Annotated in this window: 115 protein-coding genes (2 of these 115 only partly in view); 72 read left to right on the top strand and 43 right to left on the bottom strand. The window is 71.4% G+C overall.

What is annotated here, in order from left to right; translation table 11 throughout:
- Positions 1-107, top strand: the end of a protein-coding gene (locus ABD785_RS14460) for an ABC-F family ATP-binding cassette domain-containing protein (protein WP_344827800.1). It extends 1,537 nt beyond the left edge of the window; 107 of the gene's 1,644 nt are visible here — the last part of the coding sequence; its start codon lies off the left edge, out of view; it ends in the stop codon at positions 105-107.
- Here ABD785_RS14460 and ABD785_RS14455 read toward each other — a convergent pair.
- Complete coding sequence (locus ABD785_RS14455; RefSeq protein ID WP_344827796.1) at positions 53-838, bottom strand: TetR/AcrR family transcriptional regulator; 786 nt, start codon at positions 836-838, stop codon at positions 53-55. The two genes, ABD785_RS14460 and ABD785_RS14455, sit on opposite strands and share 55 nt — an antisense overlap.
- 85 nt (positions 839-923) lie before the next feature.
- Here ABD785_RS14455 and ABD785_RS14450 point away from each other — a divergent pair, with 85 nt between their 5' ends.
- Both ABD785_RS14450 and ABD785_RS14445 read left to right on the top strand, forming a co-directional pair.
- Positions 924-2,438, top strand: coding sequence for a DHA2 family efflux MFS transporter permease subunit (locus tag ABD785_RS14450; RefSeq protein ID WP_344827793.1), 1,515 nt, complete (start codon positions 924-926; stop codon positions 2,436-2,438).
- A gap of 20 nt (positions 2,439-2,458) precedes the next feature.
- On the top strand, positions 2,459-3,262 hold the full coding sequence (locus ABD785_RS14445) for a hypothetical protein (RefSeq protein WP_344827790.1): 804 nt from the start codon (positions 2,459-2,461) through the stop codon (positions 3,260-3,262).
- A gap of 30 nt (positions 3,263-3,292) precedes the next feature.
- Here the strand turns inward: ABD785_RS14445 and ABD785_RS14440 are convergent, their stop codons facing one another.
- On the bottom strand, positions 3,293-4,228 hold the full coding sequence (locus ABD785_RS14440) for an AraC family transcriptional regulator (RefSeq protein WP_344827787.1): 936 nt from the start codon (positions 4,226-4,228) through the stop codon (positions 3,293-3,295).
- A gap of 111 nt (positions 4,229-4,339) precedes the next feature.
- Between ABD785_RS14440 and ABD785_RS14435 the strand changes: the two genes are divergently transcribed.
- The 3 genes from ABD785_RS14435 to ABD785_RS14425 all read left to right on the top strand — a co-directional run bounded on the left by ABD785_RS14435 (position 4,340) and on the right by ABD785_RS14425 (position 6,499).
- Entirely contained in the window at positions 4,340-5,167 is an 828-nt protein-coding gene (locus ABD785_RS14435; protein WP_344827784.1) for a Rossmann-fold NAD(P)-binding domain-containing protein, read from the top strand.
- Positions 5,164-5,637 carry an anthrone oxygenase family protein gene (locus ABD785_RS14430; RefSeq protein ID WP_344827781.1) on the top strand — a complete coding sequence of 158 codons (474 nt, stop codon included), beginning with the start codon at positions 5,164-5,166 and terminating at the stop codon, positions 5,635-5,637. The genes ABD785_RS14435 and ABD785_RS14430 overlap by 4 nt, the downstream gene beginning before the upstream one ends.
- Positions 5,638-5,716: 79 nt before the next feature.
- Positions 5,717-6,499, top strand: coding sequence for an ABC transporter ATP-binding protein (locus ABD785_RS14425; RefSeq protein ID WP_344827777.1), 783 nt, complete (start codon positions 5,717-5,719; stop codon positions 6,497-6,499).
- Here ABD785_RS14425 and glmS read toward each other — a convergent pair.
- Together glmS and ABD785_RS14415 are read right to left on the bottom strand one after the other, a co-directional pair.
- Entirely contained in the window at positions 6,486-8,300 is a 1,815-nt protein-coding gene (gene glmS / locus ABD785_RS14420) for a glutamine--fructose-6-phosphate transaminase (isomerizing) (protein ID WP_344827774.1), read from the bottom strand. The genes ABD785_RS14425 and glmS overlap by 14 nt on opposite strands.
- 6 nt (positions 8,301-8,306) lie before the next feature.
- Positions 8,307-8,567 (bottom strand): hypothetical protein, encoded by a 261-nt coding sequence (locus ABD785_RS14415; protein WP_425547767.1) that lies wholly within the window; start codon positions 8,565-8,567, stop codon positions 8,307-8,309.
- Positions 8,568-8,661: 94 nt separating this feature from the next.
- On the opposite strand from ABD785_RS14415, the gene ABD785_RS14410 reads away from it, so the two are divergent.
- Together ABD785_RS14410 and ABD785_RS14405 are read left to right on the top strand one after the other, a co-directional pair.
- Positions 8,662-10,731 (top strand): molybdopterin-containing oxidoreductase family protein, encoded by a 2,070-nt coding sequence (locus ABD785_RS14410; RefSeq protein ID WP_344827771.1) that lies wholly within the window; start codon positions 8,662-8,664, stop codon positions 10,729-10,731.
- Entirely contained in the window at positions 10,721-10,873 is a 153-nt protein-coding gene (locus tag ABD785_RS14405) for a hypothetical protein (protein ID WP_344827768.1), read from the top strand. Before ABD785_RS14410 ends, ABD785_RS14405 begins: the two co-directional genes overlap by 11 nt.
- Before the next feature lie 3 nt (positions 10,874-10,876).
- Here the strand turns inward: ABD785_RS14405 and ABD785_RS14400 are convergent, their stop codons facing one another.
- A complete protein-coding gene (locus ABD785_RS14400; protein WP_344827765.1) occupies positions 10,877-11,446 on the bottom strand; it encodes a helix-turn-helix domain-containing protein in 570 nt (189 codons plus the stop codon).
- Between the two features lie 48 nt (positions 11,447-11,494).
- Here ABD785_RS14400 and ABD785_RS14395 point away from each other — a divergent pair, with 48 nt between their 5' ends.
- Together ABD785_RS14395 and ABD785_RS14390 are read left to right on the top strand one after the other, a co-directional pair.
- Entirely contained in the window at positions 11,495-12,367 is an 873-nt protein-coding gene (locus ABD785_RS14395; RefSeq protein ID WP_344827762.1) for a class I SAM-dependent methyltransferase, read from the top strand.
- A 55-nt stretch (positions 12,368-12,422) separates the two neighbouring features.
- Positions 12,423-13,703 carry an FG-GAP-like repeat-containing protein gene (locus ABD785_RS14390; RefSeq protein WP_344827759.1) on the top strand — a complete coding sequence of 427 codons (1,281 nt, stop codon included), beginning with the start codon at positions 12,423-12,425 and terminating at the stop codon, positions 13,701-13,703.
- Positions 13,704-13,723: 20 nt separating this feature from the next.
- Here ABD785_RS14390 and ABD785_RS14385 read toward each other — a convergent pair whose 3' ends face one another.
- Positions 13,724-15,259: an alkaline phosphatase D family protein gene (locus tag ABD785_RS14385; protein ID WP_344827756.1), complete on the bottom strand. Its 1,536-nt coding sequence runs from the start codon at positions 15,257-15,259 to the stop codon at positions 13,724-13,726.
- Between the two features lie 174 nt (positions 15,260-15,433).
- Between ABD785_RS14385 and ABD785_RS14380 the strand changes: the two genes are divergently transcribed.
- Positions 15,434-16,000: a dihydrofolate reductase family protein gene (locus ABD785_RS14380; RefSeq protein ID WP_344827753.1), complete on the top strand. Its 567-nt coding sequence runs from the start codon at positions 15,434-15,436 to the stop codon at positions 15,998-16,000.
- A gap of 26 nt (positions 16,001-16,026) precedes the next feature.
- Positions 16,027-16,500, top strand: a complete 474-nt coding sequence (locus tag ABD785_RS14375; protein ID WP_344827751.1) for a GNAT family N-acetyltransferase — start codon at positions 16,027-16,029, stop codon at positions 16,498-16,500.
- On the opposite strand, the gene ABD785_RS14370 is transcribed toward ABD785_RS14375, so the two are convergent.
- Positions 16,497-17,333, bottom strand: a complete 837-nt coding sequence (locus tag ABD785_RS14370) for a hypothetical protein (protein ID WP_344827748.1) — start codon at positions 17,331-17,333, stop codon at positions 16,497-16,499. The genes ABD785_RS14375 and ABD785_RS14370 overlap by 4 nt on opposite strands.
- Before the next feature lie 128 nt (positions 17,334-17,461).
- Positions 17,462-18,076, bottom strand: coding sequence for a hypothetical protein (locus tag ABD785_RS14365; protein ID WP_344827745.1), 615 nt, complete (start codon positions 18,074-18,076; stop codon positions 17,462-17,464).
- A 113-nt stretch (positions 18,077-18,189) separates the two neighbouring features.
- On the opposite strand from ABD785_RS14365, the gene ABD785_RS14360 reads away from it, so the two are divergent.
- Positions 18,190-19,662 (top strand): alpha/beta hydrolase family protein, encoded by a 1,473-nt coding sequence (locus ABD785_RS14360; RefSeq protein ID WP_344827741.1) that lies wholly within the window; start codon positions 18,190-18,192, stop codon positions 19,660-19,662.
- A 119-nt stretch (positions 19,663-19,781) separates the two neighbouring features.
- On the opposite strand, the gene ABD785_RS14355 is transcribed toward ABD785_RS14360, so the two are convergent.
- Positions 19,782-20,408, bottom strand: a complete 627-nt coding sequence (locus ABD785_RS14355; RefSeq protein WP_344827739.1) for a TetR/AcrR family transcriptional regulator — start codon at positions 20,406-20,408, stop codon at positions 19,782-19,784.
- Positions 20,398-21,609 (bottom strand): acyl-CoA dehydrogenase family protein, encoded by a 1,212-nt coding sequence (locus ABD785_RS14350; protein WP_344827737.1) that lies wholly within the window; start codon positions 21,607-21,609, stop codon positions 20,398-20,400. Before ABD785_RS14350 ends, ABD785_RS14355 begins: the two co-directional genes overlap by 11 nt.
- 46 nt (positions 21,610-21,655) lie before the next feature.
- Between ABD785_RS14350 and ABD785_RS14345 the strand changes: the two genes are divergently transcribed.
- Both ABD785_RS14345 and ABD785_RS14340 read left to right on the top strand, forming a co-directional pair.
- A complete protein-coding gene (locus ABD785_RS14345; protein ID WP_344827734.1) occupies positions 21,656-22,411 on the top strand; it encodes an SDR family oxidoreductase in 756 nt (251 codons plus the stop codon).
- A gap of 11 nt (positions 22,412-22,422) precedes the next feature.
- Positions 22,423-23,379, top strand: a complete 957-nt coding sequence (locus tag ABD785_RS14340; protein ID WP_344827731.1) for a quinone oxidoreductase family protein — start codon at positions 22,423-22,425, stop codon at positions 23,377-23,379.
- Here ABD785_RS14340 and ABD785_RS14335 read toward each other — a convergent pair.
- The 3 genes from ABD785_RS14335 to ABD785_RS14325 all read right to left on the bottom strand — a co-directional run bounded on the left by ABD785_RS14335 (position 23,376) and on the right by ABD785_RS14325 (position 26,202).
- Positions 23,376-24,248: an alpha/beta hydrolase gene (locus tag ABD785_RS14335; RefSeq protein WP_344827728.1), complete on the bottom strand. Its 873-nt coding sequence runs from the start codon at positions 24,246-24,248 to the stop codon at positions 23,376-23,378. The genes ABD785_RS14340 and ABD785_RS14335 overlap by 4 nt on opposite strands.
- Before the next feature lie 75 nt (positions 24,249-24,323).
- A complete protein-coding gene (locus tag ABD785_RS14330; protein ID WP_344827724.1) occupies positions 24,324-24,971 on the bottom strand; it encodes a response regulator in 648 nt (215 codons plus the stop codon).
- Positions 24,949-26,202: a histidine kinase gene (locus tag ABD785_RS14325; protein WP_344827721.1), complete on the bottom strand. Its 1,254-nt coding sequence runs from the start codon at positions 26,200-26,202 to the stop codon at positions 24,949-24,951. The genes ABD785_RS14330 and ABD785_RS14325 overlap by 23 nt, the downstream gene beginning before the upstream one ends.
- Positions 26,203-26,330: 128 nt before the next feature.
- Between ABD785_RS14325 and ABD785_RS14320 the strand changes: the two genes are divergently transcribed.
- Entirely contained in the window at positions 26,331-26,810 is a 480-nt protein-coding gene (locus ABD785_RS14320) for a cysteine dioxygenase (protein ID WP_344827718.1), read from the top strand.
- The gene (locus tag ABD785_RS14315) at positions 26,804-27,193 is read left to right on the top strand and encodes a rhodanese-like domain-containing protein (RefSeq protein WP_344827715.1); all 390 of its coding nucleotides are present in this window, start codon (positions 26,804-26,806) and stop codon (positions 27,191-27,193) included. Before ABD785_RS14320 ends, ABD785_RS14315 begins: the two co-directional genes overlap by 7 nt.
- Here the strand turns inward: ABD785_RS14315 and ABD785_RS14310 are convergent.
- Entirely contained in the window at positions 27,183-28,310 is a 1,128-nt protein-coding gene (locus ABD785_RS14310) for a CapA family protein (RefSeq protein WP_344827712.1), read from the bottom strand. The genes ABD785_RS14315 and ABD785_RS14310 overlap by 11 nt on opposite strands.
- Positions 28,311-28,625: 315 nt before the next feature.
- On the opposite strand from ABD785_RS14310, the gene thrS reads away from it, so the two are divergent.
- Positions 28,626-30,584, top strand: coding sequence for a threonine--tRNA ligase (thrS, locus tag ABD785_RS14305; protein WP_344827709.1), 1,959 nt, complete (start codon positions 28,626-28,628; stop codon positions 30,582-30,584).
- Positions 30,585-30,679: 95 nt separating this feature from the next.
- Positions 30,680-31,270 carry a TetR family transcriptional regulator gene (locus tag ABD785_RS14300; RefSeq protein ID WP_344827706.1) on the top strand — a complete coding sequence of 197 codons (591 nt, stop codon included), beginning with the start codon at positions 30,680-30,682 and terminating at the stop codon, positions 31,268-31,270.
- Between the two features lie 15 nt (positions 31,271-31,285).
- On the opposite strand, the gene ABD785_RS14295 is transcribed toward ABD785_RS14300, so the two are convergent.
- Together ABD785_RS14295 and ABD785_RS14290 are read right to left on the bottom strand one after the other, a co-directional pair.
- Positions 31,286-32,110 (bottom strand): SAM-dependent methyltransferase, encoded by an 825-nt coding sequence (locus ABD785_RS14295; protein ID WP_344827703.1) that lies wholly within the window; start codon positions 32,108-32,110, stop codon positions 31,286-31,288.
- Positions 32,088-33,404, bottom strand: a complete 1,317-nt coding sequence (locus ABD785_RS14290; protein ID WP_344827700.1) for a cytochrome b — start codon at positions 33,402-33,404, stop codon at positions 32,088-32,090. The genes ABD785_RS14295 and ABD785_RS14290 overlap by 23 nt, the downstream gene beginning before the upstream one ends.
- A gap of 188 nt (positions 33,405-33,592) precedes the next feature.
- Between ABD785_RS14290 and ABD785_RS14285 the strand changes: the two genes are divergently transcribed.
- Complete coding sequence (locus tag ABD785_RS14285; RefSeq protein WP_344827697.1) at positions 33,593-34,603, top strand: hypothetical protein; 1,011 nt, start codon at positions 33,593-33,595, stop codon at positions 34,601-34,603.
- 78 nt (positions 34,604-34,681) lie between these two features.
- On the top strand, positions 34,682-35,254 hold the full coding sequence (locus ABD785_RS14280) for a helix-turn-helix domain-containing protein (protein WP_344827694.1): 573 nt from the start codon (positions 34,682-34,684) through the stop codon (positions 35,252-35,254).
- Positions 35,255-35,267: 13 nt separating this feature from the next.
- Here the strand turns inward: ABD785_RS14280 and ABD785_RS14275 are convergent, their stop codons facing one another.
- Genes ABD785_RS14275 through ABD785_RS14255 form a run of 5 tightly spaced genes read right to left on the bottom strand, consistent with a single transcriptional unit; the run spans position 35,268 to position 42,352 of the window.
- Positions 35,268-37,040: an ABC transporter ATP-binding protein gene (locus tag ABD785_RS14275; RefSeq protein WP_344827691.1), complete on the bottom strand. Its 1,773-nt coding sequence runs from the start codon at positions 37,038-37,040 to the stop codon at positions 35,268-35,270.
- Positions 37,037-37,858: an ABC transporter permease gene (locus ABD785_RS14270; protein ID WP_344827688.1), complete on the bottom strand. Its 822-nt coding sequence runs from the start codon at positions 37,856-37,858 to the stop codon at positions 37,037-37,039. The genes ABD785_RS14275 and ABD785_RS14270 overlap by 4 nt, the downstream gene beginning before the upstream one ends.
- Entirely contained in the window at positions 37,855-38,847 is a 993-nt protein-coding gene (locus ABD785_RS14265) for an ABC transporter permease (protein WP_344827685.1), read from the bottom strand. The genes ABD785_RS14270 and ABD785_RS14265 overlap by 4 nt, the downstream gene beginning before the upstream one ends.
- Positions 38,844-40,730 (bottom strand): alpha/beta hydrolase family protein, encoded by a 1,887-nt coding sequence (locus ABD785_RS14260; protein ID WP_344827682.1) that lies wholly within the window; start codon positions 40,728-40,730, stop codon positions 38,844-38,846. The genes ABD785_RS14265 and ABD785_RS14260 overlap by 4 nt, the downstream gene beginning before the upstream one ends.
- Positions 40,727-42,352: an ABC transporter substrate-binding protein gene (locus ABD785_RS14255; RefSeq protein ID WP_344827679.1), complete on the bottom strand. Its 1,626-nt coding sequence runs from the start codon at positions 42,350-42,352 to the stop codon at positions 40,727-40,729. Before ABD785_RS14255 ends, ABD785_RS14260 begins: the two co-directional genes overlap by 4 nt.
- A 120-nt stretch (positions 42,353-42,472) precedes the next feature.
- Here ABD785_RS14255 and ABD785_RS14250 point away from each other — a divergent pair, with 120 nt between their 5' ends.
- Positions 42,473-42,709 (top strand): glutaredoxin domain-containing protein, encoded by a 237-nt coding sequence (locus tag ABD785_RS14250; RefSeq protein WP_344827676.1) that lies wholly within the window; start codon positions 42,473-42,475, stop codon positions 42,707-42,709.
- A gap of 15 nt (positions 42,710-42,724) precedes the next feature.
- Here the strand turns inward: ABD785_RS14250 and ABD785_RS14245 are convergent, their stop codons facing one another.
- Positions 42,725-43,726 (bottom strand): NAD-dependent epimerase/dehydratase family protein, encoded by a 1,002-nt coding sequence (locus tag ABD785_RS14245; protein WP_344827673.1) that lies wholly within the window; start codon positions 43,724-43,726, stop codon positions 42,725-42,727.
- Between the two features lie 76 nt (positions 43,727-43,802).
- Between ABD785_RS14245 and ABD785_RS14240 the strand changes: the two genes are divergently transcribed.
- From ABD785_RS14240 to ABD785_RS14225, 4 genes are all read left to right on the top strand, one after another.
- Positions 43,803-44,168 (top strand): MmcQ/YjbR family DNA-binding protein, encoded by a 366-nt coding sequence (locus tag ABD785_RS14240; protein WP_344827670.1) that lies wholly within the window; start codon positions 43,803-43,805, stop codon positions 44,166-44,168.
- 46 nt (positions 44,169-44,214) lie between these two features.
- Positions 44,215-45,801: a methyltransferase gene (locus ABD785_RS14235; protein WP_344827667.1), complete on the top strand. Its 1,587-nt coding sequence runs from the start codon at positions 44,215-44,217 to the stop codon at positions 45,799-45,801.
- The gene (locus tag ABD785_RS14230) at positions 45,798-46,964 is read left to right on the top strand and encodes an FAD-dependent monooxygenase (protein WP_344827665.1); all 1,167 of its coding nucleotides are present in this window, start codon (positions 45,798-45,800) and stop codon (positions 46,962-46,964) included. The genes ABD785_RS14235 and ABD785_RS14230 overlap by 4 nt, the downstream gene beginning before the upstream one ends.
- A gap of 90 nt (positions 46,965-47,054) precedes the next feature.
- A complete protein-coding gene (locus ABD785_RS14225; RefSeq protein ID WP_344827663.1) occupies positions 47,055-47,561 on the top strand; it encodes a hypothetical protein in 507 nt (168 codons plus the stop codon).
- Positions 47,562-47,667: 106 nt separating this feature from the next.
- Here ABD785_RS14225 and ABD785_RS14220 read toward each other — a convergent pair whose 3' ends face one another.
- Entirely contained in the window at positions 47,668-48,405 is a 738-nt protein-coding gene (locus tag ABD785_RS14220; RefSeq protein WP_344827661.1) for an Asp23/Gls24 family envelope stress response protein, read from the bottom strand.
- Positions 48,406-48,594: 189 nt separating this feature from the next.
- Between ABD785_RS14220 and ABD785_RS14215 the strand changes: the two genes are divergently transcribed.
- Both ABD785_RS14215 and ABD785_RS14210 read left to right on the top strand, forming a co-directional pair.
- Positions 48,595-49,152, top strand: coding sequence for an HIT family protein (locus ABD785_RS14215; protein ID WP_344827658.1), 558 nt, complete (start codon positions 48,595-48,597; stop codon positions 49,150-49,152).
- Between the two features lie 32 nt (positions 49,153-49,184).
- A complete protein-coding gene (locus ABD785_RS14210) occupies positions 49,185-49,604 on the top strand; it encodes a thiol-disulfide oxidoreductase DCC family protein (RefSeq protein WP_344827656.1) in 420 nt (139 codons plus the stop codon).
- On the opposite strand, the gene ABD785_RS14205 is transcribed toward ABD785_RS14210, so the two are convergent.
- The 4 genes from ABD785_RS14205 to ABD785_RS14190 all read right to left on the bottom strand — a co-directional run bounded on the left by ABD785_RS14205 (position 49,601) and on the right by ABD785_RS14190 (position 53,952).
- The gene (locus ABD785_RS14205) at positions 49,601-50,485 is read right to left on the bottom strand and encodes a hypothetical protein (protein ID WP_344827654.1); all 885 of its coding nucleotides are present in this window, start codon (positions 50,483-50,485) and stop codon (positions 49,601-49,603) included. The two genes, ABD785_RS14210 and ABD785_RS14205, sit on opposite strands and share 4 nt — an antisense overlap.
- Complete coding sequence (locus ABD785_RS14200; RefSeq protein ID WP_344827651.1) at positions 50,482-50,940, bottom strand: hypothetical protein; 459 nt, start codon at positions 50,938-50,940, stop codon at positions 50,482-50,484. Before ABD785_RS14200 ends, ABD785_RS14205 begins: the two co-directional genes overlap by 4 nt.
- Before the next feature lie 18 nt (positions 50,941-50,958).
- Positions 50,959-51,711, bottom strand: coding sequence for a polysaccharide deacetylase family protein (locus ABD785_RS14195; RefSeq protein WP_344827648.1), 753 nt, complete (start codon positions 51,709-51,711; stop codon positions 50,959-50,961).
- Positions 51,712-51,807: 96 nt separating this feature from the next.
- The gene (locus ABD785_RS14190; protein ID WP_344828518.1) at positions 51,808-53,952 is read right to left on the bottom strand and encodes an elongation factor G-like protein EF-G2; all 2,145 of its coding nucleotides are present in this window, start codon (positions 53,950-53,952) and stop codon (positions 51,808-51,810) included.
- Between the two features lie 181 nt (positions 53,953-54,133).
- On the opposite strand from ABD785_RS14190, the gene pgsA reads away from it, so the two are divergent.
- The 18 genes from pgsA (at position 54,134) to ABD785_RS14100 (ending at position 71,248) form a co-directional block, all read left to right on the top strand.
- Positions 54,134-54,739 (top strand): phosphatidylinositol phosphate synthase, encoded by a 606-nt coding sequence (gene pgsA / locus ABD785_RS14185; protein ID WP_344827645.1) that lies wholly within the window; start codon positions 54,134-54,136, stop codon positions 54,737-54,739.
- Positions 54,736-55,626 (top strand): phosphatidylinositol mannoside acyltransferase, encoded by an 891-nt coding sequence (locus ABD785_RS14180; protein ID WP_344827642.1) that lies wholly within the window; start codon positions 54,736-54,738, stop codon positions 55,624-55,626. Before pgsA ends, ABD785_RS14180 begins: the two co-directional genes overlap by 4 nt.
- Positions 55,623-56,783, top strand: a complete 1,161-nt coding sequence (locus tag ABD785_RS14175) for a glycosyltransferase family 4 protein (RefSeq protein ID WP_344827639.1) — start codon at positions 55,623-55,625, stop codon at positions 56,781-56,783. The genes ABD785_RS14180 and ABD785_RS14175 overlap by 4 nt, the downstream gene beginning before the upstream one ends.
- Positions 56,783-57,313: a LemA family protein gene (locus ABD785_RS14170; RefSeq protein ID WP_344827637.1), complete on the top strand. Its 531-nt coding sequence runs from the start codon at positions 56,783-56,785 to the stop codon at positions 57,311-57,313. The genes ABD785_RS14175 and ABD785_RS14170 overlap by 1 nt, the downstream gene beginning before the upstream one ends.
- Positions 57,314-57,413: 100 nt before the next feature.
- Entirely contained in the window at positions 57,414-58,412 is a 999-nt protein-coding gene (locus ABD785_RS14165; protein ID WP_344827636.1) for a DUF3048 domain-containing protein, read from the top strand.
- A gap of 125 nt (positions 58,413-58,537) precedes the next feature.
- Positions 58,538-59,446 carry a pyridoxal 5'-phosphate synthase lyase subunit PdxS gene (gene pdxS, locus ABD785_RS14160; protein ID WP_344827633.1) on the top strand — a complete coding sequence of 303 codons (909 nt, stop codon included), beginning with the start codon at positions 58,538-58,540 and terminating at the stop codon, positions 59,444-59,446.
- Between the two features lie 145 nt (positions 59,447-59,591).
- Positions 59,592-60,203 (top strand): DUF6928 family protein, encoded by a 612-nt coding sequence (locus tag ABD785_RS14155; protein ID WP_344827631.1) that lies wholly within the window; start codon positions 59,592-59,594, stop codon positions 60,201-60,203.
- 70 nt (positions 60,204-60,273) lie between these two features.
- A complete protein-coding gene (gene pdxT, locus ABD785_RS14150; protein ID WP_344827628.1) occupies positions 60,274-60,876 on the top strand; it encodes a pyridoxal 5'-phosphate synthase glutaminase subunit PdxT in 603 nt (200 codons plus the stop codon).
- Between the two features lie 4 nt (positions 60,877-60,880).
- Positions 60,881-61,639 (top strand): YebC/PmpR family DNA-binding transcriptional regulator, encoded by a 759-nt coding sequence (locus ABD785_RS14145; RefSeq protein WP_344827625.1) that lies wholly within the window; start codon positions 60,881-60,883, stop codon positions 61,637-61,639.
- A gap of 94 nt (positions 61,640-61,733) precedes the next feature.
- Positions 61,734-62,258, top strand: coding sequence for a crossover junction endodeoxyribonuclease RuvC (ruvC, locus tag ABD785_RS14140; protein ID WP_344827622.1), 525 nt, complete (start codon positions 61,734-61,736; stop codon positions 62,256-62,258).
- Positions 62,255-62,863 carry a Holliday junction branch migration protein RuvA gene (ruvA, locus tag ABD785_RS14135; RefSeq protein ID WP_344827619.1) on the top strand — a complete coding sequence of 203 codons (609 nt, stop codon included), beginning with the start codon at positions 62,255-62,257 and terminating at the stop codon, positions 62,861-62,863. The genes ruvC and ruvA overlap by 4 nt, the downstream gene beginning before the upstream one ends.
- A complete protein-coding gene (ruvB, locus tag ABD785_RS14130) occupies positions 62,860-63,915 on the top strand; it encodes a Holliday junction branch migration DNA helicase RuvB (protein ID WP_344827615.1) in 1,056 nt (351 codons plus the stop codon). The genes ruvA and ruvB overlap by 4 nt, the downstream gene beginning before the upstream one ends.
- Positions 63,916-64,049: 134 nt before the next feature.
- Complete coding sequence (gene yajC / locus ABD785_RS14125; protein WP_344827612.1) at positions 64,050-64,475, top strand: preprotein translocase subunit YajC; 426 nt, start codon at positions 64,050-64,052, stop codon at positions 64,473-64,475.
- Positions 64,476-64,504: 29 nt separating this feature from the next.
- A complete protein-coding gene (gene secD, locus ABD785_RS14120) occupies positions 64,505-66,253 on the top strand; it encodes a protein translocase subunit SecD (protein WP_344827608.1) in 1,749 nt (582 codons plus the stop codon).
- Entirely contained in the window at positions 66,253-67,368 is a 1,116-nt protein-coding gene (gene secF, locus ABD785_RS14115) for a protein translocase subunit SecF (protein WP_344827605.1), read from the top strand. Before secD ends, secF begins: the two co-directional genes overlap by 1 nt.
- A gap of 65 nt (positions 67,369-67,433) precedes the next feature.
- Positions 67,434-67,955, top strand: a complete 522-nt coding sequence (locus ABD785_RS14110) for an adenine phosphoribosyltransferase (protein WP_344827603.1) — start codon at positions 67,434-67,436, stop codon at positions 67,953-67,955.
- A gap of 387 nt (positions 67,956-68,342) precedes the next feature.
- On the top strand, positions 68,343-70,520 hold the full coding sequence (locus ABD785_RS14105; RefSeq protein WP_425547766.1) for a RelA/SpoT family protein: 2,178 nt from the start codon (positions 68,343-68,345) through the stop codon (positions 70,518-70,520).
- 68 nt (positions 70,521-70,588) lie between these two features.
- Positions 70,589-71,248, top strand: a complete 660-nt coding sequence (locus ABD785_RS14100; RefSeq protein ID WP_344827600.1) for a hypothetical protein — start codon at positions 70,589-70,591, stop codon at positions 71,246-71,248.
- 3 nt (positions 71,249-71,251) lie between these two features.
- Here ABD785_RS14100 and ABD785_RS14095 read toward each other — a convergent pair whose 3' ends face one another.
- The 4 genes from ABD785_RS14095 to ABD785_RS14080 form a co-directional block, all read right to left on the bottom strand.
- A complete protein-coding gene (locus ABD785_RS14095) occupies positions 71,252-71,911 on the bottom strand; it encodes a response regulator (RefSeq protein ID WP_344827597.1) in 660 nt (219 codons plus the stop codon).
- Positions 71,908-73,059 (bottom strand): sensor histidine kinase, encoded by a 1,152-nt coding sequence (locus ABD785_RS14090; RefSeq protein ID WP_344827593.1) that lies wholly within the window; start codon positions 73,057-73,059, stop codon positions 71,908-71,910. The genes ABD785_RS14095 and ABD785_RS14090 overlap by 4 nt, the downstream gene beginning before the upstream one ends.
- Before the next feature lie 176 nt (positions 73,060-73,235).
- The gene (locus tag ABD785_RS14085) at positions 73,236-74,489 is read right to left on the bottom strand and encodes a DUF349 domain-containing protein (protein WP_344827589.1); all 1,254 of its coding nucleotides are present in this window, start codon (positions 74,487-74,489) and stop codon (positions 73,236-73,238) included.
- Between the two features lie 59 nt (positions 74,490-74,548).
- On the bottom strand, positions 74,549-75,373 hold the full coding sequence (locus ABD785_RS14080) for a peptidylprolyl isomerase (protein WP_344827585.1): 825 nt from the start codon (positions 75,371-75,373) through the stop codon (positions 74,549-74,551).
- Between the two features lie 197 nt (positions 75,374-75,570).
- On the opposite strand from ABD785_RS14080, the gene ABD785_RS14075 reads away from it, so the two are divergent.
- The 3 genes from ABD785_RS14075 to aspS are packed head-to-tail and all read left to right on the top strand — an operon-like array spanning position 75,571 to position 79,286.
- Positions 75,571-76,260: an MBL fold metallo-hydrolase gene (locus ABD785_RS14075; protein WP_344827582.1), complete on the top strand. Its 690-nt coding sequence runs from the start codon at positions 75,571-75,573 to the stop codon at positions 76,258-76,260.
- A gap of 6 nt (positions 76,261-76,266) precedes the next feature.
- Positions 76,267-77,526 (top strand): histidine--tRNA ligase, encoded by a 1,260-nt coding sequence (gene hisS / locus ABD785_RS14070; RefSeq protein WP_344827577.1) that lies wholly within the window; start codon positions 76,267-76,269, stop codon positions 77,524-77,526.
- The gene (gene aspS, locus ABD785_RS14065) at positions 77,523-79,286 is read left to right on the top strand and encodes an aspartate--tRNA ligase (RefSeq protein WP_344827574.1); all 1,764 of its coding nucleotides are present in this window, start codon (positions 77,523-77,525) and stop codon (positions 79,284-79,286) included. The genes hisS and aspS overlap by 4 nt, the downstream gene beginning before the upstream one ends.
- A 43-nt stretch (positions 79,287-79,329) precedes the next feature.
- Here the strand turns inward: aspS and ABD785_RS14060 are convergent, their stop codons facing one another.
- Positions 79,330-79,893: a TIGR03086 family metal-binding protein gene (locus ABD785_RS14060; RefSeq protein WP_344827571.1), complete on the bottom strand. Its 564-nt coding sequence runs from the start codon at positions 79,891-79,893 to the stop codon at positions 79,330-79,332.
- Between the two features lie 26 nt (positions 79,894-79,919).
- The gene (locus ABD785_RS14055) at positions 79,920-80,498 is read right to left on the bottom strand and encodes a TIGR03086 family metal-binding protein (RefSeq protein ID WP_344827567.1); all 579 of its coding nucleotides are present in this window, start codon (positions 80,496-80,498) and stop codon (positions 79,920-79,922) included.
- 79 nt (positions 80,499-80,577) lie between these two features.
- Here ABD785_RS14055 and ABD785_RS14050 point away from each other — a divergent pair, with 79 nt between their 5' ends.
- From ABD785_RS14050 to ABD785_RS14015, 8 genes are read left to right on the top strand one after another with little or no spacing between them, the layout of a single operon-like run.
- Complete coding sequence (locus tag ABD785_RS14050; RefSeq protein ID WP_344827563.1) at positions 80,578-81,882, top strand: replication-associated recombination protein A; 1,305 nt, start codon at positions 80,578-80,580, stop codon at positions 81,880-81,882.
- Positions 81,883-81,893: 11 nt separating this feature from the next.
- A complete protein-coding gene (locus ABD785_RS14045; RefSeq protein WP_344827559.1) occupies positions 81,894-82,283 on the top strand; it encodes a tautomerase family protein in 390 nt (129 codons plus the stop codon).
- A 29-nt stretch (positions 82,284-82,312) separates the two neighbouring features.
- The gene (locus tag ABD785_RS14040; RefSeq protein WP_344827554.1) at positions 82,313-82,729 is read left to right on the top strand and encodes a DUF948 domain-containing protein; all 417 of its coding nucleotides are present in this window, start codon (positions 82,313-82,315) and stop codon (positions 82,727-82,729) included.
- A complete protein-coding gene (locus ABD785_RS14035) occupies positions 82,729-83,049 on the top strand; it encodes a hypothetical protein (RefSeq protein ID WP_344827551.1) in 321 nt (106 codons plus the stop codon). Before ABD785_RS14040 ends, ABD785_RS14035 begins: the two co-directional genes overlap by 1 nt.
- Positions 83,036-85,705: an alanine--tRNA ligase gene (alaS, locus tag ABD785_RS14030; RefSeq protein ID WP_344827548.1), complete on the top strand. Its 2,670-nt coding sequence runs from the start codon at positions 83,036-83,038 to the stop codon at positions 85,703-85,705. Before ABD785_RS14035 ends, alaS begins: the two co-directional genes overlap by 14 nt.
- Positions 85,706-85,723: 18 nt before the next feature.
- Positions 85,724-86,182 carry a Holliday junction resolvase RuvX gene (gene ruvX, locus ABD785_RS14025; RefSeq protein WP_344827545.1) on the top strand — a complete coding sequence of 153 codons (459 nt, stop codon included), beginning with the start codon at positions 85,724-85,726 and terminating at the stop codon, positions 86,180-86,182.
- A complete protein-coding gene (gene mltG, locus ABD785_RS14020) occupies positions 86,179-87,315 on the top strand; it encodes an endolytic transglycosylase MltG (RefSeq protein WP_344827543.1) in 1,137 nt (378 codons plus the stop codon). The genes ruvX and mltG overlap by 4 nt, the downstream gene beginning before the upstream one ends.
- The gene (locus ABD785_RS14015; RefSeq protein ID WP_344827541.1) at positions 87,312-88,124 is read left to right on the top strand and encodes a shikimate dehydrogenase; all 813 of its coding nucleotides are present in this window, start codon (positions 87,312-87,314) and stop codon (positions 88,122-88,124) included. Before mltG ends, ABD785_RS14015 begins: the two co-directional genes overlap by 4 nt.
- On the opposite strand, the gene ABD785_RS14010 is transcribed toward ABD785_RS14015, so the two are convergent.
- Positions 88,105-89,358: a prenyltransferase/squalene oxidase repeat-containing protein gene (locus ABD785_RS14010; protein WP_344827538.1), complete on the bottom strand. Its 1,254-nt coding sequence runs from the start codon at positions 89,356-89,358 to the stop codon at positions 88,105-88,107. The two genes, ABD785_RS14015 and ABD785_RS14010, sit on opposite strands and share 20 nt — an antisense overlap.
- A 99-nt stretch (positions 89,359-89,457) precedes the next feature.
- Between ABD785_RS14010 and ABD785_RS14005 the strand changes: the two genes are divergently transcribed.
- The 3 genes from ABD785_RS14005 to ABD785_RS13995 are packed head-to-tail and all read left to right on the top strand — an operon-like array spanning position 89,458 to position 91,300.
- Positions 89,458-89,742, top strand: a complete 285-nt coding sequence (locus ABD785_RS14005; protein ID WP_344827535.1) for a hypothetical protein — start codon at positions 89,458-89,460, stop codon at positions 89,740-89,742.
- Between the two features lie 2 nt (positions 89,743-89,744).
- Entirely contained in the window at positions 89,745-90,476 is a 732-nt protein-coding gene (locus ABD785_RS14000) for an SRPBCC family protein (RefSeq protein WP_344827534.1), read from the top strand.
- A 26-nt stretch (positions 90,477-90,502) separates the two neighbouring features.
- The gene (locus ABD785_RS13995; protein ID WP_344827531.1) at positions 90,503-91,300 is read left to right on the top strand and encodes an alpha/beta fold hydrolase; all 798 of its coding nucleotides are present in this window, start codon (positions 90,503-90,505) and stop codon (positions 91,298-91,300) included.
- A gap of 20 nt (positions 91,301-91,320) precedes the next feature.
- Here the strand turns inward: ABD785_RS13995 and ABD785_RS13990 are convergent, their stop codons facing one another.
- The 3 genes from ABD785_RS13990 to ABD785_RS13980 form a co-directional block, all read right to left on the bottom strand.
- Complete coding sequence (locus ABD785_RS13990; protein WP_344827529.1) at positions 91,321-92,169, bottom strand: COG1361 family protein; 849 nt, start codon at positions 92,167-92,169, stop codon at positions 91,321-91,323.
- A complete protein-coding gene (locus tag ABD785_RS13985; RefSeq protein WP_344827526.1) occupies positions 92,166-93,083 on the bottom strand; it encodes a WxL protein peptidoglycan domain-containing protein in 918 nt (305 codons plus the stop codon). Before ABD785_RS13985 ends, ABD785_RS13990 begins: the two co-directional genes overlap by 4 nt.
- 73 nt (positions 93,084-93,156) lie before the next feature.
- Positions 93,157-94,110, bottom strand: a complete 954-nt coding sequence (locus ABD785_RS13980; RefSeq protein ID WP_344827524.1) for a WxL domain-containing protein — start codon at positions 94,108-94,110, stop codon at positions 93,157-93,159.
- Positions 94,111-94,194: 84 nt separating this feature from the next.
- Between ABD785_RS13980 and ABD785_RS13975 the strand changes: the two genes are divergently transcribed.
- Positions 94,195-94,497: a DUF2470 domain-containing protein gene (locus ABD785_RS13975; protein WP_344827522.1), complete on the top strand. Its 303-nt coding sequence runs from the start codon at positions 94,195-94,197 to the stop codon at positions 94,495-94,497.
- A 6-nt stretch (positions 94,498-94,503) separates the two neighbouring features.
- Here ABD785_RS13975 and ABD785_RS13970 read toward each other — a convergent pair whose 3' ends face one another.
- The gene (locus ABD785_RS13970) at positions 94,504-95,196 is read right to left on the bottom strand and encodes a hypothetical protein (RefSeq protein ID WP_344827519.1); all 693 of its coding nucleotides are present in this window, start codon (positions 95,194-95,196) and stop codon (positions 94,504-94,506) included.
- A 120-nt stretch (positions 95,197-95,316) separates the two neighbouring features.
- Between ABD785_RS13970 and ABD785_RS13965 the strand changes: the two genes are divergently transcribed.
- The 5 genes from ABD785_RS13965 to ABD785_RS13945 all read left to right on the top strand — a co-directional run bounded on the left by ABD785_RS13965 (position 95,317) and on the right by ABD785_RS13945 (position 99,335).
- Positions 95,317-95,964, top strand: coding sequence for a biliverdin-producing heme oxygenase (locus tag ABD785_RS13965; protein WP_344827515.1), 648 nt, complete (start codon positions 95,317-95,319; stop codon positions 95,962-95,964).
- The gene (locus ABD785_RS13960) at positions 95,961-96,491 is read left to right on the top strand and encodes a hypothetical protein (RefSeq protein ID WP_344827511.1); all 531 of its coding nucleotides are present in this window, start codon (positions 95,961-95,963) and stop codon (positions 96,489-96,491) included. The genes ABD785_RS13965 and ABD785_RS13960 overlap by 4 nt, the downstream gene beginning before the upstream one ends.
- 77 nt (positions 96,492-96,568) lie before the next feature.
- Complete coding sequence (locus ABD785_RS13955) at positions 96,569-97,513, top strand: heme/hemin ABC transporter substrate-binding protein (protein ID WP_344827509.1); 945 nt, start codon at positions 96,569-96,571, stop codon at positions 97,511-97,513.
- Positions 97,501-98,538 (top strand): FecCD family ABC transporter permease, encoded by a 1,038-nt coding sequence (locus ABD785_RS13950; RefSeq protein WP_344827506.1) that lies wholly within the window; start codon positions 97,501-97,503, stop codon positions 98,536-98,538. Before ABD785_RS13955 ends, ABD785_RS13950 begins: the two co-directional genes overlap by 13 nt.
- Positions 98,535-99,335 (top strand): heme ABC transporter ATP-binding protein, encoded by an 801-nt coding sequence (locus ABD785_RS13945; protein WP_344827502.1) that lies wholly within the window; start codon positions 98,535-98,537, stop codon positions 99,333-99,335. The genes ABD785_RS13950 and ABD785_RS13945 overlap by 4 nt, the downstream gene beginning before the upstream one ends.
- Before the next feature lie 34 nt (positions 99,336-99,369).
- On the opposite strand, the gene ABD785_RS13940 is transcribed toward ABD785_RS13945, so the two are convergent.
- Entirely contained in the window at positions 99,370-100,122 is a 753-nt protein-coding gene (locus tag ABD785_RS13940) for a hypothetical protein (RefSeq protein ID WP_344827499.1), read from the bottom strand.
- 73 nt (positions 100,123-100,195) lie between these two features.
- Here ABD785_RS13940 and ABD785_RS13935 point away from each other — a divergent pair, with 73 nt between their 5' ends.
- The 3 genes from ABD785_RS13935 (at position 100,196) to ABD785_RS13925 (ending at position 102,790) form a co-directional block, all read left to right on the top strand.
- The gene (locus ABD785_RS13935) at positions 100,196-101,296 is read left to right on the top strand and encodes a saccharopine dehydrogenase family protein (protein WP_344827496.1); all 1,101 of its coding nucleotides are present in this window, start codon (positions 100,196-100,198) and stop codon (positions 101,294-101,296) included.
- 102 nt (positions 101,297-101,398) lie between these two features.
- Complete coding sequence (locus ABD785_RS13930; RefSeq protein WP_344827493.1) at positions 101,399-102,529, top strand: nitric oxide synthase oxygenase; 1,131 nt, start codon at positions 101,399-101,401, stop codon at positions 102,527-102,529.
- A 51-nt stretch (positions 102,530-102,580) separates the two neighbouring features.
- The gene (locus ABD785_RS13925; protein ID WP_344827490.1) at positions 102,581-102,790 is read left to right on the top strand and encodes a hypothetical protein; all 210 of its coding nucleotides are present in this window, start codon (positions 102,581-102,583) and stop codon (positions 102,788-102,790) included.
- 7 nt (positions 102,791-102,797) lie between these two features.
- Here the strand turns inward: ABD785_RS13925 and ABD785_RS13920 are convergent, their stop codons facing one another.
- On the bottom strand, positions 102,798-103,748 hold the full coding sequence (locus tag ABD785_RS13920; RefSeq protein WP_344827486.1) for a trypsin-like serine peptidase: 951 nt from the start codon (positions 103,746-103,748) through the stop codon (positions 102,798-102,800).
- Between the two features lie 495 nt (positions 103,749-104,243).
- Between ABD785_RS13920 and ABD785_RS13915 the strand changes: the two genes are divergently transcribed.
- The 3 genes from ABD785_RS13915 to ABD785_RS13905 are packed head-to-tail and all read left to right on the top strand — an operon-like array spanning position 104,244 to position 106,453.
- Positions 104,244-104,630 (top strand): TOBE domain-containing protein, encoded by a 387-nt coding sequence (locus tag ABD785_RS13915; protein ID WP_344827482.1) that lies wholly within the window; start codon positions 104,244-104,246, stop codon positions 104,628-104,630.
- 12 nt (positions 104,631-104,642) lie between these two features.
- Entirely contained in the window at positions 104,643-105,425 is a 783-nt protein-coding gene (locus tag ABD785_RS13910; protein ID WP_344828512.1) for an ABC transporter permease, read from the top strand.
- Complete coding sequence (locus ABD785_RS13905; RefSeq protein WP_344827478.1) at positions 105,422-106,453, top strand: ABC transporter ATP-binding protein; 1,032 nt, start codon at positions 105,422-105,424, stop codon at positions 106,451-106,453. Before ABD785_RS13910 ends, ABD785_RS13905 begins: the two co-directional genes overlap by 4 nt.
- A gap of 6 nt (positions 106,454-106,459) precedes the next feature.
- On the opposite strand, the gene ABD785_RS13900 is transcribed toward ABD785_RS13905, so the two are convergent.
- The 3 genes from ABD785_RS13900 to ABD785_RS13890 form a co-directional block, all read right to left on the bottom strand.
- On the bottom strand, positions 106,460-107,224 hold the full coding sequence (locus tag ABD785_RS13900) for an EamA family transporter (RefSeq protein ID WP_344827473.1): 765 nt from the start codon (positions 107,222-107,224) through the stop codon (positions 106,460-106,462).
- Positions 107,225-107,360: 136 nt separating this feature from the next.
- Positions 107,361-111,272 (bottom strand): bifunctional nitrate reductase/sulfite reductase flavoprotein subunit alpha, encoded by a 3,912-nt coding sequence (locus ABD785_RS13895; protein ID WP_344827470.1) that lies wholly within the window; start codon positions 111,270-111,272, stop codon positions 107,361-107,363.
- A gap of 116 nt (positions 111,273-111,388) precedes the next feature.
- On the bottom strand, positions 111,389-111,407 hold the final stretch of the coding sequence (locus ABD785_RS13890; protein ID WP_344827465.1) for a hypothetical protein. 590 nt of this gene lie beyond the right edge of the window; 19 of the gene's 609 nt are visible here — the last part of the coding sequence; the start codon falls outside the window, past its right edge; it ends in the stop codon at positions 111,389-111,391.

Here is a 111,407-nt window from a genome sequence, read left to right as displayed (position 1 = left end):
GGTTCGCCCGCTCCCTCGACCGTTTCATGATCTTCGGTTCGGACGGCCGGGTCTACGAGTCACCGGTGCCCGTCTGGGACGAGTCGAGGGTCGTACGCCCGCGGTGAGCCGGGCCGCCGAGGCCGCCCGGCTTTCCGACGCTCGCCTCGATCCCGTCGAGCAGCCATTCGAGCCCCTGCTCGAACCGCTGCTCGGGGCTCGGCTTGACGAAGGAGCCGGCGCGGAGGAGCGGACCGAGGCGGGGGAACTCCGGGCCTTCGGTCAGGGCCAGCAGGTAGGGCAGCTTCTCGTCGTGGCCGCCGCAGCGGTCGCGGTGCAGGTCGGCGTCCGAGGCCTCCCGGATGACGCAGCCCAACATGTAGTGGGTCACGGCGCCGACGACCCGGATCGCCGACGGGCCGTCCAGGCCGAGCCCGTCGAGGGCCTTCAGGCACTGCTCCAGGTGGTGGAGCCGGTTCGGTCCCGGGCTGAAGCGCTGGAAGCCGATCATCTCGGTCAGCCAGGGATGCCGGAGCAGGACCTGCCGCTCCAGCCGGGTGATCCGCGTGATCGCCTCGCGCCAGTCGGCGGGAAGCTCGGCGTCGGCCACGAGGATCTCGCTGATGACCTCGTCGGCCATGAGGTCCAGCAGGTCTTCCTTGCGGTCGATGTGCGTGTAGAGGCTCATGGCCCGGGCGCCGAGGTGGGCGGCGATCCGGCGGATCGAGATCGCGGCGAGGCCTTCGGTGTCACCGATCTCGATCGCGGCCGCCACGATCGCCTCACGGGTGAGGGCGGGGCGCCGGGACGGCGGATTCCGCGTCCACACCGGGCTGTCTGGCGTCGATGGACCCGTCATACCGGGATTCTAACTCGTACGGTGTAGCGGAGGGCGCTACGGTGTACGTATACCGATACACCGTACGGAAGAGAGCGCGCCGCTCATGACCAACCCCCCCGCCAAGCAACAAGAATCCGAATTCGATCCGGAACTGAAGCGTCTCGCCCTCGTCGTGCTCCTCGGGGCCGTCATGACGATCCTCGACACGACGATCGTCAACGTGGCGGTGAAGACGCTCGGCACGGAGTTCCACTCGTCGCTGTCGACCATCCAGTGGGTGCTGACCGCCTACACGCTGGCCCTGTCGATGAGCATCCCGATCACCGGCTGGGCGGTCGCCCGGTTCGGCGCCAAGCGCATGTGGATGCTCTCGCTGGTGTTGTTCATCATCGGGTCGCTGCTGTGCGGAGCCGCCTGGAACGTGACGAGCCTGATCGTCTTCCGCGTCCTCCAGGGCTTCGGCGCTGGAATGATCATGCCGATCGGCCAGACGATGCTGGCGCAGAAGGCGGGCCCGCAGCGCATGGGCCGCGTCATGGCCGTCATCGCGGTGCCCGCGATGCTCGCCCCGGTCCTCGGCCCGGCGCTGGGCGGCCTTCTGATCGACAACCTGAACTGGCGGTGGATGTTCTTCATCAACCTGCCGCTCTGCGCGATCGCCCTGTTCGCGGCGTTCCGCATGCTGCCGCGGGACACGGTGCGGGGCAAGGCCGACGCTCCGCTGGACGTGCTCGGCCTGCTGCTGGTCTCGCCCGGACTCGGTGCCCTGGTCTACGGCATCGCCGAGGCGGGCGAGGGCAAGAGCCTCGGCAGCGCGGCGGTCCTGGGCTGGTCGGGAGCGGGCCTGGTGCTGCTGGCGCTGTTCGCGGTGCACGCCCTGCGGTTGAAGGACCGGGCCCTGGTCGACCTGCGGCTGTTCGCCGACCGGACCTTCAGCGCCGCCAACGCGGGCTTCTTCACCTATGTCGGCGCCCTGTTCGGCATGATGGTGCTGCTGCCGCTGTACTTCCAGGTCGTCCACGGGTTCACCCCGCTGCGGTCGGGCCTGACCACCGCCCCGATGGGCCTGGGCGCGATGCTCACGATGCCGATCGCCGGCAAGCTGTCGGACCGGATCGGGCCGCGCCGCCTCGCCTACACCGGCCTGCCGGTCATGCTGCTCGGCATCCTCGGCTACACCCAGATCAACCCCGACACCCCGATCTGGGTCCTGATGGCCATGCTGTTCGTGCTGGGCCTCGGCCACGGCACGATGATGCCGTCGATGATGGGCGGGATGTACCGGACCCTCGACCGTTCGCAGGTGCCGTCCGCGACGGTCGCCAGCAACGTGGTCATGCGGGTCGGCAGCTCGATCGGCGTCGCCGCCCTGGCCGTCATCCTGCAGAACGCGATCAAGGACGAGATCCCCGGCGCGACCGGCAACCTCGCCCAGGTGCCCGAGGGCGCCCCGGGAGACATCGCGGAGAAGCTGACCAACGCCTTCACCACGAGCTTCTGGTGGGCGTTCGGCATCGCCGCGTTCTCGGCCGTCGCGATCTTCTTCATGAAGACCAAGCCGCAGGCCGGCGAGGCCCCCGCCGACGCCGTCAAGGTCCCGGTGGTGGACGCGCACTGACCGGGGGTAGGTCACCGGGTGTGGACCTCGATCGAGCGGCCGACGAGCTGTACGGCCTCCCGCCCGGTGACTTCGTCGCCCGCCGCACCGAACTCGCGCGTGCGGCGGACGACAAGGCCGTCGCGAAGCTGATCAGGGCGCTGAGACGTCCGACGGTCTCGGCGTGGGCGGTCAACCGGTTCGCCCGAGCCGAACCCGGCCTGCTCGAGACCCTGCTCACGACCGGTGAGGATCTGCGCGAGGCCTGGTCCACCGGGGAGGGACGGGCCGAGGCCGACCGCGCCCGCACGAGGGCCGTGGACGCGGCCGTCAAAGCCGCCGTCGCGCTGGCCGGCCGACCCTTGCCCGAGCAGGTGCGCCGCGAGATCGAGGACACCTTCCAGGCGGCGCTCGTCGATCCCGCGGCGGCCGGGGAACTGGCCGCCGCGCGCCTGTTCGCCCCGCTGAGCCGCATCGGCTTCGACTTCTCCGCCCTTCCGCCCGCCCCGGCGAAGGCCCGAACGGCCGGGAAGGCGCCCGCACGGAACCGGCGGGCGAAGGAGCGGAAGCCGCCGGGCGAGGATCCGCGGCTGCTCCTGCGCCGCCTCGAGGTCGAGGCCGCCCACGCCGCCGAGACCGCGAAGGAGGCCGAGTCCGCCCTCGCGGCACTGCGCACGGAACTGGACGAGGCCGAGGAGGAACGCACCGGCCTCGAACAGCGCCTGGCCGAGCTGTCGGCGGGGCTGAAGCGGCTGCGGGCGGCGCTCGGACCCGCGGAGAAGGCGGCCTCCACGGCCCGGGCCGCCGCGGACGTCGCCGCCGGACACGTGGCCAGGGCCCGCTAGGTACCCGTCTGGCGGATGCGGCGAGCGGACTCACCGTGAGCGGCGGTGCTCCTGCGGGCTGATGCCCCGGACGCGCTTGAAGGCGGCGCTGAGGGCGAAGGCGCTGCCGTAGCCGACCCTGGCCGCCACGGCCTCGAGGGTGGCGGCGGGCTCGTCGAGCAGCAGGTCGGCGGCCAGCGAGAGCCGCCAGCCGGTGAGGAACGTCATGGGCGGCTCACCGACCAGGTCGGTGAAGCGGCGGGCCAGGGCCGCCCGTGAGATGCCGATCTCCCCGGCCAGGAGCTCGACGGTCCACGGATGGGCGGGATTGTTCTGGAGCATCCGCAGGGCCCGGCCGACGACGGCGTCGGCCTGGGCCCGGTACCAGCCGGGCGCCGGGGTGCCCGGACGGGCGAACCAGGTCCGGACGATCGCGATGAGCAGCAGGTCGAGCAGCCGGTCGAGGACGGCCTCCTGGCCGGGCTCGTCCCTGCCGATCTCCTCGCGGATCAGCGGGATGAGATGGCTCTCCCAGCTGTCGGCCGGCAGCACGATCAGGCCGGGCAGCGCGGCCATGAGCCGGCCGCTGATCTCGCCCGCCGTCTCGTAGGTCCCGGTCAGCATGACGGTCTCGCCGAACGGGTCGTTGCCCCAGGTGCGCAGGCCCAGATCCATGGCCTGGGCGAGGCTCTCCCCGTCGACGGTCGTGCAGGCCTGGCCGGGATGGATGATGATCTGCGGTTCGGTGCCGGGGGAGTCGGCGACCAGATAGGGGTCGGGTCCGCGCACGATCGCCACGTCGCCCTTGCCCAGCCGGACGGCGTCCGCGTCGCCCCGGACGATCCAGGCGTGCCCCTGGACGACCGCGACGACCGTGAGCGGGGCCCGGTCCTGGATGCGCATCGACCAGGGCGGGCTGAGCACCGAGCGCAGCAGGAACGCGCCGCGCGCCCGGGGACCGTCGAGGAGTCCGGCGAGAGCGTCCATGGTCCGAAGGTAACCCCTCCATACGCGGAACACCAAGGAGATGGATGATCGCTTATGCCGACGCGCTTCTGAGCCATGGAGACTCTCGCATCCGGCCTCTGTAATAGAGGAATGAACACCAACGAGAACATCCTGGTCATCGGCGGCACCGGCAAGACCGGGCGCCGCGTCGTCGAGCGTCTCACCGCCCTGGGCGTCCCGGTCAGAGGGGTCTCGCGACCGGTCTTCGACTGGACCGACGAGAGCACCTGGAAGCCGGTCCTGGACGAGGCGTCCATCGCCTACGTCACCTACTCGCCGGATCTCGCGGTTCCGGGCGCGGCGGAGATCGTGGGCAGGTTCGCGGCGCTGGCCGTCGAGCAGGGGGTCCGGCGGATCGTCCTGCTGTCGGGACGCGGCGAGGCGGGCGCGCTGGAGGGCGAGCGGGCCGTCCAGGACTCCGGAGTGCAGGAGTGGACGATCGTCAGGGCCGCGTGGTTCGACCAGAACTTCAGCGAGGACTTCCTGGTCGAGGCCGTCCGGCAGGGTGAGATCATGCTGCCGGCCGGGACCGTCGCCGAGCCGTTCGTCGATCTCGACGACCTGGCCGACGTCGCGACCGCCGCCCTCACCCGCGACGGCCACCACGGCCAGGTCTACGAGGTCACGGGACCACGCCTGCTGACCTTCCACGATGTCGCCGCCGTGCTGACCGAGGCCACCGGACGCCCGGTCGCCTACGTGCCGGTGACGACGGAGCAGTACGTCGAGACGATGGCCGCCTACGAGGTCCCCGGCGAGGTCGTCGCCCTGCTCACCCATCTGTTCACCGAGGTCCTCGACGGCCGCAACGCCTACCTGACCAACGGCGTGGAGCGGGCCCTGGGCCGCGCCCCCCGCGACTTCGCCGACTACGCCCGCGCCGCCGCGGCGACCGGGGCCTGGGACGCCGCCCGATGATCCGCGCCCTGATCCTCTACACGGCGGTCACCAGCGGCCTGTCCGCCGGGATCTTCTACGCCTTCTCCTCCTTCGTCATGAAGGCGCTCGGCGACCTGCCACCGGCGCAGGGCGTCGCGGCCATGAACTCCATCAACAGGCAGGCGCCGACCCCGCTGTTCATGATCGTCCTGATGGGGACGTCCCTGACCGGCACCTTCCTCGGCGGCTACGGGCTGCTGAACCTCGGGAAGCCGGGCTCGGCGCTCCTGGTCGCGGGGGCGGCCGCCTACCTGACCGCGATCCTCCTGACCGGCGTCTACCACGTCCCGCGGAACGACAGGCTGATGAGCCTCGACCCGGGAACGGCCGCGGCCGCCGCCTACTGGAAGACCTATCTGTCCCAGTGGACCGCCTGGAACCACCTCCGGGTGGCCGGTCCGCTCGCCGCCGCGGTCGCCTTCACCCTCGCCTGGCGCCAGAGCGGGTAGACCCTGTTCCCCACCCTGTTCCCCACCTTCGGACCCCGCGCACCGGGCCCGCCCGCCGGGCCCGGTATCGTCGTTTCGCGTGACCGAAACCCTCAGGGTCGAGAAGGTGGACCTGATCCGCGACGGGCGCCTCCTGCTGGACGGCGTCGATCTGACGGCCCGCGCGGGGGAGCACTGGGCCCTGATCGGGCCGAACGGCGCGGGGAAGAGCACGCTGCTGGGCATCCTCGGCGCCTACACCCACCCGAGCCGGGGACGGGCGACGATCCTCGGCCATGCGCTCGGCCGGGTCGACGTCTTCGAACTCCGCAGGAGCATCGGCCATGTGAACCCGCGCCATCCCGTCCAGGGGTCGCGGACCGTCCGGGAGATCGTGCTGACGGGCGCGACCGGGACCATCGAGCTCGTCCCGCGCTGGACCCCCTCGCCGGAGCAGGAGCGCCGCGCGGGCGAGCTCATCGAGCTGCTCGGGCTGACCTCGCGGGCCGAGGCCCGCTGGCCGCTGCTGTCCCAGGGCGAGCGGGGCCGCAGCCTCATCGCCCGCGCCCTCATGACCGAACCGCCGCTGCTCCTGCTCGACGAGCCCGCCACGGGACTCGACGTCGCCGCCCGCGAGCAGCTCCTCGAGAGCCTCGACGACCTGCGCGGCCGCCATCCGGAGCTGACCTCGGTCCTGGTCACCCACCATCTGGAGGAGCTGCCCGCCAGCACCACCCACGCGCTGCTGCTTCGCGACGGGGCGGTGCTGGCGAGCGGCCCTGCCGACGGGGTCCTCACCACGGACCTCGTCACCGCGTGCTTCGCGCACCCCATTGTGATCACGAAGGCACACGGCCGCTGGAGTGCCGCTACTCGACGGTGACGCTCTTCGCCAGGTTGCGGGGCTTGTCGATGTCGTGACCCAGGGCCAGGGCCGCGTGGTAGGCCAGGAGCTGGAGCGGGATCGACATCAGGATCGGGTCGAGCTCGCGCTCGTTCTTCGGGACCAGGATCGCGTCGGCGGAGAGCTCGGAGTGGGCGATCGCGATCACACGGCCCTTGCGGGCGTTGATCTCGCCGAGCGTCGTGAGGTTCTTGTCCCGCAGCTCGTCGTCCGGGACGATCGCCACGGTCGGCAGGTCGGGGGAGATCAGCGCCAGCGGCCCGTGCTTGAGCTCGCTCGCCGGATAGGCCTCGGCGTGCAGGTAGGAGACCTCCTTGAGCTTCTGCGCCCCCTCCCGGGCGATCGGGAAGCCGCGGACCCGGCCGATGAAGAACGCGCCCTGGTGCCCGGCGAGCCCGCGGGCGAGCTCGGCGATCCGGTCCTCCTGCCGCAGGATCTCGGCGATCTGCATCGGCATCGCCTTCAGCCCCCGGACGATCCGCGCCCCGTCGGAGGGGGACAGGTCGCGGGTGCGCCCCAGGTAGAGGGCGAGCAGCGCGAAGGCGACGCCCGTCGCGGTGAAGGTCTTGGTGGAGGTCACCGAGACCTCCGGCCCGGCGTGCAGATAGATGCCGCCGTCGCACTCGCGGGCGATGGCGCTGCCGACCACGTTGACCAGGCCGAGGACCCGCCCGCCCTTGCGCCGCAGCTCCTGGACGGCCGCGAGCGTGTCGTAGGTCTCACCGGACTGGCTGACCGCGACGTAGAGCGTGTCGGCCTCGACCACCGGGTTGCGGTAGCGGAACTCCGAGGCCGGCTCGGCGTCGGCCGGGATCCGTGCCAGCTCCTCGATGAGCTGGGCCCCGAGCTGCCCGGAGTAGTAGGCCGAACCACAGCCGATGATCTTCACCCGGCGGATCGCGCGGGCCTCGCGCGGATCGAGGTTGAGCCCGCCCAGGTGCGCGGTGCTGAACCGCACGTCGAGCCGGCCGCGCAGGGCCCGCTCGACCACCTCGGGCTGCTCGTGGATCTCCTTGGCCATGAAGTGCTCGTGCTCGCCGGCGTCGTAGGCCAGCGGGTCGGCGTCCAGCTCCGACGGCTCCTTCGGGGTGGTCCTGGCGCCCTCGAGGTTGAAGGTCCGGTAGCCGTCGGCGCTGAGCACGGCCAGCTCGCCGTCGTCGAGATGGACGACCTGGCGGGTGTGGCCGGCGAGCGCGGCGACGTCGGACGCCGCGAAGGTCTCCTTGTCGCCGAGCCCGAGGACGACGGGGCTGCCGTTGCGGGCCACCACGCACGTGCCCGGACGCGCGGAGTCGATCACGGCGATCCCGTAGGTGCCGACGATCTCCGTGAGCGCCTGCCGGACGGCCTCGGCCAGATCGGCGGCCGACGACCGGGCGATCAGGTGCGCGAGGACCTCGGAGTCGGTCTCGGAGGAGAACTCGACGCCGTCGGCGACCAGCTTGGCCCGCAGCTCGTCGGCGTTCTCGATGATCCCGTTGTGCACGACCGCGACCGTCCCGGCCACGTGCGGGTGGGCGTTGGCGTCACTCGGCTCGCCATGGGTGGCCCAGCGCGTGTGCCCGATGCCGGGCGACCCCTTGAACCGGGCCGGGAGCCCTTCGGCGCAGTCCCGCACCCGTCCCTCGGTCTTGCGGACCTTCAGCCCCGACCGCCCCACGACGGCGACCCCCGCCGAGTCGTATCCCCGGTACTCCAGCCGCTGCAGACCCTGAAGCAGGATCGGCGTCGCGTCCTTCGGCCCGATGTAGGCGACGATTCCACACACGTTGTCCTTCAACCCCTCTTATCCATAGACGATGCGCCGCAGCTGACGGGCGGACAGCCCGGGCGGCGCGACCCTGCGCGCCGCCAGCTCCGCCCCGACCCGCTTGAAGATCTCGTCGTTGGTCAGCCCGCGCGCCTGCATCTCCGCATGCCTGCGCCGGACGTACTCCTCGACGGGCTCGCCGAAGTAGGCGAGGACGTCGGCGACGACGCGCGCGGCCTCGCCCCGGCTCAAGGGGGACGTCCGCGTCAGGTGATCGACAAGGTCTTCGTGCAGCACTCGCCCGAGTATGCCCGTTCGGCGGAGCAGAATCCAAGAATCCTGCCCGAAATCGGGCAAGATCCGCTCGGGGGGAGTGATGTACCATCGGCCCATGAGCGAGCAGCAAGTGGTCACTTACTGTCGAATCTGCGAGCCTCTCTGCGGTCTGGTCGCGACCGTCCGCGACGGCGAGCTCGTCCAGCTCCGCCCCGACCCCGCCCATCCGCTGTCGCGGGGGTTCGCCTGTGCCAAGGGCATCGCCATGACCGAGGTGCAGAACGACCCCGACCGGGTCCTGCACCCGCTGCGGCGCCTGCCGTCGGGGGAGTTCGAGCGGATCTCCTGGGACGAGGCGCTCGACGGCATCGCCGCCCGCCTCAAGGACGTCCCCCGCGACGGCATCGGATGGTACTTCGGCAACCCCGCGACGTTCTCCTACAGCCATCCGCTGTGGATGAACTCCTTCATGGCCGCGGTCGGGTCGAAGCACATCTACAGCGCGGGCTCCCAGGACGTGAACAACCGGTTCGCGGCCAGCGCCCTGCTGTACGGCTCCCCGCTGCTGGTGCCCATCCCCGACCTGAAGCGCACGAAGCTGCTGCTGATGCTCGGGGCCAACCCGCTGGTCTCGCACGGGAGCCTGATCTCCGAACCACGGATCAAGGAGCGGTTGGCGAAGATCCCGCGCGTCGTCGTGGTCGACCCCCGGCGGACGGAGACGGCCCGCGCCCACGAGCATCTGCCGATCCGTCCCGACGGCGACGCCTGGCTGCTGCTCTCCCTGCTCCAGGTCATCTTCGAGGAGAAGCTGGAGGCGGACTTCGATGCGGCGGGAACCGGGGAGTTCCGGAGGCTGGTGGCCCCGTTCACGCCCGAGAGCACCCGGGAGCGGACCGGGATCGCGGCGGAGACCGTCCGGGAGCTGGCCCGTGACCTCGCGACCGCCGAGCGGGCGGCGGTCTACGGGCGGATCGGCTCCTGCCTTGGCCGGTCCGGGACGCTGACCGCCTTCCTCATCGACGCGCTGAACCTGGTCACCGGCAACCTCGACCGTCCCGGCGGGGTGCTCTTCGGCCGTGCCCCGATGCGCCTGGACGAGCTGGCCCGCGTGTCCGGGCTCGCCACCTACGGGGAGCGCCGCTCCCGGATCGGCGGCTACCCCGACGTCCTCGGCACCTTCCCCGCGGGCGTCATGGCCCGTGAGATCACGACCCCGGGTCCCGGGAGGCTCAGGGCGCTGTTCGTCTCGGCCGGGAACCCGGTGAACTCCGTCCCCGGCGGGCTGCCCGTCGAGGAGCTCGACCTGCTCGTCTGCCTGGACATCTACGTCTCCGACACCGCGAAGCACGCCGACTACATCCTTCCGGCCACGACCTTCCTCGAGCGCGAGGACTTCCCGCTGCCGTTCGGCCAGCTCCACCTCACCCCCTACGCGAGCTGGACCGAGGCGGTCGTCCCGCCGCGCGGCGAGGCCCGCCAGGAGTGGCGGATCATCGAGGACCTGGCCCGCCGGATGGGCCTGCACCCGGGCGCCCTCGGCGCTCAGCGCCTCGCCCACCGGCTCGGATTCCGTCCCGGCCCCCGGGTACTGGTCGACCTGCTGCTCAGGACCGGGCCCGACCGGCTCAGCATCCGCAAGCTCCGCAAGCACCCGCACGGGATCGTCCTGGCCGAGCACCAGGGCACCGGGACCCTCCGCAAACGCCTGCTGCACAAGGACAAGAAGGTCCATCTCGCCCCACCGGAGATCGCGGGGGAGATCGGGCGGCTCAGCACGCTGGAGGAGCCCGGTGGCTATCCGCTGCGCCTCATCGGCCTGCGCGAGCTGCGTTCCCACAACTCCTGGATGCACAACGTCCAGGCGCTCATGCGGGGCAAGCGCACCCATCTCGCCCGGATCTCCCCGAAGGACGCCGCCGACCACGGCATCGAGGACGGCGCCGTGGTCGTGATCACCTCCCAGCACGGCCGGGTCGAGCTCCCCGCGAAGGTCACCGACGAGATGATCCCGGGAACGGTCGCCGTCCCGCACGGCTGGGGCCACTCCGGCGGATGGCCCCGCGCCAACGCCGCGGGCGGAGCCAACACCAATCTGCTCGCCTCCCCCGAGGACCTCGAACCCCTGGCCGGAATGGCCCGGCTGAACGGCGTCCCGGTCAAGATCGGTCCCGGTGGGCGGTGACCACGTGCGCGCCGTCCACTCCTCCTGCGGCGACGTCACGGCCGAGCGGTTCGCCGCCCTCGCGCAGAAGGTCCCGGGACAGGACCTGACGGCCTTCTTCCGGACCTGGATCTCCTCGCCGGGCAAGCCGGAGATCCCGTAGAGATCACCGCTCGTCGCGCAGATGGGTGCGCTGCCCGTCGGGGTCGAAGATCCCGATGACCTCGGCGGGGCCGCCCCTGGACCCGAACGCGTGCGGGACCATCGTGGAGAACCGGGCCGCGTGGCCGGCCTCGACCACGATGGTCCGCTCGCCGAGCAGGAGCACCACGGTCCCGGACAGGACGAGGAACCAGTCCGTGCCGGGATGGACCTTCTGCTCGTCCGGGCCCAGCTCGTCCGCCGGCCTGGTGATCCGGATCTTGGCCACGGTCAGGCCGGGCTCGCTGCTGAGCAGCCAGCTCGTCATTCCGCGGGCGGCGTCCTGCCGCGGCCTGATCACGACGTCCTCGTCGGCGACGGGCTCCAGAAGCCGGTCGAGCGGGGTGCTGAGGGCGCGGGCGATGCCGCTGAGCTGGTCGAGGCTGATCCTGCGGTGACCGGTCTCGATCCGGCTCAGCGTGGACGGGCTCAGGAAGCAGAGCCCGGCCAGCTCGTCGAGCGACAGGCCCTGGGCCAGCCGGAGCCCCCTGATGCGCTTGCGGACCACCGCGTCGAGCTCTCCGTCTTGCGTCATGCGCAAGAGTGTATGCTGCTGGCGCATGTGCCGGTTAGGGTCGGAGGCATGCACAACCATCACCACGATCATTCGAGTCATGATCACTCAGGCCATGATCACTCAAGCCATGACGCAGGCGACCTCGGGAACCTGCTCGACCTCGACGCCGAGATGCTGCACCCGCTGCTCGCGGACGTGATCGCCTGGATCGGCGAGCTGGCAGACGCGGAGCCGCTCAGGATCGCCGATCTGGGCGCGGGAACCGGCACCGGCGCCCTCGCCCTGGCGGAGCGGTTCCCCGGCGCCGAGATCATCGCCGTGGACAAGGACCCGGAGATGCTGGAGCGCCTCCTCGCCAAGCACGGGGCGCGGGACCGCGTCCGCGCGGTCGAGGCCGACCTGGACGCGGCGCTGCCCGATCTCGGCGCCCTCGATCTGGTGTGGGCGGCCTCCTCCCTCCACCACCTGGCCGATCCCGACCGGCTGCTCGGCGAGGTCCTCGCGGCGCTGCGTCCCGGCGGGCTCCTCGCCGCGGTCGAGATGGACTCCTTTCCGCGCTTCCTGCCCGACGACATCGGCTTCGGGCGTCCGGGGCTGGAGGCCCGCTGCCATGCGGCGCTGGCCGAGGGCCACGCCGCCCAGGTGCCGCTGTTCGGCGACGACTGGGGGACCCGGCTGCGGCGCGCTGGCTTCGCCGTCGAGCCCGAACGGGTCTTCACCGCCGACCTGCGCGCGCCCCTGCCCCCGGCCGCGGGACCCTACGCCCACGCGTTCCTGTCCCGGCTGCGCACCCGCCTCGACGACCTGCTCGACGCCGGCGACCTCGCCGCGCTCGACCGGCTGACCGGCCACGGCCCCGAGAGCCTGCTGCACCGCGCCGACCTCACCGTGCGCGCGAAGCGCTCCGTGTGGGCGGCGAAGCGTCCGCTCGATCGCTGAACGACGTTCACCGGCGGGTCACACGGTCGTGTTCCCGATCGGAGACCTTGGTCGCGTGAGAGGACTCTGGATCGCGCCGCTGCTGGCCGCGGGAATCGTCGTCGTTCCATCGGCCGAGGCGGGGGCCGCCGCCGGGTGCGGACGGTACGTCCCGTCCGACTTCGACGGGGACGGTAAGGCCGACCTGGCCGTGGGGGCGCCCTACACGGCGGTCGGCGGGCAGGTGCGGGCCGGCGCGGTGGGCGTCCGGTACGGGGCGGGCGGAACCGCCTGGCTGAACGGGCCGCCGCGGCGTCTGGGCGCGTTCGGGGCGTCGCTGGCCACCGGCGACTTCGACGGGGACCGCTGCGCCGACCTCGCGGTGGGGGCGCCGGGTGCCACCGGAGCGGGCGAGGTGCGCGTGTTCCTGGGCTCGTCCGGCGGGCTGCGGCCCGGCCCGGTGCTGAAGCTCGGCGGCAGGGACCACCTGGGGATCTCCGTCGCGGCGGGCGACCTCGACCGGGACGGTGACGCCGAGATCGTCGCGGGCGCCCCCGGCAAGGGGCTCGTCGTGGTGTACGGGCTGCGGCGGCACGGCCTCGGCGGGATGAAACGGATCAAGGCCGGCACCGGGCGCGCCGGAAAGCGCAGGGCGGGCACCGACGGCTTCGGCACGGTCGTGGCCGTCGGCGACCTCGACGACGACGGACGTCCCGAGATCGCGATCGGCCTGCCCGGCGACGGCTTCCGCGGCCAGGGCTCCGTGACGGTCGTCGACCCGCTGACCGGCAAGGGCCGCAACATCTCCCAGGCCGGGAGGACCCACGGCTCGCCCGAACGCGGCGACAGGTTCGGTTCCGCGCTGGCCGTCGGCGACTTCGACAAGGACGGCAGGGCCGATCTCGCCGTGGGCGTCCCGGGGGAGGCCGTCGGCGATGAGGACCGCGACTGGGGCCACGGCGCCGTCCACGTCTTCTACGGCCCGAAGCTCAGGGAGAAGCACAACATGATCTTCCGCAGGGGGGTCCACCGGGCCGACCTGTTCGGCTCGGCCCTGGCCGCGGGGGACCTCGACGGTGACCACGTCACCGACCTCGCCGTCGGCATTCCCGGCATCGGCCGCGCCGAGATCCTCCACGGCCGCCGCGGGAAGGCGCTCGCCCGGCCCAGGCTCCTGGGCTCGGGCCTCGGCCTCACCGCCCAGTTCGGTCTGGCCCTCGCCGTCCGGCGCGGCACCCTGTACGTGGGCGCCCCCGGCGCGAACGGCTTCGGCGGCGCGGTCATCGCCTTCACCGGCGGATCCCGCGGCGCCCTCCCGCTCGACGGCCGCGGCCTCACGGGCTACGCGATCACCTGAGCGGGGCGCTCCGGCCGGGCTCAGCCCGACAGGGTGCGGGCGCCGTCGTGGACGGTGTAGCGCGCGGCGACCTTCGCGGCGGCGCCCTTGCGGGAGATGTAGGGCAGGGAGTGGAACTCGGCGACCAGGGCGTCGGGGGAGGTCCTGGCGAGCAGGAAGCCGCGGCGCTGGTCGGTGAAGGCGATGTGCGGGTTCTCCGCCAGGATCGCGGCGTTCGCGGCCTTGTCGTCGTAGCCGTCGCCGTCGCTCGCGATGGAGCTGCCGACGAGCTCGACGCCGATCCGGGCCGAGGACGGGTCGTCGAAGTCCCTGAGCAGGTCGGCGGCGTAGGCGGTGTGGACGTCACCGGTCAGGGCGACCGGGTTGCGCGCTCCCGAGGCCTGGATCGCGGCGAAAAGGCGGTCGCGGTCGGCGGTGTAGCCGTCCCAGGCGTCCATGCTCAGCTCGCGGGCGGGGCCGAGGGCGAAGTCGCGCTGGGCCAGGAAGATCTGCTGGGCGAGCAGGTCCCAGCGGGCGCCGGAGCCGCGCAGCCCGTCGGAGAGCCAGCGCATCTGGGCGGCCCCCGTCAGGGTGCGCCCGGTGGCGGCGCGTGCGGTGCAGTCGGTGCGCAGCCAGTCGTCGCAGGCCTGGTCGGATCGGTACTGGCGGGTGTCGAGCAGATGGATCGTGGCCAGGGAGCCCCAGCGCAGCCGGCGGTAGAGCCGGATCTTCGTGCCCGAGGGCAGGGACGAGCGGCGCAGCGGCATGTTCTCGTAGTAGGCGCGCATCGCGTTCCGCTTGCGGGCGCTGAAGCCGGGGACCTTGGATCCGGGGGTCTTCCCCGCCCAGTTGTCCTCCAGCTCGTGGTCGTCCCAGACGACGGCCCACGGGGCGGCGGCGTGGGCGGCGCGCAGGTCGGGGTCGGACTTGTACTGGGCGTGCCTGCGCCGGTAGTCGGCGAGGCTCTGCAGCTTGCCCGGGGTGTGCTCGCGGACGATCCCGTTGGCGCCCACGTAGTCGCCCGGCGCGTACTCGTACATGTAGTCGCCGAGGTGGATGACCAGATCGGGGTCGTGGCCGGCGATGCGGCGGTAGGCGGTGAAGTAGCCGTGCTCGTAGTGGGCGCAGGAGGCCGAGGCGAACACCAGGGGGCTCATCGAGCCGGGGGCCGGTGCGGTGCGGGTCCTGCCGACGGGGGACAGATGGCCCCGGGCGCGGAAACGGTAGAAGTACTCGCCGCCCGGACGCAGCCCGGCCGCCTCCACATGGACGGCGAAGCCCGCCGAGGGCCCGGTCGTGACGCTCCCGCGGCGGACGATCCGCCGGAAGCGCTCGTCCTCGGCGATCTGCCACTCCACCCGGACGGATCCGCGTCCCATGCCGCCGAACCCGTCCTCGGCCAGGGGCCGCTCGGCCAGGCGGGTCCACAGCACCACACCGTCCGGTGCGGGTTCACCGGAGGCCACGCCCAGCCGGAACGGGTCCCTGCCCGCCGCGTGGACGGAGGGGGCCGAGGTCAGGGGGACGGCGCCGAGGGCGGCGAGCCCGGCGGACGACAGCACGGTTCTACGTGTCACGCTCACGTGATCAGTGCAGGTCACGCAGCTGAGGAACACACGAGGCCGCACGGAAGCGCAGGCCAACTCCTGATGAAGAGCCGTCACCGACAATAAATCTCGTCATTGACAAAAATTATGTTCGGTGAGAGATTGGAGTCATCGCAAGGAACCGCCCGAACAAGGAGAACCATCATGCGGAAGATCATCTCCAGCTTCTTCGTCTCGCTGGACGGCGTCGTCGAGGCCCCCCACGAATGGCACTTCCCCTGGTTCAACGACGAGATGGGCGCCGCGGTCGGCGCCGCCATGGAGCAGTGCGACACCGCCCTGTTCGGCCGCAAGACGTTCGAGGAGTTCGCCTCCTACTGGCCCGCGCAGGGCCCCGAGGTCGAGTTCTCCTCGTTCATCAACGGCATCGAGAAGCACGTGGTCTCCTCGACCCTCACCACCACCGACTGGCAGAACAGCCACATCATCGGCGGCGGCGCCGCGGCCAAGGAGATCCAGGCGCTCAAGGAGCGCGACGGCAAGGACATCTCCATCACCGGCAGCGCCACCCTCGTCTGCTGGCTGCTGGAGCAGGGCCTCGTGGACGAGCTGCGCCTGCTGATCCACCCGGTCGCGGTCGGTTCCGGCGCCAAGCTCTTCGACAGCGCCACCCGGCAGATCCCCCTCAAGGTCGTCTCCTCCACGACCTTCTCCACCGGCGTCCTGTCGGTCACCTACGTCCCGGCAGACCCCGAGCCCGAGGCGAACTGAGGCGCTCCGGTCCTAGACTCGGGCGTGTGATCAAGGTGAGCGCGGTCCGGTGGGACGATCCCGAAGCGGTGGCGTTGAGGTCGGCGATGGGCGCCGAGATGAACGAGCGGTACGCCGATCTCATCGCCACCGGGGGAGAGCGCCAGGCCGAGGCGCTGGCCGTCACGGAGGTCCTGGCCACGGCCGTCGCGCACGCGGAGGACGGGACCCCGGTGGGGCACGCGGCGCTCCGCCTCCTGCGCGACGACCTGGAGCTCAAGCGCATGTACGTCGTGCCGGAGTACCGGGGCCGGGGCGTCACGGGGCCGCTGCTGGCCTGGGTGGAGGAGACGGCCCGCGAGCACGGCTTCGGCCGGGTCGTCCTGCACACCGGCGAACGCCAGCCCGACGCGATCCGCCTCTACGAGCGCGAGGGCTGGACCCGCGTCCCGGTCTTCCCGCCCTACGACCTCGTGGACCTCTCGGTCTGCATGGAGAAACGGCTCGCGAAGAAGTCCTAGTCGGCGAGGTCGCGGCCGGCGGACCAGTCGAGCTGGCGGCGGATCTCCTCGACGGCCTGGAGGCCGGGCCGCGCCATCCAGTCGAGGCCGTCGTAGGTGCCGATGTCGGTGGAGATCGTCCCGGTCGAGGCGCCGATCTCGACCCGGCGGGTGGGCACGGCCAGCGGCTCGGCGTGGTGCTCGGCGGCGCGGGTGACGGGGAAGGCCACGACCGAACGCTCGGTCGCGAGGGTGCTGATGTGCTGGCGGTAGAACTCGTGGGTGGTGGCGTTGCGCAGTCCCCCCGAGGCCACGTTCAGCATCGCCTGGAACACGCACAGCTTCCGGTCGGTGAGGTAGAAGACCGTCACCTCGTAGCCGTTGAGGCGCAGCCGGCCGTCGGCGCCGATGCGGCCGGTCAGCCCGCTGGAGAAGCGCGGGATCCCGACGATCTGCAGCTCGGCCGAGCCGATCCCGCCGAGCGACTTGATGCCCATCTCACGCCAGCCGACGTCGATGGCCCGCCGCAGCGAAGCCTCCAGCCAGGCGTCCATCTGCTGGTCGTCGGGCTTGGGCTCGGCGGCGCGCATCGCGGCGACGTAGTCGGACTGCTCGACCCGGTTGCGGTCCTCGGTGTCCTTGATCCGCTGCCAGGCCAGCCCGGCCAGCACCAGCCCCGTGACGGTCAGCACCACCCCGAGCATCGTGCTCGCCACGAGCAGGACGATCCCGACCAGGCAGAGCGCCCCGCCGAACAGCAGCATGACCCGCTCGTTGTCGGTCCGGCGGGCCACGGGCGGCATCGGGCTGATGGTGAAATACCGCCGGACCGCCGAAGCCCGGTCGTCGTCCATCGGGCCCCCTTCCGGGTCGCTCCGACCAGATATGCGCTGAACGTCATGATCGCCACATCTCACGCGAACCGCAAGCCCCACTACGAACAGTTCGCATGATCGCGGCGGCCGGTGCACCGGCCCGGAACCTAGGCGAACGCGGGGTTCAGGGTGGCGGGCTTGTCGTCGGTCTGCTTCCAGACCGTCTTGCGCACGAACTTCTCCGTCTTGACGGCCTTCGCCGTGTACTTCGCCCGGACGACCTGGGTCACGATGGTCGCGCCGTTCTTCGTGTCCTTGATCTTCGCCGTGATCAGGAGCAGGACGGAGCCGTACTGCGGCAGCTTCGCCTTCTGGATCAGGGTGAGGATGCGGGCGGCGTCGTAGGCGGCGAGGTCCTTGGCGATCGGGTCGGCCGCGTCGTTGCTCACCTGCCAGCTCACGATGAACTGGTACTGGGCGTACTTGCGGCGCTGGATCCGCACCGCCGGGTCGCCCTTGCGCTTCTTGTAGTAGATGGCCTGGGTGACGACCTGCTCGAACTGGTCGATGGTCGTGATCTTGCCGCTCGTCGTCGGCTCGGGCACGGTGGTCGGGACGACGGTGGGCGTCGGGATCCCCGGTCCGGCCGTCGGCGTGGCGACGGTTCCCGGTCCCGGCGTGATCGAGCTGTCCGCCCCCGCCGGCGTTCCCTGGCCCCCGCCTCCGCCACAGCCCGTCACGAGCATGCAGCAGGCCGCGAGTGTCAATACTTTGCCGCGCATCTGTCCCATCCGCCCCGTTAGCCAACGGCTAGAGAGTAACGCCCGTTCGTTGCCGATGGTTTTCGTTTGTCCCGGTCTGGTCGGTGTAAGTGAAGACTGATTGAATCTCGTTCATGTTTGTCGAGTCGTCTCGTAAGCCGCTGTTCATCGCTTCGCTGGCGGTGTCCACCCTCGCGGCGGTCGCCGCCCCGGTTCCCGCGCACGCCGCCCCGGCGTCCCGGACCGTCCGCGTCAAGTCCTTCGACGGCGTCGCGATCGTGACGCACTTCTTCCGCGCACCGGGCCTGAAGAAGGGCCGGCGCCAGCCCGTGATCATGCTGGGCCACGGCTGGGGCGGGCGCGGTGAGACCGACCGTAAGGCCGGGCAGCTCGGCCCCCTGCTGAAGGCGGGCTACAACGTCGTCACCTGGAACGCCCGCGGCTTCGGCTCGGGCGGCGCGGCGAGCGTCGATGATCCGCGCGTCGAGGGCCGCGACGTCCGCAAGCTCATCGACTGGGTGGCCCGGCAGCCCGAGGTGAAGCTCGACGGCAGGCGCGACCCGCGTCTCGGCATGGCGGGACCCAGTTACGGCGGCGCCATCCAGCTCGTCGCCGCGGGCCTGGACAAGCGCGTCGACGTGATCGTTCCGATGGTGGCCTTCAACAGCGTGGAGACCAGCCTCTACCGCGACCGGATCTTCCGGGCGGGCTGGGGCCTGCTGCTGTGCTCGAGCGGCTTCCTCCAGGGCAACAAGATGGACTCCAAGGTCCGGCAGGCCTGCGCCACCGGCCTGGCGAGCGGCACCCTGACGCCGGACACCGAGCAGTGGTTCCGCGAGCACGGGCCCGCCTACCTGGTGAAGCGCATCAAGATCCCGACCCTGATCCTCCAGGGCACGGTCGACACCCTGTTCACGCTCCGCGAGGGCATCGCCAACTACAGGACCGTCAAGGGCAACCACGCCCCGGTGAAGATGATCTGGTTCTGCGGCGGCCACGGAATCTGCGACGACGAGGCGGGCCCCGCCGACCGGCTCACCGACGCCACGATCGCCTGGTTCGGCCGCTACCTGCGGCGCGACCGTACCGTCCGGACCGGCGCGGCGTTCGAGTACATCGACCAGCACGGCGTCTACCGGACCGCGAAGTCCTACCCGATGAGGCCGGCGGGCTCCGTGCGGGCGACCGGCTCGGGCTCCCTGGCCTTCTCCCGCGAGGACATCAACCCCTACATCGACCGGAAGCCACCGGCGCAGGGCAAGGGCGGCCTGCCCTTCCCGCCCTACGTGATGCGCGCCGAGGTCGCGAAGAAGGCGGTGAACATCCCGTTGAAGACGCCCGGCCGCTTCGCCCAGACCGTCGGCACCCCCACGCTGACCCTCCACTACAAGGGAACCTCGGCCCGGCCGCGCACCGCCCTGTTCGCCCAGGTCGTCGACCGGGGCACCGGACGCGTCGTCGGCAACCAGGCGACCCCGCTGCCCGTCGTCCTCGACGGCAGGGACCGCACGGTCACCCGCACCCTCGAGGCCCTGTCGTACACGCTCGGCCCCGGCACCGACCTGGAACTCCAGATCGTCCCGATCACCGGCCTGTTCGACTGGTAGCGCTCGGCCGGCCAGGTCGCCCTCACGGCCGACGTCAGCCTCCCGCTCGTCCAGCCCGGCCCTAAGCTCTAGAGCCCAGGGGGACCGGCCGCCCGCGGCCGGTCCCCCTGGAGCCGTGGTCAGTGGGGCAGGCGCTCGCCGGCGCGGAGCCGGTCGAGGCCGAGCCAGACGAACTCCAGCGCCATCGACTCGGCGCGTTCGCGTGAGGTGTCCGGGTGCTCCAGCCACCAGGAGATCATCGAGAACAGCGAGCCGTAGACCAGGGGGACCAGCAGCCGGGCGCGGCGCTCGTTGATCTCCATCGCCTCGGGCGACAGCCGCCCCCTGCGGCGCGACAGCAGCAGCCCGGCCGCGACGGCCCCGAAGTGCTCCCGTAGCTCGCGCAGCTCCATGCCCACTTCGGGCTTGTCGAGATGGCGGACGATCAGCGACCACGCGTCGGGCTCGTCGGTGGCGTAGCCGAACAGGGTCGAGACCATGCCGCCGACCCGCTCCAGGGAGGTCGAGCCCTCCTGGTCGGAGGTGGCCAGCCGCCCGGTGAGGTCGTCGACGATCCGCCGGGCGACCTCGGCGAACAGCTTCTCCTTGCTGTCGAAGTGCTGGTACAGCAGGGCCTTGGAGACCCCGGCGGCCGCCGCGACGTGCTCCATCTGGGTGAGGTGGAAGCCGCGCCTGCCGAACTCGGCGAGGGCGGCGCTCAGGAGCTGGTCGCGGCGGATGGCCGCCGACAGTCTTTTACCGGCCAAGGTAGGGAGCCAACTCCGTTCGTGCGACGGACCGGACGTGGACCTCGTCGGGGCCGTCGGCCAGGCGCAGGGTGCGCATGCCGGCCCACATCGCGGCGAGCGGGGTGTCGTCGGAGACGCCCGCGCCGCCGTGGACCTGGATGGCCCGGTCGATGACCTCGAGCGCCATCCGGGGCACCACGACCTTGATCGCGGCGACCTCGGACCTGGCGGCCTTGACGCCCTGGGTGTCGATCAGCCAGGCGGTCTTCAGCGTGAGCAGGCGGGCCTGCTCGATCGCCATCCGCGACTCGGCGATCCACTCCTGGATGACGCCCTGCCGCGCGATCTCCTTGCCGAAGGCCACCCGGGACGCCGCCCGGGTGCACATCAGCTCCAGGGCGCGCTCGGCCATGCCGATGGAGCGCATGCAGTGGTGGATGCGGCCGGGTCCGAGGCGGGCCTGGGCGATGAGGAAGCCGCCGCCCTCCTCGCCGACGAGATTCGTGACGGGCACCCGCACATTGTCCAGCACGATCTCGCAGTGGCCGTGCTGGTCGGAGTAACCGAACACCGGCAGCGCCCGGACGATCTCCACACCCGGGGTGTTGAGCGGCACCAGCACCATCGACTGCTGCATGTAGGGGTGGCCCTCAGGGTTAATCTTCCCCATGAGGATCATGATCTCGCAGCGCGGGTCGGCGCTGCCGGTGATCCACCACTTGCGGCCGTTGATCACGTACTCGTCGCCGTCGCGCACGATGGAGGTGGCGATGTTGGTGGCGTCGGAGCTGGCCACGTCGGGCTCGGTCATCCCGAACGCCGAGCGGATCTCCCCGGCCAGCAGGGGCTCCAGCCAGCGCTGCTTCTGCTCGGCGGTGCCGAACATGTGCAGCACCTCCATGTTGCCGGTGTCGGGGGCGGCGCAGTTGGTGGCCTCGGGCGCGAGGGCGGGGGAGCGCCCGGTCAGCTCGGCCAGGGAGGCGTAGTCGGTGTTGGTGAGGCCGGAGACGTCAGGGAGGAAGAGGTTCCACAGGCCGTTCTTGCGGGCCTCCACCTTGAGTTCCTCGACGATCGGCGGGACGGTGTGTTCCCGGCCCGCCGCGATCAGCTCGCGGCGCTGGGCCGCGTAGACCGGCTCCGCCGGGTAGACGGAGGTGTCCATGAATTCCTGCAGCCGCGCCAGGTGGTCGGCGGCCCGCTCGCTCAGTCCGAAGTCCATGGCGGTATAGTAACTGACGCGTCAGTCACTTACGAGGGAGTGCCCCATGCAAGGGAAGATCGCCCTGATCACGGGTGGTGCGAACGGAATCGGAGCCGCCGTCGCACGGCGGCTCACCGGGCTCGGCTGGCACGTGGTGCTGGCCGACGTCGACGTCGCCCGAGGGGAGGCGCTCGCCGCGGAGCTGAACGCCGGGGATCCGGGTGACGTTCCCACGGCGGTGTTCGTCCGGTGCGACGTGCGCGAGCCGGCGGAGAGCGTCGCCGCGGTCGCCGTCGCCACCGAGGTGTTCGGCGGGCTCGACCTGGCCTTCCTCAACGCCGGGGTGGCCACCGGCTGCGACCTCGACGCGAACTTCGACCCCGAGCGGTACCGCCGGGCGATGTCGATCAACGTCGACGGGGTGGTCTACGGCGTGCACGCGGCGCTGCCCGCGCTGCGGGCCCGCGGCGGCGGCGACATCATCGCCACCGCGAGCATGGCCGGGCTGACCGCGACGCCGTTCGACCCGGTCTACGGCGCGAACAAGGCGGCCGTCGTCGGCCTGGTGCGGGCCCTCGGCCCCAACCACGAGCCCGAGGGGATCCGGGTGAACGCCCTGTGCCCGTCGTTCGCCGAGACCGACATCCTCACCCCGCTCCGCCCCTTCCTCGGCGACTTCCCGATCCTCGAGGTCGAGACCGTCGTCGACGCCTTCGTCAAGATCCTCGCCGGCGGCCTGGCCGGCGAGGCGTGGCCGGTCGTGCCCGGCCGCGACTTCGAACCCTTCCGGTTCCGGGGCGTCCCCGGACCGCGCGCCTGAAAGGATCCGGCATGCGTGCCATCCAGATCACCGAGTTCGGCGGACCCGAGGTCCTGACCGTCGCCGACGTGCCCGAGCCGGTACCGGGCCCCGGCCAGGTCCTCATCGACGTCACGAAGGCCGGGATCAACTACGCCGACACCCACCAGGCCGAGAACTCCTACCTCGCCGCCTCCAAGCTGCCGATGATCCCCGGCGGAGAGGTCGCGGGGACCGTCGGGGGCCGCCGGGTCGTGGCCCTGCTCGACGACGGCGGGGGCTACGCCGAGAAGGCCCTCGCCTACGAGCCCGCCGTCTACGACCTGCCCGACGGGGTCGACGACTCCACCGCGCTCGGGCTGATCGTCCAGGGCGCCACCGCCTGGTTGCTGCTGCGCAAGAGCGTCCACCTGGAGCCGGGGGAGTCGGTCGTGGTCCACGCGGCCGCGGGCGGCGTCGGCACCCTCGCGGTCCAGCTCGCCAAGGCCTGGGGCGCGGGCAGGGTCATCGCCACCGCCTCCAGCGAGGACAAGCGCAAGCTCGCCCTCGACCTCGGCGCGGACGTGGCGATCGACGTCAACACCCCCGACCTCAAGGCCGCCCTGATCGAGGCGAACGGCGGCAAGCGCGTCGACGTGGTCCTGGAGATGACCGGCGGCACCGTGACCGACCAGTCCCTCGCGGCGCTGGGCCCGTTCGGGCGGCTGGCCTTCTACGGGATGGCCTCGCGTGAGCTTCCGTCGCCGATCCAGGCGCCGTCGCTGCTCAAGCACTCCACCGCGGTGATCGGCATGTGGCTGCCGCACGTCTTCCGGCTCCCCGGCGACGTCATGCGGCGGGCGATGACCGAGCTGCTCGACCTCGCGGCCGAGGGCAGGCTGAAGGTGGTCGACGGCGGCGAGTACGCCCTCGCCGACGCCCGTCTCGCCCACGAGGCGCTGCGCTCGCGCCGGACCACCGGCAAGCTCGTCCTCGACCCGAGGCGTTAGCTGAGGCCCGAGGAGACCCTGGTGACCTCGCCCGCGCGTCCGAGGATGATGCGGGCGAGGTTGTCCAGGCACTCGGTGCCCTTGCTGTAGTAGCCGCCGTGCCCGTGGACGGGGCCGGTGCGGAAGACCGTGGCGCCGAACTCGGGGGCGATCGGGTCGGTCTCGTGGCCGTAGCCGATCCAGCGCAGGTGCGGGGTGAACTCGATCGGGTCGTCGTCGGCCCTGGCCGCCCAGACGCGGGCCCCGGTGCCCAGATCGGCGACGGAGAGGGCGTCCATGCCGGGCGAGGCCAGCGCCACGATGTCGGAGACCTGGGGCAGCCGCGACGCCGCCCGCCCGATCACCACGCTCCCGTAGCTGTGCCCGACCAGGGTGATCGAGGCCCCGGCGGGCAGGGTCCGCACATAGCCGACCAGGGCGTCGGCCCCCTCGATGGCGCGCTCGGACCGGAACGCCTGCCGGTCGATGCTCTCCGGTGCGTCGTATCCGAGCCAGACCACGACGGCCGTCCGGGCGTCCGGGGCCATCGACTTCATGACCGGAAGCAGCCGCTGGGCGGCGTCGACCGGGTTGGCCTGCCGGGATCCCTCGATCAGCTTCTCGAGGTCCCAGCCCGTCCCCGGCACGAGGACGGCGATGTGCCTGGCCGTGGCGAGATCGCCGAAGACCTCGATGGCCCGCCCGTCGCCGCTCGGGTCGTAGGCGACCAGACGTCCGGGCGTGGCGGGCGCGCCGGCCACGGCGGCGCCCCCCGCCATCAGCTCCAGCTCGGGCAGGCGGGAGTGCGGATCCGTGCCCGTCAGCCAGGAGCCTCCGCCGGTGACCACGGAGAACACCGTGGTCAGGGCGAACGTCTTCAACGTCTTCACGAGCACGAACCTTACGGAACGCGGGGCGGTGCTCGCGTCAGCCCAGAAGATGACTCGCCGTGCCCCTCGCAGGTATCAGCCCGCGATGCCGTTCTCGTAGGCGAACACGACGGCCTGCGTGCGATCCCGCAGCCCGAGCTTGGTCAGGACATGCCCGACGTGCGTCTTCACCGTCTGCTCGGCCAGGTAGAGCTCACCGGCGATCTCCGAGTTCGAGAGCCCGCGGGCGATCAGCCGCAGCACGTCCAGCTCGCGCGGGGTGAGGGAGCCCGCGGCGTTCGACCGGGGCCGCTCGTGCCGGCGCCGCCGCGAGAAGTCGCCGATCAGCCGGCGGGTCACCGAGGGGGCCAGCAGGGCGTCCCCGGCGGCGATCACGCGGACGGCGTTGATCAGGTCCCCGGCGGGGGCGTCCTTCAGCAGGAACCCGCTGGCCCCGGCGCCCAGCGCCTCGTACACGTACTCGTCCAGGTCGAAGGTGGTCAGGATGAGCACCTTCGGCGAGCCCTCCGCCACGGCGATCCTCGCGGTCGCCGCGAGCCCGTCCATCTCGGGCATCCGGATGTCCATCACGATCACGTCCGGCTGGAGCTCCGCACAGAGCTTGACCGCCTCCAGCCCGTTGCCGGCCTGCCCCACCACATCGATCTCGGAATCGGAGGCCAGCAGCGTGGCCAGACCGTCCCGGATCATCACTTGATCGTCAGCGATCACCACGCGGATCATGCTGGCCATCATAGGGAAGCTCGGCGAGCACGGCCCATCCGTTGCCCTGGGGCCCCGTGAACAGCGTGCCGCCGAACAGGGCGACCCGCTCGCGCATGCCGACGAGGCCGTGCCCGCCGCCGGAGTGCTCGGGGGCGGACTTGGGCCCGTCGTCGCGGACGGCGATGCGCAGGGTCTCGGTGCCGTAGTGCACCTCGACCCGCACCGAGGCCCCGGGGGCGTAGCGGGCGGCGTTGCTGAGCGCCTCCTGGACGATCCGGAACGCCGACAGGTCCACGCCGTCGGACAGCGGCCGGGGCATCCCGGTGATCCGCAGGTCGATCGTGAGCCCGTCGTGGGCGGAGACGAGGTCGTGGATACGGTCGAGGCCCGGCTGGGGGACGCGCTCGGCCGAGTCGTCCTCCGAGCGCAGCAGGCCCACGACGCGCCGGGTCTCGGTGAGGGCGCGTCGGGCCTCGTCGCGGAGCAGCTCGAAGGTGTCCTTGGCCGGGGGCGGAAGATCGGGGATCTTGTAGGGGGCCGCCTCCGCCTGGAGGGCGATCACCGACATGTGGTGGGCGACCACGTCGTGGAGCTCGCGCGCTATCCGGGAGCGCTCCTCCAGGACTGCGGCCTTGGCCAGGTCCTGGCGGCGGAGCTCCTCGTTGGCGTCCAGGAGCTCGAGGGCCTGGTGACGGCCGCCGACGGCGTTGCCGAACAGCAGGGTGACCACCACGATGCCCGCGAGGATCATGCCGAACCAGGGGACGATCCGGCCGGTCGATATGCCGACGCCCAGCAGGACCGCTGCGGTGACCAGCCCGGTGCCGACCGCGATCCGCGAGGAGTAGGACGCCCCGACCGCGAACAGCACGAACACCAGCGCCACGATCGCCGGGACGGCCCACGGCATGAACTCCACCCCGGCGCCGATGGCCAGGCAGCTCCACAGCAGCCCCGCGACCATGATCCGCCAGGCGGCCAGCGGCCAGCGGGCGGCGGCGACGAGGGGGAAGGCCTGGGCAGCGCCGAGCGTCCAGGCCAGGGTCAGCGGGACGTGGTACTGCTGGATGTAGATCGCGATCGATCCGGCCGCCAGGCCGATGCCCAGCGCGACCGCCACGAACATCGCCGCGAGCCGCTGCCAGGTCCGGTCGGGCCAGATCAGGGTGTGGCGCGACGGCTCGGCCGGCTCCCTGAGCGCGGCGTCGATCATCGCCTCGAGGGCGTGCTTCACCGTCTGATCGTTCACAACCCCGAGGCTAGACCTCCGCCGCACCGGCCTGCGTGCCCCTTCGGGGTGAGCCTTCGCCCACCCCTCAAGTATGAAGCACATAATCCCGATTGACTTTGTAGGAATACCAGGCCAACATGGTCCGCATGACAGTGACAGCCGATGTCTCGCGCACACCCGTCTCGAAGGACCTGGCCGAACGGGCCCGTCTTCTGGCCGAGAACTGCGACGAGTGGCTGCATCGGGTGAGACTCGATCCCCAGGGGCGCTGGTACGAAAGGCTGCACGCCGACGCCGACCACGAGGTGTGGATCATCAGCTGGCTGCCCGGCCAGTCGACCGGCTTCCACGACCACGGCGGCTCGGCCGGCGCCTTCGCGGTGGCGCTCGGCAGCCTCAAGGAGGTCGCCGTCAACGGGAACGGCACCGTCAGCACCTGGACACTCGAGGCCGGGCAGGCGCACGGCTTCGGCGAGCACTACATTCACGACGTAAGGAACGTCTCGACCGCACCGGCGATCAGCGTGCACGTCTACGCGCCGGTCCTGTCGACGATCAACCGGTTCGACCTGAGCCCGTCGGGCGAGCTGGTGACCTTGAAGACCGAGCAGTCGGAGGAATGGTGACCCGCCCCGCAGGAGCACGCTCCATCGACCAGATCCTCGCCGAGGCCCGCTCCCGGCTGCACCGGATCGGCCCGGCCGAGGCCCACGCCGAGCCCGACGCCCTGCTGATCGACATCCGCCCGGCCGCCCAGCGCGCGGCCGAGGGGGAGATCCCCGGCGCGTTGATCGTCGAGCGCAATCACCTGGAATGGCGCTTCGACCCCGAGAGCGACGCCCGGCTGCCGCAGGCCACCGGCTACGACGTCCGCGCGGTCGTCTTCTGCTCCGAGGGGTACACCTCCAGCCTGGCCGCCGCGGCCCTCCAGGACCTGGGCCTGCACCGCGCGACCGACATCGCGGGCGGCTTCAAGGCCTGGAGGGCCGCGGGGCTGCCTACGGCGTAGCCCGCTCGGGCGGCCCGGCGAACGGGACGGCCACGCCCCTGCTCCGCACGATCGAGGCCGTCCGGGCGGCCACCCGGCCGAGCATCGTGCGCCGTGCGGTGCTGAGATCGGTGCGGCGCAGCTCGGCGAGCACGTCGTAGAGCCTGACCCGGCCGCCCGGCGCCTCGATGAGGGTCGGGACGAACTCGGCCTTCGTGACCTTGTAGCCCCTGCCGGACCTGGTGAAGGTGAACCGGGTGATCACGCCCTCGTTCTTGTCCCGGCCGATCTGCCCGGCGAGCAGGTTCCCCATGCCGTAGGCGACGTACTCGCCGTTGGAGGCCCGCCCGATCGGCTGGACGACGTGGGCGTGGTGGCCGACGATCAGATCGACCGCGGGCGAGGCGAGCAGGGCCCTGGCCACCTTGACCTGCATCGCGTTCGGCGCGTGCCGGTACTCGGTGCCCCAGTGCAGGCTGACGATCACGGCCTTCGCCCCGGCCCTCCGGGCGCGCCTCGCCTCGGCGAGGATCCTCGGCACGGAGATCTGGTTGGCCGTCCAGGGCCTGCCCGCGGGGAGCCGGAAGCCGTTGAAGCCGTAGGTGTAGGAAAGCTGTGCGACCGGCACCCCCGCCACGGACAGCAGGTTGGTCCTGGCCGCCTCGGCGGCGCTGCGCGCCGAGCCGGTGTGCCGGATCCCCGCGGCGTCGAGGGCCCTGAGGGTCCGCCCGACCCCGGCCGTCCCCTGGTCGAGGGTGTGGTTGGAGGCGGTCGAGCAGGTGTCGTAGCCGAGGTCGGCGAGGGCCGGGACGATCTGCGGCGGCACGCTGAACACCGGATAGCCGTGGAAGGGGCCGCGCGGCGGGGCCAGCGGGGTCTCCAGGTGGCAGATCGCCAGGTCGGCCCCGCTGATCACCGGCTTGACCGACCGCATGATCTTCCGGTAGTCGAGGGCGCCGCCCCCGTCGCGGCGGGCCTGCTCGCTGACGCCCTCGTGCAGCAGCACGTCCCCGGAGGCGACGACGGTGAAGCTCCGGGGAGCCTTGGAGCCCATCGGCACCCCCGCGGCCTTCACGGCCGCGGGCACCCCGGCGGCCTGGACGGCCGGAGCGGCCGGCTCTTCGGCGTTGACGGGCACCGTCGTGTGGGAAGAGGCACATCCGGCCGTCCCGATCAGCAGCGCAAAAGCCGCGTGACCTGCAGAGATTCGCACGAGGTTGGACGGTATCCGATCTTGGTGCCCCGGCCCGGGCCGTTTTGCCGAACCCTTGCCCGGCAAAGTCGCTACACTGAGCCCATGGCCGTGTTGCAGGAGCCGTCCTCCTCGGAGACGCAGACGCCCGGTACCCCCGGGCGGCCGACTCGCGCGCACTAGCCTCAGCGACAACCCAAGGCCCCGGGAGTAAGTTTCCCGGGGCCTTCGTCTATGTACACGAGCGATCAAGGAGTTCCCGTGTCCGAACTGCGTGTCACCCTCGCCGGAAGCGAGCGCCTGGTGGCCGCCGGCACCACGGCGGGGGAGGTGCTGGGCGCCGACCCCAAGCTGGTCGTCGCCGCGCGGGTCAACGGTGAGCTGCGCGACCTCGAGTACGCCGTCCGGGACGGCGACGACCTCGAGGGCGTGGAGATCGGCTCGAAGGACGGCCTCGACATCGTCCGCCACTCGGCGGCGCACGTCATGGCGCAGGCGGTCCAGGAGCTGTTCCCCGAGGCCAAGCTCGGTATCGGGCCGCCGGTCGAGAACGGCTTCTACTACGACTTCGACGTCAAGGACCCCTTCACCCCCGAGGACCTGAAGAAGATCGAGGCGCGGATGCGCCAGATCCAGAAGCAGGGTCAGCGCTTCTCCCGGCGCGTGGTGACCGACGACGCGGCCCGCGAGGAGCTGGCGGCCGAGCCCTACAAGCTCGAGCTGATCGGGCTCAAGGGCGGGGCGGCCGACGAGGAGTCGGTCGAGGTGGGCGGCGCCGAGCTGACCATCTACGACAACCTCGACCCCAAGTCCGGCGACCTGTGCTGGAAGGACCTGTGCCGCGGCCCGCACCTGCCGACCACCCGGAACATCCCGGCGTTCAAGCTGATGCGGTCCGGCGGAGCCTACTGGCGGGGCTCGGAGAAGAACCCGCAGCTCCAGCGCATCTACGGCACCGCGTGGGAGTCCCGCGAGAAGCAGGACGACTACCTCGCCCGCCTCGCCGAGGCCGAGAAGCGCGACCACCGCAAGCTGGGCGCCGAGCTCGACCTGTTCTCCTTCCCCGGCCAGCTCGGCTCGGGACTGCCGGTCTTCCACCCCAAGGGCGGCATCATCCGGCGCGAGATGGAGAACTACTCGCGCCTGCGCCACGAGGACGCCGGCTACTCCTTCGTCAACACCCCGCACATCACCAAGGGCCACCTGTACGAGACCTCGGGGCACCTCGACTGGTACCGCGACGGCATGTTCCCGCCCATGGAGATGGAGGGCGCGGAGTACTACCTCAAGCCGATGAACTGCCCGATGCACAACCTGATCTTCGACTCGCGGGGACGCTCCTACAAGGAGCTGCCGCTGCGCCTGTTCGAGTTCGGCACCGTGTACCGGTACGAGAAGTCGGGCGTGGTCCACGGGCTGACCCGTGTGCGCGGCATGACCCAGGACGACGCGCACATCTACTGCACCCGCGAGCAGATGCAGGACGAGCTGCACTCGCTGCTGGCGTTCGTGCTGGACCTGCTGCGCGACTACGGCCTGGACGACTTCTACCTGGAGCTGTCCACCCGCAACCCGGCCAAGTCGGTCGGCACCGACGAGGAGTGGGAGGAGGCGACCGACGCGCTGCGCGAGGCCGCCGAGAACTCCGGCCTCACCCTGGTGCCCGACCCCGAGGGCGCGGCCTTCTACGGGCCGAAGATCTCGGTGCAGGTCAAGGACGCCATCGGCCGCACCTGGCAGATGTCGACCATCCAGGTGGACTTCCAGCTGCCGCAGCGCTTCGAGCTGGAGTACCAGGCCGCCGACGGGACCCGCCAGCGCCCGATCATGATTCACCGGGCGCTGTTCGGCTCGATCGAGCGGTTCTTCGGCGTGCTGCTGGAGCACTACGCGGGCGCGATGCCGCCGTGGCTGGCCCCGGTGCAGGTCGTCGGCATCCCGATCGCCGACGAGCACAACGGCTACCTCGCCGAGATCGCCGCCAAGCTCAGGGCGGGGGGCGTCCGGGTCGAGGTCGACGACTCCAGCGACCGGATGCAGAAGAAGATCCGCAACGCCCAGAAGCAGAAGGTCCCCTTCATGCTGCTGGCCGGTGACGAGGACGTCGCCAAGGGCGCGGTCTCCTTCCGGTACCGGTCGGGCGAGCAGAACAACGGCGTCCCGGTCGACGAGGCCGTCGCCGAGATCGTGAAGGCCGTCAGGGACCGCGTCCAGGTCTGACGCGGAAGGCAAGGGCCGCTCCCCGCCGGGGGGCGGCCCTTCGCGCGCGGGAGAACTTCCCCCCGCCTTGTTGGACATTTCAGTAATATCCCCGCATGACGGGGATTCATGGCGAACGGGCGCCGCTACGGGATCGACTGCTCGACGCCGCGTTCCAGCTGGTCGAGACCAAGGGCTGGCAGCGTCTGAGGGTCGCACACGTGGCCGCCGCGGCGGGGGTGAGCAGGCAGAGCGCCTACAACGAGTTCGGCTCGAAGGACGCGCTGGGGGAGGCGCTGGTCGTCCGGGAGTTCCAGCGCCACCTGGACGGCCTCAAGGAATGCCTGATGGACCACCGCGACGACGCGACCGCGGCCGTCGAGGACGCGGTGCTCTACACGTTCAGGTCGGCCGAGGCGAGTCCGCTCCTGGCCAGCATCCTGACCAGTGCCAGGGTCGGCTGGGGGGCCGAGGAACTGGTCGAGATGTTCCGCACGAGGTCCGAGCCGCTGCTGCCCTACGCGGTCCGCGTCGTCGCCGACCTCGTGGGCCGCTACCGGCCCGACCTCGACCGCCCCTCGGTGGAGCTGTGCGTCGACATGGTCATCCGGGTCACGATCGGCTACCTCGTGACCCCCGACGGCAGCCATGAGGACTCGGCGCACCGCATCGCCCTCATGGCCGACCGCGTCCTGGCTCCCGTCTAGGCCGTGTCTTACGGCTTACGGCTTACGGCCGAGGCCGCAGATGGCGTCGACGGCGCCGAGGGCGGTGCCGACCTCGGGGTCGTCGGGGCGCCACAGCGAGGTGGGGACGACGCCGGGCTCGATGAGTTCGAGGCCGGTGAAGAAGCTCGCGATGTGCTCCGGGCTGCGCAGGTGGTAGGAGCTGGCCGAGTTGGCGTTGTAGGCGGCGATGGCCTGGTTGAGGTCGGCATTGGTGTCGGTGCCGTCGCTCAGGGCCAGGTAGCTGCCCGGCGGCAGCGCCTCGAGCAGCCGCTTGACGATCCCCTCGGGGTCGTCGGAGTCGGGGATCTGGCCCAGGATGCCCAGCAGGGTGAGCGCCACCGGCCGGCTGAAGTCCAGGGTCTCGGCCGCGAGGGCGAGGATCCTGTCCGGGTCGCGGACGTCGGCGTCGAGGTAGGCGCAGGCCCCCTCGGGGGTGCTCGCCAGCAGCGCCTCGGCGTGGACCAGTACGAGCGGGTCGTTGTCGACGTAGACGATCCGCGAGTCGGGGGCCAGGCGCTGGGCGACCTCGTGGGTGTTGTCGGCCGAGGGCAGACCGGTGCCGATGTCCAGGTACTGCCGGATCCCGCACTCTCCCGCGAGATGACCGACCGCGCGGGACAGGAAACGCCGCTGCAACCTGGCCAGCAGCGCGATGTCCGGCGCCATCTGGAGGATCATGTCGCCGACCTGACGATCCGGCGGATAGTGGTCCTTGCCGCCGAGCAGATAGTTCCAGGTCCGTGCCGAGTGCGGCAGATGTGCCTGGAGCCGGTCCGGGATACCGGTGATGTCGTTGTCAGGGACGCCCAAGTCGCTCATGAGGGAAAGCGTCACACAAACCAGGCGCCGATGTCCGCGATTCGAGGGTCTCGGTGAAGCCTCCGTCCCGGTTCATCACGATCCGGCCGGTCTCCCTGCCGTGCCGCGCCTCGTGGCGCTCCCGCTGGGTCAGGCCCGAGCAGATCGCGCGGGTCGCCAGGAAGGCCAGGACGGGGCCCGCGAAGACCGCGATCCGGAAGAACCACGTCACCGCGTAGAGCGACAGATGGAACCGGACCGCGATCTGGTCGTTGGCCGACGCCGCCCACAGCAGTCCGTAGAAGGCGACCCCCGCCGCGCCGAACGCGGTCCGCAGGACGGCCTCGCGCGGCCGATCGGGAAGCAGGTGGATCCGGTCGTCGCCGGTGAACCGCCGCTCCAGCCAGGGCCAGGCCGCCAGGACGGTGAAGAAGCCGCCGGGCACGAGCAGCGCGGGCACCAGGACGGCCAGCGTCAGGGGACGGCCCGCGATCTCCGGCTCCCAGCCGGGCATGATCCGCACGGCGCCGTCCAGGAAGCCCATGTACCAGTCCGGCACCGCCCCCGCGGTGATCGCGCCGGGCCGGAACGGGCCGTACTTCCACACGGGGTTGATCTGGAAGAGCGTCCCGAGCAGCGCCAGCACCCCGAAGGTGTAGAGCCCCAGGGCGGCTCCGGTGGCGCGCGACGGCCTGGACGGGCGGCGCAGCGCGGCGAACAGCACGGCCATCAGCAGCGGGAGGACGGTGATGTGCAGCCAGTACGCCCGCGGGATGACGTCGTCGCCGGGGACGTCGGAGCCGAAGACCAGGAAGGTCAGCCGCGTTCCGATCACGGGGACCGACTGGGTGATCCCCTGGATGAGGCCGAGGCTTCCGCCCGACAGCATGTCGTCGGGGAGCAGCCCGCCCGTGACGCCCGCGACCATGCCGAGCGGCAGCATCGCCACCCAGATCAGCCAGTTCCGGACGCCCGGCCGCCGGAAGGTCCCCGTCAGGAACTTGCCGAGCAGGCGGCAGCAGACGGCGGCGACGAAGACCAGCGCCGCCCAGTGGTGGATCTGCCGCATCAGCAGCCCGCCCCTGACGTCGAAACCGATGTCGAGCGTCGAGGAGTAGGCCGCGCTCACCGGCACTCCGCGCAGTGGCACATACGAGCCGTCGTAGTCGACGCGCTCCATGCCCGGATCGTAGAAGAAGGTCAGGAAGGCCCCGGTGAGGAGCAGCACGAGGAAGGAGTGGACGGCCACCTCCCCGAACAGCGATGACCAGTGGCCGTCCCGTGCGGCCCGTCGCGAACGTCCGTCGGCACCCATCGGATCGCCTCTCTGTCGGATGTCCATATGACCTCCGGCGGGTGCGGGATGTGACACCGCGGGGCTGTGAGCCCTGTCTCTCCGGCTCGACAGAATCCGGAATCTGTAGAGCTCCGGGTGGCGGAGGGCCGCGGAAATCGTCCGGAGGTGCGCAGAAATCCGGCGGGCGGCGTGTCACTCTCCTCGGCATGAGGAGACTTGTCGCGGGTGCCGCGCTGGTGTGCGCGGCCGTCGCCGGGATACCGCAGGGGGCTTCGGCCGCAGGTGAATGGCGGACGGTGCCGCTGCCGTTCCTGTGGCCGAACAACGCGATCAACGGGCTGGCGGTGCAGAACCCGTCGAGCGTCTGGGTGGCCGGCTACCAGGGGCAGTACTGCGTCCGGGGACCCTCTCCCTACTCCTGCCTGCTCTACAGCCCCGGCAACCCCGTCGTGCGGCGGTGGGACGGCACCAGGTGGCTCGAGTACCCGCTGGGCTCGGCGCCGAAAGGGCCCATCCACGCCGTCGGGGCGTCGGGCGCGGAGGTCTGGATCGCCGACATCTCGGGCTACCTCGCACGGTTCGACGGGACGGCGTTCACGAAGGTCGCGACGCCGATGGGCCTCTCGGCGTCGCCCCTGTCGGTGAACCCCGCCGGGGTGTGGGTGAAGCAGTTCATCAGCTCGACCGGCGAGGGCGGCCAGTTCCGCTGGACGGGTTCCGGCTGGGCGGAGACCGCGATGCCCCCGGGGGTGCGCGGGATCTCGGGCGAGGTGTCGTCGGTCGTGGCGGGCGAGGCCTGGGCCAAGGCCTACGTGGACGGCGCCTATGTGCTGCTGCGCTGGAACGGGACCTCGTGGGCGGACGCGGGGCCGATCCCGTCGCTCGGTCCCTACAGCACGGTCCACGACCTCGACGCGGTGGGACCGGGCGAGGCAGTCGCGGTCGTTCATCCGATCGCCAGCTCCGCCGACCCGAGCCGGGCCTACCGCTACAAGGACGGCGTCTGGACCCAGATCCCGACGCCGGGCCTCGACCTCACCGGGGTGACCGTGGACGGTCTCGGCAGGCTCTACGGGCTCGGCACCGAGATCTACCGCTACGACGGTTCGGCCTGGCAGGAGCAGGCGTTCCCGGGCGGCGCCCTCACCCCGGTCCCCGGCTCCGACGCGTTCTGGGCCCACCGCACCCCGCCCACGACCGTCTCGACCAACTCCTGAACAGCCCGCAGGGGGCGTCCCGCCCGGCCCGGTCCTGCGTCTACGCTGGTGGGAACGGCGGTGGGAAGGGCGTACGGGGTGAACGAGCCGGTGGGGCTGGCGGGTGAGGCGGCGGCGTCGTCGCTGCGCTCGGTCGTGGCGGGGAACATGCGGAGGATCAGGCTCGCCCGGGGTCTCAGCCTGCGGGAGCTGTCGGAGTCGACCGGGGTGAGCAAGGCGCTGCTGTCGCAGATCGAGCGCGGCGTGGCGAACCCGACGATCGAGGTGCTGTCGCGGGTGGCGCGGGCCCTGGGCGAGAGCTTTTTGGAGCTGGCGCGGCCGCGGCTGATGGAGCCGCAGGTGCTGCGGGCGGTCGCCGGCGGCGACGACGCGGGAGTGCGGATCCTGTTCGCCTCGGGCGAGCGGCTGCGGTTCGAGGTGTCGGAGGGCGTGATCCCGGCCGGGACCCGGAGCCCGCGCAGCTCCCACGGCATGGGCTCGGTCGAGCACGCCTACATCGTGTCCGGCGCGGTGTCGGTGTCGTCGCTGGACTGGACCGTCGAGCTTGGCGCCGGTGACTCGGTCAGGTTCGCGGGCGAGCACGACCATGTCTACGTCACCGGCGCCGAGCCGGTGCGGGTGCTGACCCTGCTGTCGTTCGACGAGATCTGAGGGCGGATCCCGCTCAGCCGAGCCAGCGGCCGTCCGCGTCCGGGACGCTCGCCAGCAGGGCGCGCGTGTAGGGGTCGGCCGGGGCGTCCAGGACCCGGCCCGTCGGGCCCTCCTCGCGGCAGCGGCCCTCGCTGAGCACGTAGACACGGTCGGTGACCTGCCGGACGACGGCCAGGTCGTGGGTGATGAACAGCAGCGCCATCGACAGCGACTCCCGCAGCCCGGCCAGCAGGTCGAGGATCTGCGCCTGGACCGTCACGTCGAGCGCCGACACCGACTCGTCGCAGATCAGCAGGGCCGGACGGCCGGCGACGGCCCGGGCGATCGCCACCCGCTGACGTTCGCCGCCCGACATCCCGGCGGGCCGCCTGCCCGCCACCGAGGCCTTCAGCCCGACCAGACCCAGCAGCTCGGCGACCTCCGCGCTCCCGGCGGGCCGCCCGGCCGCGCGCAGCGCCTCGGCCAGGACCGCGCCGACGCTCCGGACGGGATTGAGCGAGGAATAGGGGTCCTGGAAGACCATCTGCGCGGTGCGCAGGACCCGGCCGCGGGCGTCGCGGGGCAGCGCCGACAGCGCGCGGTAGCGCTGCCCGCCGAGCGTTATCTCGCCGCCGTCGGGCGTCTCCAGCCCGACGACGCAGCGCGCCAGGGTCGTCTTGCCCGATCCCGACTCCCCGACGACCCCGACCGCCTCACCCGGCGCGATCCGCAGATCGACCCCGGCCAGCGCGGGCCGCGACGCCCCGGGGAAGGTCCGGGTGAGACCGCGGACCTCCAGCAGCGCGGACCCCTCCGTACGGGCCGTGTCCTCCGCGGCGGCCGCGGGCGGTGCCGCCTTCATGCCGGGAAGCTCGCCGGAGCGCACGCAGGCCGAGGAACGGCCGATCCCCGCGGGCAGCGGCTCGGGCCGCCCGTCGAGGCAGGCGTCGGTGACCAGGGCGCACCGGTCGGCGAAGGAGCACCGGCCGAGCACGTCGTCGTGGGCGGGCACGCCGCCCGGCACCGCGGGGACGACGGTGAGCCGCCGGTCCAGCGGCGGCTCGGCGGCCAGCAGCGCCCGCGTGTAGGGATGGGCGGGGGCGCGGTGGACGGCCGCGGCGGGCCCCGTCTCCATGACCCTGCCCGCGTAGAGGACGAGCACGTCGTCGCAGAGCGAGAACGCGACCCGCAGATCATGGGTGATGAGCACGAACGCCATCGCCCGGTCCCGCTGGATGCGCCGGATCAGCGTCAGGACCTCGCGCTGCGTGGTGACGTCCAGCGCGGTCGTGGGCTCGTCGGCGACGAGGATGCCGGGATCTCCGGACAGCGCGCAGGCCAGCCCGGCCCGCTGGCGCATCCCGCCGGACAGCTCGAACGGCCTGCGCTCGGCGACCTCGGCGGGGAGCCCGACCTCGGCCAGCCGCCGCGCCACCTCCGCGTCGGTCCTGAGCCGGGCGGGAAGGCCGTCGGCGATCTGCCGGCCGATCCTCCGCAGCGGGTTGAGCAGCGTGAAGGGGTCCTGCATCAGCAGTGACACCGTCGTGCCGCGCAGCGCGCGCAGGGCCTTCGGGTCCGCCGAGACCCTGACCCCGGCCAGATCGACGTCGCCCGAGGCGGCCAGCCCCGGGGGGAGCAGCCCGAGCATCGCCCGGACGGCCAGCGACTTGCCCGATCCGGACTCCCCGACGATCGCCAGCGACCGTCCCGGCTCGACCGCGAAGCCGACCTCCGACAGGAGCGTCCGGCCTCCGGCCAGGCCGACCCGCAGGTTCTCGACGAGCACGCCGTGCCTGTTCTCCGTCATCGTGCCAGCATCCGTTCCTCGGCCCGTTCCTGAAGCCAGTCGCCGACGACGTTGACGGCGGCGGCCGTGATGATGATGGCCAGCCCGGGCGCGACCGAGGCCCACGGATTGGCGAAGAGCTGGGACTTGTTGTCGGCCAGGGTCCGGCCCCAGTCGGGCGAGCCGGGCGGCACGCCGAGGCCGAGGAAGGACAGCGAGGCCAGCGAGACCAGCGCGTAGGCGAAGTTCAGGAAGGTGTTCGCGAGCGCCACCGGCACGATGTTCGGCCACACGTGACGCGACATGATCCGCCAGGCGGGCAGGTTCTGCAGCCGCGCCGCCTCGACGTACGGCCTGCCTCGCTGTTCCAGGACGGCGCCGCGCACCACCCGGGCGTCGGTGGGGGAGAACAGCACGATCAGCACGATGATCGCCAGCCCGTAGCCGCCGCCCATCACCCCGGCCACGACGATGGCCACGAGCAGCGGCGGGACCGACAGCATGAGGTCGGCCCAGCGCATGGCCAGCCCGTCGGCCCAGCCGCCCAGATATCCGGCGGGCAGCCCGGTGAGGTTGCCGATGAGCATCGACCCGGCGCTGACGGCCAGCGCGCCGAGCACCGCGGTCCGCGCCCCGGCGATCAGCAGCTGGAGGACGTCGCGGCCCAGGTCGTCGGTACCGAGGGGATGGCCGGGGCCCGGGTAGGTGATGCCGAGGGTCAGGTCCTGCTCGGTGGCGTCGGGGACGATCAGCCAGGAGAACAGGGCGCAGAACAGTGCGACGGCGACGACGAGCAGGGCGACCGCGACGGCGGGACCGGGGAACCGCGGCCGCCTCACCGTGACGCCCCGAGCCGGATGCGCGGATCGGCCAGCGTGTATCCGACGTCCACGAGGAGGTTCACCACCGAGATCAGGAGGGTGAGGAGCAGGGCGAGGGCCTGGACGACCGGGACGTCCTTGAAGGTCACCGAGTCGACCAGCAGCGAGCCCAGGCCGGGCAGCGCGAAGGTCACCTCGACCAGGACCGTCCCGGCGAGGGTGCTGGTCACGATGAGCCCGGCGGCCGTCAGGATCGGGATCAGCGAGTTGCGCAGGGCGTACCAGAGCACCAGCCGCGACGGCAGGCCGCGGGCCCGGGCGAAGACCACGTAGTCCTGGTCGAGCTGGCGGATCAGCGCCGCCCGGGTGAAGCGGACGAGGAGCCCCGCGGCCCCGGTGGCCAGGGCGATCGCCGGGAGCGTGAGATGCGCGATCCGCCCGCCGAGGCCCTCGCCGGGCCCGTAGACGGGGAACCACGGGTTGTAGACGGCGAACACCATGAGCAGGACGAGCCCGACCGCGAACGGAGGGGCGCTCATCCCGGCGACGGCGGCCGTCACGGAGATCCGGTCGGCGGCGCGGCCGCGGCGGACGGCGCCGAGGATCCCCAGCGGGACGCCCGCGAGGACGGCCAGGAGCGTCCCGTAGGCGGTGAGCTCCAGGGTGAGCGGGAGCCGGGAGCCGATCGCCTCGGTCACCGGGATCCCGGTCCTGATCGAGGTGCCGAGGTCGCCGGTCAGCGCCCCGCCGAGCCAGCGCAGGTACTGGACGGCCACCGGATCGTCGAGGTGGTACTGGGCGCGGATCGCCGCGACCGTCTCCGGGGAGGCGGGCCGGGTGCCCAGCAGGGTCTGCTCGACGGAGCCCGGTGCCAGGTAGAGCAGCCCGAACACGCCGATGGACAGCAGCAGCAGGACCACGAGCGTGCCGCCGAGCCGGCGCAGGAGGAAGGCGCCGCCGATGGCGCGGCGCGGTCCCGTCGTGACCGGGGGCGGCTCGGGGTTCACGTGGTCCCTCCCGAGGTCAGCACGCCGTGGCGGGTGAGCCAGCCGATGGTCCGGTCGCGCGCGTCGGCGCAGTGGCCGGGCTCGACCAGCTCGTGGCCCTCGCGCGGGTAGGTCACCAGCGAGGTGGTGACGCCCGCGGCGGCGAAGGCGCGGTAGAGCCGTTCGGCCTCGCCGACCGTGGTGATCCGGTCCTGCTCGCCGTGCAGGATCAGGGTCGGGGTGGTGACCTTCGCCGCGTGGTGGAGCGGGGAGCGGGCGGCGAGGAATTCGCGGCCCTGCGGGGTCGCCGGGTCGGCGTCGCGGTGGTAGACGGCGTCGTAGCCGCCGCCGATGGCGCTGGCGGCCCGGAAGCCGATCCAGTCGCCGACCCCCGACATGACGACGGCCGCGCGGAACCGCCCGGTGCGGGTCACGGCCCAGGCTGTCAGGTAGCCGCCGTAGCTGAGCCCGCCGATGGCCTGCCGGTCCGGGTCGGCGCCGGCCCGGCCGATCAGGAGGTCGGCCCCGGCCAGGACGTCGGCCAGGTCGTCCTCGCCGAAGCCGCCGATCACGGCCCTGGCGTGCTCCTGACCGCGTCCGCTGCTGCCGCGCGGGTTGGGGAGCAGCACCGCCGCACCCGCCAGGGCCAGCGGCAGGGCCATCTGGTTGGACTCCGCGGGGGCGAACGACTGCGCCCACAGCCAGGTCGGGCCGCCGTGGACGAGGACGACGAGCGGGAACGGGCCGTCGCCCTCGGGCCGCAGCAGAAGGCCCTCGATCGTGCGGCCGTCGGGTGAGGTCCAGGCGAGATCCTCGCGGACGACGCCGTCGGCGAGCCCGGCCAGGTGGGCGTTGAAGGAGGTCCTGGCCGTGAACCCGCCGGTGGCCAGCGGGCCGACGGCGACCTCGGGCGGGCTGCCGGGGTCCTCCCAGACGGTCACGGTCAGGCCGTCGCCGCACGGGGCGAGGGACGGCTGGCCGTCGCGGCCGCCCAGGGCGCCCCGGGCCGTCCAGCGGTGCAGGACGGTGCCGTCGGCCGCGAGCACGCCGCCCTGCACGCCCGTGCCCGACCAGCCGGTGAACCACAGGGTGCCGTCGTCGAGCCAGCCGAGGTCGGTGACGTCGTCGACGCCCTCCCAGCGGGTCGTCTCCCCGGAGGACAGGTCGAGATGCAGGATCCGGCCGGACACGATCGACAGGCCCTCCAGCACCACCGCGCGGCTGCCGTCGGGGGACAGGCGGGGCCTGGCCAGCTGCCAGGGGGTGGACAGCAGGTGGAAGACCGGGCCGCCGCCCAGGTCGGCGAGGACCAGGGAGGGGCGGTAGTAGCCGCCGGGCGACGGGTCGGCGGACACCACCGCGAGGGCGTGATCGCCGCCCGTCCAGTCGGCCTCCCAGACGGTCCTCGGGCCGAGCGGGACGGCCGTGGCCCCGCCGGCTCCGGCGCGGGCGCGGACCAGGCGCCGCAGCCGCTCTCCCGGAACGTCGACGCGCGGCTCGGCGGTGTCGGCGACCCGCAGGCCCAGGTGCATGCCGTCGCGGTCGCTGCCGGGGTCGGCGACCCGGGCAAGGATCTCGCCGCCGGCCGCGACGATCAGGTCCTCGACGGCTCCCCCGACGGGCAGCGACCAGAGGATCTCGCCGGTCGCGGGGTCGAGCTCCTCGATCCGGCCGAGGGTCCCGGCGACCGCCAGCAGCCGTCCGGTGCCCGGGATCCAGCGGGGCAGCACGTGCCCCGACCCCGGGACGGGCCGCGCCGCGCCGCCCGCGGTGTCCAGCACATGGATCACGGAGCCGTCGCCGGAGGGGAGGGCGAAGGCGATCCGCCCGCCGTCCGCGACGACGTCCCAGGGGATCCGCGCCGAGGACAGCAGCGTGTGGGCGGCGCGGGGGTCGGCGGTCACTTCGGGCCGACCCGCGCGGCCCAGGGGCCGATGAAGAAGTACGGGCCGTAGTCCTTGACCGTGACCTTCGGCCCGAACGCGGTCGCGGCCTGCCCCCACCACAGCGGCTGGTAGGGGACGTCGGCGGCGGAGCGGGTGAGCGCGTCGCCGATCAGCCTGCCGCGGGCCGCGACGTCGGTCGTGGCCTTGGCGTCGTCGAGGGCCCTGGTGACCTCGGCGACGTCGTAGGAGGCGATGTTGGTGCCGCCCTTGCCGGCGTTGGCCCCGTTGAGGAGCTGCTGGGTGAACTCGCCCGGATCGCCGGTGGTCGCGAAGTACCAGCCGAAGGCGATCCCCGCCTTCCGCTCGGTGAGCTCGGCGATCCACGCCTCGAGCGTCACCTCCTTGACGGTCAGCTCGATGCCGAGTTCCCTGAGGTTCTGGGCGAGGGTGAGAGCGGCCTTGCCGAGCTGCGGCCCGCTGTTGGGGTAGTGCAGCTCGGCCTTGAAGCCCTTCGGAGCCTTGGACAGCGCGAGTTCCTCCCTGGCCTTGGCGAGGTCGAAGCCGTACTGCGGGATCCCGGCGTACATCGCGGTGACCTGGTCGGCGGGCAGCCCGCCCCACTGCGCGGGCGAGGGAAGCGTCGTGGCGACCTCGGCGTGCCCGCCCAGCACGCTCTTCACGATCCCCGGACGGTCGACGGCGTGCGCGACGGCCTTGCGGACGTGGACGTCGTCGAACGGCGCGACCGCGGTGTTGAAGGCGAGCGTGACGAGGGAGCGGTCGGTGGTCGTGAGGACGTCGACGCCGGACAGGGCCTCCCACTGGGAGAGCTGCTCCAGCGGGACGTTCAGCGCGATGTCGGCCGATCCCTGGCGCATGGCGAGCAGCCGGGTGGAGTCGTCGGTGATGAAGTCGATCCGGATCTTCGCGATCGCGGCCTTCCCGCCCCACCAGGAGTCGTTGCGCTCGAGCGTGACATGGGAGTCGGGCGCGAACTCGGTGACCTTGTACGGGCCGGTGCCGAGGATCTTCGTGTCCGGCGTGCCGATCTTGTCGCCGTTCTTCAGGAAGGCGGCGCTGGTGACCAGGAGGGTGCCGGGGGAGACGGTCCACTCGAAGGAGCTGTCGGTCTGCTTGAGGACGATGGTGACCTCGTGCTCGCCGGTGGCCCTGATCGAGTCGACGCCCGCGTAGGCGTAGGCGAACGCCGAGGTCGATCCGGTCTTCGCGTTGGCCTCGAGGCTGGCGACGACGTCGGCGGCCGTCACGGGGGAACCGTCGGCGAAGGTGACGCCCTGGCGCAGCTTGTAGACGAAGGTCTTGGCGTCGGTGCTCGTCCAGGACTCGGCCAGGGCGGGCACCAGCTTGCCGTCGGCGCCGACGCCGACCAGGGCCTCCTGGCAGAGCAGCGCGACGACGTAGTTCATGATCCCGGCCTCGCGGCTCACGTCGAGGGTGCTGATCGAGGAGGGGAGCGCCACCTTCAGGACGTCGAGGGTGCCGCCGGTCGCGGCCTTTCCGCCGGAGGAGGGCGCGCCGCACGCGGCCAGCAGGCCCGGCACGGTCGCGACGCCGCCGAGGACGGCGATGGAGCGCAGGAGGCTGCGGCGGTTGAGCTGAGCCTTGGCGTGAACGTCCATGGGGGCCTTTCCTGTGTTCACTATGGCTTTCACCTGCGGCGTCTACCATAACTGCCCGAATGGAAAGGAAGAGTATTCGCGAGGTAGGGTGCGGTCAAGCGACCTCAGGGAGGACTCACTGTGATCACCGTCTACAGCGCCCCGTGGTGCGGGCACTGCCATCGGCTGAAGGCGCAGCTGGACCGCGCGGAGATCGCCTACACGGAGGTCGACGTCGACGCCACCCCGGGCGCCACGGAACTGATCGCCTCGCTCAACGGCGGCGACTGGCTCATCCCGACGGTCGTCTTCCCCGACGGCTCCGCCCTGGTCAACCCGCCGGTGGAGCGGGTACGCGCCCGCCTCGAAGCGCGATGATGCCCGGCCCGGGCGTCAGCCGGCGGCCCGGCGGTGCCGCTCGGCGAAGAAGAGGGCGGCCTCGCTGACGGAGTCGCCGGTGGGGGAGGGATGCCAGCCGAGCTCGCGGGTGGCCTTGCCGTGGTCGAGCGGCGGCATGAAGTGCATGAGCCTGACGCTCACCGACGTCATCACGGTGTCGCGGCGCAGCAGGCGCCCGGCCAGGTCACCGAGCAGGCCGAGGACCTTCAGCACGGGAAGCGGGACCCCGAAGCGGGGCGGCCGCGCGCCGGTCGCCCGCGCCGCGGTCGTGACGAGCTCCCGCCACGACATGGGACGTTCGCTGATGATGTACCGCTCGCCGACCCGCCCGTTCTCCGCGGCCAGCAGGAACGCCCGCGCGGCGTCCTTGATGCCGACGACCTCCAGCGCGGAACCGCCGAAGTGGACCGGGAGCCTGCCGAGTGCGGCGTCGGCGACGATCCGGCCGTGCGGTGAGCCGGGGTCGGGCGCCCCGTAGGTCGTCGAGACGCACAGGACGACCGCGGGCAGGTCCCGGTCGCGGCAGTAGCCGAGGACGAGATTCTCCGCGGCGACCCGCGCCTGGATGTAGGGGCCGCCGAGGTGCCCCCACTCGTGCGGCGAGTCCTCGTCGGCGAGCCCGCCGCCCTCGGTCCGGCCGATCGTGCCGACCGTGCTGCAGAACACGAAGCGCCGCACCCCGGCGGCGAGGGCGGCGTCGAGCGCGTGCCGCAGTCCCTCGACGTTCGTCTCGAACAGCGGGGCGGGATCGCGGAGCCAGGCCCGCGCGTCGACGACGCAGTAGTGGACGGTGTCGACGCCGTCCATCGCCTCGCGCAGCGCCGCGTCGTCGGTCAGCTCGCTGCGGAAGTGCCGGACCGGCAGGTCCTCGAAGGCGTGGGCCGAGCTGGACGGGCGGGTCCAGACGCGGACGTCGTCGCCCCGCTCGACGAGCTGCGCGGTGACATGCGAGCCGAGGAATCCGCTCGCTCCCATGACCAGCTGTAGTCCCGTCACGGGACGATTCGACCACAGATGGATCTTCGGCGCCCCGGATACGGGACATTCCGGGCCGGGCTGGTTGGATCGGAGCATGACTCCAGCGGATCTCAAGGCGGTGTGCCTCGGGCTGACCGGGGCGGTGGAGGAGTTCCCCTTCGGCGAGGAGACCTCGGTGTTCAAGGTGGCGGGCAAGATGTTCGCGCTCTCCCGCCTGGACGCGATCCCCCTGACGGTGAACCTCAAGTGCGAGCCCGAACTCGCCCGCGCCCTGCGCGCCGAGCATCCCGAGATCGTCCCGGGCTACCACATGAACAAGCGCCACTGGAACACCGTGACCGCCGACGGAGCCCTCCCCGACACGATGGTCACCGACCTGATCGAGGACTCCTACGAACTGATCCGCGCCGCCCTCACCCGCTCCCAGCGCGCCACCCTCGCCTCGTTGGAAGATCACTGACTTTCCGTAGCCGATCTCTTGCATCCGGTGACGTTAGAGTTCCGGCGTGAATCACGGGATGATCACCCAGGAATCCCTGGGCGGGGCACTGGACGCGGCCGACGAGCAGCGCGTCCTTCGGATGGCGCGGCTGGCCGGGGACGGGCGGGAGGGCCCGTACGGGCTGAGGTTCGACCACGCGGGCCTGCTGGTCTTCCCCGCCTCGGCGGAACGCGCACTGGAGGCGCTGGAGGGCGCGGGACTCCCGGTCGTGCGGACGCTGGAGAGCGTCGTGGTCCGCGAACGGCTCCGGCACCGGTACCCGGGGGAGTCCCTGGAGGTGCTGATCGCCCATCTGGACGCGGGCGACGGCCGCACCCTGGAGGTGTTCCTGGCCGAGGGCTGCCCGGACGGCGTCGCGGACGACGAGCGGTTCCACGAGCGGGAGACCCATCTGGCGTTCGAGGCCGGTGTGGGCCGCCTCGGCGTCCTGGAGGCCCTGCGCGCCGACGGCCACGTCCCCGACGGCGGCGGGTTCAATCCCCATGAGGGCCCGGACGGCCGCAGCGTCTTCTACTTCCGTGCCGATGGCGGCGACCGGCTGGAGATCGTCAAGGCGGGCCGGGCGGCGGCCGAGCTGGGACGCCACCTCGGCGGAGGGGAGCGGCGCAGGATGCTCGCCCTGCTCACCGGGGCATGGCAGACCCAGGCCCTGCGCACGGCCGCCGAACTCGGCATCGCCGACGCCCTGGCCGGCCGCTCCCTGGACCTGGACGACCTCGCCGCCGCCACCGGCTGCCCACCGGAGCGCCTCGGCCGCCTCCTGCGCTACCTGGAGCAGCTCGACGTGGTCGCGCGGCGAGCGGGCCGGTTCGGGCTCACCCCGCTCGGCGCGACCCTCGCCCGGGACGCCCCCTCCTCGCTCCACGGAGTCGCGCTGCTCTACGGAGGGCTCTTCTACGGCAGCTTCGGGGAGCTCCCCGGCGCCGTCAGGACCGGGACCAGCGGCTTCGAGCTCTGCTACGGCGCCGCCCCGTTCGCCCACCTCGACGCCCACCCCGCCGACGCGGCGGTCTTCCAGCGGGCGATGTCCGACCAGTGCAGCGACGTCTTCGACGCGGTCGCCGAGCACCTGGACCTGGACGGCGTCGAGACGGTCACCGACCTCGGCGGCGGCATGGGCACCCTGATCGGGCGGGTCCTGGACCACGAACCCCGGCTGCGGGGAGTCCTGTTCGACACTCCCGCCACCGTCGCCGCCGCGGGCGAGGGGCTGCGCGCCAGGTTCGGCGACCGGATCACCACGGTCGGCGGCGACCTGTTCGCCTCGGTCCCTGGCGGCGACCTGCTCATGCTCTCCCGCATCCTGCACGACTGGGACGACACCGACTGCGCGCGCATCCTCGTGCGCTGCCGGGCGGCGATGCGTTCCGGCGACCGGCTGGCCGTGATCGAGCGGCTGCTTCCCGCGAGTCCCGGAGACCGTTCGCTGGCGACCGCGTGGGACGTCCACATGATGGTCAACAACACCGGAGGCAGGGAACGCACCCTGGCGGAGTTCATGGACCTCCTGGCCGACGCCGGATTCGTGCTGGCGGGCCCGCCGGTGGAGCTGCCCCTCGACGTCCATCTGCTGACGGCGGTCGCCCGGTGACCCACGTGGTGATCGCGGGCGCCGGGATCGGCGGGCTGACCTCGGCCCTGTGCCTGCACGAGGCGGGCGTCGACGTCCGGATCGCGGAGGCCTCCCTGCGCCGCGAACCCGCCGGGGTGGGGATCAACCTCATGCCGGCGGCAGTCGGGGAGCTCGTGCGGCTCGGCATCGACCCCGGCGGGATCGGGACGCCGGTCGCCGAGATGGCCCACTTCGACCGGCACGGCAACCTCATCTGGAGCGAGCCCCGGGCGGGCCAGTACTCGGTGCACAGGGGCGAGCTGCAGAGGGCGCTGCTCAGGGCCGTCAGGGAACGGCTCGGTCCGGGCGCCGTCCGGTCCGGGCTCGCCGTGGACGGCTTCGCGGCCGCTCCCGGGGGCGTCACCGTGCGCTGCCGGGATCGGGGAACGGGCGGCGCGGCCGAGATCAGGGGCGATGTCCTCGTCGGTGCCGACGGCATTCACTCGACGGTCCGGCGGCTGCTGCATCCCGGCGAGGGAGACCCGCTGCCCAGCGGCATCATGATGTGGCGGGGCATCACCGAGGCCCCCGGCCCGGTGCCGGCGGCGACCGTCGCGGTCTACGGCGACAACACGACCGCCAAGCTCGTCGTCTACCCCCTCGGCCGGGCCCCGTCGGGCGGGACGCGCGTCAACTGGGTGGCGGAGGTCCGCGACCCGGGCCCCGGCGGCCTCGCCGGGCACTTCGCCGGCTGGGCCCCGGCGGGCCTGGACGTCCTCGGCCTCTTCGCCTCGACCCGGGAGATCCTCCGGCTCCCGATGACCGATCGCGACCCGCTGCCGATCTGGGGCACCGGCCCGGTCACGCTCCTCGGCGACGCCGCCCACCCGATGTACCCGGTCGGCTCGAACGGCGGCTCCCAGGCCATCCTCGACGCCCGCGCCCTCGCCGACGCCCTGGCGGAGTCCTCGGATCCGGCCGCAGCCCTGCGCTTCTACGAGGACCTCCGCCGCCCTGCCACCACCGCCATCGTGACGGCCTGCCGCACCATGCCGGCCGACGAGATCCTCACGCTCGTCGCCTCCCGCGCCCCGTCGGGCTTCACCGACATCTCCACCGTCCTGACCCCCGCCGAGCTGTCGGCCCTCTCCGCCGCCTACCGCACCACCTCCCTCCTGCGGCCGCCGGCCCTCCAGGGGTAGGCCCGGGGCTCTCCGTCATCGCTGGCGACGCCCTACCTTGCGGTAACCTGGCGCGGCATGTGACCCCCGAAGACGCGCCAGGAGTTCTCTATGTCGGACAGCCCGTTGCATCATCGGGTGCTGCGCAGCGTCGGGTACCTGCTGACGGGGCTGCTCGTGCTCGGTGCCGTGGCCGTTCTGGCCTGGCCGATGATGGGCAAGGACGACGGCGGGGGTGGCGGGGAGGGGGCCCGGCCGCGGCCGACGGGGCAGCAGCCGACGCCGCAGGGGGACGGGACCGACCCGTTCGCGATGCTCGACCCCAACCTGGACACCAGCGGGTCGAAGAACACCGGCGCGTGCGGGGCCAAATCGGCGTCCTACAAGAGGGCCGGTGACGGGATCGAGATCACCGTCGTCTACACCGGCGTCGGGACCGTGCGGGCGGTCGTGCTGCCCGCGGAGGGCGAGCCCCAGATCCAGAGCTACACCACCGCGCAGGACCCGCATCCCCACACGTTCCAGTTCGACGGGGTGTCGCCGCAGGCCATCAAGAAGGTCTCGCTCACGATCATGAACTCGACGGGGATGACGGACTGCGACGTACCCCGCAAATAGCGCATGGCGCTGGTCACGGTCCGTGCGGCTCTTCTAGAGTCGGCGGTCCGTGACGCGGGGCCGTTCCCCTTGAGGGGGGTGGGAGCGGCCCCTGCGACGGAACCCGCTAGCCGGGCATCTTCACGTCGTCGATCGTGACGTTCACCGAGGTCACCTTCATGCCGAGCATGAGGCCGACGATCCGGGCCACGTTCGTCTTGACGATCTTGGCGACATCGATGACCACGCTGCCGTACTCGACGATCAGCGTGATCTCGAGCGCGATCTCGTTCTCGGTGACCCGGGCCTGGACGCCCCGCTCGGCCCGCTCTCCCATGCCGATGCGCTGCCGGACGGCGTCGAGCGTCTCGGAGCTGGGGCCGGAGCCCGTGCCGAGTCCCGCCACCCCCGCGACCTCGAGCGCGGCCATGGCGGCGATCTTCTCGACGACCTCGTCCTCGATCTTGATCCGGCCCTTGACCGTCGCGCCCCTGCCGGGCTCGCCCGCGCTCTCGGCGGGCGGCTCGCTGCCGTGGTGGCGGCCCGTCTCGGCGGAGATCGGGACGGCGGGCGGCAGCACCGAGACCGGGGGCTGGCTCACCGGGGTGACGGGCTGCTGGACCGGGGGCGCGGAGCTGACGGGGCCGGGCGAGCCGACTCCGCCCTGGACCGGGGAGCCGGTCCCCGGGGCGGCCGTGCCCGGCGCTCCTCCCGCGACGGGGGTCCCGGTGCCGGAACCGTTGCCCGCACCCGTGCCGGGCCCGGAAGCCGGAGGGGCGGGGAAGAACGGCATGGACGGCCCGAGTCCGGGGCGGTGCTCACCGCCGCCTCCGTTGGTGGAGTAGGGGTGGTCCAGATCGGTCATCGCGGAATCCTCACTTGCCTGGGCCGCAGTGGCTGCGGCTCCCATTTTGGCGGAGACCGCCTCCTGTCCGCCAAGAGAGTCCATATTTGAGGTCCTTTGGTACGAAAACTTCATCGGGTGGCCCCGTTATGGGCGACGTGGCGGCTGAATCTATCCTGATCCAGAGCCAGGTCGAGGGAGGAAGTAACTGTGGGTGTCGAGCCGCGGGGTCCGGAAGAGCAGGTTGGCGTGGGTTCGCCCGACAACTTCCAGCGGCTCTGGACGCCCGAACGGATGGCCTACATCAAGGGCGAGAACAAGCCGACCGGGACGGGCCCCGAGGACGGCTGCCCGTTCTGCGACATCCCGAAGCTCTCCGACGAGGAGGGCCTGGTGGTCCGCCGCGGCACCACGGTGTTCGCGGTCCTCAACCTCTACCCGTACAACTCGGGCCACCTGCTCATCTGCCCCTACCGGCACGTGGCCGACTACACCGAGCTCGACACGGCCGAGACGCTCGAGCTCGCCCAGTTCACCCAGAACGGCGTCCTGTCGCTGCGCAAGGCCAGCGGCGCCCAGGGCTTCAACGTGGGCATGAACCTCGGCCATGTGGCGGGCGCGGGGATCGCCGCCCATCTCCACCAGCACATCGTCCCCCGATGGGGCGGAGACACCAACTTCATGCCGGTCGTCGGCCGCACCAAGGTCCTCCCGCAGCTTCTCCGCGACACCCGGGCCCTGCTCGCCGAGGCCTGGCCGGGCGACTGAACGCGTTCAAGCCGCCGGAGTAGCCTGGGGACATGAGAACGCGACCGGTCCTGCTGTTCGACGGCGACTGCGGCTTCTGCACGTCCTGCGTGCGGTTCGCCGAGCGCCGGATCGCCCCCGACGCCGACCTGCGGCCGTTCCAGTTCGAGGACCTGGGCTCCTACGGGACCACCTGGGAGCGCGCCGAGCACGAGGTCGTGTGGATCACCCCGGACGGCCGGGCGAGCGGCGGCGTCCAGGGCATCGCCGCCCTGCTCCGCCACCGCGGCGGCCTCTTCGGCCCGGTGGGCGTCCTGCTGCGGCTGCCGCCGTTCCGCTGGATTGCCCACGGCCTCTACCGCCTGGTCGCGAACAACCGTCACCGGATGCCGGGCGGCACCGCGGCCTGCGCGCTCCCGGCCCACCTCAGGCCGGGAGCCCGCCGGCCCGCCGAGCCCACCGGGCCCGTCTAGGAGGTCGCCGCGACGCCCTCGGAAGGTTCCGGGACGGCCGGGGGCGGAGTCGCGCGGGCCCTGATCAGCTCCAGCGGCAGGAACGCGGTCAGGAAGATCGCGTGCGGCAGGAAGTGGATGGTCATCATCGCGTAGGTGACGACGTGGAAGCCCGCGAAGAACGCCGCGTAGGCGTACAGCGGCCGTCCGCGCAGCACCAGCAGCAGCGGCGAGGAGAACTCCACGACCAGCGTCAGGTACTGGAAGAAGTGCAGCAGGTCGGGGTAGTCGAGGAACCAGCGTCCGAACGGGGTGCCGCGACGCGACAGCGCCCACGCGGTCGTCTCGCCGCCGGGCCAGCCGGTCCCGCCGATCCGCATCTTCGCCCAGGAGGACAGGAAGTAGGCGGCGACCACGGCGACCTGGATCATGCGGACCGACCAGGCGGCCGCCTCGGACGGCGTCCGGTCGCCGACCCTGGCCCGGCCGCAGCTCGGCAGCGCGAACAGCGCGACGACCAGGGCGAGGTGGTCGTGATCGACCTTGCCGTAGGACATGCTGATCACGACCCACCACAGGTAGCCGATCGCGGCGGCGTACCCGGCCGCCGTGACGATCCTGCGGTCGATTCCGTCCCGGAAGGAGGCGACCCCGGCGATCGCGGCGCAGACCAGGACGACGACGAGCACCGTCCACATCGCGGCGGGGGTCGGGGCGGGCAGATGGACCCAGCGGGCCAGCCGGACCGGCCGGAACAACTCGGCGGGCAGTTCGGCGTGGTCGAGTGCACTGCGGGTCAGCAGCAGCATGTCGACGGGGAGGAACCCGTAGGCGATGACGCGGAGCCAGGCCACCCGGGCCTGCGGGACGGGGCCGAACATCCATCGGCGCAGCACGTTCATCGCACGTCCCAGACGACCTGGTTGCTCATGGTCTCCTTGACGACCTTGCCTTTTTCGAGGGTCCGGATGTCGTGCACGACGTAGAGCCTCGTGATCCGGTCGCCGCCCGCGCGGGTCCTGTTGAGCCGGTCGGCGATGCCCTGGAGCAGCGAGGGATCCCGTTGCATCCGATTGACCTGGCCCTCGACCTCGGCCCGCTTCAGGCCGCTGCCGGCCGCGTCCCAGGAGAGCTTGACGTGCCTGCCGTCCGCGGTGTCGGCCTCCATCCAGCGGGAGTGGATCTCCCCGCCGGAGGACTTCACCGAGAAGGCGAACTGGGTCATCGGGCCGAGCGGGAAGTCGTCGTCGCTTCCCTTGCTCGAGGTGTAGAACAGGGTGCCGACCAGCGTGAGCAGGACGACGGCACGCCACGTTCTGCCCGCGGCGCTCAAGCGGCCGCGGGGCTCGGTGGTCATCAAGATGTCTTTCCCCGTCTAGGTGCCGGACTGCCGCGGGAGCGACTGCCGTAGCTCAGAGACCGTGACGAACGTGAAACCCCGGTCCTTGAGACCCCGAATCATACGAGGCAACTGCTGGAGGGCGGCCAACCTCGTGGTCCTGCCGACGTCGTGGGCGAGCATGATCATTCCCGGCCGGACCCCGCCCACCACGTCCTCGACCAGCTCGTCGGGATGGGAGTGCAGGGCCCGGTCCCGGACGAGCAGGGACCACAGGATCAGGTCGTAGCCGAGCTCACCCGCCACCCTGACGGTCGTGCCGCCCATCTTCCCCCACGGGGGCCTGAGCAGCGTGGCGTTGCGGCCCGTGATCCGCTTGATCGTGTCGTGGGTCTGCCCGACCGAACGCATGACGTCCTTGTAGTTCAGCTTCGACAGATCGTCGTGGTGCCAGCTGTGGTTGCCGATCTCATGCCGGTCGTACCGCTTGCGGACCAGGTTCGCGTGGGTCGCCAGCCGGCTTCCGACGACGAAGAACGTCGCGCGGATCTTCGCCTCGTCGAGCACGTCGAGGGCCAGCGGCGTCCACTCCGGCAGCGGTCCGTCGTCGAAGGTGAGCGCCACCTTCCTCTCCGCGGTGTCCACCGACCACAGCACGGTCGACTGGTGGCCCGCGGGCCGGTTGGACCCGACCGACTCGGCGGACACGGGCGACTCCTCGATGGCGAACTTCTCGGTCGCGGCCGCCGAAGCGCCCCCTACGGCGACCATCCCCGCGGCCATCCCCATGGACCTGATGATCGCCCGACGTTTCAGATATTCCCTTTTCTCCCCCACAGGGAGAGATATACCCGATCACGCCGGGCCGACCATCATGGGGGGTGATTATGAAGTTTCCATGACTTTTTCCATAAGATGCGATGGGAGCGGCTCGTAACGGAGGAACCTCCGGTGGAACGTCCCGGTCCCGTGGGACAGCGACCGCAGGTCGATGCTGTACCTCGTCATCTCCAGTTCGGGCACCTCGGCCCTGATCAGGGTGCGCCCGCCGGGGACGGACTCCGTCCCGAGGACCCGGCCCCGCCGCCCGGACAGGTCGGACATCACCGGGCCGGTGTGCTCGTCGTGGACCAGCACCGACACCTCGTCGACCGGCTCCAGGAGCAGCACGGGCACCTTGGCCGCCGCGTCCTTCACCGCCAGGGCGCCCGCGGTCTGGAAGGCCATGTCGCTGGAGTCCACCGAGTGGGCCTTGCCGTCGTGCAGCGTGACCTTCAGGTCGACCATCGGGTAGCCCGCCGAGACGCCCCTGGTCATCTGGGTGCGCACCCCCTTCTCCACCGAGGGGATGAACTGGCGCGGCACGACCCCGCCGACGATCCGGTCGACGAACTCGAAGCCCGCCCCCGGAGGCAGCGGCTCGACCGTGATCCGGCAGATGCCGTACTGGCCGTGCCCGCCGCTCTGCTTCACGTGCCGGCCGAGCCCCTCGGCGGTGCCGCCGAAGGTCTCCCGCAGCGGCACCCGCAGCGCGACCGTCTCGACCTCGACGCCGTAGCGCGATCGCAGCCGGTCGAGCAGCACGTCGGCGTGGGCCTCGCCCATGCACCACAGGACGAGCTGCCGGGTCTCGGCGTTGTTCTCCAGGCGCAGGGTCGGGTCCTCGGCGACCAGCCGGTTCAGCGACTGGCCGAGCTTGTCCTCGTCGGCCTTGGACACCGCCCTGATCGCGACGGGCAGCAGGGGGTCGGGCATGGTCCAGGAGGCCATGAGCAGCGGGCCGTCGGCGGCCGAGATCGTGTCGCCGGTCTCCGCGCGGGCCAGCTTGGCGATCGCGCAGACGTCGCCGGCCCGGCACTCGGCCAGGCTCCGCTGCTGCTTGCCGAGCGGGGCAGACAGGGCGCCGATCCGCTCGTCGACGTCGTGGTCCTCGTGGCCGCGGTCGGCGAGCCCGTGCCCCGACACATGGACGGTCAGATCGGGGCGGAGCGTCCCGGAGAACACCCGCACCAGGGAGATGCGGCCCACGTAGGGATCGGAGACGGTCTTGATCACCTCGGCGAGGAGCGGGCCGTCGGGATCGCAGGTCAGGGCCGGCACGTCCTTGCCCTCGATGGTCGTGACCGGCGGCAGCGGATGCTCCAGGGGCGAGGGGAACCCCCGGGTGATCACCTCGAGCAGCTCCGCGATCCCGACGACAGCGCCCTGCCGGTCGCCGTGCGGCACGGCCGTGGCCAGCACGGGGTGGAGGCCGCCGCGCGCCACCGCCCGCTCCAGATCGGCGATCAGCTCGTCGAGGTCGAGTTCCTCGCCGGAGACGTAGCGGTCCATCAGCGACTCGTCCTCGGACTCCTCGATGATCCCCTCGATCAGGGCGGCCCGCTCCTGCGCGAGCATCTCGGCGGCACCGGGCCCCGGCTCGCCGACGACCCGTCTTCCGGAGCCGTAGTCGTAGAACCTCTCGGTCAGCAGGCCGACGAGCCCGGTGCCGTCCGGCAGGTAGAGGGGCACGACACCGCCGCCGAAGGCCTGCTGGCACTCGCCGAGCGTCCGGGCGAAGTCGCCCCGGGCCTGGTCGATCTTGGTGATGACGACCGCGCGCGGCATCCCGACGGCCGAGCACTCCTCCCACAGCATGCGGGTCAGCCCGTCGATCCCGTCGACGGCCGACACGACGAACAGCGCGGCGTCCGCCGCCCGCAGCCCCGCTCGCAGGTCACCGACGAAGTCCGGGTAGCCCGGGGCGTCGAGCAGATTGACCTTGATCCGCCGGCCGCCGGCCGTGTGCTCGAACGGGGCGAGCGTGAGGCTCACCGAGCGACGCTGCCGGATCTCCACCTCGTCGTGGTCGCAGACGGTCGACCCGTCCTCGACCCGCCCGGCCCGCTGGATCGTCCCGGTCTCGGCGAGCAGCGCCTCGGCCAGGGTCGTCTTACCGGCTCCCGAATGGCCGACCAGCACCACGTTGCGCACCTGCGCGGGCTGGTCGGCCGCTACTCCCCGGCCGTTGTTCTGGTTCCTTTCCGCCATGGCGACGTCCTCCTCCTCGAGGGAGGGTGTGGGCATGCCCGCGGGTGACGGGCGTCACACCCGTGTCCTTCACCATTCACCCTCCGTTCGGCCCTGGCAAGGGGGCGCGGCGGGCTGAACACGCTCCTGAGCGGCGGGGGCACTACGATGGCGTGGCCCTGATCTCAAAGTTTGGAACACGATGCTCAACCGCCTGCGGCCCGCGCTCTCGCGTGTGGTGACGCCGATCGGAACGGCCCTCGCGAAGACGGGTGTGACCCCCAACATCATCACGGTCACCGGGACCGTGGGAGTGGCGGCCGGCGCGCTCGTCTTCTACCCGCAAGGCGAACTGTTCTGGGGGACCATCGCGATCACCGCGTTCGTCTTCTTCGACATGTTCGACGGGGCGGTCGCACGGATCACGGGCAAGACGGGCGTGTGGGGGGCCTTCCTCGACTCGACCATGGACCGGGTCGGCGACGCGGCCGTCTTCGCCGGGCTGATCATGTGGCTGACCAGCGCCGAAGGCCGCGACCTGCCGCTCGCCTACCTCGCGCTCTACTGCATGGTGTCCGGCGTCGTCATCTCCTACGCCAAGGCGAGGGCCGAGGGCCTGGGCCTCAAGTGCGACGTGGGCATCGCCGAACGGTCCGAACGGCTGGTCATCAGCCTGGTCGGCGCCGGGCTCGAGGGCCTCGGCGTCCCCTACGCCCTGCCCGTCTCGCTCGTCCTGCTCGCCGTCCTCAGCACGATCACCGTGGGGCAGCGCTTCAGCGTCGTCTACAAGCAGGCGGTCGGCGCGTGAACCTCAAGGACGGCGCGGCCGACGCCGCGTACGCCCTCGGCTGGGCCGTCGTCAAGCGGATGCCGGAACCGGCCGCCCGGCTGCTGTTCCAGAAGATCGCCGACCGGACCTGGAAGAAGCACGGGAAGGGCGTACGGCAGCTCGAGAAGAACCTCTCCCGGGTGACGGGCGAGGCCGCCGACGGGCCCGCGGTCCGCGCGCTCAGCCGGCTGACCATGCGCTCCTACATGCGCTACTGGCTGGAGACCTTCCGGCTCCCGGTGCTCGGCGAGGAGCGGATCGTCTCGGGGATGCACGTCTCCGGGCACGACCAGATCCACGAGAACGTCAAGGCGGGCCGCGGCGTGGTGGTGGCCCTGCCCCACATGGGCAACTACGACCACGCCGGGGCCTGGCTGGTCCATGTCGGCCATCCGCTGGTGACCGTCGCGGAGCGGCTGAAGCCCGAGTCGCTCTTCGAGCGCTTCATGGCCTACCGCGAGTCCCTCGGATTCGAGATCCTCCCCCTGACGGGCGGCGCCTCGTCCTTCGGGATCCTCGCCAGGAGACTGCGCGAGGGCCGCGTGGTCTGCCTCGTGGCCGACCGCGATCTCAGCGCCACCGGGGTCGAGGTCGAGCTGTTCGGCGGCACGGCACGTCTCCCCGGCGGCCCCGCCGCGCTCGCCGTCCAGACCGGGGCCGCGCTGCTCCCGGTCACTTTGTGGTACGAAGGAGACGACTGGGGGGCCCGCGTCCACGACGAGATCCCCCAGCCCGTCGACGGAACCCGGCAGGAAAAGGTCCAGGCGATGACCCAGGCGCTGGCCGACAGGTTCGCCGAGGGCATCGCCGCCCACCCCCAGGACTGGCACATGCTGCAAAAGGTGTGGGTGGAGGATCTTTCTTGAGGATCGGCATCGTCTGTCCCTATACGTGGAACGTCCCGGGGGGAGTGCAGCAGCACATCCGCGACCTGTCCGAGGCGCTGATCGCGCTCGGCCACGAGGTCTCGGTGATCACCCCCGCCGATGACGACGCCCCGCTGCCCTACTACGTGGTGTCCGCCGGACGGGCGGTGCCCGTCCCCTACAACGGGTCCGTGGCCCGCCTGTCCTTCGGCTTCCTGTCGGCGGGCCGGGTGCGCCGCTGGATCCGCGAGGGCGCCTTCGACGTCCTGCACATCCACGAGCCCGCCGCGCCCAGCCTCGGCCTGCTCGCCTGCTGGGCCGCCGACGGCCCGATCGTGGCGACCTTCCACGCCTCCTACGAGCGCTCCCGCGCGGTGACCGTCTCGGCGCCCATCCTGCAGAGCGCCCTGGAGAAGATCACCGCCCGGATCGCGGTGTCGGAGGCCGCCCGCAACACCCTGGTGGAGCATCTCGGCGGCGACGCCGTGCTGATCCCCAACGGGGTCGCCACCGAGCGGTACGCCATGGCCGAGCCGATGCCGGGCTGGCACCGGCGCACCGACGGGGCCAGGGACGAGCAGGCGCTCGGGTTCCTCGGCCGGATCGACGAGCCGCGCAAGGGCCTCCAGGTGCTGCTCAAGGCGTTCGAGACCCTCGGCAGGGAGCGTCCGGGGCTGCGGCTGCTGGTCGCGGGGCCAGGGGACGCCGACGACGCCCTCGCCAAGGTCTCGCCCGAGCTGCGGAACCGGGTGATCCTGCTGGGGATGGTCAGCGAGGAGGACAAGGTCCGCGCCTACCACTCCGTCGACGTGTTCGTGGCGCCCAACCTGGGCGGCGAGTCCTTCGGGATCGTGCTCACCGAGGCGATGTCGGCCGGGGCGCCGATCCTCGCCAGCGACATCGAGGCCTTCGCCCGGGTGCTCCAGGACGGCCGGGCCGGCGTCCTGTTCCCGGTCGGCGACGCGGCCGCCCTCGCCGAGGCCGCCGGGGAGCTGCTCGACGACCCGGCACGGCGCAAGCACCTGTCGGCGGAGGCCCGCTCGGCGGTGCGGGCCTACGACTGGTCGACCGTCGCCCGCGACGTGCTCCGCGTCTACGAGACGGTCCTGGACCGGACCGGGAACGACCATCCGGGCGTCGTGGAGTCCACCACCTGATGGATCTCGTCGATCTCCTCTTCTGGCTCGGCCTGCTCTTCCTGGCGGGCACCTACGTGTCCTGGCGGGCGGGCCGGCTCGACCGGCTGCACGCCCGCGTCGACCTGGCCAAGGCGGCCCTGGACGCGGCGCTGGTCCGGCGGGCGGCCGTCGCGCTGGAACTGGCGCTGTCGCGGCTGCTGGATCCCGCCACCAGCCTCGTCCTGGCGACCGCGGCGCACGAGGCCCGCACCGCCGACGCCGAGAGCCGGGAGTTCGCGGAGTCGGACCTGTCGCGGGCGCTGCGGGCCGTGCTGGAGCAGCCGGAGTTCCGGGCGACCCTCGAGGCGAAGCCGAACGGGCTGGCCCTGCTCGAGGAGCTGGCGGCCACGGCGCAGAAGACCGCCCTGGCCCGGCGGTTCTTCAACGACGCCGTTTCGGCCACCCGGATCGCCCGGCGCAGGATCCTCGCCCGGGTCCTGCCGCTGGCCGGACGTGCGCCGCTGCCGGAGTTCTTTGAAATCGACGACGTTCCGCCCGACGTGCAGTAATTCCGATAGGTTCGTCCGGATCTAGCGTCAGGGCGAAGGGACCTCATCGGTGGAAGCCGTTACACGGAGGACGTTCACGTTCACCCTTGCCGGGCTGGCCGTGGGAGCAGCGGGATGCTCCTCGGACGAGCCCGAGGGGGAACCGAAGGCGCCCGCCGCGGCGGGGAGCAGCCCCACGCCGACTCCCACCCCCACCCAGCCCCGGCCGGGCGTGGACTACCACCCCTTCACCGGCGGCAAGACCGGGATGAAGAACCGGGTCCTCGCGGTGAAGATCGACAACACCCGGCCCGCGCACCCCCAGGAGGGCCTGCGCTCCGCCGACATCGTCTACGTCGAGCAGGTCGAGGGCGGCGAGACCCGGATCATGGCGATCTTCTCCTCGCACTACCCCAAGCGGATCGGTCCGGTCCGCAGCGCCCGCATCTCCGACCTGCACATCCTGCGCCAGTTCGGGAAGCCCGCCCTGGCCTTCTCGGGCGTGCAGAGCAAGATGAAGCCGCTGATCCGCAAGGCCCCGCTGTACGACATCTCCCAGGACAACGGGGGCAGCGCCTACTACCGCTACTCCGGCGGGCGGCCGGGCGGCCGGTCGGCCCCCTACAACCTGTTCGGCGACGTCAAGGGGTTCCTGAAGCAGGCTCCCAGGGCGTCCAGGCCCAAGGACATCGGCTTCCGTTTCGGCCCCGCCCCCTCCGGCGGCAAGCCGCTCAAGCGGTTCACCGCCCACTGGCCCGCGGAGAAGCTCACCTTCACCTGGTCGGCGAAGGAGAAGCGCTGGCTGACCTCGCACAACGGCCAGCCGAACGGCGCGGTCGAGGGCGGGGTGCTCGGCGGGCGGACCGTCGTGATCCAGTACGTGCGGACCTCCCGCTCCCGCTTCCACGACTTCCTCGGCTCCTACACCCCCTACCTGCACACCGTCGGCAAGGGCAGGGCCGTCGTCCTGCGCGACGGCAAGGCCTGGGAGTGCACCTGGTCGCGCCCGCGCGAGGAGGACGGCACCACCTTCAAGACGAAGGCGGGGGAGCGGATGACCTTCGCGCCCGGCCAGGTCTGGGTGGCGATCGTCAACGACGGCAAGCCCTTCATCCCGTAGGACGAGGGATGTCCACACCGTAAAGGGAACCTGACGCAACCTGACACAGTGGCGGGTCGAGGCCGGGTCTGAGCAGGGAATACCATGGAGTACGACATAGCCGTCGTCCTGTGAGGAAAACACCCGTGACTTCTCCTTCCCCTACCCCTGACAACGCCGTCGGCACCGCCCGCGTCAAGCGCGGTATGGCCGAGATGCTGAAGGGCGGGGTGATCATGGACGTGGTCACGCCCGACCAGGCCAAGATCGCGGAAGACGCGGGCGCCGTCGCCGTCATGGCGCTCGAGCGGGTCCCCGCCGACATCCGCGTCGAGGGCGGCGTCTCGCGTATGTCCGACCCCGACATGATCGACGGCATCATCGCCGCGGTGTCGATCCCGGTCATGGCCAAGGCCCGCATCGGCCACTTCGTCGAGGCCCAGGTCCTGCAGTCCCTCGGCGTCGACTACATCGACGAGTCCGAGGTCCTCACCCCGGCCGACTATGACCACCACATCGACAAGTGGGCCTTCACCGTCCCCTTCGTCTGCGGTGCGACCAACCTCGGCGAGGCCCTGCGCCGCATCACCGAGGGCGCGGCCATGATCCGCTCCAAGGGCGAGGCCGGCACCGGCGACGTCTCCAACGCCACCACCCACATGCGCAGGCTCCGCGACGACATCCGCCGCCTGTCCTCCCTGCCCGAGGACGAGCTCTTCGTCGCGGCCAAGGAGCTCCAGGCGCCGTACGAGCTGGTCAAGGAGGTCGCCAAGACCGGCAAGCTCCCCGTCGTGCTGTTCACCGCGGGCGGCATCGCCACCCCGGCCGACGCCGCGATGATGATGCAGCTCGGCGCCGAGGGCGTCTTCGTCGGCTCCGGCATCTTCAAGTCCGGCAACCCCGTCCAGCGGGCCGAGGCGATCGTCAAGGCGACGACCTTCTTCGACGACCCCGACGTCATCGCCAAGGTCTCCCGCGGCCTGGGCGAGGCCATGGTCGGCATCAACGTCGGCACCATGCCCGAGGCGGACAAGTTCGCCGGCCGCGGCTGGTGACCACCGGTTCACCCTGACCCGATCCTGACAAATGCCCGAACGCCCGGTAGATCCCGGTCGATTCCCCTCCCGCTGGGCGGTCCCGAAAGTTACGCTGGCGAAGCCGGGACCAGGGTGGGAATCCCGGCCGGGAGGGACACGGGCTATGGGTTGGTCGGTCGCGCTGGCGTGCGCGAGCAGTGGCGAGCCCGGGCGGATCTTCCGACCCGGGCTCGAACCGGACGCGGACGCGGCACTGGACCTGGCGAGGCGGCTCTATCCGACCGCGGCGGTCGAGGAGACCGGCGCGACGGTGCTGGACTTCGCGCTCTGGCCCTACCAGGACGAGATGTTCATCGGGGTCTATCCCGACGCCCTCGTGGTCTGCGACCGCAGGCTGTTCTGCCTGGACGACGAGGCCAGGCACGTCGCCGACTCGATCGCCTCGGCGCTGCCCGACTCCGACTGCGGGGTCCTGGTGCTCCACACCATGGTCGCCGGGTGCTGGTTCCGCTGGTACTCCCGCGGGGAGCTGAAGCGGGACGTCTACGTGACGGCCGAGGACGGCGTCGTCGTCGACCAGGGTGAACGCCTGGACGCCGAGGCGCCGTACTGGAAGTCCATCGACGCGGGGGCCGGCGACGTGCCGCTCCCGTTCGACCAGGAACAGTTCGGCCTGGACCTGGCCCGGCAGCTGTTCGGCCGGGATCTCGCCGACCGCGGGGAGGACGGCTTCCTCCCGCTGGAACTGCCGCTGAGCCGCTTCCGCCTCGGATAGGGGGAAGATCACGGGACTCGCGCGGCGTTCTAGACTGAGCACCGTCCGCGTTCCCGAAGGGTCTTCACCTGTGTCCGTCCTCATCGGAGTCCTCGCCCTGCAAGGCGACGTCCGCGAGCATGCCCGAGCGCTGGAGGCCTGCGGCGCGCGGACCGTCACCGTGCGCAGGGCATCGGAGCTGGAGCGGGTCGACGCTCTGGTGATCCCGGGCGGCGAGTCGACCGCCATGTGGAAGCTGATGCGCGCGTTCGACCTGCTGGAGCCGCTGCGCAAGCGGATCGAGGGCGGCATGCCCGCCTACGGTTCCTGCGCCGGCATGATCATGCTCGCGAACCGTATCGTCGACGGAATGGACGGCCAGGAGACGATCGGCGGCATCGACATGGTCGTGCGCCGTAACGCCTTCGGCCGCCAGGTCGACTCCTACGAGTCCACGATCGAGTTCGACGGCGCCCCCCTGGAGGCCGTCTTCATCCGCGCGCCGTGGGTCGAATCGGTCGGTGAGGGTGTAGAAATCCTCGGACGCGTGGAGAGCGGCGAGTCCGCCGGTAGGATCGTCGCGGTCCGGCAGGGCCGCCTGATGGCGACCGCCTACCACCCCGAGCTGACCGGCGACCACGGTGTCCACCGGTATTTTGTTGATCTTGTTAGTAAGTCGAAGGACGAGGAGTAACTGCATGTCCGGGCATTCCAAATGGGCGACGACCAAGCACAAGAAGGCGGCCCTGGACAGCAAGCGGGGCAAGCTCTTCGCCAAGCTGATCAAGAACATCGAGGTCGCGGCGCGGACCGGCGGCCCCGACCCCGACTCCAACCCCACCCTCTTCGACGCCATCTACAAGGCCAAGAAGAACTCGGTCCCCAACGACAACATCGAGCGCGCCCGCAAGCGCGGCGGCGGCCTCGAGGCCGGCGGCGCCGACTGGCAGACGATCATGTACGAGGGTTACGGCCCGAACGGCGTCGCGGTGCTCATCGAGTGCCTCACCGACAACCGCAACCGCGCCGCGTCCGAGGTCCGGGTCGCCCTGACCCGCAACGGCGGCTCGCTCGCCGACCCCGGCTCGGTCTCCTACATGTTCAACCGCAAGGGCGTCGTCGTGGTCCCCAAGGCGGGCACCACCGAGGACGACGTCATGATGGCCGCCCTCGACGCGGGCGCCGAGGAGATCAACGACCTCGGGGAGAACTTCGAGGTCGTCTCCGAGGCCACCGACCTGCTCCCGGTCCGCAAGGCCATCCAGGACGCCGGCATCGACTACGAGTCGGCCGAGTCCTCCTTCATGCCGACCATGCAGATCGAGCTGGACGTCGACGGCGCCCGCAAGATCTTCCGCCTGATCGACGCCCTCGAGGACAGCGACGACGTCCAGAACGTCTGGGCGAACTTCGACCTGAGCGAGGCCGTCGCCGCCGAGCTCGAAGAGGACGAATAACCAGGTCCGCCACCGCGCCGCGCACCCCCGCGGGTGGTGCGGCGCGGTATCGTCTTCACGAACTGATGTTCGGAAGATCGGATCGGGAGCGGCCTTGCGCGTGCTGGGAGTGGACCCGGGCCTGACCCGATGCGGCGTCGGGGTCGTCGACGGCACTCCCGGGTCGCCGCTCACGCTCGTGCACGTCGGGGTGATCAGGACCCCCGCCGAGGAGGAGCTCGCGCTGCGGCTCGTCGGGATCGAGCGGGGGATCGAGGACGTCCTGGACCGGTTCCGGCCCGAGGCCGTGGCCGTGGAGCGCGTCTTCGCCCAGCACAACGTCTCGACCGTGATGGGCACCGCGCAGGCGGCCGGGATCGCGCTGCTGTGCGCGGCGCGGCGCGGTCTGCCCGTGGCGCTGCACACCCCGAGCGAGGCCAAGGCCGCGATCACGGGAAGCGGCCGCGCCGACAAGGCCCAGGTGACCATGATGGTCACCCGCCTCCTGCGGCTGAAGGAGGCGCCGAGGCCCGCCGACGCCGCGGACGCCCTCGCCCTCGCGATCTGTCACGTTTGGCGCGGAGGGGCCGTCTCCCGGCTCGCGGCCGCACAGCAGCTCTACCGGAGGGGTGGCAGATGATCGCCTTCGTCAGGGGCCGGGTCGACTCGGCCGGCACCGACCAGGCCGTCGTGGAGGTCGGAGGGGTCGGGCTGGCACTGCACTGCGCCCCGAACACCCTCGCCGGGCTCAAGGTCGGAGAGGACGCCCGCCTGGCGACCTCACTGGTCGTCCGCGAGGACTCCATGACGCTCTACGGCTTCGCCACCGACGACGAGCGGGTGATGTTCGAGCTGGTCCAGACGGCCAGCGGCGTCGGCCCCAAGGTCGCCCTGGCGATGGTCGCCACGCACTCCCCGAACGCTCTGCGGCGCGCCGTGGCCACCGGTGACGCCAAGGCGCTCACCCTGGTGTCGGGCATCGGCCCCAAGGGCGCCCAGAAGATCATTCTCGAGCTCAAGGACAAGCTGGGCCTGCCGGTGGGCGGTGCCGACGATCTTCCGGTGCCGCGCCAGCGCGTCCAGCCGTGGCGCGAGCAGGTCCAGGCGGGCCTGCAGAGCCTCGGCTGGCCCGCCCGCGAGGCCGAGGCGGCCGTCGCCGCCGTGGCCGACGAGCTCACCGGCGAGGAAGTCCCCTCGATCCCCGAGCTGCTCAAGTCGGCGCTGCGTAAGCTGAGCCGCCCGTGAGCGAGGAGGAGCGCCTGGTGTCGGGCGAGCAGTACATCGACGACCAGGCGATCGACGCCGCGCTGCGCCCGAAGAAGCTCGACGACTTCATCGGCCAGGAACGGGTGCGCGAGCAGCTCTCGCTGGTCCTGCACAGCGCGCTGCGGCGCGGGCGCACCCCCGACCACGTGCTGCTGTCCGGCGGTCCCGGCCTGGGCAAGACCACCCTGGCCATGATCATCGCCGCCGAGCTGGGCCGGCCGCTGCGGATCACCAGCGGCCCGGCCATCGAGCGCGCGGGCGATCTCGCCGCCGTCCTTTCGACCCTGTCGGAGGGCGAGGTCCTCTTCCTCGACGAGATCCACCGGATGGCCCGCCCCGCCGAGGAGATGCTCTACCTCGCGATGGAGGACTTCCGGGTGGACGTCGTGGTGGGCAAGGGCCCGGGCGCCACCGCCATCCCCCTCGACATCGCCCCGTTCACCCTGGTCGGGGCCACCACCCGCGCCGGAATGCTGCCGGGACCGCTGCGCGACCGGTTCGGCTTCGTCGCCCACATGGACTTCTACGATCCCGCCGAGCTCGAGATCATCGTGCGGCGGTCGGCCGGGCTCCTAGGCGTGCGGATCGACGACCGGGCCGCGGCCGAGGTCGCCTTCCGCTCCCGCGGCACGCCCCGCATCGCCAACCGGCTGCTCCGCCGCGTCCGCGACTTCGCCGAGGTCCGCGCCGACGGCTACGTCACCCTCGACCTCGCCCGCAGCGCCCTCGATCTCTACGAGGTCGACGAGAGCGGCCTCGACCGTCTCGACCTGGCCGTCCTGCGCGCTCTGCTGACCAAGTTCGGCGGCGGCCCGGTCGGCCTGTCGACCCTCGCGGTGTCGGTGGGGGAGGAGCCGGAGACCGTCGAGGTCGTCGCGGAGCCCTTCCTGGTCCGTCAGGGACTGCTCGCGCGCACTCCCCGGGGGCGCATCGCCACGCCCGCCGCCTGGACCCACCTGGGTCTTGCTCCGCCGCAGGTCCCGGGCCCCGCGGGCGGCACGCTGTTCGACGTGACGCCCGACACGGACTAGCCTGGCGGATCGACGGTTCCGGCGACGCGGGAACTCTGTGGCGCGCTGAATCGTCACGTCGTTGCCGGTGCGCCTCGCACTCTCTAAACTCCGGGTCCGGCACCGGGCCGTATCGATCAAGAAACCAGGACGTCATGATTCTCGCAGCCGAGTCCCAGGGCAACGCGCTCGTCTCCTTCCTCCCGCTGATCCTCATCGCGGTGGCCTTCTACTTCTTCCTGATCCGCCCGCAGAAGAAGCGGCAGCAGGACCAGCAGAAGATGCAGTCGGCCCTCGCGCCGGGAACGCGGATCGTCACCGCGGGCGGCATCTACGGCACCGTCCTCGACAACGACGAGGGCGACCTGCTCCTGGAGATCGCCGAGGGCGTCGAGATCCGCATCCTGGCCCAGGCGGTCATGAAGGTCGTCGAGGACGTCGAGCTCGTGGACTCCGACGACGAGGCCGTTGACGAGGCCGAGCCCAACGCCGTGGAGACCAAGGCCGTCGAGGACGAGGAGACCCCGGAGGCGGCCGGCGTCGACTTCGGCAAGTCCGAGAAGACCGCCGACAAGGCCTGACGGGCCCCCTACGGAAGAATTGACGACCAGTGGCGCCTAACAGAAACATCCCCAATCCGGCGCGCACGCTGCTCACCCTCTTCGGTGTGATGGCCGTGCTGACCGTCGTGATGTTCGCCCAGGGGCATCCGACCCCGAAGCTCGGCCTCGACCTGGCCGGTGGCACGTCCGTCACGATGACGGCCGAGACGGAATCCGGTAAGAAGGCTCCCGCCGCCCAGATGGACCAGGCGATCAAGATCATCCGTGACCGTGTGGACGGCAGCGGGCTCGCGGACGTCGACATCCACAAGGAGGGCGACAACGTCATCGTCGTCTCGGTCCCCGGGAACAAGGAGGACTCCGGCCGGATCGTCTCGCTGGTGAGCGCGGCCGCGCAGATGCAGTTCCGCCAGGTCCTGGTCTCCGCGGCGGGCGCGGGCACCGCGACGGTCGCCCCGACCGCCTCGCCGACGGCGACCGGCACCGCGACGCCGAAGCCGACCAAGTCGGTCAAGCCCAACGTGACCGAGTCGTCGAAGAACCGGGCCCTGTCGAAGGCGTTCGCCGCCCCGACGCCCACGCCGACGACGTCCAAGAGCACCACCCCCGCCCCGACGACCACGACCACCCCGGAGATCGACCCGTCGGCCCTCGGCGCGGACTACTCCAAGGTCACCGACAAGGCGGTCATCGCCCAGTTCGAGAAGACGAACTGCGAGGCGGGCCCGCCCGGAACCCAGGTCGAGGGCGCGGACGACCCGACCAAGCAGTTCGTGGTCGCCTGTGACCCCGACGGCCAGGAGAAGTACATCCTCGGCCCGGTCAAGGTCCTCGGCACCGAGATCTCCGACGCCAACGCCCAGGCGCCGAACGTCCAGAACAACCAGCCCGGCTGGGAGGTCGCGCTCAAGTTCAAGAGCAAGGGCGCCGACCAGTTCGGCGATCTGACCAAGCTCGCGGACGCGGCCTACACGGCCAACCCGAACGACCCCGAGGCCCGCATCGCGATCGTCCTGGACGGCCGCGTCGTCTCGGCCCCCGCGATCCAGAGCGGCCCCATCCTCGGCGGCACCGCCAGCATCAACGGCGGCACCGACTTCAACGAGGAGTACGCCAAGGGCCTCGCCCAGTCGCTGAAGTACGGCTCGCTGCCGCTGAAGTTCCCCGACTCGGGCCAGAACATCGAGAACATCTCGTCCTCGCTGGGCGCCGACCAGCTCCGCGGCGGTCTCATCGCCGGTGCGATCGGCCTCGGCCTGGTCGTCCTGTACTGCCTGTTCTACTACCGGGCGCTGGGCGTGGTCGCGGTCCTCTCGCTGATCGTGGCCTCGGCGATCACCTACATCTCGGTGGTCATCCTCGGCGAGAACATGGGGTTCCGGCTCTCGCTGCCGCACATCATCGGCCTGATCGTCTCGATCGGCATCACGGCGGACTCGTTCATCGTGTACTTCGAACGGCTCCGTGACGAGCTCCGCCTCGGACGCGCCCTGCGCCCGTCGGTCGAGGTCGCCTGGAACCGCGCGCGGCGCACGATCATCGTGGCCGACGCGGTCACCTTCATCGCTGCGCTGGTCCTCTACTTCCTCGCCGTCGGCGGGATCAAGGGCTTCGCGTTCGCGATGGGCCTCACCACGCTGATCGACGTCGTCGTGGTGTTCTTCTTCACCAAGCCGCTGGTCGCGCTGCTGGCCCGCCGGGACTTCTTCGCCAAGGGCCACAAGCTCTCCGGCCTCGACTCCCACCGGCTCAGCAAGCCGACCCCGGTCGCCCGTCTGAAGCGCCAGGAGGCCTGATGTCCAAGGGAATTCTGCAGCGGTTCGTCAAGGGCGAACTCTCGGCCGACATCGTCGGCCGGCCGAAGCTCTGGTACACGATCTCCGGCCTGCTGATCCTCTTCTCCCTCGTCGGGCTGCTGGTCCGGGGCTTCAACCCGGGCGTGGAGTTCACCGGCGGCAACGTCTTCACGATCAAGTCCGAGGCCTCGATCACCGAGGTGCGCGAGGCCGTCGAGGCCGAGCTCCCCGCGAACTCGGAGCCGAAGGTCCAGAAGACGGGCAGCAACTGGCGCGTCACCACGGGCCCGCTGACCAACGCCGAGGTCGTCAAGGTCCGGCAGAACGTCTCCGAGGAGCTGAACGTCCCGCAGGGCGACGTCAGCAGCCAGTCGGTCGGTTCCTCCTGGGGCGACGACGTCACCAAGAAGGCCTGGCAGGCGCTGATCGTCTTCATGATCTTGATCATCGCCTACCTGTCGGTGGTGTTCGAGTGGCGGATGGCGCTGGCGGCGATCGTCGCGCTGTTCCACGACCTGATCATCACCGCGGGCATCTACGCCTGGTCCGGCTTCGAGGTCACCCCCGCGACCCTGCTGGGCTTCCTGACGATCCTCGGTTACTCGCTCTACGACGCGGTCGTCGTGTTCGACATGATCAAGGAAGTCACGAAGCCGCTCAACGAGAAGTCGAAGATCACCTACAGCGACGCCGCCAACCAGGCGCTCAGCAGCACCCTGGTGCGTTCGCTGAACACCTCGCTGGTCGCGATCCTGCCGGTGGCCTCGATCCTCTTCATCGGCACGATCTTCCTGGGTGCCGGCACCCTGAAGGACCTGTCGCTGGCGCTGTTCGTCGGCATGATCGTCGGTACCTACTCCTCGATCTGCGTGGCGACGCCGCTGCTCGTCCAGCTCAAGGAGCGCGAGCCGATGTACAAGCAGCTCCGGGCCAACATCGCGCTGCGCGACAAGAGCCCGAAGCGCCAGGCCAAGGTCGGCGCCGAGGTCGGTGCCGAGGGCGACGCGGAGGCCGGGGGAGAGCCCGCGGGCGACGCTCCCACGATCACCAAGGTCGTCCAGACGGGGCCGCGCAACCAGCCCAAGAAGGGGCCCCGGAGCACCCGGCGCCCCTAGGACGAACCCGGAAGGTGTGCATGATCAGTGATCATGCACACCTTCTTCTTTGCGAGGAGAGACGGATGTCACTACAGCAGCTGATCAACGAGCTCGTCCGGGACGTGCCCGACTACCCGAAGCCGGGCGTGATGTTCAAGGACATCACCCCGCTGCTGGCCGACCACGACGGCTTCAGGGCCGTGGTCGCGGCGATCGCGGACCACGCCCACGGCAGGATCGACAAGGTGGTGGGGCTCGAGGCCCGTGGGTTCATTTTCGCCACCCCGGTGGCCCTGGCACTCGGCGCCGGGTTCGTTCCCGTCCGGAAATCCGGAAAGCTCCCGTCAGAGACCTTCGCCGCCACCTATGATCTGGAATACGGCACCGCCACGATCGAGGTCCACCGCGACGCCTTCGCGCCGGGGGAGAGGGTCCTGATCGTCGACGACGTGCTGGCGACCGGGGGCACCGCGGAGGCGGCCGTGTCGCTGGTGCGGAGGGCGGGCGCCGAGGTTGCCGGTCTGAGCGTGCTGATGGAGCTGAGCTTCCTGAACGGTCGTGACCGGCTGAAGGATCTTCCGATCGAATCCCTCGTTACGGTCTGACCCAGGCGGGGTATCCGGACATCCCGCAGGGGTATCCCGATACACTGGGCCTTTACCAGGGAATCGTTCCGGCAACGAGGAGGCTGGGTGCCCGGTGAGATCGCGGCGACCGACACGGAAGTAGTCGAGGCGCAGACGGGTTCGGACGTGGAGGAGACTCCCGTTCCGCCCGCGCGCCCAGTGCGTCCGGAAAGCCCCGCTCGCCAGGAGACCCCGCGGGCCGCCACCGCGCAACCGGTGGCCGGAGCCGAGGCACCAGTGGGCGATCCCGAGCCGGCCGCGCCGCGTCCGGCTGCGTCGTCGGGGGCGGCGCCGTCCTCGATTCCTCCGTCCGCGGCACGCGTGCGCCGACGGCTGGCTCGGCTGGGCGCCCAGCGTGGACCCACTATGAACCCGGTGCTCGAACCACTGATCAAGACGGTCCGCAACACGCATCCCAAGGCTGACGTGCGGCTGATCGAGCGGGCTTACGACGTCGCGGCGCACTACCACCGCGACCAGAAGCGCAAGTCCGGCGACCCCTACATCACCCACCCGCTGGCCGTCACGACCATCCTGGCCGAGCTGGGCATGGCCACCGAGACCCTGTGCGCCGCGCTGCTGCACGACACCGTCGAGGACACCTCCTACACGCTGGAGGAGCTGCGGGGCGACTTCGGCGACGAGATCGCCGCGCTGGTCGACGGCGTCACCAAGCTGGACAAGGTCAAGTACGGCGAGGCCGCCGAGGCCGAGACGGTCCGCAAGATGGTCGTGGCGATGGCCCGCGACATCCGCGTCCTGGTGATCAAGCTCGCCGACCGTCTCCACAACATGCGCACCCTGCGCTACATGCCGCGGCACAAGCAGGAGAAGAAGGCCAGGGAGACCCTGGAGATCTTCGCCCCGCTGGCGCACCGGCTGGGCATGAACACGCTCAAGTGGGAGCTGGAGGACCTGGCGTTCGCCACCCTGTTCCCCAAGCGCTTCGACGAGATCGCCCGGCTGGTCTCCGAACGCGCGCCCCGCCGCGACGTGTTCCTCCAGGAGGTCATCGAGAACGTCTCGGGCGACCTGCGCGAGGCCCGGATCAAGGCCACCGTCACCGGCCGGCCCAAGCACTACTACTCCATCTACCAGAAGATGATCGCGCGGGACTGCTCGTTCGACGACATCTACGACCTGGTGGGCATCCGGGTCCTGGTCGACAGCGTCCGCGACTGCTACGCGGCCCTCGGCTCGATCCACGCGCGGTGGAACCCCGTCCCCGGACGGTTCAAGGACTACATCGCGATGCCCAAGTTCAACATGTACCAGTCGCTGCACACCACGGTGATCGGTCCCGAGGGCAAGCCGGTCGAACTCCAGATCAGGACCTGGGGCATGCACCGCAGGGCCGAGTACGGCGTCGCGGCCCACTGGAAGTACAAGGAGGAGACCGTCGGCGGCCGGAAGGCGGCCGACATGCAGTGGCTGCGCCAGCTGCTCGACTGGCAGAAGGAGACCGCCGACCCGGCCGAGTTCCTGGAGTCGCTGCGCTTCGACCTGTCGGTCAGCGAGGTCTTCGTCTTCACGCCCAAGGGCGACGTCATGGCGCTGCCGCAGGGCGCCACGCCCGTCGACTTCGCCTACGCCATCCACACCGAGGTCGGCCACCGCACGATCGGCGCCCGGGTCAACGGGCGGCTGGTGCCGCTGGAGTCGACCCTCGACAACGGCGACTCCATCGAGATCTTCACCTCGAAGGCCCAGGACGCGGGTCCCTCCCGCGACTGGCTCGGCTACGTGAAGTCCGCCCGGGCCCGGAACAAGATCCGCCACTGGTTCTCCAAGGAGCGCCGTGACACGGCCATCGAGTCCGGCAAGGACTCGATCGCCCGCGCGATGCGCAAGCAGAACCTGCCGCTCCAGCGCATGATGTCGGGCGAGGCGCTACTGGCCCTGGCCCGCGACCTGCGCTACCCCGACGTCTCCAGCCTCTACGCGGCCGTCGGCGAGGGGCACATCGCGGCGCAGTCCGTGGTGCAGAAGCTCGTCCAGGCACTGGGCGGGGTGGAGAGCGCCGAAGAGGACATCGCCGAGCTCGCCATCCCCACCAAGCGCCGCGCCCGGCGCGCCGGGCCGGTGGGGGACCCCGGCGTGGTCGTGGCGGGCGACTCCGACGTCTGGGTGCGCCTGTCGCGCTGCTGCACCCCGGTGCCGGGCGACGACATCGTCGGCTTCGTGACGCGCGGCTCGGGAGTCTCGGTCCACCGCACGAACTGCGTGAACGTCGAGCAGCTCAAGACCCAGCCCGACCGCCTCATCGACGTCAAGTGGTCGCCGGGCGAGGACTCGGTCTTCCTCGTGGCCATCCAGGTCGAGGCGCTCGACCGTCCGAGGCTCCTCTCGGACGTCACCCGGGTGCTGTCCGACCACCACGTGAACATCCTGTCGGCGACCGTGGCCACCACCCGTGACCGCGTCGCCACCAGCAGGTTCACCTTCGAGATGGGCGATCCCAAGCATCTCGGCCACGTGCTCAAGGCCGTCCGCACCATCGACGGCGTCTACGACGTCTACCGCGTGAACAACGGTACGGGCTGACAGAACTGGCCGATCTTGGTCAAGCCGGGGCCTTGCCGGTGTAACAAGGGCTCAGCAAGATCTTTTTCATGACCGAGACAGCATCTTCAGAGGTACCCCTGTGGCTCCAGGGCCGGACGGCCGTCGTGGAGGCCGCCGCGGCACAGGACTGGCGTGACGGCGTCCCCGACTACCACCTGTCCCATGAGCTCATGCCGCTCCAGCGGACCCACCGGTTCGAGGCCGGATCGCTGGAGGCGATCGTCGAGAGCATCGTGCAGGTCTTCGAGATGGAGGTCTCGCACAAGAAGGACCCGGCGACCTGGGTGTCGATGGTCACCGAGCGTTTCCGCACCAATGTCAACGGCGGCCCGTGGGCGGACGCCGCGGCGATCGCCGACATCGGCAGCTACAACATCCTCATCGGGGACAGCCCGTTCTACCCCAGCGGCAGGGAGACCTTCGAGTCCTCCCACCACGTCTTCCTCAACGCCTTTCCCACGGGCTTCTACTGGGAGGTCCTCGAGGTTCTGTCGCCTCCGCCGGTCGTGACCTTCAAGTGGCGGCACTGGGGTGCTTTCACCGGCTCCTACCAGGGCTTCGAGCCGACGGGTGAGACGGTCGAGATGTTCGGGGTCAGCGTCGCCAAGGTGAGCGACGAGCTGAAGCTGGTCGAGGTCGAGCACTACTACGACCCCAACTCCTTCCTCGGCAAGCTCACCGGCGGCTGCCCGGTGGCCCGTACCTGAGCCTCAGCGGGAGGGCGTCACCAGGCCCAGGTTGTAGGCGATGATCACAAGATGGACGCGGTCGCGGGCGTCGAGCTTGGTGAACAGCCGGGCGACGTGGGCCTTGGCCGTGGCGACGGAGATGTGCAGGGTCTCGGCGATCTCGGCGTTGGCGAGACCCTGCCCGACGAGGGTGAGGACCTCGAGTTCCCGGTCGGTGACGGAACCGGTGGCCACCGGCGCAGCCTTCTTGGGGTCGGGCCTCCCGGCGAACTCCTCGATCAGGCGCCGGGTGACGCTGGGGGCGATGAGGGCGTCGCCGCTGGAGATCACGCGGATGGCGTCGAGGATGGACTCCAGGGCCATGTCCTTGACCAGGAAACCGCTCGCTCCTGCCCTGAGGGCGCCGTAGACGTAGTCGTCGTCGTCGAAGGTGGTCAGGACCAGGACCCGGGTGGGCAGGCCGGGGTCGGTGGTGATCAGGCGGGCGGCCTCGATGCCGTCCATGCCGGGCATCCGGATGTCCATGACGGCGACGTCGGGGCGCAGTTCCCGGGCGAGGGCGACGGCCTCGTGGCCGTTGGAGGCCTCCCCGGCGACCTCGATGCCGGGGGTGTCGGAGATCAGCACCCGCAGGCCGGTGCGGATCAGCGGCTGGTCGTCGGTGAGCAGGACGCGGATCATCGCAGGGCCGCCTGGGGGAGGGGCACCCGGGCGGTGACGCGGAAGCCGCCGCCGGGCAGGGGACCGGCGGTGAAGTCGCCGTGCAGGAGGCCGACGCGCTCCCGCATCCCGACGATGCCGTATCCGGAGCCGTCCGCGGAGCCGCCCGACCCCTGATCGGTGATCTCCAGGACGAGGTCGTCCGCCCGGTGGCCGACCGTGACGACGCAGGAGCCGGTGCCGGCGTGCCGCACCACGTTGGTGACCGCCTCCTGGACGATCCGGTAGGCGGCCAGATCGAGGTCGGGGGGCAGCGGCGCGGGCTCGCCGAGGACACGGAGGTCGACCCGGACGCCCGCGTCACCGGTCTTGGCCACCAGCTTCCCGAGGTCGGCCAGGCCGGGTGCGGGCTCCATGGGCGCCGAGGACGGGTCGTCCTGGCGCAGGGTGCCGAGGGTGCGCCGCAGGCCCGCCAGGGTCTCCCTGCTGGTCGTCTCGATGGCCTGGAAGGCCTTGCGGGCCTCCTCCGGCTGGGTGTTCATGACCCGCCAGCCGACCCCCGCCTGGATGGCGATCACCCCGATGCTGTGCGCCACCATGTCGTGCAGCTCCCTGGCGATCCGCAGCCGCTCGGCCGTGATCGCCTCGACGACCTCCTGGGAGCGCAGCGTCGCGGCGTGCAGGCGCCGCTGCCGCTGGAACAGCCCGGCGACGCAGGCGATGATCATCAGCATCAGCGCGATCTGCGCGGTGCCCGGCACGCTCGAGCCGGTGGTGAGGCCCGCGATGACGGCGAGCTGGCCGAAGAGGGAGAGGACGACCGCGGCACCGGCCGTGCGGGCTCTGTGGACGGCCACGACGTACCCGAGGGCGATGTCGGCGGCTACCAGCGGGACCATCTGGTCGGCGTGCTGCGAGCCGACCAGGGCCGCTGCGACCGCCGTTCCGGTGATCATCAGGGTGATGCCGGTGAGCGGCAGGCGGCGGAGCAGGCCCGCGAGCATGATCATGGCGAGCGTCGTCACGACGACGCCGTAGGTGCTCGGCGCGGCGCGCGGGAGGCTCACCGCGGGCAGAGCCAGCAGGAAGGGGAACAGGAGGGCCCCGATCCAGCCGGAGACCCGGATACCGCGCGCGACGCCTGCCGGGGAGGACGGTGTGCTTTCCACGCGACGATCGTAGTGCGGCGGCCGAAACCGGGCATCGGCCCGCGGGCGTACTCCCGTGGACCATCCCTGAGCGCTCAGGGGATTAGGACCCTTTCTCCGGGGGAAGGGAGGGGGCGGGGTAGGGGAGATGAGAAAAGGGGCCCGGTCGGCGACCGGGCCCCTTTCCTCAATCAGGTCTAGCTGAACTCGGCGAGGGTGCGCTCGGCCTCTTCGAGCCAGGCGCGGCGGGCGGTCAGGCCGTCCTCCGCGTCCTTGATCTTGCGGGCGTTACCGGCGGCCTGGGCCTTGCCGAGCTCGCCCTCGAGCTTCTCGATCGCGGTACGGAGCTGGGCTACCGTGCCCTCGGCCCGGGCCTTGGCCTCGGGGTTGGAGCGGCGCCACTCCGACTCCTCGGCCTGCCGGACGGCGTCCTCGATCTTGCGGAGCCGGCCTTCCAGACGTTCCTTGGAGTCGCGGGGGACCATTCCGGCCTCGTCCCACTTCTGCTGGATCACCCGGAGCGACTGGCGGGCCTGGCGGACGTTGCCGACCGGCAGGATCCGCTCGGCCTCGACCAGGAGCTTCTCCTTGATCTCGGCGTTGCCCGCGAACTCGGCGTCGCGCTCGTCGAAGGCCGCCTTGCGGGCGTTGAAGAAGGTGTCCTGGGCGGTCTTGAACCGGCCCCAGAGCTCCTCCTCGGCCTCGCGGGAGGCGCGTCCGGCGTTCTTCCAGCGGCGCATCAGCTCGCGGTAGGCCGCCGCGGTGTCGTTCCACTGGGTGGAGTTCGCGATCGCCTCGGCCTCGGCGACCAGGGCCTCCTTCTCGCCCTGCGCCGAGGACCGCTGGTCCTCGAGGCTGGAGAAGTAGGCCTTGCGCCGCTTGGTGAAGGCGTTGCGGGCCGTCGACAGCCGCTTCCACAGGACGGTCTCGGTGGCGCGGTCGATCCGCTCGGCGGCCTTCCACTCCTCGACCAGCTGGCGGAGGCGTTCGCCGCCGTTCTTCCAGTGGGTCTCCTCGGTGGCGATCCGCTCGGCCTCGGCGACGATGCGCTCCTTGACCTCCTTGGCCGCGCCCCGCGCCGCGTCGCGCTGGACCTTCAGCTCCTCGCGCTTCTTGCCCGACAGCTCGGTCAGCGCGTCGAGGCGCTTGACGAGGCCGTCGAGGTCGCCCACGGCATGGGCGTCGACGACGGACTCGCGCAGGCGCTCGATGCTGCTGGCCGCCTGGGCGGGGGCGAGGTCGGTCGTCTTGAGGCGCTGCTCGAGCAGGCCGATCTCGGTGGCGAGCGAGTCGAACTTGCGCTTGAAGTAGGCAAGGGCCTCCTCAGGCGCGCCGGCCTGCCAGGACCCGACGACCCTTTCGCCGTCCGCGGTCTTCACATAGACCGTGCCCTCTTCGTCGACACGGCCCCACGGATCTGTGGCGCTGGACACCCTTGCCTCCTGCGTCATGGCCCGGAATCAATTCCGTTGTGACCGGGCCTACCAAACACTAGCGCTCCCGACCGCTCTTATTTCGCGATCGTGACGCTGTTGATTTCAACCTTCTGCTTCGGGGCCGTGTTTCCGGTGGCGTCGGCGGGCTCGATGCCCTTGGCCGCCACGGCCTCGATCTTGTCCATTCCCCCTGTGACCTTACCGAAGACGGTGTAGTCGGCAGGAAGATCGTCCCAATCCTTGTAGACGATGAAGAACTGGCTGCCGTTGGTGTCGGCCCCCGAGTTCGCCATGGCCAGGACGCCCTTCTTGTATTTGGCGTCCTTGGTGTTCTCGTTGGCGAACTTGTAACCCGGGCCGCCGGATCCGGTCGCGGACGGGTCGCCGCACTGGAGCACGTTCGGCGTCATCCGGTGGCACTTGGTCTTGTCGAAGTAGCCCTTGCCGGCCAGGTACTGGAAGGAGCTGACGGTGCAGGGCGCGTTCTTGCCGTCCAGCTCGACCTTGACGTCGCCGATGTTCATCTTGAGCGTCGCCTGGACGTCGCCCTTGGCGGTGGGCTTCGCGGCCGGGAGGCCCACGTCCTTGGCGGCCTTGCCGTCGGGAGTGAAGGCGCACTCGCCCGCCGCGACCGGCTTGGCGCTTTCGGAGGGGGTCGTCGAGGCCGACGGCGAGACGGTGGTCTTGTCGTCGTCGTCACCCCGGGTGAGGGCGAAGGCCGCCGCTCCCGCGCCGATCACGACGACCGCCGCGGCGACCGAACCGATCATCCTCTGGCGCTTGGCCTTGGCCTCCTCGGCCTGACGCCGCGCCTGCTGACGCTCGAAACGCTCACGCGCCAACTGCTTGTTGCGGTCCTTGCCAGCCACCCCGGCGGCCTCCTCTTCTTCCCGGCCCACGCACGCACTGTTGATCAGGTGCTGGGCATCGTATCGGTCCGAGCCGCCTGCCGCCTCTACCCGGTCATAGCGGACCGGTCCACGGCGAACACGGCTTATGTCGTTCGCGGGGAGGCAGGGCGCGCCGGTAGGCTCGGGTTTACATTCCGTGCATCCAAGCCGCTGCGGTGTAAGGGCGGCGTACAGAGAGGCGACTAGTGCTCATCGCCGGGTTTCCCGCCGGATCGTTCGCCACGAACTGTTATGTCGTGGCGCCCGCCGCGGGCGAGGAGTGCGTGATCATCGACCCCGGGCAGGACGCCACCGCCGGGGTCGACGAGATCCTGAGGGAGCACAGGCTCAAGCCCGTCGCGGTGATCCTCACGCACGGCCATCTCGATCACGTGTGGTCGGTCGCGCCCGTCTGCGGCGCCCGCGGCGTGCCCGCCTGGATCCACCCCGACGACCGGGACCTGCTCAGCGACCCGGCCAAGGGCTTCGGCGTCACCTCCGCCCAGCTGTTCGGCGGACTGGAGCTCAGCGAGCCCGACGACGTCAGGGAGCTGGCGGACGGGGCGGTCATGAGCCTCGCGGGCCTGGAGCTGACCGTCGACCACGCGCCGGGCCATACACCCGGGTCGGTGGCCTTCCGGACCCCCTACGACACGGAAACCCAGATCATGTTCTCGGGTGACCTGCTGTTCGAGGGGTCGATCGGACGCACCGACCTCCCGGGGGGAAGCCACGCGGCGATCCTGGAGAGCCTGGCACGGGTGTGCCTGCCGCTCCCGGACCAGACCGTCGTCCTCCCGGGCCACGGCAACCAGACCACGATCGGCCGGGAGCGCGTCACCAATCCCTACCTTCAGGATCTCGCGCCCGCCGAAGGCCCCAGAAAAGGCTTCTAGATCATCATGAGCACCTTCCAGGCCCCCAAGGGGGTCAGTGAGTACGTCGCGCCGCGCTCGGCGGCGTTCCTCGCCGCCCGCGACGCCTTCGCGGCCGTCGCGGCCAACGCGGGTTACTCCTACGCGGAGCTGGCCGTCTTCGAGAACACCCAGCTGTTCGCGCGCGGGGTCGGTGAGTCGACCGACGTCGTCAACAAGGAGATGTACACCTTCCTCGACAAGGGCGAACGCTCGGTCACGCTGCGGCCGGAGATGACCGCGGGCGTCCTGCGGTCGGTGCTGGAGAACAACCTGCACCGGGGCGGGCTGCCGGTGAAGGTGTGGGCCGTCGGCCCGGTCTTCCGGTACGAGGCCCCACAGGCCGGCCGGTACCGCCAGTTCTACCAGGTGGACCTGGAGGCGCTCGGCTCCGACGACCCGGCGATCGACGCCGAGGTCATCGCCCTGTCCTACGACTACTACCGCTCGCTCGGGCTCAGGGAGTTCACGCTCCACCTGAACTCCCTCGGCGACGCCGAGTGCCGCCCGGCCTACCGGGCCGCGCTCCAGTCGTTCCTGCGCGGCCTCGACCTGGACGCCGAGACCCGCGCGCGGATCGAGGTGAACCCGCTGCGGGTCCTCGACGACAAGCGTCCCGAGGTCAGGGCGAGGCTCGAGGGCGCCCCGCTGATGGCCGACCACCTGTGCGCGGGCTGCAAGGCCCACTACGACAGGGTCCGCGAGCTCCTCGCCGACCTGGGCATCGCCTGGGTCGACGATCCGCGCCTCGTGCGCGGCCTCGACTACTACACCCGCACCGTGTTCGAGTTCGACCACCCGAAGCTGGGCGCGCAGTCCGGCATCGGCGGCGGCGGGCGCTACGACGGGCTGTCGGAGACCATCGGCGGCCCCGCGCTGCCCGGCATCGGCTTCGGCCTGGGCCTCGACCGGACGGTCCTGGCCATGGAGGCCGAGCAGGTCGAGGCCGTCAGGGGGACGTCCGTGCGGGTGTTCGGGGTGGCGCTGGGCGACCAGGCGGCCCGCGAGATCTTCAAGCTCGTCACCTGCCTGCGCCGCGAGGGGATCGCGGCGGACCTCGGCTTCGGCGGACGCAGCATGAAAGCCGGGATGAAGGGCGCCGACCGTTCTGGCGCGGCCTACGCCCTGATCCTCGGCGACCGGGATATCGAGGCCGGATCCGCGCAGCTCAAGGATCTGGCCACCGGCGAGCAGATCGCCGTCCCGCTCACCGAAGTCGTTTCTGTCATCAAGGGGAAGCTCACATGATTCGCACGCATGAGGCCGGCTCGCTCCGGGCGGAGCACGCCGGGACCAGCGTCGTGCTCGCCGGCTGGGTCGCGCGCCGCCGCGACCACGGCGGTGTCACCTTCATCGACCTGCGCGACGCCTCCGGGTCCGCGCAGGTCGTCTTCCGCGAGGAGGACGCCGCCCACGACCTGCGCTCGGAGTACTGCGTCAAGGTCACCGGCGAGGTCCGGATCCGGCCCGACGGCAACGAGAACCCCGACCTGCCCACCGGCGCCGTCGAGATCGTCGCGTCCGACATCGAGGTGCTGTCGGAGTCCGCGCCGCTGCCCTTCCCCATCGAGGGCGACGTCAACGTCAACGAGGAGGTGCGGCTGCGGTACCGCTACCTCGACATCCGGCGCGAGCAGGCCGCCAGGGCGCTGCGCGCCCGCTCCGAGGCGACCTTCCTGGTCCGCGAGGTGCTCCGCGAGCAGGGCTTCGTCGACGTGGAGACCCCGACCCTGACCCGCTCGACGCCCGAGGGCGCCCGCGACTTCCTCGTGCCGGTCCGGCTCAAGCCCGGCCACTGGTACGCCCTGCCGCAGTCCCCGCAGCTGTTCAAGCAGCTCCTCATGGTCGGCGGGCTCGAGCGGTACTACCAGATCGCCCGCTGCTACCGCGACGAGGACTTCCGCGCCGACCGGCAGCCGGAGTTCACCCAGATCGACGTCGAGATGTCGTTCGTCGACCAGGAGGACGTCCTGGCCGTCGGCGAGGCCCTGATCGCCCGGGTCTGGAAGGAACTGGCGGGCTACGAGGTGCCGCTGCCCCTGCCGCGCCTCACCTACGCCGAGGCGATGGGCCGCTACGGCTCGGACAAGCCCGACACCCGCTTCGGCAACGAGCTCAACGACCTCACCTCCTACTTCGCCGGCACCGAGTTCCGGGTGTTCCAGGCCGAGTTCGTCGGCGCCGTCGTCATGCCGGGCGGGGCGTCCCAGACCCGCAAGGAGCTCGACGCCTGGCAGGACTGGGCCAAGGCCCGCGGCGCCCGCGGCCTCGCCTACGTGCTGATCGACGCCGAGACCGGCGAGCTGCGCGGCCCGGTCGCCAAGAACCTGTCCGAGGAGCACCTGAACGGCCTCGCCGCGGCGACCGGAGCGCAGAAGGGCGACGCGATCTTCTTCGCGGCGGGCCGCCGCACCGGCTCGCTCGAGCTGCTCGGCGCCGCCCGCCTGGAGATCGGCGCCCGCTGCGGCCTGATCGACGCCTCGGCCTGGAACTTCCTGTGGGTCGTCGACTTCCCGATGTTCGAGCCGATCGAGAACGACAAGGGCGAGCAGACCGGCTGGCACGCGGTGCACCACCCGTTCACCGCCCCGACCGCCGACAGCATCGACTCCTTCGACAAGGACCCGGGCTCGGCCCTGTCGAACGCCTACGACCTCGTCCTGAACGGCACGGAACTGGGCGGCGGATCGATCCGTATCCACCGCAAGGACGTCCAGGAGCGGGCGTTCGAGGCGATCGGCCTGTCCAAGGAGGAGGCGCAGTCGCAGTTCGGCTTCCTGCTGGAGGCCTTCAACTACGGCCCGCCCCCGCACGGCGGCATCGCCTTCGGCCTGGACAGGCTCGTCACCCTGCTCATCGGGGCCGAGACCATCCGCGAGGTCATCGCCTTCCCGAAGGCGGCCTCCGGCCTCGACCCGCTGACCGGGGCGCCGACGCCGATCACCGTCCAGCAGCGGCGTGAGGCGGGCGTCGACGCCGCGCCGAAGCCCGCCGCGGCCGGCAAGTAGCGTTTCACGGCGGGGCCGGGGTCCGGACGGACCCCGGCCCCGCTCATGCCGTGCGGCCGAACCTGGCGAGCAGGACGGTCTGCGGCGCGTCGTCGCCGGGCGTCACGGCGGGCCCGATGAGCCCCGCCGCCCGGTAGGTCTGCTCCTCCTCGTCGCTGAACCAGTCCAGGCAGGCCTCGACCAGGTCGGGGTCGAGCAGTTCGTCGCCGGAGGAGGCGCGGGCCACGTCCCAGGAGTGGACGAGGATGTCGGCGAACATCTGGCTCGCGTAGACCTCGCCCGGCACGTCGCCGAAGGACAGGTGGACGGTGCGGTCCAGGGCCCCCTCGGCGCTCACGGCGGCGATGGAGGGCCCCACGGACGCCTCCCAGACGCCCTGCGGGTCCTCGCCGAGGACGTCGCCGTCGAAGGCGCCGCCGACGTCGGCGGCGGTCTTTCCCTCGAAGATCGGCGGTGTCCAGAGCATTTCGCCCGCGACATGGTTGACCAGGCCCCGCAGGTCCCAGTCGGAGCAGGGGGTGGCCAGGGTCCACTGGCCGGGGCTGATCGCGGCGATCCGTGCGGTCATTCCGGCCACGGCGCGGCGGTGCAGATCGGAGACGTCCATGATGAGCTCCCTTCCTTCCTCACCTTCTATTGTGCGCCTGCGGTCTCCCGCCGTCCCAGGAAGGCCAGGAGCCGGGTCAGCTCGCCCGCGCCCCTCGGCGGTACCAGGGCGGGCCCGATGAGTCCCTGGGAGCGCATGCTGGCCCCGACGACCTGCGCGGTGTTGAAGGCGTGGTGGACCAGATCCCCGTCCAGCCGGACGGCCTGGCCGTTGGACCGGGCCAGATCCCAGGCATGGACGAGCAGCTCCAGGACGTAGGTGTCCAGCAGATCGCGCAGCGGAAGCTCACCGAAGCCGCCGAAGGGGATCGGCCGGGCCAGCGCTTGCTCGGTGAGCGCCTCGGCGCACTGGGTCCTGGCCTCCCGCCAGGACTCCAGCGGATCGGGCCCGGTGAGCTTGCCGGGCTCGTCGACGGCGGCCGGCGGCTCCTCCGCGGCGGCCAACGCGATGATCTCCCGCTGGCCCTCGATCACATGCCCGATGACGTCGCGGGCGCTCCAGCCCGCGCAGGGAGAGGGCGAATCCCAGCCGTCGCAGGGCACGCCGCGGACCACGGCCTCGAAGAGGTCGAGAGCCCGCTCGTATCCGCTGGGTTCCGCAGTCATAGGCGACTAGTCATGCCTGCGGAGCGCTGTCTGTCAACCGCAACGCGTGTAATGGACTGCGCCGGATAGTGTCACCGGTATGGAGAGTCTGTTCGACGAGCCCGCGGAGGAGATCCACAAGGCCAACGAGCCGCTGGCGGTCCGGATGCGGCCCCGCAACCTCGACGAGGTCATCGGGCAGGGGCACCTGCTGGGCAGGGGGACCCCGATCAGGCAGCTCGTCGAGCGCGACGCCCCCATGTCGCTGGTCCTGTGGGGCCCGCCGGGGACGGGCAAGACGACCCTGGCCTACGTGGTCAGCCGGGCCACCAAGCGGCGCTTCGTGGAGATCTCGGCGGTCTCCGACGGGGTGAAGGCCGTCCGGGAGGCGATCGCGCAGGCCAAGCGCGACCTGGGCATGTCCGGCCGGCAGACCCTGCTGTTCGTCGACGAGGTGCACCGTTTCAACAAGGCCCAGCAGGACGCCCTGCTCCCGGCCGTGGAGAACCGCTGGGTGTCCTTCATCGGGGCCACCACGGAGAACCCGTTCTTCTCGGTCAACAGCCCCCTGCTGTCCCGCTCGCTGCTGCTCACCCTCCAGCCCCTCCAGGACGACGACATCCGTGAGGTGATCAAGCGGGCGCTCGGCGACGAGCGGGGGGTGGAGGCCACCATCACCGACGAGGCCGTGGACCATCTGGTGAGGCTGGCCGGCGGAGACGCCCGCCGGACGCTGACCTATCTCGAGGCCGCCGACCTGGTCGCGGACGGGGAGATCACCGTCGACGTCCTGGAGAAGGCCGTCGACCGGGCGGCCGTCCGGTACGACCGGGACGGCGACCAGCACTACGACGTGATCAGCGCGTTCATCAAGTCGATCCGGGGCAGCGACCCCGACGCGGCCCTGCACTACCTGGCCCGGATGATCGTCGCGGGGGAGGATCCCCGGTTCATCGCCCGCCGGCTGATCGTCCATGCCAGCGAGGACATCGGCATGGCCGATCCCACCGCCCTCCAGACGGCCGTCGCGGCCGCGGCCGCGGTCGAGCACGTGGGGCTGCCGGAGGCCCGGATCAACCTGGCCCAGGCCGTCATCCACCTGTCGCTGGCGCCCAAGTCCGCCGCGGTGATCACCGCTATCGACGAGGCCATGGGCGACGTCCGGCGGGGCGTCGTCGGGCACGTCCCCAACCATCTGCGCGACGCCCACTACAAGGGGGCCGAGAAGCTCGGCCACGGGGTGGGCTACAAGTACCCGCACTCCTTCCCCGGCGGGGTCGTGGCCCAGCAGTACGCCCCGGACGAGCTGGCCTCCCGGCAGTACTACCGGCCGACCACCCACGGTGCCGAGGGCCGCTTCACCGAGGTGCTGAGCCGGATCAAGTCGGTTCTCAAGGGCCGTTAAGCTGGGTGATCATGGGGCAGATCAAGATTTTCGGACGTAGGGAACTCTTCGCGCGGGCGCGCACCGAGATCTCCGACAGCATCCACGCCGCGGTCGTCGAGGCGCTGCAGTATCCGGAGGACAAGCGGTTCCACCGCTTCATCGGCCTGGACGACGAGGATTTCGTGCATCCGGCCGATCGCTCGGCGGATTACCTGATCATCGAGATCAGCATCTTCACGGGGCGTACGATGGTCGCGAAGAAAGCGCTGATTCGCGGGCTTTTCTCGCGGTTGGCGGAGAGTCCGGGCCTCGCTCCCCAGGACGTCGAGATCACGATCTTCGAGACTCCTAGGGAGAACTGGGGGATCAGGGGTATGCCCGGCGACGAACTGGCGCTCGGATACCAGGTCACCGTCTGACAAGCCCATAGACGATAGGGTCACTGACCATGCTCACTGGCGGACAGCTCGCAGGCCTCATCGTGGCCGTTTTCTGGGCGATCCTCGTCTGCTTCATCGGCTTCGCCCTGCTGAAGCTGGCCAGGCTGCTCCAGGAGACCACCAAGATGATCTCCGATATCGGCGACCAGGCGGGCCCGCTCCTGGACGACATGGCGCGCGCCGTCGAACAGGCCGGTGAGCAGCTCGACCGCACCGACGTGATCACCAAGCAGATGGCGGGCGTCAGCCAGAACTTCTCGGCCGTAACCACCGTGATGACCTCCGTGGTCGGCGGGCCGCTGGTGAAGGCCGCGGCCTTCTCCTACGGCGTCCGCAAGGCTCTGGGCAGGCCGGAGGAGCCCCAGCGGCCCCAGCTCCCGGCGCAGCGGACCACGAACGGGCGCGGCGGCAAGGGTAAGAAGTAATGAAGAGACTGTTCTGGATCACGGTCGGCGCGGGCACCGCGCTCTACGCCCAGCGCCGGGCGGCGCGCTTCGTCAAGCAGCTCGCCCCGCAGAACATCGCGGTGAAGGCCGTCAACCAGGCCGTGAAAACCAGTGGCACCACCGGTGACCGGCTCCGTAGCTTCGCGGGAGAGGTGCGCTTCCACGCCGCCGAACGCGAGGCGGAGCTGCGCGAGGCCATCGAACTAGACCAGACGCCGCCGGAGGATCCCCGCAAGCGGAGGATCATCCAGGCGACGCCCATCGACGAGAGCAAGGACGGGACACATGGAGTCGGCTGAAGTAGCGCGCCGATACCTGCGGTTTTTCGAGCGGAACGGGCACACGATCGTGCCCTCGGCCTCCCTGATAGCCGAGGATCCGACGCTGCTCCTGGTGAACGCGGGCATGGTTCCGTTCAAGCCCTACTTCCTGGCTCAGCGCACGCCGCCCGCGGTCCGGATGACGAGCTGCCAGAAGTGCGTCCGCACCCCGGACATCGAGGAGGTCGGCAAGACCACCCGGCACGGCACCTTCTTCCAGATGCTGGGCAACTTCTCCATCGGGGACTACTTCAAGGAGCAGGCGATCCCGTTCGCCTGGGAGCTGCTGACGGGCGCCGAGGCCGACGGCGGCTTCGGCTTCCCCGAGGACAGGCTCTGGGTGACGGTCCTGCGGGGCGACGCCGAGTCGGCGGACCTGTGGCACAAGGTCGTCGGGGTGCCGCGCGAGCGCATCCAGGAGCGCGGCCTGGCCGACAACTACTGGAACATGGGCGTTCCCGGCCCCGGCGGTCCCTGCTCGGAGATCTACTACGACCGCGGACCCGAGTACGGCCGCGAGGGCGGTCCCGAGGCCGACGAGGACCGCTACCTCGAGGTCTGGAACCTCGTGTTCATGCAGTACCAGCTGAGCACGGTCCGCTCGAAGGTCGACTTCGACGTCGCGGGCGAGCTGCCGGCGAAGAACATCGACACCGGCATGGGCCTGGAGCGCATGGCCGCGATCCTCCAGGGCGTCGACAACATCTACGAGACCGACACCATGTGGCGGATCCTCGACCGGGCCGCCGACCTGACCAAGTCGCGGTACGGCAAGAACCCGGTCGACGACGTGTCGCTGCGCGTCGTGGCCGACCACGTCCGCTCCGGAATGATGATGGTCGCCGACGGGATCATGCCGTCCAACGAGGGCCGCGGCTACGTGCTGCGCCGCATCCTGCGCCGCGCGGTCCGCAAGGTCCGCCTGCTCGGCCTGCAGGAGGGCGGGGCGATGCACGAGCTCACCTCGGTGGCGATCGCCGCCATGGGCGAGCAGTATCCCGAGCTGATCCGCACCGCCGCCAACATCCACACCGTGATCGACGCCGAGGAGGAGAGCTTCCTGCGGACGCTCCGCACCGGTGAGTCGATCTTCGACGTGGCGGCGCACGAGTCCAGGAGCTCCGGCCGCAACACGGTCGGCGGCGCGGACGCCTTCAAGCTGCACGACACCTACGGCTTCCCGATCGAGCTCACCCTGGAGATGGCCTCCGAGCAGGGCCTGGTGGTCGACGAGGACGGCTTCCGCCGCCTCATGCAGGAGCAGCGCGACCGGGCCAAGGCCGACGCCCGCGAGAAGAAGACCGGCAACGCCGACGTCTCGGTCCTGGGCGACCTGCTCGAACTGGCCGGCGGCAAGGTCGATTTCCTCGGCTACTCGCAGTTCACCGGCGAGGGCCGGGCCGTCGGTCTCATGATCAATGGTGCGAACGTGGTCGAGGCCGGTCCCGGCAGCGACGTGGAGGTCGTCCTCGACCGCACCCCGTTCTACGCCGAGGGCGGTGGCCAGCTCGCCGACCACGGCGTCCTGCGGTTCTCCGGCGGCGCCGAGGTCGAGGTCCGCGACGTCCAGGCCCCGCTGAAGGGCCTGATCGTGCACAAGGGCAAGGTCAGGTCGGGGGTGGCGCGCACGGACGACACCGTGCTCGCCGAGATCGACCTGTCCCGCCGCAAGGCGATCTCGCGCTCGCACACCGCGACCCACATGGTGCACAAGGGCTTCCGTAACGCGCTCGGCGAGTCCGCCGCGCAGGCCGGCTCGGAGAACTCGCCCGGACGTTTCCGGTTCGACTTCACCGCCTCCGGTGCCGTCCCGGCCTCGGTGCTGCGCGACGTCGAGGACGAGATCAACGCCGTCCTCATCGACGACCTCGAGGTCAGGGCCCTGATCACCTCCCAGAAGGAGGCGATCGCGATGGGCGCCATGGCGCTGTTCGGCGAGAAGTACGGCGACGAGGTCCGCGTGATCGAGGTCGGCGACTACTCCCGCGAGCTGTGCGGCGGCACCCATGTGGGGTCCTCCGGCCAGCTCGGCCTGGTCAAGCTCATGGGCGAGGCGTCGATCGGCGCGGGCGTCCGGCGGATCGAGGCCCTGGTCGGCATCGACGCCTTCCGCTTCCTCGCCAAGGAGAGCGTGCTGGTCAACCAGCTCGCCGACCAGGTGAAGGCGCGGCGCGAGGAGCTTCCCGAGCGGATCGGCTCCATCGTGACCAAGCTCCGCGAGGCCGAGAAGGACCTGGAGCGGCTGCGGGCCGAGCAGATCCTCGCCGCCTCCGCGGACCTGGCCAAGCACGCCAAGGACGTCAACGGCGTCGCCTACGTCGCCCACACGGCGCCCGGCGGCACCGGCGCGGACGACCTGCGCAAGCTCGCCATCGACATCAGGGACCGGCTCCAGGGCCGTCCCGCCGTCGTGGTCATCGTCGGCGTGCCCAAGGACAAGCCCGTCGTGGTCGTGGCGACCAACGAGGAGTCCCGCGGGCTGGGCCAGAAGGCCGGCCGCCTGGTCGGTGTCGCCGCGAAGGTTTTGGGCGGCGGTGGCGGCGGTAAGGATGATCTTGCACAGGGCGGTGGGCAGGACGCCGAGAAGATCATCGAGGCGCTGAACGTCGTCGAGCACGCAGTGGCCACCGCGTAGTCGAAGCGAAGGCGGCAAGTGAGAAACGGCGTAAGGCTGGCGGTCGACGTGGGCAGCGTCAGGATCGGCGTGGCCCGCAGCGACCCCGCCGGGATCCTCGCGACACCCCTGGAGACCGTGCGAGCGGGCCGGGGGGACATCGCGAGGATCCTGGAACTCGTGGCCGAGTACGAGGCGCTCGAAGTGATCGTCGGACTTCCCGCCAACCTGTCCGGCCGCGAGGGAAAGGCGGCGGAGTCGGCCAGGAGTTTTGCTGTCCGATTGGCACGTAAACTCCCCTTCGATACGGTACGTCTGTATGACGAGCGTCTCACCACCGTCACCGCCGCCAGCGGCCTGCGGTCCGGCGGGACCAAGGCGAAGAACCAGCGCGCAGTGATCGATCAGGCCGCGGCGACCGTACTGCTGCAGGCGGCACTCGACGCGGAGCGCCTCACCGGGAAACCGCCCGGCGCTTCGGTCAAGGGGAGAGAGTGAACAACACGGACTTCTGGGGCGATGAGACCCGGCGCGAGAGCCGGGCCGACCGCTCCGAACAGCGGAAGAAGCAGACGCGCAAGAAGCGGGGCGGCGGAGCCGCCGCCGTGGCCGCGCTGCTCTTCCTGGTCGTCGTGGTCGGCGGCGGTGGTTACTTCGGCTACACCAAGCTGAAGAACTACATGCAGCCGGGCGACTACGTCGGAGAAGGCACCGGTGCGGTCACGGTCGAGGTCAAAGACGGCGACTACACCTCCGCCATCGCCACGACCCTCCAGAAGGCCGACGTGGTGAAGTCCACCAAGGCCTTCAACGAGGCCGCCAAGGACGAACCGAAGTCGCAGGGCATCCAGCCGGGCTTCTACAGGATGCGGCTGAAGATGTCGGCGAAGTCCGCGCTGGCGCTCATGCTCGATCCGAAGTCGCGCGCCGGTGTGATCAACGTTCCCGAGGGCCGTCGCGCCGTCGAGGTCTTCAAGCTGCTGTCGGCCCAGACCAAGGTGCCGATGAACGAGTTCCTGAAGGTCCAGAAGAACCCCAAGGGCCTCGGCCTGCCCGGGTTCGCCAAGGGCGACCTCGAGGGCTACCTCTTCCCCGGCCAGTACAACCTGCCACCGAAGGCCACCGCCGCTCAGCTGCTCAAGCCCATGGTCGACCGCTTCAAGGAGCAGGTCGGCACCCTGGACATCGCCGCCGAGGGCAGGAAGTTCGACCTCACGCCGTTCCAGGTCATCACCATGGCCAGCCTGATCGAGGCCGAGGCGGGAAAGCCGGTCGACCGCAGGAAGATCTCGCGGGTGATCTACAACCGCTTCAAGGCGAACATGCCGCTGGGGTTCGACACGACGATCCTCTACATCCTCAAGAAGCGCACCTACTCGGTCACCGAGGCCCAGACCAGGACGCCGTCGCCGTACAACACCTACCTGCACCGGGGTCTCCCGGTCGGTGCGATCGGCAGCCCGGGCCTGGAGTCGATCAAGGCCGTGCTCGATCCGCTGCCCGGTAAGTGGCTGTTCTTCGTGACGACCGACCCGACCAACAGGATCACCGAGTACGCCGAGACCTACCCCCAGCACCAGAAGCTGGTGGACAAGTTCAACGCCTGGGCCAGGAAGCACCCCGGCCAGTGACCCGTGCCGCCGTGCTGGGGTCGCCGATCGCCCACTCGCTCTCGCCCGTCCTGCACCGCTCCGCCTACGCGGCGATGGGGCTGGAGGGGTGGAGCTACGAGGCCCACGAGTGCGCGGAGGACGGCCTCGCGGCCTTCCTCGAGCGGGACTGGGCGGGGCTGTCGCTCACGATGCCGCTCAAGCGGACCGCGCTGGCGCTCGCGGCGGAGAGCAGCGAGCTGGCGGTGCGGGTCGGCGGGGCCAACACGCTCGTCCGGCGGGACGGGCGGTGGGTCGCCGACAACACCGACGTGTACGGGATCGTCACCGCGCTCGGCGAGGCGGGGGTCGGCTCGCTCGACCGGCTCGTGGTGCTCGGCGGCGGGGCCACCGCGGCCTCCGCGCTGGCCGGGGCCGCGCTGCTCGGGGCCCGTGAGGCGACCCTGGTGGTCAGGAACCCCGGACGGGCGGGAGAGACGGCCGAGGTCGGCGAGCGGTGCGGACTGGACGTCCGGGTGGAGCCCCTGGGCGAGCTGGGCTCCCTGCTGAAGACCCAGCTCGTGGTCTCGACGCTGCCGGGGGACGGGGCCGGGACCTACGCGGAGATGGTCGCCGAGGCCGGGGTCCCGGTGTTCGACGTGGTCTACGCGCCGTGGCCGACCTCGCTCGCCAGAGCCGTCCTGGCCGGGGGCGGGACGGTCGTCAACGGGTTCGCGATGCTGCTGCACCAGGCCGTCCGCCAGGTCGAGATGATGACCGGACGCACGGACGTCCCGGTCGAGGCGATGCGGACGGCCGGCGAGGCCGAGCTCATCCGCCGCGCCGCTTGATGCCCTCCTGGAGGGGGATCAGCAGGACCGGGATGATCAAGCCGCTCCAGAACAGGTCCCACTCCCAGAGCCCGGCGATCGCGCCCGCGGCGAGCACGGCGGCGAGCAGCGCGACCGTGACGTAGGCCCAGAACCGGGCCAGAAGCAGCCCCAGCCCCTGGCTCCAGAGTCCGGGCAGGAAGGTGAACAGCGGACGGCGCCGCGCGGGCCCCCGGCGGATGATCACCGCGTCGCGGACCCAGACCACCAGGTCGTCCCTGCGGAACAGCGGGAACCGGTAGACGCCGGACAGCGCCTGGAGCGACCACCACAGGCTCCACAGCGACAGCCGGGTCGGCGGCCCCGTCTCGTCGCCCCAGACGTGGGTTCCCGGCGGGACCCGCAGGAGGCGGGCCACGGCGCGGCCGAGCAGCGTCGACGGCGGGCCCTCGGGATGGTGGAGCAGCGCGGAGACCGCGATCGGCAGGCCGAAGTGCCACAGGTTGAGCCGCCACTGGTGCCCGTCGTCGGCGGCGGTGTAGGTCTCGATCCAGCGGTGCAGATCCCGCGGATTGGCCTCGACGCGCTCGGCCAGCCAGCGGAAGGCCCGCAGATGCTCGTCGGTCTCCAGGGGCCGCAGCTCGGCGAGGGTGAGCAGGGCGAACGCGGTGTGGGTGAGGGTCGGGCCGCCGTCCTCCGTCATGCCCCAGACGCGGGCGCCGCCCGCGGTCAGCCGCCGGTCGAGCAGCCAGCCGATCCCGTCGGCGACGGCCGCGGAGTGCGGGTCGAGCAGGCCGAGGGCGCGCAGCGCGAGACAGGTCAGCCAGGTCCTGGACGGGTTGCCGCGCCGCGATCCCCAGCCGCCGTCGGGGTTCTGGTGCGCGGTCAGCCACCGCGCGGCCGAGGCCAGATCCGGAGCGCCGGGCGTCAGCTCGCACCGCGCCCGCGACAGGCACCAGGCGATCCACGCGGTGGCCTCGACGACCGGCACCTCGCCGTGGGTGGCCGTGGCCCAGCCGCCGTCCTCCCGCTGCCGTGAGCGCAGGAAGCGCAGCGCCTGGTCGAGATGGTCGATCGGGTCGCCCTTGTCGACGAAGCAGGCGAGCGCGACCGCGGTGGCCGTCGCCGCGGGAGGGCGGCCGAGCTCGTGGTACCAGCCGCCGCCGGTGCCGTCGGTGGTGGCGCGGTAGTAGTCCCGCAGCGTTTCGGTGGACACCGCGAGGTGGTCGGCCAGCTCTCGGATGTCCAGGATCACGGGTCACCATCCTTCGCTTCCGTCACCGGAGGTGTCAATCCACCCGCCGACAGCTTGAATCGTCTTGACAAGTTCTTTTTTCGGTGAGAGCGTGGAGGCATGTTCGAAGCGAGCTCAGCATCACGGCTGCCGGCCCGGTGGCTCGTGGCGACGGCCGCCCGCCTGCTGGAAGAGGCGGGGGCGCTCGCCGCGGCGGACCGCGAGGCCGCGACGCTCGTGATCGACGGGGAGATACGGTTCGCCTCGGCGGCCGACAGGGCCGCCTTCGCAGACGAACTGTGCGGCTTCCTCACCGCGCTGGCCGGCCGGTACCACGACGGCACCTCCGCAGGGCACGGCCACCGCCTCGTGGTCGCCGTGCACCCCCGCGTGAAGGAGAGCTGACCATGGGACGCGAGTACCGGCGCGAGAACGAGGCCGAGGTCCAGGCCACCCCCGAGCAGGTCTGGGAGGCCATCGCCACCGGCCCGGGGATCGACTCCTGGTTCATGGGGCGCACCCGGGTGGAGGCGGGCGCGGTCACCACGGCCTTTCCCGGCTTCACGCTGAACCACCGGATCGGCGCCTCCGAGCGGGACGTCCGTTTCTCCTACGCCACCGAGACCGCCCCCGACGGGCGGTTCGAGGCCTACGAGTTCCTCATCGAGGGACGCGCGGGTTCCTCGACCGTGGTCCGCGCCGTCACCAGCGGGTTCCTGCCCGGCGACGACTGGGCGGAGGAGTTCGAGGCGATGTCCCACGGCCTCGACCTGTTCTTCGCCACGCTCGTGGCCTACCTCGGCGGCTTCGCCGGGCGGACGGCCGTCCCGCTCACGGTCGCCGGTGAGCCCGTCACCGACTGGGCGGCCACCCGGACCGCGCTCCTCGCGGCCCTCGGCCTGGACGATCCTCGGTCGGGCGACGCCGTGGCCTTCACCGTTCCCGGCGCCGGCCGGGTCGAAGGCACGGTCTACCACGTCAGCGACCTCACCCTCGGCATCCGCACCGGCGACGCGATGTACCGGTTCGTCCGCGGATTCCGGGGTCCTCTGCTCGGCATGCACCACCTCTTCGGGGACGTGACCCCCACCACCGGAACGGCCTGGCGGAACTTCCTCCTGGCCCTTCCCCCTCAGTGATCCCCCCTCGGCAAGAAGGAGACACCATGTCCACGGTCATCTCGGCGGACGGCACCACCATCGGCTACACGCGCACCGGTTCCGGGCCCTCGCTGGTCCTGGTCGACGGCGCGTTCTGCTACCGGGAATTCGGCCCGAGCAAGGAGCTCGCCGGGATCCTGTCGAAGGACTTCACCGTCTACGCCTACGACCGTCGCGGACGGGGCGAGAGCGACGGCACCCGGCCCTCCACCCCGCAGCGCGAGATCGAGGACCTGGCGGCCGTCGTCAAGGAGGCCGGAGGCGAGGCGTTCGTGCTCGGGCTGTCCTCCGGTGCGGTCCTCGGCCTCGAGGCGGCGGCGAACGGCGTGCCGATCACCCGTCTCGCGATGTACGAGGCGCCGATGATCGTCGATGACACCCGGGACCCGGCCCCGGCCGACTTCGAGCAGCGGATGCGCGGGCTGGTCGAGAAGGGGAACCACGGAGCGGCGGTGAAGGCGTTCATGCGGTTCGTCGAGATGCCCGCGTTCATGGTGGCGATCTTCCCGCTCATGCCGCCGTGGAAGAAGCTCAAGGCCGTCGCGCCGACCCTGCCCAACGATCTGGCCCTGTTCTCCGCCGGTCTCCAGTCGGGCAACCCGCTGCCGGCCGGGCGCTGGGACGCGGTGACGGCGCCGACGCTGGTCATGGGCGGCGGCAAGAGCCCGACGTGGATGAAGAACGGGGTGCACGCCACCGCGCTGGCGATCCCGGGCGCCGTGGAGGAGGAGCTCCCGGGCCAGACCCACATGGTGAAGGCCGCGGTGCTCGCGCCCGCCGTCACCGCCTTCTTCAAGAAATGATCTTCAAGAGATGAGCGGCGTCACTTCGCGGTGAGCTGGAGCGACACCTCGCCCTCACAGTGCGGGCAGACGACCGTGACACCCGGTTCGTCCGCCTTGCGGGGGCGGCGGCGTCGCCGGACCGTCGTGGCGCCGGCGAGGAGCAGGCCGAGGAACGGCCAGGCCCACGGGTAGGACGAGGTCTCCCCGGTGAACACCACCGGGCGCTCGATCCCGTCGATCTCGCCGCGCACCTGGTAGGTGCCGAACGCGGGGGCCGAGAACGACACCGGGACCCGGTAGGTGCGCTCCTCGCCCGGTTCGAGGGAGCCCAGAGCGGGGGCCGTCAGGATGCCGGTCGGGTCGGGGGAGCGGCCGGAGGACAGCGAGACGGGAGCGTCGGCGACCGTCACCTCGCCGTCGTTCCGCACGGTGTAGACGAGGGTCCGCGACGCCCGGCCGCCGAACCAGGCGCCGATCGAGGAGCCCTCGAGCCGGACCGAGGTGACGGTCAGCGACCGGGACCGGGCGTCGGCCGCCCTCTGCTGGCTCAGGCTCATCGTGCCCGCGCCCTTGACCGTGATCGGGACGGTCCTGGCCGTCCCGCCGCCGACCGGTTTCACCGACACCACGCACGGGCAGCCGACCGGCGGCCTGGCGACGTTGAGCAGCACGGTGCCGGAGCCCTGGGCGTTGACGAAGGTCGTCGCGGAGGAGCCGACGGCGCAGTCGGCGCTGCCGCGCCTGCCGCCGTTGCCGCACAGCTCGACCGCGACGTTCCCCGCGGGCCAGCCGGCCAGCCTGACCGTCACGGTCTGCCCGGGCTTGACCTCGGCCTTGTCGAGATCGATCGTCGGCCCCTGGAGCAGGGCCACCGTGAGCAGGATCATGCACGCCTCCGGCGCGGACGGCGGCGGCCGAGGAGCAGCAGGACCAGGGCGGCGGCACCGAGCACCGCCCACGGGACGGCCCAGAAGCCGGCGGTGCGGCTGGTCGCGGCCAGCCGGGTGGGGGAGACCCCCTCGGGGTCGGCGGGGGTCAGCCGGACCGAGGCCTTGAGCGGCCCGGCCGGCAGGACTCCGGGCACCCTGTCGGTGAAGGTCATCGACGATCCGGGCAGCAGTTCGGGGATCTCGCGGTCGGCGGGCGTCCCCTGCGGCCAGGCGAACGGCGCCTCGGCCGAGACGTGCGCGCGGGCCTTCAGCCGGACGTTGCCGGTGTTGCGGACCCGGTAGGTGACGGTCACGGTGCCGTCGCCGACGAGCGGGCCGTCGTGCGAGGCGGAGATCCGGTCCACGGCGAGGTTCGAGGTGAGCGGGCCGTTGACGCGCAGGTACACCCGGGCGGCGACCCGACGGTCGACGTTGACGCGCTGGCCGCCCCCGGTCGGCCGCTGCTCGGTGACGGCCGCGAGGACCCCGCCGGTGTGGTCGCCGGGCGTCGCGTCGCGGGGGATCGTCAGGGTGAAGGGAAGGTCGGCGCGCTTGCCGGGTCTCACCGTGACGGTCGCGCCGCCGACCTTGATCCAGGATCCGAGGTCCGTGGCCGGCTTGTCGGCCGTGAGCAGGGCGAAGGAGCCGTCCTCCGTCGTGAACGCGTCCGAGGGGTACACCCGGAACGTCAGCGGCTTCGTGCTCCGGTTGGTGATGCCGACGGTGTCGCGGACGGTCTGGCCCGGCTCCGCGGAGTAGACGAAGTAGTCGCGTCCGGTCGGCCCCTTGGGGCCGGACGGCTGGACGGACCAGCTGAAATCGGGGACCGGAGCGAGGACGAGTCCCGCCGCGACAACCCAGGGTGTGATCATGCACGTGCTCCGGGGAGAATAATGAGAGCGAGGGATGAGGGCGCCGTTACCGTCCTCATCCCTCGCCCGGCTTTCAGGAGAGGGTCAGGGTGAGGGTTCCGGTGTAGGATCCCGCCGGGACCCCCGCCGGGATCTGCAGGTCGAGGCCCGCGCCGAGCTCGAACACGCCGCCGCTGACGCCGCCCTGCGAGGAACCGAGGGTGCGCGCGACGTTCAGGCCGAGAGCGGGGGCGCCCGCGGTGACCTGGCCGTTGGAACCGTCGCCGACGACCGAGGCGGCCGGGCCCCAGGCGAGGTTCGCGCCGGGGATCGTGCCGCCCTCGGGCGAGGTGAAGTCGCTGACCTGGCCGACGAGGCTCCAGCCCGCGTTGGTGCCGCGGGTGTCGGTGACGGTCGCCTTGTTGAGCGAGCCGGTGGAGTGGCCGCCGAGCTCGGCGTCCGACAGCCCGACGTTGGCGCCCGCGACCTTGAGGGCCAGGGTGCCGCCCGCGGTGACCTTCGCGGTGAGGGTCTGCTGTTCGGTCGCGCCGCCGCCGGGGGTGCCGGGCTCGCCGCCGCCCTCGCCGCCGGTGAAGGTGACGGGGGTGAAGGTGTCCTGGGTGCGGTCAGGGACGCCGTGCGCGGCGATCGTGATGACGTAGCACTGGGTGACCAGGCAGTCGACCGCGGTGCCGTTGCCGTCGGTGTACTTGGCCTTGACGCCCGGGAGCGTCGTGGCGAAGGTGCCGTCGGCCTTCAGCTCGTCCTGCCCGGCCGAGGGGGTCGCGCCGAGGTGGACCCACTTGGTGGACTGGAAGATGCCCGCGTTGGTGGCGTAGTCGGCGGTCTTGGGGCCGAAGGCGACGTAGATGCCGAACTTGTTGTTCTTGTTCGGGTCGAAGCCGGAACCGGTGACGGTGAGGTCCTGGCCGGCCGGGTTCACGTCGGTCTTCGGCGTGACCGTGGTCTCCGGCCCAGCCGCGTGCGCGGGGGAGGCGAGCCCCGCCACGGCCAGTCCGGCCGCGGCGATGATGGGGCGGTAACGCATGCTGCTCCTAAGTTAGGTAAGCCTTACCTAATGACGATTCGGTACGCTAGCGCACGTTCTGTCCGCTTGAGAAGAGGACCCCACATGTCTGACCTGCCCTTCGGCCCCGAAGCCGTGTCCGCCATCACCGCCCACATGAACGGCGACCACGCCGCGGACAACGTCCTGATCTGCCGCGGGCTCGGCGGCGTCGCCGCGACGGAGGCCGTGAACACCGGCCTCGACGCCGAGGCGCTCGTGTTCGCCGCGACCGTCGACGGCCGCGAGGTCGAGGTGCGCATCCCCTGGAGCGAGCCCTTGAAGGACCGCGCCCAGGTCCGCCGCGAGGTCGTCCGCATGTACGAGGAGGCCTGCGAGGCCCTGGGCGAGACTCCCCGCGGCCACTAGCCCCGCCTAGCGGCGGGCGAACCTGCGGAGGCCGAAGGCCGCCGCGGCGGCGACCGCCGAGAGCGTCCAGAACGGCCAGGCCGGGGACGCGTCGGAGGTGGTGACCGTCTGGGCGGCCACCGGCGTCTCGCCGGTCAGGGGCGTCTGCGACGGGTCGCCCGGGGTGCCGGCGGCCGTCTTCCCGGGGGTGGCCGTGGCTCCCGGGGCGGCGGGGGCTGTCGTGCCCGGCGTCGCGGTCGTGGACGGCCGGGTGGTCTTCGTCTCCTTCGACGGCTCGGCGGCGGCGCCCTTGAACGTGACGCGGGTGAAGGTGTCCTGGGAGCGGTCGGCCAGGCCGTGCGCCGCCATCGTGATGACGTAACAAGGCGTCCTGGTGCAATCGACCGTCGAGCCGTGGCCGTCCTTGTACTTCGCCTTCACCGCCAGGGCGGTGCTGAAGGATCCGTCGCCGTTCATCGGGGCCTGCCCGGCGCCCGAGCCGCCCGGATGCACCCAGCGGGCCGCCCCGAAGGCGAGCGAGTCGGTGGAGAAGTTCGCGCGCCTGGGCCCGAACACCACGTAGACGCCGAACTTGTTGTTGCCGGTCGCGTTGAAGCCCTGCCCGCCGACCGAGATCGTCGCGCCCGCCGGGTCGAGCCCGGACGCCGGGGCGACGGACACGGAGGCCGCCGCGGCCAGGAGGAGAGGGGTGACGATCATATGAGGCCCATCGGTGAGGTTAGGGTGCCCTATTTCTTCTTAGGCAAGCCTAAGCTAAGGTACCTGACGCAAAGGATCAATAGGGCGATATCGCCCAGTCGCCCCACCGTTAGGACATTCATGGAGTCGTTCTCGGCCCAGCTTCGGCAGGCGAGCATTCAGGACCACGCGGCCGCCGAGTCGACGAGCTACATCGGCGACCTGATGGCCGGAACGCTCCCCGTCACGGCCTACGCGGCCCTCTCGGTCCAGCTCCACGCCGTGTACTCGGTGCTGGAGGAGGCCTCCGACGCCCACCGGGAGCGGCCCGTCGCGGGGCCGTTCTGCTTCGAGGAACTGCGCCGCAGGCCCGCCCTCGAGGCCGACCTCGCTCTGCTGCTGGGCCCGGACTGGGCGAAGGAGGCCGAGCTGACCGAGGCGACCCGCGCCTATGTGGAGCGGCTGCGCGAGGTGGCCTTCGACTGGCCCGGCGGCTTCGTCGCCCACCACTACGTGCGCTACATGGGCGATCTGTCCGGCGGCCAGATCATCGGCCGCGGCGTGGAGCGGGCCTACGCCCTCGAGGGCGGCGCGGGCGCGCAGTTCTACCGCTTCCCGCTGATCCCCAAGCCGAAGAACTTCAAGGACGCCTACCGCGCCCTGCTCGACGAGGCGCCCTTCGACGCCGCCGAGCGCGACCGGATCGTCGCCGAGGTGAGGCTGGCCTACCGCCTCAACACCGACGTGCTGATCGACCTCGGCGCGCTCGTGAAGGGGGAGGCGGCGTGAGCGGGGCCTCCGCCAAGGGCGACAAGGGCCAGACCCTGACGATCTCGAAGGCGGCGCTGTCCGACGGCGACACCGTGACCGTCTCGGGGACCGGCTACGACACGGCCAAGGGCGTCTACGTGGCCCTGTGCAGGGACCTCGGACCCGGCCGGAACCCGACGCCGTGCGGCGGCGGCGCCGACACGGCCGGGCAGTCCGGCGGCTCCCAGTGGATCTCCTCGAATCCGCCGCCCTATGGCAGGGATCTGGCCGTGAAGTACGGCGACGGCGGCACCTTCACGGTGAAACTGAGCGTCAAGGCGAAGATCTCCGACACCGTCGACTGCGCGAAGGTGAAGTGCGCGATCGTCACCAGGGCCGACCACACGCGCTCCGCCGACCGGTCGCAGGACGTCCGGGTGCCGGTGGAGTTCGGCGGCGGATCCTCGAAGACGGCCCTGATCGCCGGTGGCGCCGCGGTCACCCTCGTGCTGCTCGTCGCGCTCGCCTTCGTCCTGGTCCGGCGGCGCGGGGCGGCGTCGGAATGAAGATCGTCCGGTGGAGCGCGGCCCTTGCCACGACCGCGCTCCTGCTCTCCGGGTGCGGTGGCCGGGGGGCCTCGCCCGTGAGCGGATCCGGCGCGGACCCCGCTGCCGGGTGCGGCCCCTCGACCGCCGTCAGCACCGCCCGTGACGTCGATCCGCTGAGGCCCGCGCCGAAGCCGGTCCTGCCCGTCACGGTGAAGTCCGCCGACGGAACCGAGGTCACGGTCAAGGACGCGAGCCGCATCCTGCCCGTCAACCTGTACGGGTCGATCGCGGAGATCGTGTTCAGCCTCGGCCTCGGCGACCGCGTGGTCGGCCGGGACGCCTCCACGACCTTCCCCGCCGCCGCGGCCAAGCCCCTGGCGACCGACCAGGGCCACGACCTGTCGGCGGAGGCGATCCTCGGGCTCGACCCGACCGTCGTGATCGCCGACAGGAGCATCGGCCCGCCCGAGGTGCTCACCCAGCTCAGGCAGGCGGGCATCCCGGTCGTCATGATCGACGACGAGCAGACCCTGCCCGCGGTCACCGCGCACATCACCGCGATCGCCGGGGCGCTCGGCGTGCCCGCCGCGGGCGAGAAGCTCGCCGGGCGGGTGACCGCGCGCATCGCCGGGGCGCGGAAGAACGCCCCCGCGAAGCCGCTCAAGGTCGCCTTCCTCTACGTGCGCGGCACGGCCGGGGTCTACCTCATGGGCGGCAAGGGCGCGGGCTCCGACGCGATGATCCAGGCGATCGGCGCGACCGACGCCGGCACCGCCGCGGGCCTGAGCGGGTTCCGCCCGCTCACCAGTGAGGGCCTCATCAACGCCGCGCCCGACGTCATCCTCGTGATGAGCGCGGGACTGAAGTCCGTCGGCGGCGTGGACGGGCTGCTGAAGCTCCCCGGCGTCCGGCAGACGCCCGCGGGCGAGCACCGGCGCGTCGTGGACGCCGAGGACGGCGCCCTGCTCAACTTCGGCGCCCGTACCGGCGACACCATCAGCGCCCTGGCCAAGGCGGTCTACGAGCCGTGCGCCTCGTGAGACGGTTCGGCCTCCTCGCCGTCCTCGCGGCCTCGCTCGTGGCCCTCTGCCTGTTCGCGGCGGGCAGCGGGCAGGTGGACGTCCCGCCCGCCGAGGTGCTCGGCTCGCTGCTGCACCACCTCGGCCTCGACCTCGGGCCCGAGCCGTCGGCGATCCAGGGCGAGAACGCCCTGTGGATCGTGCGGTTCCCCCGTGTCCTGCTGGCCGTCGTGACCGGCGCGGCACTCGGCTGCGCGGGCGCGCTCATGCAGGGCGTGTTCGGCAACCCGCTGGCCGAGCCGGGCGTCATCGGAGTCTCCTGGGGCGCGGCGGTCGGCGCCGCCACCGTCATCGTGTTCGGCCTCACCGCCCTCGGCAACTGGACGATCGTGGCCGCCGCGTTCTGCTGCGGCCTGCTGACGACCCTGCTGGTCTACTCGATGAGCCGGTCGAACGGCCGCACCGAGGTCGTGACGCTGCTGCTCACGGGCATCGCCGTCAACGCGGTCGCCACGGCCGCGCTCGGGCTGCTGATGTTCGCCTCGACCAACGACGGCCTGCGGGCCATCACCTCCTGGCAGCTCGGCAGCCTCGCCGGTGCCACCTGGAACTCCGTCGCGATCGTCGGGCCCGTGGCCATCGTGGGCTGCGCGGCCTCCTTCGGGCTGGCCGGGCGGCTGGACCTGCTGTCGCTGGGGGAGCGGACCGCCCGGCACCTGGGCGTGCACGTCGAACGGCTGCGGTTCGCCGGGATCGTCCTGATCGCCCTGCTGACGTCGTCGGCGGTCGCGTTCAGCGGGATCATCGCCTTCGTCGGGCTGGTCGTCCCGCATCTGGTCCGGATGGTAGCTGGGCCCGGTCACCGGATCCTGCTGCCCGCCAGCGCGCTGGGCGGCGCGTGCCTGCTCGTCGCCGCCGACCTCGTCGCCAGGACCGCCGTCGACTTCCAGGAGCTGCCCCTCGGGGTGCTGACCTCGGTCGTCGGCGGGCCGTTCTTCTTCTGGCTGCTGCGCAGGACGCGCGCCAGGTCCGGAGGGTGGGGATGATCCGCAGAAGGACCAGGACGCCCGGCGACGGCGTGGCGATGACCGTCCGGGGGCTGGGGGTGCGGCGCGGGGCGCGCCCGATCCTCTCCGGAGTCGACCTCGACATCAGGCCGGGCGAGATCCTCGCGCTGGTCGGACCCAACGGGGCGGGCAAGTCCACGCTGCTGGGGGCGCTCTGCGGCGATCTGCCCGCCGAGGGGAGCATCGACCTCGACGGCCGCCCGCTGGACGCCTGGCGCCCGGTCGAGCTGGCCATGCGCCGAGCGATCCTCAGCCAGCGGAACACCCTCGCGTTCGCCTTCACGGTCGAGGAGATCGTCCGGATGGGACGGGCGCCCTGGGCGGGAACCTCCCATGCCGAGGACGACGACCGGGCCGTCGCCCGTGCGATGGAGGACGCCGACGTCGCCCGCTTCGCCGGGCGGCGCCACCCCGAGCTGTCGGGGGGAGAGCAGGCCCGGGTAGCGCTGGCCAGGGTGCTGGCCCAGAGCGCGCCGATCGTCCTGCTCGACGAGCCGACGGCGGCCCTCGACGTCCGCCACCAGGAACTCGTGTTCGCCGTCGCCCGGCGTCAGGCGGCCGAGGGCAGGGCCATCGTCGCGGTCGTCCACGACCTCGCCCTGGCCGCCGCGCACGCCGACCGGATCGCGGTCCTGTCCGCGGGCACGCTCGCCGCGTGCGGGCCGCCCGGGGAGGTCCTGGCGGGAGAGCTCCTGAGTGAGGTCTACGAGCATCCGATCGAGGTGCTGCCGCACCCGAGGACGGGCCGCCCGATGGTGCTTCCCGTCCGGGACTGAGGCCTGAACCTCCGGTCCCGGACGGGCGGACCGATCAGATGTCGGGCCTGGTGTTCCTGGCCCCGGCGACCTTCTGGTCGGCGTGCACCGGCCGGTCCAGCGCGTACCTGCCCTGCGGCACGGACGCGTCGGGCCTGCCGTTGTACTCGTCGTGCGGTCCCGGCTCCGGCTCGGTGTCCCTGAACGGCTCGGTGTCCCTGACCGGCTCCATGGGCCGGGTCGGCTCGGGGACGTCGTCCCGGTGCAGGTCGTCTCGGTGCAGGTCGTCCCGCTGGAGGTCGCGGTCACGGTGGGCCTGGGCCGCCTCGGCGTGACGCTCGGCGAGATTGGTCTCCCGGACGCCCACCACGGCCAGCCGGCCGAGGGCCATCGCGGCCAGGTAGACGATGAGGACGCCGGCCCCGGTGAAGAAGGTCAGCTGCTCGGCGATCTGGCGGTCGCCGCTGCCCAGCGGCGTGCCGATGCCGGGCCCGTTCCACAGCGGCGAGAGCGTCGGCCCGACGACGAGCCAGGCGCCCGCCACCACGGCGAGCCCCGCGCCGAACGCGGCGATGACCCTGCTGGCGCTGACGACCAGCAGCAGCGCGCCGACCACGGTCACCGCGCCGGGCAGCACGGAGAACACTCCGCGGCCGTCGGTCCAGATCCAGGTGTCGCCGCCGGGCGTGTAGCCGAAGTCGGCGGACGGCCCGACGAAGGGGGCCAGTGCGGCCCACAGCCCGAGGACGACCAGCAGGGCGCCACTGAGCGCCCCCCGCGTCCTGGGTACTCGGTTGATCGCGGTCATATCGGAGAACCTCCCGTGAGGTGAGGCCGACCTCGTACCCGCGAGAGAGAGCTCCATGCCTAGACTGCCGTGCATGGACAGGGCCTACGACATCGTGCTGTACGGAGCCACCGGTTTCACCGGCGCGCTCACCGCCGCCTACCTCGCCGAGCACGCGGGCGGGACCCGCTGGGCGCTGGCGGGGCGCAACAGGGCGAAGCTCGAGGCGGTCAGGGACGGCCTGGGCCTCGACCTCCCGCTGCTGCACGCCGACGCCGACGACCCCGGGACGCTCGAGGATCTGGCCCGGCAGACCAGGCTGGTCATCACGACCGTCGGGCCCTACATCAAGCACGGTGAGCCGCTGGTCGCCGCCTGCGCGAGGAACGGCACCGACTACGTCGACCTGACCGGCGAGCCGACCTTCGTCGACCTCATGTACGTGCGGTACCACCGGCAGGCCGAGGCGTCGGGGGCGCGGATCGTGCACGCCTGCGGCTTCGACTCGATCCCGCACGACCTCGGCGCCTACTTCACCGTCCAGCACCTGCCCAAGGACGTCCCGCTGCGCGTCGAGGGATTCCTCCAGGCGCACGGGACCGCGTCGGGCGGCACGGTCGCCTCGGCCAAGGGCGTCATCCTCGATCCGCTCGGGATGCGCAGGGCCGCGCGTGAACGCGACCGGATCGAGCCGAGGCCCCGCGGCCGGCGGGCGGCCGTCGCCCGCGGCCCGCTCCCGCGGACCCGGCTGCGCGGCGGCGTCGCGATCCCGCTGCCGACCATCGACCCGCAGATCGTGGTGCGCAGCGCCCGCGCGCTCGAGCGCTACGGCCCCGACTTCACCTACGGTCACTTCCTCGCCGTGACGCGCGGCGGGGGCGGTCTCGGCGGCGAGCACGGGCTGCTCACCACCCTCCGGCAGAAGCCGGGCGACGGCCCCTCGGCCGAGCAGCGCGCCAAGAACTGGTTCCGGGTGACCTTCCACGGCGAGGGCGGCGGCGAGCGCGTCGTCACGCGCGTCGAGGGCGGCGACCCCGGCTACGACGAGACGGCCAAGATGCTGGGCGAGTCCGCGCTCTGCCTCGTCCACGACGCGCTGCCCGACACGGCGGGACAGGTCACCACGGCTCAGGCGATGGGCGACGCCCTGATCGAACGGCTCGTCCGGGCGGGGATCGGCTTTCGCGTACTGTGACGGATCCGAACGGATAGTGAGAACGCCTGAAACGCCCTTAGCTCCCATGTCATCCTGTGGCTTGTCGTGATCAATTCATCACCATAGGTCACAGGGTGGGGAATGCTGCTATTCCGGAACAAGAAGGGCTTTCGGGTCAGCGAGGACGAAGCCCTCGAATTCATTCGCACTTTCTACGCCGAGAATCCCGAGGCGGGGTCCCCGGGGGAACGGCTCCGCGAGGTCCGCGACGACATCCGCCGCACCGGCACCTACCGGCACACCGTGCCCGAGCTCGAGTACGGGGCCCGGGTCGCCTGGCGCAACAGCAGCCGGTGCATCGGCCGGCTGTACTGGCGGTCGCTCCGGGTCCGTGACCGGAGGGACGTGACCACGGCCGCGGAGGTGGCGGCCGAGTCGGTCCGGCATCTGCGCGGCGCCACCAATGGCGGGCGGATACGGCCGGTGATGACCGTGTTCGCCCCCGACGGACCCGACGGGCCCGGTCCGCGGATCTGGAACGACCAGCTCATCCGCTACGCCGGCTACCGGGTCCCGTCCGGCGAGGAGGCGGGCGAGGTCATCGGGGACCCGGCCAACGCGGATCTCACCGAGGTCGCCCTGGCGCTGGGATGGACCGGGGGGACCGGCGGCCCCTTCGACGTCCTGCCGCTGGTGATCGAGGCCGGTCACGAGCCTCCGGAGCTGTTCGAGGTGCCGCGTTCGGCGATCCGTGAGGTCCGCCTCCGTCACCCCGACCATCCGTGGTTCGCCGAGCTCGGCCTGCGCTGGCACGCGGTCCCCGCCGTCTCCGACATGACCCTGGAGATCGGCGGCGTCGGCTATCCCGCGGCGCCGTTCAACGGCTGGTACATGGGCACCGAGATCGGCGCCCGCAACCTCGCCGACTCGGGGCGTTACGACCTGCTGCCGATCCTCGGCGGGCTGCTCGGCCTCGACACCACGTCCGAGGCGAGCCTGTGGCGGGACCGCGCCATGGTCGAGCTGAACCGGGCGGTGCTGTACTCCTTCGCCGAGGACGGCGTGGCCATCACCGACCACCACACCGAGGCGCGCCGCTTCCTCGCCCACATGGAGAAGGAGGAGCGGGCCGGGCGGGTGTGCCCCGCGGACTGGACCTGGATCGTCCCGCCGATGTCCGGTTCGGCCACGCCGGTCTTCCACCGGCTGTACGACAACCCCGACCTGCGGCCGAACTTCCTGCGCAGGGAGCGCCCGTACGGCGGTGATTGACAGACCGGCCGCTGATCCGGAACCGTAAGCGGCACCTGAAGGAGGTGCCCCATGAGGCGGCGGACGGTCTTTGCGGGAGTGCTGGCGGCGGCGGCCGCGGCCGGAATCGTTCTCGCGGTGCAGGGGGCCAGCGGCGCGGACAAGGACGCGACACCGCCTCCCGCGCCCACCTCGGGCGTCCAGGAGAAGACCCTCGGCGATCCGGGCGGCGCCGTCCTGCCCACGGGCGGGGCGACGCCGGTCCAGATGCCGGTCAAGTAGCCGCTGGTCAGTTCGGGAGCTCGACGCCCTCGAGGTTCCAGGTCGGCGGGTTGTACTTGCGCATCTTCAGGAACAGATCGCGTGTGTGACGGTCGAAGATCGGCGAGTACAGGTAGCCGTCCCACTTCTTGAGGAAGAAGCTGACGACCGAGATGACCTTGCCATAGCCGTTGGCCTTCTGCGAGACGATGATCGGCCCGCCGCTGGCGCCGTGGCTGAGGTCGCACTTCAGCGCCAGGAACTTCTGGCCGCCGACCTTGCGCTGCTTGGTGTGGCCCTTGCACATGCGCAGCCGGGAGCCGTCGTCGGCGTAGGCCTGGTCGCCCGGGTTGTGCACCGCGGCGTAGCCGAACTCACGCGCCCACCAGTCGCGCTTCTTGTAGCTGTAGCCGAGGCTCTGGCCGCCGGTCGCCTTCTGGATCGGCCCGCTGCTGTGCTTGGCCATCACGATGAAGGCGTAGTCGGCGGTGGAGTCGGCCTGGGTGCGCCAGCGGTTGTAGTAGGAGATGCGCCAGCCGCCCCACAGGCCCTTGGGCGTGCTGCCCTTGTCGGTGTCGGGGTTGAAGACGATGTAGTCGGGGTTCCAGCCGTTCTCGGGGTTGTAGACGCAGTGGGCGGCGGTGAGGACGACGCTCTGGTTCCCCTTGCCCTTGCCCTTGAACCCGGAGGCGATGACGGTCGCCGAGCAGGTCGCGTACTGGTCGGAGCCCTCCTGGAAGGCGTACAGCCTGCCGATCATCTTCGCGGGGGCCTTGCCGTGCGCGGTGACGACCTTGGCCTTGGTGACCGGGGGGACGGGCTTGGCGGCCGCGGGTCCCGCGACCTTCCTGGCCATCATCGAGTCCAGCGGGTTGGCCTCGGCCCGCCGGATCCTCTCGGGTGTCCAGAACCCGTCAGGGGAGGCCTTCAGTTCCTGTTCGTGGACGGACTTGGCCGCCGCCGCGTGCACGGGACTCAAGGGAGTGAGGAGAAGGGCTGCGACGGCCATGGGCAGGCCGAACAGCCGTAGCGCTTTTCGCAAGACGTCTCCGAAAGTCGGGGGGTTTGTTCGGTGCTGTACCGAAGGTTTCCGATTCGTCGTGGTAGGTCAAGGAGACCTGCCGTCACGGTCCGGGAAAGATCGTTGACATGGCGGGTGGCCTCGGCCACGGTGGTTGTGCTCTTGCACGGGAGCGCGGAGGGAGCACGAGGATGACTGGACGGACGATCGTCGGGGTGGCCGCCGTCGCGGCGGTCACGGGACTGGCTGTCGGATGGGTCGGGGTGAGCACCGCACACGGCGACGCGTCCCGATGGTCCGATGACGACGCTTTCGCAGAGGTTCCGGAAACCGCCTGACCGGATCCTGCCAATCGCGCGTGCCGCCCGCGCCATGAGATCTCCAAGGCGGGTTCCGCAGCTGCGAGGCCTTTCGGGTTCTCACCATGGTATCTGCGAGTGTAGGGTACGTGATGTGACGGCATTTCGGATCAGTGAAGCCGCCGCCCTGCTCGGTGTCAGTGCCGACACGGTGCGGCGATGGGTCGATTCCGGCCGGCTCGCCGCCGAACGCGACGAGAACGGCCACCGGTCGGTCGCCGGCGCGGACCTGGCGGCCTTCGCGCGCGGTCAGATCCACGGCGAGGACTCCGCCGCCTCCTCGGCCCGCAACAGGTTCAGGGGCATCGTGACCGAGGTGATCCGCGACGCGGTGATGGCCCAGGTCGAGATCGCCGCCGGACCGTTCCGCGTGGTGTCGCTGATGAGCCGCCAGTCGGCCGACGAGCTCGGGCTCGAGCCCGGCGTGATGGCCGTCGCGGTGATCAAGTCGACCAATGTCGTCGTCGAGCTTCCCGGCTGAGGGGCGCCGGCCCTGAGATCCCGTGCCCCCTGGGGACTGATCGTCCCCGCGCTGATCGCCCTGGTCTTCCTGGCGCTGCCGCTGGCCGGGCTGATCGTCCGCGCGCCCTGGTCGACCCTGCCGCAGCGGCTCGCCGAGCCCCGTGTCCTGGAGGCGCTGCGCCTGTCCCTGGTGACGGCCACCATCGCCACCGGGCTCTGCCTGGTGTTCGGCGTGCCGCTGGCCTGGTTCCTGGCCCGCGTGGACTTCCGCGGCAGGCGCCTGGTCCGGGCGCTGGTCACGGTGCCGCTGGTGCTTCCGCCGGTCGTCGGTGGTGTCGCGCTGCTGCTCGTGCTCGGCCGCAACGGGCTGGCGGGGAGGTGGCTGGACGCCGCCTTCGGGTTGACGCTCCCGTTCACCACCGCCGGAGTGGTGCTGGCCGAGGCCTTCGTCGCCATGCCGTTCCTCGTGATCAGTGTCGAGGGGGCGCTGCGGGCGGCCGATCCCCGGTACGAGGAGGCCGCCGCGACCCTCGGTGCGTCGCGGTGGACGGTCTTCCGCCGGGTGACCCTGCCGATGATCATGCCGGGGGTCGTGGCGGGCGCGGTCCTGTGCTGGGCGCGGGCGCTCGGCGAGTTCGGTGCGACGATCACCTTCGCGGGGAATTTCCCCGGGAAGACCCAGACGATGCCGCTGGCCGTCTACCTGGCGCTGGAGACCGATCCCGATGCGGCGATCGTCCTCAGCCTCGTGCTGCTGGCGGTGTCGGTGGCGGTCCTGGCGCTGCTGCGCGACCGGTGGGTGAGCACCTCGTGAGCCTCGACTTCCGGCTCGTGGTCGACCGCGGGGCCTTCCGGCTCGATCTGGCGCTGGCCGTCGCGCCCGGCGAGGTCGTCGCGCTGCTCGGCCCGAACGGGGCGGGCAAGTCCACCGCGTTGCGCGCCCTGGCGGGCCTGACCCCGCTGACCGACGGGCACATCCGCTGGGACGGCCGCGACCTGCACACCCTTCCGCCCGAGTCCCGGCCGACCGGCATGGTCTTCCAGGAGTACCTGCTGTTCCCGCACCTGTCCGCGCTCGACAACGTGGCCTTCGGGCCGCGCTCGCACGGCGCGTCCAGGGCGGGGTCGCGGCGGACCGCCGCGCTCTGGCTGGAACGGGTCGGGCTCGCCGGGCAGGCGGGGGAGCGTCCCGGACGGCTGTCGGGAGGCCAGGCCCAGCGGGTGGCGCTGGCCCGGGCGCTGGCAGTCGACCCCTCGCTGCTCCTGCTGGACGAGCCGCTCGCCGCCCTGGACGCCCACACCCGGCTGGAGATCCGCTCCGCGCTGCGGCGGCATCTCGCGGACTTCCCGGGCGCGACCGTCATGGTCACCCACGACCCGCTCGACGCGATGGTGCTGGCCGACCGGCTCGTCGTCATCGAGGGCGGGACCATCGTGCAGGAAGGCGGCCCGGCCGAGATCGCCCGGCGGCCCCGCACCGACTACGTCGCCCGGCTGGTCGGGCTCAACCTCTACCGGGGCACCGGATCGGATCGCGCGGTGAAGCTGGAGGCGCTGACCCTCGCCACCGCCGACCGGGTCGAGGGCCCCGCCCACGTGGCGTTCCCGCCGTCGGCCGTCGCGCTCTACCGGACCCGCCCCGACGGCTCCCCGCGCAACCTGTGGGAGGGCGTGATCGACGGCCTCGAACAGCACGGCGACAACATCCGCGTCCGCCTGACAGGACCCCTCGACGCGGCCGCGGACGTCACCCCCGCCGCCGTCGCGGCCCTCGACCTCACCCCTGGCGCCCGGGTCTGGGTCTCGGTCAAGGCGACCGAGACCCGCGCCTACCCGGCCTGACCTCTTTCAGAGCTCGTGGAGCACCACGATCCCGAGGAAGGCGGCCACGGCCGGTTCGGCCAGCGTCACCGTGGTGGCGGTGGCCGCCGAGACGGTCCGCAGGCCCCGCACGTAGAGCAGGTAGCCGCCCGCGGTGGTGACCACGCCCAGGTAGAGGGCGACGGCCGCGCCGGACGGTGAGAGCACCCAGCCGGGACCGGTCGCGGCGAACACCGGCGCCAGCAGGAATCCCGCCAGGCCGAACGTCGAGGCGGCGACGGCGGGCTCGCTCAGCCCGTCGCGCAGGAGCCTCCCGGCGGCGACGGCGTACCCGGCGTTGAAGACCCCCGTCACCAGGGCGAGCACCAGGCCGACGGGATCACAGCCGGTCGCCGCGAACACGAGGATCCCGGCGGAGAGCCCGGCGACCAGGACGGCCCGGCGCGGTGAGCCGGTGAACAGCGCCGCGAAGACCGGGGCCGAGCCGAGCGCGAGGACGCTCCCCGCCGCGACGCCCGCTTGGGCCACGGCCGCGAAGAAAGCCGTGTGGTAGACCGCCAGGCAGGCGGCGGCGAGCAGCAGCCTGCCCGGCGGGACGGTCAGGACCGAGGCGAGCCCCCGCCGGGCGACCAGGCAGAGCAGTGCGCCGCCGAGGATGATCCGGGCCGCCGCCACGGAGAGCGGCGAGGCGTCGGCGAACGACCGGACGGTGCCCGTGGTGCCCCACAGGACGGCGGCGAGCAGCACGGAGAGGACTCCGGCGCGCACGCCGGAGGAAGAGGAGACCAACACGGAAAGACGCTCCTGAAGCGGAAGGAATGAGGATTCCGGCTCCGGGGCGTGAACGTCAGAGAAGAACCGCCCCGGTCAGGGGAGCGGCGGTGAGATGACGGCTTTCCGGTGGTTCATGAGGCCATCCTAAGCGCGTTCAGTACACGTCGCGGACGTAGCGCTTGTCGGTGGCGAGTTTGCGGACGTAGGCGTCGGCGGCCTCGGGGGACAGATGCCCCTGGTCGGTGGCGATCTTGCGCAGGGCGGTGTCGACGTCCTTGGCCATGCGGGAGGCGTCTCCGCAGACGTAGAGGTGGGCGCCGTCCTGGAGCCATGACCACAGCTGCCCGGCGTGCTCCCGCATCCGGTCCTGGACGTAGACCTTGGTGCGCTGGTCGCGGGAGAAGGCGACGTCGAGGCGGGTGAGGACGCCGGAGTCGCGGTAGGCCGACAGGTCGTCCTCGTAGTAGAAGTCGGTGGCCCGGTGCTGCTCGCCGAAGAACAGCCAGTTGGGGGCGGAGTGGCCGCGGGCGCGGCGCTCGTCGAGGAAGCCGACGAAGGGGGCGATGCCCGTCCCGGGACCGATCATGATCATCGCCGTGGCGGGGTCGGCGGGCGGCCGGAAGTGCGGGGCGCGCTGGACGAAGATCCTCGGCTCGTCGGAGCCGGCGGCCCGGTCGGCGAGGAAGGTGGAGGCGACGCCGCCGCGGGCCCGGCCCGTCACGCTCTCGTAGCGGACCACCGAGGTGGTCAGCCCGATCTCGCCCGGATCGGTGAGCGGGCTGGAGGAGATGCTGTAGAGCCGGGGCTGGAGTTCCTTCAGGACCGCGGCCCACTCCGCCGCGCCCGCCCGCACCGGATACTCGGCGATCACGTCGACGGCCTGCCTGCCCCAGGACCAGGCCGCCAGCTCGGTGCGGTTGTCGGGACGCAGCAGCTTCTTCAGCAGCCGGTCGCCGGTCCGCTCGGCGAGGAAGCGCAGCAGATCGGGGGTGATCCGGGCGATCTCCAGCCGGGCCAGGTCGAGCTCGTCCGCCGGCGCGAGCCCGGTGACCTGGAGCCACTCGGCGACGAGCGCCGGATCGTTGACGGGGTGGACGCCGAGCGCGTCGCCCGCCTCGTAGGCGAGCTCGCCGTCGGTGGCGAAGGTGAACCTGCGGACCTCCTTGGCCGCGCCCGGGCGGCTCAGCAGCCGGTTGCCGATCAGCCGGGCGGGACGCCCCTCCCGCTGGGCCCTGCGGCGGACGGCCGGAGCCGCGGGCGCCGCCGGGGGCTCGGCCAGGGCGGTGAGGACCTGGTCGAGCCAGACATGGGCGGCGTCCTCGAAGTCGGGTTCGCAGTCCACGCGGGGGGCGAGGCGGGTCGCCCCCAGCTCGTCCAGGCGCTGGTCGAGCTTGCGTCCGTGGCCGCAGAAGTCGGCGTAGGCGGAGTCGCCGAAGGCCAGGACGGAGTAGCGCAGGCCGTCCAGGCGGGGGGCGTCCTCGGCGGCCAGAGCGTTCCAGAAGGTGGCGCCGTTGTCGGGGGCGTCGCCGTCGCCGAAGGTGGAGGTCACCACGAGCAGGTCGGCGTCGCGGGGGAGGGCGCCCGGGGTGATCTCGTCCATGCTCAGGAAGCGGGGGCGCCGGTCGCCGAGCCGGTCGACGGCCGTGGCGGCGAACTCCTCGGCGTTCCCGGTCTGGGAGGCCCACAGCACGACCAGTTCCCGCCCGCCCGCCGCGACGGGGGCGGCACGGGAGAACATCCCGGCCAGGACGCCGTTCACCCAGATGGCGTCGGCGGCGGAGAAGGGCGCGCTCTCGGGCAGCACGGGGACGCCGCCGGGCGGGCCGCCCGCCCCGACCAGCACCCCGGCCAGGTAGCGGCGCTGTTCGGCGGAGAATTCCGGCGGCCGCACGTCGCCCAGCCCGAACGGATCGGCGGCGCCCCGCTCCGGTGGGGCGGGCGGCGCGGCCACGGAGGCGACCTTGGCGAGGGAGACGGCGCACGCCTTGAACTCGGGCTGGAAGGACAGCGGATCGACCGCGTCATTGGTGACGGCGTTCACGCTCAGGTACTCGCCGAAGAGATCGTTCCAGTGAAACGGCGCGAACAGGGTGCCGGGCAGCATCCGGTCGGTGACCAGGGCGGGGAGCACGGCCCTGCCCCGCCGGGAGGCCACCTCGACCTGGTCGCCGCCGGTGATGCCGAGGGCGCCGGCGTCGGCGGGGTTGAGCTCGACGAACGGGCCGGGGTCGAGCTTGTTGAGCTTCGCGACCTTCCCGGTCTTGGTGAGGGTGTGCCACTGGTGCTGGACGCGGCCGGTCGTGAGCGTGTACGGGTAGTCGTCGTCCGGCATCTCGGCGGCGTCCAGGTGGGGCCGGGCGAAGAAGACGGCCTTCCCGCCGGGGGTGGGGAAGACGAGGTCGGTGTAGCGGATCGGGTTGCGGGCCGGTCCGCCGGGGGCGGCGGGCCACTGCACCGGGGTCTCGCGCAGCCGCTCGTAGGTCGCGCCGCGCAGGTCGTAGCCGGTCTTGGGGTTGGCGAACCGCTTGATCTCCTCGAAGATCTCCTCAGCCGACTCGTAGGGGAAGGCGTCGGCGTAGCCCATCTCCCGGGCGATCAGGGTGATCAGCCGCCAGTCGGGGAGGGCCTCGCCGGGCGGGTCGACGGCCTTCTCCAGCAGGGTGAGGGTCCGTTCGGAGTTGACGAAGACGCCCTCGCCCTCGGCCCAGAGCGCGGCGGGCAGCACGAGGTCGGCGTAGGCGTTGGTCTCGGTCTCCGCGAACGCGTCCTGGGTGAGCACGAACTCGGCCGTCTCCAGGCCCTGGATGACGTTGCGGCGGTTGGCGACCGAGGCCACCGGGTTGGTGCAGATGATCCAGGCGGCCTTGATCTCGCCCTCGGCCATCCGCTCGAACATCTCGATCGTGCCCTTGCCGAACTCGGTGCGCAGCGTCCCGCGCGGCAGCCCCCACACGTCCTCGGTGAAGTGCCGGTCCTCCTCGGACAGGCTGGCCCGCTGGCCGGGCAGGCCGGGACCCATGTAACCCATCTCACGGCCGCCCATCGCGTTCGGCTGGCCGGTGAGGGAGAACGGGCCGCTGCCGGGCCTGCAGATCGCGCCGGTGGCCAGGTGCAGGTTGACCAGGGCGTTGGTGTTCCAGGTGCCGTGGGTGGACTGGTTGAGCCCCATCGTCCAGCAGGACATCCAGTTCGCGGCGCCGCCGATCAGCGCGGCCGCCTTCCGGAGGTCGGCCTCGTCGAGGCCGGTCAGCTCGGCGACCTTCGCCGGGGTGTAGTCGCCGAGGAACTCCTCGAGGTGCTCCCAGCCCTCGGTGTGGGCGGCGATGAACTCCGGGTCGGTGGCGCCGTCGGCGACGAGGAGGTGCAGGAGGCCGTTGAGCAGGGCCAGATCGGCGCCGGGGCGGATCTGGAGGAACAGGTCGGCCTTGTCGGCGGTGGCGGACCTGCGCGGATCGACGACGATCAGCTTCGCGCCCGCCTTGACCCGGTCCATCATCCGCAGGAACAGGATCGGGTGGCAGTCGGCCATGTTCGCGCCGATGACGAGGAAGACGTCGGCGTGCTCGAAGTCCTCGTAGGAGCCGGGCGGGCCGTCGGCGCCGAGCGACAGCTTGTAGCCGGTGCCCGCGCTGGCCATGCAGAGCCGGGAGTTCGACTCCAGCCGGCTGGTCCGGACGTACCCCTTGGCGAGCTTGGTCGCCAGGTACTGGGCCTCCATGCTCATCTGGCCCGACAGGTAGAAGGCCACCGCGTCGGGGCCGTGCTCGTCGATGATCGACCGCAGCCGCCGCCCGGCCTCCTGGACGGCCAGGGCCACCGGCAGCTCGACGGGCTCCTCGCCCCGGTCCGCCCTGATCATGGCGGTCGCGAGCCTGCCCCCGGCCGCCAGCATCTCGGCGGTGGTCGCGCCCTTGGTGCACAGGCGGCCGAAGTTCGAGGGATGCTCGCGGTCTCCCGACGCCTTCACCGCTCTGCGCCGTCCGTGCTCGTCGATCACGGTGTCGAGCCGCAGCCCGCAGCCGACGCCGCAGTAGGAACAGACGGTCTTCACGGTCCCGATGGTCACCCTCGAAACGTAGAAAAGTCCCGTTTCGGCCGTGTCACAACCATATGAAACGGGACGTTACGTCTGTCCTGCCTCCTCACAAGGCGTCATGTGAGGAGGCGGGGAGGGGTTGCGGCCTACTTCGTGCGGCGGTAG

The sequence above is a fragment of the Actinocorallia longicatena genome (genome assembly GCF_039534125.1).
Lineage (GTDB): Bacteria > Actinomycetota > Actinomycetes > Streptosporangiales > Streptosporangiaceae > Actinocorallia > Actinocorallia longicatena.
Note: the sequence above shows the minus strand (reverse complement) of the source record. Positions and strands in the feature narration are given on the sequence as shown.

What these genes read in the sequence shown, in the direction of transcription:
- ABD785_RS14155 (WP_344827631.1), top strand. Translation starts at nt 59,592, where the DNA reads ATGGGTTGGTCGGTCGCGCTGGCGTGCGCGAGCAGTGGCGAGCCCGGG.
- ABD785_RS14395 (WP_344827762.1), top strand. Translation starts at nt 11,495, where the DNA reads ATGCACAACCATCACCACGATCATTCGAGTCATGATCACTCAGGCCAT.
- ABD785_RS14300 (WP_344827706.1), top strand. Translation starts at nt 30,680, where the DNA reads ATGACGGGGATTCATGGCGAACGGGCGCCGCTACGGGATCGACTGCTC.
- ABD785_RS13930 (WP_344827493.1), top strand. Translation starts at nt 101,399, where the DNA reads ATGCTGCTATTCCGGAACAAGAAGGGCTTTCGGGTCAGCGAGGACGAA.
- pgsA (WP_344827645.1), top strand. Translation starts at nt 54,134, where the DNA reads ATGCTCAACCGCCTGCGGCCCGCGCTCTCGCGTGTGGTGACGCCGATC.
- ABD785_RS13935 (WP_344827496.1), top strand. Translation starts at nt 100,196, where the DNA reads ATGGACAGGGCCTACGACATCGTGCTGTACGGAGCCACCGGTTTCACC.
- ABD785_RS14100 (WP_344827600.1), top strand. Translation starts at nt 70,589, where the DNA reads ATGACCGAGACAGCATCTTCAGAGGTACCCCTGTGGCTCCAGGGCCGG.
- ABD785_RS14350 (WP_344827737.1), bottom strand. Translation starts at nt 21,609, where the DNA reads ATGGACTTCGGACTGAGCGAGCGGGCCGCCGACCACCTGGCGCGGCTG.
- ABD785_RS14035 (WP_344827551.1), top strand. Translation starts at nt 82,729, where the DNA reads ATGAAGAGACTGTTCTGGATCACGGTCGGCGCGGGCACCGCGCTCTAC.
- ABD785_RS14055 (WP_344827567.1), bottom strand. Translation starts at nt 80,498, where the DNA reads ATGACTGCGGAACCCAGCGGATACGAGCGGGCTCTCGACCTCTTCGAG.
- ABD785_RS14255 (WP_344827679.1), bottom strand. Translation starts at nt 42,352, where the DNA reads ATGGACGTTCACGCCAAGGCTCAGCTCAACCGCCGCAGCCTCCTGCGC.
- ABD785_RS14200 (WP_344827651.1), bottom strand. Translation starts at nt 50,940, where the DNA reads ATGACCACCGAGCCCCGCGGCCGCTTGAGCGCCGCGGGCAGAACGTGG.
- ABD785_RS13980 (WP_344827524.1), bottom strand. Translation starts at nt 94,110, where the DNA reads ATGCGTTACCGCCCCATCATCGCCGCGGCCGGACTGGCCGTGGCGGGG.
- ABD785_RS14240 (WP_344827670.1), top strand. Translation starts at nt 43,803, where the DNA reads ATGACTCCAGCGGATCTCAAGGCGGTGTGCCTCGGGCTGACCGGGGCG.
- secF (WP_344827605.1), top strand. Translation starts at nt 66,253, where the DNA reads ATGTCCAAGGGAATTCTGCAGCGGTTCGTCAAGGGCGAACTCTCGGCC.
- ABD785_RS13945 (WP_344827502.1), top strand. Translation starts at nt 98,535, where the DNA reads ATGATCCGCAGAAGGACCAGGACGCCCGGCGACGGCGTGGCGATGACC.
- ABD785_RS14315 (WP_344827715.1), top strand. Translation starts at nt 26,804, where the DNA reads ATGGTGACCCGCCCCGCAGGAGCACGCTCCATCGACCAGATCCTCGCC.
- ABD785_RS14345 (WP_344827734.1), top strand. Translation starts at nt 21,656, where the DNA reads ATGCAAGGGAAGATCGCCCTGATCACGGGTGGTGCGAACGGAATCGGA.
- ABD785_RS14040 (WP_344827554.1), top strand. Translation starts at nt 82,313, where the DNA reads ATGCTCACTGGCGGACAGCTCGCAGGCCTCATCGTGGCCGTTTTCTGG.
- ABD785_RS13925 (WP_344827490.1), top strand. Translation starts at nt 102,581, where the DNA reads ATGAGGCGGCGGACGGTCTTTGCGGGAGTGCTGGCGGCGGCGGCCGCG.
- yajC (WP_344827612.1), top strand. Translation starts at nt 64,050, where the DNA reads ATGATTCTCGCAGCCGAGTCCCAGGGCAACGCGCTCGTCTCCTTCCTC.
- ABD785_RS14190 (WP_344828518.1), bottom strand. Translation starts at nt 53,952, where the DNA reads ATGGCGGAAAGGAACCAGAACAACGGCCGGGGAGTAGCGGCCGACCAG.
- ABD785_RS14085 (WP_344827589.1), bottom strand. Translation starts at nt 74,489, where the DNA reads ATGACGCAGGAGGCAAGGGTGTCCAGCGCCACAGATCCGTGGGGCCGT.
- ABD785_RS13970 (WP_344827519.1), bottom strand. Translation starts at nt 95,196, where the DNA reads ATGATCGTCACCCCTCTCCTCCTGGCCGCGGCGGCCTCCGTGTCCGTC.
- ABD785_RS14005 (WP_344827535.1), top strand. Translation starts at nt 89,458, where the DNA reads ATGTTCGAAGCGAGCTCAGCATCACGGCTGCCGGCCCGGTGGCTCGTG.
- ABD785_RS14000 (WP_344827534.1), top strand. Translation starts at nt 89,745, where the DNA reads ATGGGACGCGAGTACCGGCGCGAGAACGAGGCCGAGGTCCAGGCCACC.
- ABD785_RS14275 (WP_344827691.1), bottom strand. Translation starts at nt 37,040, where the DNA reads ATGACGGAGAACAGGCACGGCGTGCTCGTCGAGAACCTGCGGGTCGGC.
- ABD785_RS14380 (WP_344827753.1), top strand. Translation starts at nt 15,434, where the DNA reads ATGCGGAAGATCATCTCCAGCTTCTTCGTCTCGCTGGACGGCGTCGTC.
- ABD785_RS14430 (WP_344827781.1), top strand. Translation starts at nt 5,164, where the DNA reads ATGATCCGCGCCCTGATCCTCTACACGGCGGTCACCAGCGGCCTGTCC.
- ABD785_RS14365 (WP_344827745.1), bottom strand. Translation starts at nt 18,076, where the DNA reads ATGCGCGGCAAAGTATTGACACTCGCGGCCTGCTGCATGCTCGTGACG.
- ABD785_RS14400 (WP_344827765.1), bottom strand. Translation starts at nt 11,446, where the DNA reads ATGACGCAAGACGGAGAGCTCGACGCGGTGGTCCGCAAGCGCATCAGG.
- ABD785_RS14110 (WP_344827603.1), top strand. Translation starts at nt 67,434, where the DNA reads ATGTCACTACAGCAGCTGATCAACGAGCTCGTCCGGGACGTGCCCGAC.
- ABD785_RS14105 (WP_425547766.1), top strand. Translation starts at nt 68,343, where the DNA reads ATGAACCCGGTGCTCGAACCACTGATCAAGACGGTCCGCAACACGCAT.
- hisS (WP_344827577.1), top strand. Translation starts at nt 76,267, where the DNA reads ATGAGCACCTTCCAGGCCCCCAAGGGGGTCAGTGAGTACGTCGCGCCG.
- ABD785_RS14195 (WP_344827648.1), bottom strand. Translation starts at nt 51,711, where the DNA reads ATGGGGATGGCCGCGGGGATGGTCGCCGTAGGGGGCGCTTCGGCGGCC.
- ABD785_RS14440 (WP_344827787.1), bottom strand. Translation starts at nt 4,228, where the DNA reads ATGGACGCTCTCGCCGGACTCCTCGACGGTCCCCGGGCGCGCGGCGCG.
- ABD785_RS14145 (WP_344827625.1), top strand. Translation starts at nt 60,881, where the DNA reads ATGTCCGGGCATTCCAAATGGGCGACGACCAAGCACAAGAAGGCGGCC.
- ABD785_RS14210 (WP_344827656.1), top strand. Translation starts at nt 49,185, where the DNA reads ATGAGAACGCGACCGGTCCTGCTGTTCGACGGCGACTGCGGCTTCTGC.
- ABD785_RS14220 (WP_344827661.1), bottom strand. Translation starts at nt 48,405, where the DNA reads ATGACCGATCTGGACCACCCCTACTCCACCAACGGAGGCGGCGGTGAG.
- aspS (WP_344827574.1), top strand. Translation starts at nt 77,523, where the DNA reads ATGATTCGCACGCATGAGGCCGGCTCGCTCCGGGCGGAGCACGCCGGG.
- ABD785_RS14285 (WP_344827697.1), top strand. Translation starts at nt 33,593, where the DNA reads ATGAGGAGACTTGTCGCGGGTGCCGCGCTGGTGTGCGCGGCCGTCGCC.
- ABD785_RS14290 (WP_344827700.1), bottom strand. Translation starts at nt 33,404, where the DNA reads ATGGGTGCCGACGGACGTTCGCGACGGGCCGCACGGGACGGCCACTGG.
- ABD785_RS14455 (WP_344827796.1), bottom strand. Translation starts at nt 838, where the DNA reads ATGACGGGTCCATCGACGCCAGACAGCCCGGTGTGGACGCGGAATCCG.
- ABD785_RS14205 (WP_344827654.1), bottom strand. Translation starts at nt 50,485, where the DNA reads ATGAACGTGCTGCGCCGATGGATGTTCGGCCCCGTCCCGCAGGCCCGG.
- ABD785_RS14170 (WP_344827637.1), top strand. Translation starts at nt 56,783, where the DNA reads ATGGATCTCGTCGATCTCCTCTTCTGGCTCGGCCTGCTCTTCCTGGCG.
- alaS (WP_344827548.1), top strand. Translation starts at nt 83,036, where the DNA reads ATGGAGTCGGCTGAAGTAGCGCGCCGATACCTGCGGTTTTTCGAGCGG.
- ABD785_RS14320 (WP_344827718.1), top strand. Translation starts at nt 26,331, where the DNA reads ATGACAGTGACAGCCGATGTCTCGCGCACACCCGTCTCGAAGGACCTG.
- ABD785_RS14050 (WP_344827563.1), top strand. Translation starts at nt 80,578, where the DNA reads ATGGAGAGTCTGTTCGACGAGCCCGCGGAGGAGATCCACAAGGCCAAC.
- ABD785_RS13940 (WP_344827499.1), bottom strand. Translation starts at nt 100,122, where the DNA reads ATGACCGCGATCAACCGAGTACCCAGGACGCGGGGGGCGCTCAGTGGC.
- ABD785_RS14435 (WP_344827784.1), top strand. Translation starts at nt 4,340, where the DNA reads ATGAACACCAACGAGAACATCCTGGTCATCGGCGGCACCGGCAAGACC.
- ABD785_RS13985 (WP_344827526.1), bottom strand. Translation starts at nt 93,083, where the DNA reads ATGATCACACCCTGGGTTGTCGCGGCGGGACTCGTCCTCGCTCCGGTC.
- ABD785_RS14330 (WP_344827724.1), bottom strand. Translation starts at nt 24,971, where the DNA reads ATGATCCGCGTGGTGATCGCTGACGATCAAGTGATGATCCGGGACGGT.
- ABD785_RS14225 (WP_344827663.1), top strand. Translation starts at nt 47,055, where the DNA reads ATGTCGGACAGCCCGTTGCATCATCGGGTGCTGCGCAGCGTCGGGTAC.
- ABD785_RS14340 (WP_344827731.1), top strand. Translation starts at nt 22,423, where the DNA reads ATGCGTGCCATCCAGATCACCGAGTTCGGCGGACCCGAGGTCCTGACC.
- ABD785_RS13965 (WP_344827515.1), top strand. Translation starts at nt 95,317, where the DNA reads ATGGAGTCGTTCTCGGCCCAGCTTCGGCAGGCGAGCATTCAGGACCAC.
- ABD785_RS14450 (WP_344827793.1), top strand. Translation starts at nt 924, where the DNA reads ATGACCAACCCCCCCGCCAAGCAACAAGAATCCGAATTCGATCCGGAA.
- ABD785_RS13995 (WP_344827531.1), top strand. Translation starts at nt 90,503, where the DNA reads ATGTCCACGGTCATCTCGGCGGACGGCACCACCATCGGCTACACGCGC.
- ABD785_RS14060 (WP_344827571.1), bottom strand. Translation starts at nt 79,893, where the DNA reads ATGGACGTCTCCGATCTGCACCGCCGCGCCGTGGCCGGAATGACCGCA.
- ABD785_RS14360 (WP_344827741.1), top strand. Translation starts at nt 18,190, where the DNA reads ATGTTTGTCGAGTCGTCTCGTAAGCCGCTGTTCATCGCTTCGCTGGCG.
- ABD785_RS14295 (WP_344827703.1), bottom strand. Translation starts at nt 32,110, where the DNA reads ATGAGCGACTTGGGCGTCCCTGACAACGACATCACCGGTATCCCGGAC.
- ruvA (WP_344827619.1), top strand. Translation starts at nt 62,255, where the DNA reads ATGATCGCCTTCGTCAGGGGCCGGGTCGACTCGGCCGGCACCGACCAG.
- ABD785_RS14370 (WP_344827748.1), bottom strand. Translation starts at nt 17,333, where the DNA reads ATGGACGACGACCGGGCTTCGGCGGTCCGGCGGTATTTCACCATCAGC.
- ABD785_RS14410 (WP_344827771.1), top strand. Translation starts at nt 8,662, where the DNA reads ATGAGCGAGCAGCAAGTGGTCACTTACTGTCGAATCTGCGAGCCTCTC.
- ABD785_RS13990 (WP_344827529.1), bottom strand. Translation starts at nt 92,169, where the DNA reads ATGATCCTGCTCACGGTGGCCCTGCTCCAGGGGCCGACGATCGATCTC.
- ABD785_RS14095 (WP_344827597.1), bottom strand. Translation starts at nt 71,911, where the DNA reads ATGATCCGCGTCCTGCTCACCGACGACCAGCCGCTGATCCGCACCGGC.
- ABD785_RS14045 (WP_344827559.1), top strand. Translation starts at nt 81,894, where the DNA reads ATGGGGCAGATCAAGATTTTCGGACGTAGGGAACTCTTCGCGCGGGCG.
- ABD785_RS13975 (WP_344827522.1), top strand. Translation starts at nt 94,195, where the DNA reads ATGTCTGACCTGCCCTTCGGCCCCGAAGCCGTGTCCGCCATCACCGCC.